95 protein-coding genes (1 of these 95 running past the window's edge) are annotated in these 115343 nt (G+C 56.4%); 43 read left to right on the top strand and 52 right to left on the bottom strand.

Annotated features, from left to right (window positions below; translation table 11 throughout):
- Window positions 1-755: the 3' portion of a hypothetical protein gene (locus tag IEX10_RS16870; protein ID WP_188678083.1), read on the top strand. The gene continues 391 nt to the left of window position 1, outside the view; 755 of the gene's 1146 nt are visible here — the last part of the coding sequence; the start codon falls outside the window, past its left edge; its stop codon occupies window positions 753-755.
- A gap of 53 nt (window positions 756-808) precedes the next feature.
- Window positions 809-2572 carry a glycosyltransferase gene (locus IEX10_RS16865; protein WP_188678080.1) on the top strand — a complete coding sequence of 588 codons (1764 nt, stop codon included), beginning with the start codon at window positions 809-811 and terminating at the stop codon, window positions 2570-2572.
- Between the two features lie 64 nt (window positions 2573-2636).
- Here the strand turns inward: IEX10_RS16865 and IEX10_RS16860 are convergent, their stop codons facing one another.
- Genes IEX10_RS16860 through glf form a run of 3 tightly spaced genes read right to left on the bottom strand, consistent with a single transcriptional unit; the run spans window position 2637 to window position 5780 of the window.
- Window positions 2637-3611 (bottom strand): hypothetical protein, encoded by a 975-nt coding sequence (locus tag IEX10_RS16860; protein ID WP_188678073.1) that lies wholly within the window; start codon window positions 3609-3611, stop codon window positions 2637-2639.
- Window positions 3608-4621, bottom strand: coding sequence for a glycosyltransferase (locus IEX10_RS16855; RefSeq protein WP_188678071.1), 1014 nt, complete (start codon window positions 4619-4621; stop codon window positions 3608-3610). The genes IEX10_RS16860 and IEX10_RS16855 overlap by 4 nt, the downstream gene beginning before the upstream one ends.
- A gap of 4 nt (window positions 4622-4625) precedes the next feature.
- Window positions 4626-5780 (bottom strand): UDP-galactopyranose mutase, encoded by a 1155-nt coding sequence (gene glf / locus IEX10_RS16850; RefSeq protein WP_188678070.1) that lies wholly within the window; start codon window positions 5778-5780, stop codon window positions 4626-4628.
- A gap of 300 nt (window positions 5781-6080) precedes the next feature.
- On the opposite strand from glf, the gene IEX10_RS16845 reads away from it, so the two are divergent.
- Window positions 6081-7055 (top strand): DUF2793 domain-containing protein, encoded by a 975-nt coding sequence (locus IEX10_RS16845; RefSeq protein WP_188678069.1) that lies wholly within the window; start codon window positions 6081-6083, stop codon window positions 7053-7055.
- Window positions 7056-7110: 55 nt separating this feature from the next.
- Here the strand turns inward: IEX10_RS16845 and IEX10_RS16840 are convergent, their stop codons facing one another.
- From IEX10_RS16840 to IEX10_RS16830, 3 genes are all read right to left on the bottom strand, one after another.
- A complete protein-coding gene (locus IEX10_RS16840) occupies window positions 7111-8112 on the bottom strand; it encodes a PAS domain-containing protein (protein WP_188678068.1) in 1002 nt (333 codons plus the stop codon).
- 265 nt (window positions 8113-8377) lie between these two features.
- On the bottom strand, window positions 8378-9391 hold the full coding sequence (locus tag IEX10_RS16835; RefSeq protein ID WP_188678067.1) for a ParB/RepB/Spo0J family partition protein: 1014 nt from the start codon (window positions 9389-9391) through the stop codon (window positions 8378-8380).
- A gap of 69 nt (window positions 9392-9460) precedes the next feature.
- Window positions 9461-10849, bottom strand: coding sequence for an AAA family ATPase (locus IEX10_RS16830; protein ID WP_188678066.1), 1389 nt, complete (start codon window positions 10847-10849; stop codon window positions 9461-9463).
- A gap of 493 nt (window positions 10850-11342) precedes the next feature.
- On the opposite strand from IEX10_RS16830, the gene IEX10_RS16825 reads away from it, so the two are divergent.
- On the top strand, window positions 11343-12338 hold the full coding sequence (locus IEX10_RS16825; RefSeq protein WP_188678065.1) for a replication initiator protein A: 996 nt from the start codon (window positions 11343-11345) through the stop codon (window positions 12336-12338).
- A gap of 27 nt (window positions 12339-12365) precedes the next feature.
- Here IEX10_RS16825 and IEX10_RS16820 read toward each other — a convergent pair whose 3' ends face one another.
- The 3 genes from IEX10_RS16820 to IEX10_RS16810 form a co-directional block, all read right to left on the bottom strand.
- Window positions 12366-14183, bottom strand: a complete 1818-nt coding sequence (locus IEX10_RS16820) for a cation:proton antiporter (protein ID WP_188678064.1) — start codon at window positions 14181-14183, stop codon at window positions 12366-12368.
- Window positions 14184-14363: 180 nt separating this feature from the next.
- Window positions 14364-14516, bottom strand: a complete 153-nt coding sequence (locus IEX10_RS16815; protein ID WP_188678062.1) for a DUF3309 family protein — start codon at window positions 14514-14516, stop codon at window positions 14364-14366.
- Window positions 14517-14528: 12 nt separating this feature from the next.
- Window positions 14529-14696 carry a hypothetical protein gene (locus tag IEX10_RS16810; RefSeq protein WP_188678060.1) on the bottom strand — a complete coding sequence of 56 codons (168 nt, stop codon included), beginning with the start codon at window positions 14694-14696 and terminating at the stop codon, window positions 14529-14531.
- A gap of 352 nt (window positions 14697-15048) precedes the next feature.
- Here IEX10_RS16810 and IEX10_RS16805 point away from each other — a divergent pair, with 352 nt between their 5' ends.
- The 3 genes from IEX10_RS16805 (at window position 15049) to IEX10_RS16795 (ending at window position 18496) form a co-directional block, all read left to right on the top strand.
- Window positions 15049-15729 (top strand): DUF1236 domain-containing protein, encoded by a 681-nt coding sequence (locus IEX10_RS16805; protein ID WP_188678058.1) that lies wholly within the window; start codon window positions 15049-15051, stop codon window positions 15727-15729.
- Between the two features lie 172 nt (window positions 15730-15901).
- Window positions 15902-16885 carry a calcium-binding protein gene (locus IEX10_RS16800; protein ID WP_188678056.1) on the top strand — a complete coding sequence of 328 codons (984 nt, stop codon included), beginning with the start codon at window positions 15902-15904 and terminating at the stop codon, window positions 16883-16885.
- A gap of 105 nt (window positions 16886-16990) precedes the next feature.
- Complete coding sequence (locus IEX10_RS16795) at window positions 16991-18496, top strand: M10 family metallopeptidase (protein ID WP_188678054.1); 1506 nt, start codon at window positions 16991-16993, stop codon at window positions 18494-18496.
- Here IEX10_RS16795 and IEX10_RS16790 read toward each other — a convergent pair.
- From IEX10_RS16790 to IEX10_RS16780, 3 genes are read right to left on the bottom strand one after another with little or no spacing between them, the layout of a single operon-like run.
- The gene (locus tag IEX10_RS16790; RefSeq protein WP_188678052.1) at window positions 18493-21546 is read right to left on the bottom strand and encodes an FG-GAP-like repeat-containing protein; all 3054 of its coding nucleotides are present in this window, start codon (window positions 21544-21546) and stop codon (window positions 18493-18495) included. The genes IEX10_RS16795 and IEX10_RS16790 overlap by 4 nt on opposite strands.
- A gap of 13 nt (window positions 21547-21559) precedes the next feature.
- Entirely contained in the window at window positions 21560-22261 is a 702-nt protein-coding gene (locus tag IEX10_RS16785; protein ID WP_188678049.1) for an SDR family NAD(P)-dependent oxidoreductase, read from the bottom strand.
- Window positions 22261-22989, bottom strand: a complete 729-nt coding sequence (locus IEX10_RS16780) for a phytanoyl-CoA dioxygenase family protein (protein WP_188678047.1) — start codon at window positions 22987-22989, stop codon at window positions 22261-22263. The genes IEX10_RS16785 and IEX10_RS16780 overlap by 1 nt, the downstream gene beginning before the upstream one ends.
- Before the next feature lie 161 nt (window positions 22990-23150).
- On the opposite strand from IEX10_RS16780, the gene IEX10_RS16775 reads away from it, so the two are divergent.
- The gene (locus IEX10_RS16775) at window positions 23151-24041 is read left to right on the top strand and encodes a glycosyltransferase family 2 protein (RefSeq protein ID WP_188678045.1); all 891 of its coding nucleotides are present in this window, start codon (window positions 23151-23153) and stop codon (window positions 24039-24041) included.
- On the opposite strand, the gene IEX10_RS16770 is transcribed toward IEX10_RS16775, so the two are convergent.
- The 6 genes from IEX10_RS16770 to IEX10_RS16745 all read right to left on the bottom strand — a co-directional run bounded on the left by IEX10_RS16770 (window position 24018) and on the right by IEX10_RS16745 (window position 30338).
- The gene (locus IEX10_RS16770; RefSeq protein ID WP_188678043.1) at window positions 24018-24794 is read right to left on the bottom strand and encodes a sulfotransferase family protein; all 777 of its coding nucleotides are present in this window, start codon (window positions 24792-24794) and stop codon (window positions 24018-24020) included. The two genes, IEX10_RS16775 and IEX10_RS16770, sit on opposite strands and share 24 nt — an antisense overlap.
- An 87-nt stretch (window positions 24795-24881) precedes the next feature.
- On the bottom strand, window positions 24882-26057 hold the full coding sequence (locus tag IEX10_RS16765; protein ID WP_188678042.1) for a hypothetical protein: 1176 nt from the start codon (window positions 26055-26057) through the stop codon (window positions 24882-24884).
- A gap of 55 nt (window positions 26058-26112) precedes the next feature.
- Entirely contained in the window at window positions 26113-26529 is a 417-nt protein-coding gene (locus IEX10_RS16760; RefSeq protein WP_188678041.1) for a hypothetical protein, read from the bottom strand.
- A gap of 196 nt (window positions 26530-26725) precedes the next feature.
- Window positions 26726-27937, bottom strand: a complete 1212-nt coding sequence (locus IEX10_RS16755) for a tetratricopeptide repeat protein (RefSeq protein ID WP_188678040.1) — start codon at window positions 27935-27937, stop codon at window positions 26726-26728.
- Window positions 27921-29504 (bottom strand): tetratricopeptide repeat protein, encoded by a 1584-nt coding sequence (locus IEX10_RS16750; RefSeq protein WP_188678039.1) that lies wholly within the window; start codon window positions 29502-29504, stop codon window positions 27921-27923. Before IEX10_RS16750 ends, IEX10_RS16755 begins: the two co-directional genes overlap by 17 nt.
- Before the next feature lie 90 nt (window positions 29505-29594).
- Window positions 29595-30338: a prepilin peptidase gene (locus IEX10_RS16745; RefSeq protein WP_188678037.1), complete on the bottom strand. Its 744-nt coding sequence runs from the start codon at window positions 30336-30338 to the stop codon at window positions 29595-29597.
- Window positions 30339-30468: 130 nt separating this feature from the next.
- On the opposite strand from IEX10_RS16745, the gene gspG reads away from it, so the two are divergent.
- Genes gspG through IEX10_RS16705 form a run of 8 tightly spaced genes read left to right on the top strand, consistent with a single transcriptional unit; the run spans window position 30469 to window position 35832 of the window.
- Window positions 30469-30945: a type II secretion system major pseudopilin GspG gene (gene gspG, locus IEX10_RS16740; RefSeq protein WP_188678035.1), complete on the top strand. Its 477-nt coding sequence runs from the start codon at window positions 30469-30471 to the stop codon at window positions 30943-30945.
- Window positions 30930-31406, top strand: coding sequence for a GspH/FimT family pseudopilin (locus IEX10_RS16735; protein ID WP_188678143.1), 477 nt, complete (start codon window positions 30930-30932; stop codon window positions 31404-31406). Before gspG ends, IEX10_RS16735 begins: the two co-directional genes overlap by 16 nt.
- Window positions 31403-31786 (top strand): prepilin-type N-terminal cleavage/methylation domain-containing protein, encoded by a 384-nt coding sequence (locus tag IEX10_RS16730; protein WP_188678033.1) that lies wholly within the window; start codon window positions 31403-31405, stop codon window positions 31784-31786. The genes IEX10_RS16735 and IEX10_RS16730 overlap by 4 nt, the downstream gene beginning before the upstream one ends.
- Window positions 31783-32412: a type II secretion system protein GspJ gene (locus IEX10_RS16725; RefSeq protein ID WP_188678141.1), complete on the top strand. Its 630-nt coding sequence runs from the start codon at window positions 31783-31785 to the stop codon at window positions 32410-32412. The genes IEX10_RS16730 and IEX10_RS16725 overlap by 4 nt, the downstream gene beginning before the upstream one ends.
- The gene (gspK, locus tag IEX10_RS16720; RefSeq protein WP_188678030.1) at window positions 32409-33338 is read left to right on the top strand and encodes a type II secretion system minor pseudopilin GspK; all 930 of its coding nucleotides are present in this window, start codon (window positions 32409-32411) and stop codon (window positions 33336-33338) included. The genes IEX10_RS16725 and gspK overlap by 4 nt, the downstream gene beginning before the upstream one ends.
- Window positions 33339-33350: 12 nt before the next feature.
- Entirely contained in the window at window positions 33351-34547 is a 1197-nt protein-coding gene (gene gspL, locus IEX10_RS16715; protein ID WP_188678027.1) for a type II secretion system protein GspL, read from the top strand.
- Window positions 34544-35047, top strand: coding sequence for a type II secretion system protein M (locus tag IEX10_RS16710; RefSeq protein WP_188678024.1), 504 nt, complete (start codon window positions 34544-34546; stop codon window positions 35045-35047). The genes gspL and IEX10_RS16710 overlap by 4 nt, the downstream gene beginning before the upstream one ends.
- Window positions 35044-35832: a hypothetical protein gene (locus IEX10_RS16705; protein ID WP_188678022.1), complete on the top strand. Its 789-nt coding sequence runs from the start codon at window positions 35044-35046 to the stop codon at window positions 35830-35832. The genes IEX10_RS16710 and IEX10_RS16705 overlap by 4 nt, the downstream gene beginning before the upstream one ends.
- A gap of 24 nt (window positions 35833-35856) precedes the next feature.
- On the opposite strand, the gene IEX10_RS16700 is transcribed toward IEX10_RS16705, so the two are convergent.
- The 4 genes from IEX10_RS16700 to IEX10_RS16685 all read right to left on the bottom strand — a co-directional run bounded on the left by IEX10_RS16700 (window position 35857) and on the right by IEX10_RS16685 (window position 40328).
- A complete protein-coding gene (locus tag IEX10_RS16700; RefSeq protein ID WP_188678020.1) occupies window positions 35857-36660 on the bottom strand; it encodes an FkbM family methyltransferase in 804 nt (267 codons plus the stop codon).
- Between the two features lie 19 nt (window positions 36661-36679).
- The gene (locus IEX10_RS16695) at window positions 36680-36922 is read right to left on the bottom strand and encodes a hypothetical protein (RefSeq protein ID WP_188678017.1); all 243 of its coding nucleotides are present in this window, start codon (window positions 36920-36922) and stop codon (window positions 36680-36682) included.
- 24 nt (window positions 36923-36946) lie between these two features.
- Window positions 36947-39373: a 6-hydroxymethylpterin diphosphokinase MptE-like protein gene (locus IEX10_RS16690; RefSeq protein WP_188678014.1), complete on the bottom strand. Its 2427-nt coding sequence runs from the start codon at window positions 39371-39373 to the stop codon at window positions 36947-36949.
- A 376-nt stretch (window positions 39374-39749) separates the two neighbouring features.
- A complete protein-coding gene (locus IEX10_RS16685) occupies window positions 39750-40328 on the bottom strand; it encodes a hypothetical protein (RefSeq protein ID WP_188678011.1) in 579 nt (192 codons plus the stop codon).
- A 160-nt stretch (window positions 40329-40488) separates the two neighbouring features.
- On the opposite strand from IEX10_RS16685, the gene IEX10_RS16680 reads away from it, so the two are divergent.
- The 8 genes from IEX10_RS16680 (at window position 40489) to IEX10_RS16645 (ending at window position 49981) form a co-directional block, all read left to right on the top strand.
- Window positions 40489-40908: a type II secretion system protein N gene (locus IEX10_RS16680; RefSeq protein ID WP_188678008.1), complete on the top strand. Its 420-nt coding sequence runs from the start codon at window positions 40489-40491 to the stop codon at window positions 40906-40908.
- Between the two features lie 195 nt (window positions 40909-41103).
- Window positions 41104-43065 carry a type II secretion system secretin GspD gene (gspD, locus tag IEX10_RS16675; protein ID WP_188678005.1) on the top strand — a complete coding sequence of 654 codons (1962 nt, stop codon included), beginning with the start codon at window positions 41104-41106 and terminating at the stop codon, window positions 43063-43065.
- Window positions 43066-43074: 9 nt separating this feature from the next.
- Window positions 43075-44529, top strand: coding sequence for a GspE/PulE family protein (locus IEX10_RS16670; protein ID WP_188678002.1), 1455 nt, complete (start codon window positions 43075-43077; stop codon window positions 44527-44529).
- The gene (locus IEX10_RS16665) at window positions 44526-45764 is read left to right on the top strand and encodes a type II secretion system F family protein (RefSeq protein ID WP_188677998.1); all 1239 of its coding nucleotides are present in this window, start codon (window positions 44526-44528) and stop codon (window positions 45762-45764) included. The genes IEX10_RS16670 and IEX10_RS16665 overlap by 4 nt, the downstream gene beginning before the upstream one ends.
- 247 nt (window positions 45765-46011) lie before the next feature.
- Entirely contained in the window at window positions 46012-46686 is a 675-nt protein-coding gene (locus IEX10_RS16660; protein WP_229678610.1) for a sugar transferase, read from the top strand.
- 132 nt (window positions 46687-46818) lie between these two features.
- A complete protein-coding gene (gene galE / locus IEX10_RS16655; RefSeq protein WP_188677989.1) occupies window positions 46819-47841 on the top strand; it encodes a UDP-glucose 4-epimerase GalE in 1023 nt (340 codons plus the stop codon).
- A gap of 75 nt (window positions 47842-47916) precedes the next feature.
- The gene (locus tag IEX10_RS16650) at window positions 47917-48765 is read left to right on the top strand and encodes a hypothetical protein (RefSeq protein WP_188677986.1); all 849 of its coding nucleotides are present in this window, start codon (window positions 47917-47919) and stop codon (window positions 48763-48765) included.
- Between the two features lie 16 nt (window positions 48766-48781).
- On the top strand, window positions 48782-49981 hold the full coding sequence (locus IEX10_RS16645; RefSeq protein WP_188677983.1) for a hypothetical protein: 1200 nt from the start codon (window positions 48782-48784) through the stop codon (window positions 49979-49981).
- Between the two features lie 49 nt (window positions 49982-50030).
- Here IEX10_RS16645 and IEX10_RS16640 read toward each other — a convergent pair whose 3' ends face one another.
- From IEX10_RS16640 to gmd, 8 genes are all read right to left on the bottom strand, one after another.
- Entirely contained in the window at window positions 50031-50897 is an 867-nt protein-coding gene (locus tag IEX10_RS16640) for an ATP-grasp fold amidoligase family protein (protein WP_188677979.1), read from the bottom strand.
- Window positions 50898-53228: a glycosyltransferase family 2 protein gene (locus IEX10_RS16635; RefSeq protein WP_188677976.1), complete on the bottom strand. Its 2331-nt coding sequence runs from the start codon at window positions 53226-53228 to the stop codon at window positions 50898-50900. It lies immediately after the preceding gene.
- 130 nt (window positions 53229-53358) lie between these two features.
- Complete coding sequence (locus tag IEX10_RS16630) at window positions 53359-54486, bottom strand: glycosyltransferase family 2 protein (RefSeq protein ID WP_188677974.1); 1128 nt, start codon at window positions 54484-54486, stop codon at window positions 53359-53361.
- Window positions 54483-55451, bottom strand: coding sequence for a glycosyltransferase family 2 protein (locus IEX10_RS16625; RefSeq protein WP_188677971.1), 969 nt, complete (start codon window positions 55449-55451; stop codon window positions 54483-54485). Before IEX10_RS16625 ends, IEX10_RS16630 begins: the two co-directional genes overlap by 4 nt.
- Entirely contained in the window at window positions 55448-55984 is a 537-nt protein-coding gene (locus IEX10_RS16620) for a hypothetical protein (RefSeq protein ID WP_188677968.1), read from the bottom strand. Before IEX10_RS16620 ends, IEX10_RS16625 begins: the two co-directional genes overlap by 4 nt.
- Window positions 55985-56064: 80 nt before the next feature.
- On the bottom strand, window positions 56065-57498 hold the full coding sequence (locus tag IEX10_RS16615; RefSeq protein ID WP_188677965.1) for a mannose-1-phosphate guanylyltransferase/mannose-6-phosphate isomerase: 1434 nt from the start codon (window positions 57496-57498) through the stop codon (window positions 56065-56067).
- Between the two features lie 60 nt (window positions 57499-57558).
- Entirely contained in the window at window positions 57559-58515 is a 957-nt protein-coding gene (gene fcl, locus IEX10_RS16610; protein ID WP_188677962.1) for a GDP-L-fucose synthase, read from the bottom strand.
- Between the two features lie 11 nt (window positions 58516-58526).
- Window positions 58527-59645: a GDP-mannose 4,6-dehydratase gene (gene gmd, locus IEX10_RS16605; RefSeq protein ID WP_188677960.1), complete on the bottom strand. Its 1119-nt coding sequence runs from the start codon at window positions 59643-59645 to the stop codon at window positions 58527-58529.
- A gap of 223 nt (window positions 59646-59868) precedes the next feature.
- Between gmd and IEX10_RS16600 the strand changes: the two genes are divergently transcribed.
- Together IEX10_RS16600 and IEX10_RS20035 are read left to right on the top strand one after the other, a co-directional pair.
- A complete protein-coding gene (locus tag IEX10_RS16600; RefSeq protein ID WP_229678609.1) occupies window positions 59869-60801 on the top strand; it encodes an NAD(P)-dependent oxidoreductase in 933 nt (310 codons plus the stop codon).
- Between the two features lie 110 nt (window positions 60802-60911).
- On the top strand, window positions 60912-64466 hold the full coding sequence (locus tag IEX10_RS20035; RefSeq protein WP_229678608.1) for a 6-hydroxymethylpterin diphosphokinase MptE-like protein: 3555 nt from the start codon (window positions 60912-60914) through the stop codon (window positions 64464-64466).
- Window positions 64467-64567: 101 nt separating this feature from the next.
- On the opposite strand, the gene IEX10_RS16590 is transcribed toward IEX10_RS20035, so the two are convergent.
- From IEX10_RS16590 to IEX10_RS16555, 8 genes are all read right to left on the bottom strand, one after another.
- Window positions 64568-65254 carry an acylneuraminate cytidylyltransferase family protein gene (locus tag IEX10_RS16590; RefSeq protein WP_229678607.1) on the bottom strand — a complete coding sequence of 229 codons (687 nt, stop codon included), beginning with the start codon at window positions 65252-65254 and terminating at the stop codon, window positions 64568-64570.
- Window positions 65193-66155 (bottom strand): glycosyltransferase family 2 protein, encoded by a 963-nt coding sequence (locus IEX10_RS16585; protein ID WP_188677958.1) that lies wholly within the window; start codon window positions 66153-66155, stop codon window positions 65193-65195. Before IEX10_RS16585 ends, IEX10_RS16590 begins: the two co-directional genes overlap by 62 nt.
- 109 nt (window positions 66156-66264) lie before the next feature.
- A complete protein-coding gene (locus IEX10_RS16580; protein ID WP_188677956.1) occupies window positions 66265-66957 on the bottom strand; it encodes a 6-hydroxymethylpterin diphosphokinase MptE-like protein in 693 nt (230 codons plus the stop codon).
- Between the two features lie 5 nt (window positions 66958-66962).
- Window positions 66963-67961, bottom strand: coding sequence for a glycosyltransferase family 10 domain-containing protein (locus tag IEX10_RS16575; protein WP_188677953.1), 999 nt, complete (start codon window positions 67959-67961; stop codon window positions 66963-66965).
- A 44-nt stretch (window positions 67962-68005) separates the two neighbouring features.
- Window positions 68006-68932, bottom strand: coding sequence for a sulfotransferase family protein (locus tag IEX10_RS16570; RefSeq protein WP_188677951.1), 927 nt, complete (start codon window positions 68930-68932; stop codon window positions 68006-68008).
- Window positions 68929-70443 carry an FkbM family methyltransferase gene (locus tag IEX10_RS16565; protein WP_188677949.1) on the bottom strand — a complete coding sequence of 505 codons (1515 nt, stop codon included), beginning with the start codon at window positions 70441-70443 and terminating at the stop codon, window positions 68929-68931. The genes IEX10_RS16570 and IEX10_RS16565 overlap by 4 nt, the downstream gene beginning before the upstream one ends.
- A gap of 2 nt (window positions 70444-70445) precedes the next feature.
- Window positions 70446-71555, bottom strand: a complete 1110-nt coding sequence (locus IEX10_RS16560; RefSeq protein ID WP_188677946.1) for a hypothetical protein — start codon at window positions 71553-71555, stop codon at window positions 70446-70448.
- 163 nt (window positions 71556-71718) lie between these two features.
- On the bottom strand, window positions 71719-72927 hold the full coding sequence (locus IEX10_RS16555) for a glycosyltransferase family protein (protein WP_188677944.1): 1209 nt from the start codon (window positions 72925-72927) through the stop codon (window positions 71719-71721).
- 236 nt (window positions 72928-73163) lie between these two features.
- On the opposite strand from IEX10_RS16555, the gene IEX10_RS16550 reads away from it, so the two are divergent.
- Window positions 73164-74324, top strand: a complete 1161-nt coding sequence (locus IEX10_RS16550) for an amidohydrolase (RefSeq protein ID WP_188677941.1) — start codon at window positions 73164-73166, stop codon at window positions 74322-74324.
- Window positions 74325-74346: 22 nt separating this feature from the next.
- Here IEX10_RS16550 and IEX10_RS16545 read toward each other — a convergent pair whose 3' ends face one another.
- On the bottom strand, window positions 74347-75462 hold the full coding sequence (locus tag IEX10_RS16545; RefSeq protein WP_188677939.1) for a polysaccharide biosynthesis/export family protein: 1116 nt from the start codon (window positions 75460-75462) through the stop codon (window positions 74347-74349).
- 203 nt (window positions 75463-75665) lie between these two features.
- On the opposite strand from IEX10_RS16545, the gene IEX10_RS16540 reads away from it, so the two are divergent.
- The 3 genes from IEX10_RS16540 to IEX10_RS16530 all read left to right on the top strand — a co-directional run bounded on the left by IEX10_RS16540 (window position 75666) and on the right by IEX10_RS16530 (window position 78918).
- Window positions 75666-77795: a YjbH domain-containing protein gene (locus IEX10_RS16540; RefSeq protein ID WP_188677936.1), complete on the top strand. Its 2130-nt coding sequence runs from the start codon at window positions 75666-75668 to the stop codon at window positions 77793-77795.
- Window positions 77792-78499 carry a YjbF family lipoprotein gene (locus IEX10_RS16535; RefSeq protein WP_188677933.1) on the top strand — a complete coding sequence of 236 codons (708 nt, stop codon included), beginning with the start codon at window positions 77792-77794 and terminating at the stop codon, window positions 78497-78499. Before IEX10_RS16540 ends, IEX10_RS16535 begins: the two co-directional genes overlap by 4 nt.
- A gap of 176 nt (window positions 78500-78675) precedes the next feature.
- Window positions 78676-78918 carry a hypothetical protein gene (locus IEX10_RS16530; protein ID WP_188677930.1) on the top strand — a complete coding sequence of 81 codons (243 nt, stop codon included), beginning with the start codon at window positions 78676-78678 and terminating at the stop codon, window positions 78916-78918.
- A 337-nt stretch (window positions 78919-79255) separates the two neighbouring features.
- Here IEX10_RS16530 and IEX10_RS16525 read toward each other — a convergent pair whose 3' ends face one another.
- Both IEX10_RS16525 and IEX10_RS16520 read right to left on the bottom strand, forming a co-directional pair.
- Entirely contained in the window at window positions 79256-79930 is a 675-nt protein-coding gene (locus tag IEX10_RS16525) for an ABC transporter ATP-binding protein (RefSeq protein WP_188677927.1), read from the bottom strand.
- A gap of 6 nt (window positions 79931-79936) precedes the next feature.
- Window positions 79937-81241 (bottom strand): KpsE/RkpR family capsule polysaccharide export protein, encoded by a 1305-nt coding sequence (locus tag IEX10_RS16520; RefSeq protein ID WP_229678606.1) that lies wholly within the window; start codon window positions 81239-81241, stop codon window positions 79937-79939.
- Window positions 81242-81268: 27 nt separating this feature from the next.
- On the opposite strand from IEX10_RS16520, the gene IEX10_RS16515 reads away from it, so the two are divergent.
- The 3 genes from IEX10_RS16515 (at window position 81269) to IEX10_RS16505 (ending at window position 84395) form a co-directional block, all read left to right on the top strand.
- On the top strand, window positions 81269-82165 hold the full coding sequence (locus IEX10_RS16515; RefSeq protein WP_229678605.1) for an ABC transporter permease: 897 nt from the start codon (window positions 81269-81271) through the stop codon (window positions 82163-82165).
- A 39-nt stretch (window positions 82166-82204) separates the two neighbouring features.
- Window positions 82205-83113, top strand: coding sequence for a sulfotransferase (locus tag IEX10_RS16510; RefSeq protein WP_188677924.1), 909 nt, complete (start codon window positions 82205-82207; stop codon window positions 83111-83113).
- A gap of 175 nt (window positions 83114-83288) precedes the next feature.
- Window positions 83289-84395 carry a calcium-binding protein gene (locus IEX10_RS16505; RefSeq protein WP_188677923.1) on the top strand — a complete coding sequence of 369 codons (1107 nt, stop codon included), beginning with the start codon at window positions 83289-83291 and terminating at the stop codon, window positions 84393-84395.
- A 74-nt stretch (window positions 84396-84469) separates the two neighbouring features.
- Here the strand turns inward: IEX10_RS16505 and IEX10_RS16500 are convergent, their stop codons facing one another.
- Window positions 84470-86746, bottom strand: a complete 2277-nt coding sequence (locus IEX10_RS16500) for a calcium-binding protein (RefSeq protein WP_188677921.1) — start codon at window positions 86744-86746, stop codon at window positions 84470-84472.
- An 83-nt stretch (window positions 86747-86829) separates the two neighbouring features.
- Between IEX10_RS16500 and IEX10_RS16495 the strand changes: the two genes are divergently transcribed.
- Complete coding sequence (locus IEX10_RS16495; protein ID WP_188677919.1) at window positions 86830-87582, top strand: hypothetical protein; 753 nt, start codon at window positions 86830-86832, stop codon at window positions 87580-87582.
- Between the two features lie 8 nt (window positions 87583-87590).
- Here IEX10_RS16495 and IEX10_RS16490 read toward each other — a convergent pair whose 3' ends face one another.
- From IEX10_RS16490 to IEX10_RS16480, 3 genes are all read right to left on the bottom strand, one after another.
- Window positions 87591-88712: an AI-2E family transporter gene (locus IEX10_RS16490; RefSeq protein ID WP_188677916.1), complete on the bottom strand. Its 1122-nt coding sequence runs from the start codon at window positions 88710-88712 to the stop codon at window positions 87591-87593.
- A gap of 150 nt (window positions 88713-88862) precedes the next feature.
- On the bottom strand, window positions 88863-89729 hold the full coding sequence (locus IEX10_RS16485; RefSeq protein ID WP_229678604.1) for a PRC-barrel domain-containing protein: 867 nt from the start codon (window positions 89727-89729) through the stop codon (window positions 88863-88865).
- A 220-nt stretch (window positions 89730-89949) separates the two neighbouring features.
- The gene (locus IEX10_RS16480) at window positions 89950-92739 is read right to left on the bottom strand and encodes a non-ribosomal peptide synthetase (protein WP_188677913.1); all 2790 of its coding nucleotides are present in this window, start codon (window positions 92737-92739) and stop codon (window positions 89950-89952) included.
- Between the two features lie 419 nt (window positions 92740-93158).
- Between IEX10_RS16480 and IEX10_RS16475 the strand changes: the two genes are divergently transcribed.
- From IEX10_RS16475 to IEX10_RS16460, 4 genes are all read left to right on the top strand, one after another.
- A complete protein-coding gene (locus tag IEX10_RS16475) occupies window positions 93159-93806 on the top strand; it encodes a VPLPA-CTERM sorting domain-containing protein (RefSeq protein ID WP_188677910.1) in 648 nt (215 codons plus the stop codon).
- Window positions 93807-93854: 48 nt separating this feature from the next.
- A complete protein-coding gene (gene xrtD / locus IEX10_RS16470; RefSeq protein WP_229678603.1) occupies window positions 93855-95471 on the top strand; it encodes a VPLPA-CTERM-specific exosortase XrtD in 1617 nt (538 codons plus the stop codon).
- Between the two features lie 1359 nt (window positions 95472-96830).
- Window positions 96831-99656 carry a calcium-binding protein gene (locus IEX10_RS16465; RefSeq protein WP_188677906.1) on the top strand — a complete coding sequence of 942 codons (2826 nt, stop codon included), beginning with the start codon at window positions 96831-96833 and terminating at the stop codon, window positions 99654-99656.
- A gap of 269 nt (window positions 99657-99925) precedes the next feature.
- Window positions 99926-100876, top strand: coding sequence for a sulfotransferase family protein (locus tag IEX10_RS16460; protein ID WP_188677903.1), 951 nt, complete (start codon window positions 99926-99928; stop codon window positions 100874-100876).
- Window positions 100877-100929: 53 nt separating this feature from the next.
- Here IEX10_RS16460 and IEX10_RS16455 read toward each other — a convergent pair whose 3' ends face one another.
- Genes IEX10_RS16455 through IEX10_RS16445 form a run of 3 tightly spaced genes read right to left on the bottom strand, consistent with a single transcriptional unit; the run spans window position 100930 to window position 104269 of the window.
- Entirely contained in the window at window positions 100930-101796 is an 867-nt protein-coding gene (locus IEX10_RS16455) for a CpsD/CapB family tyrosine-protein kinase (protein ID WP_188677900.1), read from the bottom strand.
- 9 nt (window positions 101797-101805) lie between these two features.
- Window positions 101806-103374 (bottom strand): GumC family protein, encoded by a 1569-nt coding sequence (locus IEX10_RS16450; RefSeq protein WP_229678602.1) that lies wholly within the window; start codon window positions 103372-103374, stop codon window positions 101806-101808.
- A gap of 10 nt (window positions 103375-103384) precedes the next feature.
- Window positions 103385-104269: an ExeA family protein gene (locus IEX10_RS16445; protein WP_188677894.1), complete on the bottom strand. Its 885-nt coding sequence runs from the start codon at window positions 104267-104269 to the stop codon at window positions 103385-103387.
- A gap of 606 nt (window positions 104270-104875) precedes the next feature.
- Here IEX10_RS16445 and IEX10_RS16440 point away from each other — a divergent pair.
- The 5 genes from IEX10_RS16440 (at window position 104876) to IEX10_RS16420 (ending at window position 110715) form a co-directional block, all read left to right on the top strand.
- The gene (locus IEX10_RS16440) at window positions 104876-105553 is read left to right on the top strand and encodes a sugar transferase (RefSeq protein WP_188677891.1); all 678 of its coding nucleotides are present in this window, start codon (window positions 104876-104878) and stop codon (window positions 105551-105553) included.
- A gap of 99 nt (window positions 105554-105652) precedes the next feature.
- Entirely contained in the window at window positions 105653-108070 is a 2418-nt protein-coding gene (locus IEX10_RS16435; RefSeq protein WP_188677889.1) for a tetratricopeptide repeat protein, read from the top strand.
- Between the two features lie 127 nt (window positions 108071-108197).
- Window positions 108198-108791 (top strand): polysaccharide biosynthesis/export family protein, encoded by a 594-nt coding sequence (locus tag IEX10_RS16430; protein WP_188677886.1) that lies wholly within the window; start codon window positions 108198-108200, stop codon window positions 108789-108791.
- A 34-nt stretch (window positions 108792-108825) separates the two neighbouring features.
- The gene (locus IEX10_RS16425; RefSeq protein ID WP_188677883.1) at window positions 108826-110049 is read left to right on the top strand and encodes a hypothetical protein; all 1224 of its coding nucleotides are present in this window, start codon (window positions 108826-108828) and stop codon (window positions 110047-110049) included.
- 6 nt (window positions 110050-110055) lie between these two features.
- Window positions 110056-110715 (top strand): rhomboid family intramembrane serine protease, encoded by a 660-nt coding sequence (locus IEX10_RS16420; RefSeq protein WP_188677881.1) that lies wholly within the window; start codon window positions 110056-110058, stop codon window positions 110713-110715.
- Here the strand turns inward: IEX10_RS16420 and IEX10_RS16415 are convergent.
- The 4 genes from IEX10_RS16415 to IEX10_RS16400 form a co-directional block, all read right to left on the bottom strand.
- Window positions 110687-111763, bottom strand: coding sequence for a hypothetical protein (locus IEX10_RS16415; protein WP_188677878.1), 1077 nt, complete (start codon window positions 111761-111763; stop codon window positions 110687-110689). The two genes, IEX10_RS16420 and IEX10_RS16415, sit on opposite strands and share 29 nt — an antisense overlap.
- Before the next feature lie 6 nt (window positions 111764-111769).
- Complete coding sequence (locus tag IEX10_RS16410; protein WP_188677877.1) at window positions 111770-112957, bottom strand: glycosyltransferase family 4 protein; 1188 nt, start codon at window positions 112955-112957, stop codon at window positions 111770-111772.
- A 63-nt stretch (window positions 112958-113020) separates the two neighbouring features.
- Window positions 113021-114148, bottom strand: a complete 1128-nt coding sequence (locus tag IEX10_RS16405; protein WP_188677874.1) for a DegT/DnrJ/EryC1/StrS family aminotransferase — start codon at window positions 114146-114148, stop codon at window positions 113021-113023.
- A 310-nt stretch (window positions 114149-114458) separates the two neighbouring features.
- Window positions 114459-115343: calcium-binding protein (locus IEX10_RS16400; protein ID WP_188677870.1), on the bottom strand; the 885-nt coding region annotated here is incomplete at its 5' end.

Raw genomic sequence — 115343 nt, 5'->3', positions numbered from 1 at the left:
TCGGGCATTTTGACGGGGATCTGGACGCCTATCACGCCATGCGGCTGGAAAAAAGACCGCTACAGTATACGCCACGGTTCAACCGCTGGCGCGAAACTTTCGGCAGCAGCTTCACCCTGCGCCCCTTCGTACGGGGCGCACTTGTGAACGGGGATATTGTTGCGGATTTCGCAGAGTTTCTGCTGGGGGACACCCCCCATCAGCTTGCGGATTCCCCCCAAAGCAATCCCTCCATGTCACTGGAAGACCTCGCAATGATGCGGCTTTTGCAAAGCCGGATCGCGGCCGTGCCCAACAGCACGAAGTTTCAGGTCAGTCTTGGCAAGACCCTTGGAACCCTGCTGGCCGAGGCACCGGAACAGCCCGCAAACCACACCAAACTGGCCCTGCACGCCGATCTGGCCGAAGCGGTGCAAGAGGCTTATCTGGCCGATGCACAGGCCCTGGATCAGGCGTTTTTTGCCCCCGAAACCCCGATGAAAGACGCCCTGCTGGCCGCTCGTTCCAAGGCGGTTAAAGCGCCCCAGTCCATTGCCGCCGAAGACCACCTTTCGCCCGAAGCCATCCGCATGGTAGACATCTGGGCCGGTCTGTTGACCAGCCGGAAAGCCCCGAACGGCTCTGCTTTGCGGGAAATCCTTAAAGATGGGCCCCGTGCAGCCAAAGGCACTGGCCCCAAAGGGGGCGGGGCGAAAAACCAAAAGACGACCGGCGATCAGGAATTCAATGAGGATGATCTTCTTGACCTGTTTTAAAGCCCTTTACCCGATTTAGCGCCCCGATTTTTTTGCGCACAAAGGATATACTTATGATTACCTTACAGAATATTGCCTTTCCCGATCCCGATATCTGTACCGAGATCGACCTTTATGTGCGCCTGAACAATCTGGTGGGGCTGGACCGTCCCAGCGAAACCCTTCAATTCAGCGCGGGCGGAACAGCGGATTTTGGCACTTACTTCAACGCGCTTTCAATCGGCAAATGGCACAAGGCCTGCGCGCTGGACAATCTGTGGCTGGAACTGACAGGCAGCGGCACGCTGGAACTGGAAGTCTACCACGCCCTGCCCGACCAGTCCTGGAACACCCAGCAATGCGAGATCCTGACCCTTAGCGGTGAGGCCACACTGGTAGACATCAGCAGCTATAGCGAAACCTCGCAAAAAGGGATGATCTACTTCCGTCTGAAGGCGCTTAGCGATGCACGGCTGACGGGGGCCCGTTTCACCACAAAACGGGCTCTGTCTGCCCTGCCCCGTCTGGCGGTTTCGATTACCACGTTCAAACGGGAAACAGCGGTACAAAACACGGTAAAACGCTTGGAGGGCTACCTAGAGAACCATGAATATAAAGAGAATATTCATATCCTCGTGGTGGACAACGGCAAAAGCGCGCAAGTCTCTGAAAGCCCGCAGACCAGCTATTACCCCAATGATAATCTGGGCGGGGCTGGCGGTTTTGCACGGGGGTTGCAGACGGCGATCAAACGGGACTTCACCCATGTGCTGTTCACCGATGACGATGCCGCCTTCCCGATGGAAAGCCTGCATCGCAGCTTTGTGTTTCTGGCCCTTGCCACAGACAGCCGCACCGCGATTGCGGGGGCGATGATCAACAACACCCATAAATGGGCCATGTGGGAAAACGGCGCGTGGTTCAACCAGAGCTGCCACCCTTTGCACAATTTTCAGGACCTGCGGGATCTGACTGCGCTTTCCAAAATGGAATTTGAATCCGAACGAGACCACTACCCTACACTTTACGGCGGCTGGTGGTTCTTCGCCTTTCCCGTGGAACACGCGCAATACCACCCCTATCCGTTCTTTGTACGCGGCGATGATGTCAGCTTTTCCATTGCCAATGATTTCAACATCACCCTGTTGAACGGGGTGGTCTCCTTTCAGGACGGGTTCATCGAAAAAGAGAACCCGCTGACATGGTATCTGGATTTGCGCAGCCATATGGCGCATCATTTGTCCCTTCCCAGCATGGAAATTGGCAGCACCGGCGTGGGCAAGATCGGCCTGAAGTTCCTGCTGAGGAATATCATTAAATTCCAGTATGATACGATGGAAACCTGTCTTCTGGCATGGGAAGATGTGATGCAGGGACCGGAGTTCTTTTTGAATAATAAAGACATGGCCGAACGCCGTGGGCGGATCAAATCCATGGTCGGAAACGAAGTCTGGCGCCCTGTGGATGCGAGTACGCTGGACAATGTGGCCGATCCCCATCGTCGTATCCCCCGCTGGAAGCTGGCGCTTTATAAATTCAGCCTGAACGGACATCTACTGCCCATGCTCGGGGCTGGCACTGTGGTGGTTGCGCCCCAGGACCGTGGCAGCCTGCATATCTGTTGGGGCGCGCGCAGGATCACCTATCTTAACACCGACCGGACCAAAGCCTATACCACCCGCCGCTCTGCGGGGCGGGGGATCGGCCTGATGTGGCGGGGCGTAAAGCTGTTCTGGAAACTGCGCAATTCCTATCCCGAACTGGTGAAAGACTACCGTGAGAGCTATCCAAGGATCGCCGCTGCCAGTTATTGGGACGAGGTTTATAAAGACAGTTGAACAAGGGGCGCTGACCCCTTGTTTCTTCGACTAAATAACTGGCTGTCAAAATGCGGCGCGGCGCTTACAACCGGCCGAGCCACGCGCCCATCAGACCGGCAATCCGAGCGGCATCCGGACCTGGAGCGGCAGGGGTATCACCCGCCCCTTTCAAAGCATTAAGCGCATCGCTCATCGGGGTGGCGTCAAAGAACATCCGGTCAAGTGCCTCTGCATCCTGTTTGCATCCCGCGATCACCTGCTCTGCCAAATCTGCGGGCAGATGCAGCCGCTGGCCATTCGGGATTGGATGCTCTGCCATTTGCTCCCCGATCGCCGAACCGAGATACCCCGCCTGTGCCGGTGTCACCCCTGCCCCGTCAAGCCGCTGGTGAATGTCCCGCAACACGGCGATGTCTTGGGCACACAGGGACGGGTTTGCATCCGGCTGCCATGACAGGGAGAAATCCTCACTTTGCAGCGCATAGCGCATAAAGTCCTGCACGACACAGTCCTGATACAGACCGTCGCGGATCATCGGGCGCAGGGTGAAGGCGTCCCCGAAGACTTCGCGCCATTCGGACAGCCGTGGAAAGGCATCAAACCGCCCCAGCGCCATGCCTTCGCTGAAATAAGACTCAAGGCTGCCGACACTCTGGCCCCGTTTGACCTGCTCGCTATACCCCGACAGCACCCGCGCCCCGTGGGGCCGCACATAGGCAATCAGGCGCACGGCGTCTGCATAGTCGGGCAGATAAGCCTCAAGCGCCAGTTTAAGGGTCTTGGGGGCAACATCCTCAAAGCCCTCGCTAGAGACAACCGCCACATCTGCATCCGCGGCATGACGGGCCAGCCGCTGACCGAGACTTGTAAAACGCTGCTGGATATTATCGGGATTCGCCCCTGTTGCCAGCGCATGGGCGAGCGGACCGTTATGCCCGTTGGCAGTATAATACAGGGACCGGCTGTCGCTGTTCCACAAGCCATCGGTCAGGGTCTTCTGGATCGAGGTGCTGCCGGTTTTCCGGTCCCCGAGATGGAATACAAGTTCACAGGTCATGGCGCGGGCCTATCTTTCGTTTTTAATGACTCCACAAGGGCCAGAACCTCTGTGTGGCTAACCTCTCTGCGGTTGGCGAAACCGTCTTTGATTGCGCGGCGTAACAGGTTGATAAATATATGTTTATCTTCACCGTAATGCTTTGCATTGCGGAACCATTTCGCAATAAACACGGGCGCTACAAACCAGAAATAAATTCCAGCCGCCGCGCGGTAATTGATCAGCCCGTTGCGGTAGTTGTAATAGATCTTCCAATAGGGCCGGTAGACCTTATTTTCGATAAAAGTGGAACATTCGTGTTCAAAGCGCAGGTCCGGCGCAAAACCAATGGTGAAATCCGCCTGCCGTGCCCGCAGGCTGTAGCCCACATCATCGCCGTAGATGAACATCTTGCCATCGGGCAGGCCGATCTTCTGGATCACCGCACGGGACACAAACATCCCCACGAAAGAGGCTGCATCCACCGGCAGCACATCCGCGCCGGTATAGGCACTGTCGGGAATATGAAACCCCTGCCGCCCCTGCCCCCGCAGGGTTCCCCAGATGGTGCCAAGGGCTTCACGCAGATGCCAGAAGGGATTGCGCGAGGGGCGGTTCATTTCGCAGATACTGCCATCGGGGTAGTAAACCGCCGCTGCCAGCACATCCCAGCCGTGATGGGCTGCATCGACAAAGCGGATAAAGGCACCGGGGTCGGGACGGGCGTCATCATCCATGACCACAACCCAATCGGGATCGAATTGCTCCATCGCCACATGCATGCCCAGCTCAAACCCCCCTGCCCCGCCGAGGTTGTCCTTGGGGAACACCGGATAAATCCGCGCGTCAGTCTGGTCGTGCAGCCACTCCCGCGTGCCATCGGTGGAGCCGTTGTCCACCACCACAATCGCCTCGCAGGGTTCATCCAGCAGACGGGCAATGGTTTTTTGCAGCGCGGCAGAACGATTGAAGGTGGCCACAACCGCCACCAGCCGCTGGTCCAGCAGGATATGCTGCCCGTCCGCTACCATTGTCTTACAGGGGTGCCTTGACGAAGGCGGGCATCGGATCAGCCTCTGTCGCGTTCAAAAAGACATCCGCCGTGTCCAGCGCCTCGCGGATGGTGACATCCATATCGAGATAGCGATAGGTGCCAAGCCGGCCCACAAAGGTGACTTTCTGTTCTGCTCCGGCCCGCTTTACATAATCTTGCAGCATGTCTTTTTCATCCATCAGGCGGATCGGATAATAAGGAATATCCTCGGCCCCGCATTCACGGCTGAATTCCTTGTAGCAGACCGATCCTTCATGTGACTCCCAAGGGGAGAAATGCTTGTGCTCGGTGATGCGGGTGTAAGGCACGTCCACCTCGCCGTAGTTCATCACCGCACAGCCCTGATAATCCCCGTCATAAGTGAAACGTTCAAAATCCAGCGTGCGATAGCCAAGCCGCCCGAGATCATAGCCGTAATAGCCGTCCAGCTGCCCCGAGTAGAACACATGGTCATAATCCGCAGTCTGGCTGCGATCAAAGCTGGTGGAGAGATGCACGGTGATGTTTTCATGCTCCAGAATACCCGCCACCATATCGGTATAGCCGTTTTCCGGCATGCCCTGATATTTGTGGAAGAAATAGTTGTCGTCATAGTTGAACCGCACCGGCAGGCGTTTCAGGATGCTTGCGGGCAGTTCGGAAGGATGACAGCCCCACTGCTTCATGGTGTAGCCCTTGAAGAACGCCTCATAGAGATCCTTACCCACAAAGCGCATGGCCTGCTCTTCAAAGGTCTGCGGGTCCTCTATGCTGGTATCGGCCTGTTCTTGCGTGATGAAGGCATGGGCTTCATCGGGGCGCATGGTCTTGTTGAAGAACTGGTTGATGGTGTGCAGGTTCACCGGCAGGGAAAACACCTGCCCGCCGCTGGTGGTTTTCACGCGGTTCTTATAGGGCATGAAGGTCTGGAAGCGGTTCACATAATCCCAAACCTCGGTATCGTCGGTGTGAAAGATATGGGGACCGTAGACATGGACCATAACGCCGCTGTCTGCGTCCCGTTCCGTATGGCAGTTTCCGGCAATATGGTCACGCGCATCCACGATGGTCACTTTATGCCCCGCCTCGGCCAGTTTGCGCCCGATCACGGCACCGGACAGACCGGCCCCTACCATCAAAAGATTTTTCTGCGCCATATTCGATCTATCCACTCTGTTCTTCAAATTCACATGCCCCGCAGTCCAGCGGGCAAAAGCTCCGCGCATCCCGTTTCATATTGCTGCCCTCTGGTCAAGGCTGGGGCCATATTCCGCCCGTCAGTGATGCCCGTTTTTCCCTGTCCCGACAAGCAGGCAAAGGGCAGGAGGGGGCCTGTTCGCACAAAGGTTAAGAAATCTTACCAGCCCCGAACGCCCGCTTCAGTGACGGTTGATACACTCCGGCTAGTCTGGCGCGAATTTTATCCCGAATTTCATCCCAAAAACCGGAGCCCGCCCATGACCGTTTCCCCAGACACCTCCCCGATCCTTAGCCTGCCCTATATCCTGCCCGCGCAGGCGCAAAAACATGTCACCCACAATGAATCAATCCGTATGCTTGACCTGCTGGTGCAACTGACTGTGATCAGCCGCGCCATTGCCAGCCCCCCGGCCAGCCCCGCCATCGGGGATTGCTACGTGGTCGCGGCCACCGCCAGCGGCGGATGGGAAGGGCAGGAGGGCGCCATAGCCGTCTGGCAGGGGGCAGCATGGGCTTTCACCCTGCCACAGGCCGGCTGGCGCGCCTATGCGCTGGACGAGGCGGCGGGAATTACCTTTGACGGCAGTGGCTGGGGCAACAGTGTCACCCTGCAAAACCTGAGCGGCCTTGGCGTCAACACCGTATCCGATGGGACCAATCCGCTGGCGGTATCGGGGGACGCCACATTGCTGAGCCATGACGGGGCAGGGCATCAGCTCAAGATTAACAAAGCCAGCAGCAGCGACACCGCATCTTTGCTGTATCAAAGCAACTGGTCGGGACGGGCGGAAATGGGGCTGGCAGGGGATGACAGCTTTCGCATCAAGGTCAGCGCGGATGGCAGCAGTTTTGACACCGCCCTGTCCTTTGATCCCGCCAGCGCCACAACACAGGCCAAATGCCTGACCAGCGGCAAGCTGACGGTGGATCAGGATGCTGTGGGCCTGATCGACACGCCGGGCGCGGGGGGATTTGTGCTGATCACCGTGGTACACGCCAGCTATCCCCAAAGCAGCCACAGCGGGATTTTCTGTTATGACACCGGCGGCTCGCTGGCCTGTGACACAATTTATACCGGCAGCAGCTTTGCCAATCTCGGCACGGCGGTGCTGGACGGGACAACCGGATCAGTCAACACCAGCAGCCTTGCGGTCAAATCCGGCCAGTTACAAATCGAGAACCGCTATACCAACAGCTGGACCTATTCCTACACGTTTCTGGGCGGATTGTAGGGCAGGGCGCTTCTGAAATGTTCCGCGTGCGGAACATTTCAATCCGGATCAGAGTCTACAGCGGAAAGCTGACACGGGCCAACAGTCCGGTTTCCGCCCAGTCCAGTGTGATCGTGCCCCCCACAGCCACAAACAGATCGTTCACAATCTTCGATCCGCTCCGCCGCTCGGGCTGAACCACTTTCGGTCCGCCACTCTCGGCCCAGTGAAGCACCAGATGCCGCGCACCGTCTTCCCCAGACTCTACGCTCCAGTCCAGCGTGACCTTACCAGTCTCGGCCCCGAGCGCACCGTGTTTGACAGAATTGGTAGCGAATTCATGCAGGCCCAGCGACATGCAGGACAAAAGATGCCCCTGCAGCGCCACCTGCGGCCCCTGCAATGCAAATTGCTCGAGGCCTTTCGGGGCATAGGCCGCCAGAACCCCCTGTGCCAGTTCCCCAAGCTCCACGCCCACATCCACAGGCTGGGTGATCGCCGTGAAATGGGCATCGCTGAGGGCTTGCAGACGCTGTATCACCAACGCGCCGAGCGTTTTGGTGTCCAGCTCTTCCCGCGCAGACATCTTGATAACAACGGACATCACATTGACGATATTGCGCAGGCGGTGCACCAGTTCTTCATTGGCCAGTTTACGGGCCCGTTCCTGCTGCTGGCGCTTTTGCGTTACATCCAGCTGCGAGCCGAAGATGAACACAAGGTTGCCAGCGTCATCCAGAATAGGGCCGATCTGTAGCGCGTTGTCAAAGCGCGACCCGTCAGCGCGGTAGTTGATGATCTCCACCGTTTCCACCTTCTGGGCAAGAATGGCATTGCGCACCGCTTCCACGCTTTCGCGGGTGGTCTCGGGGCCTTGCAAGAAACGACAATTGCGCCCGACCACTTCGGCTTCGGAATATCCGGTCAGCTCCAGAAAGGCGGCATTGGCAAAAACAATCGGATTGTCTGGTAGGTTCGGGTCCGAAATACACAAGGGAATCCGCGCATGACGCACGGCCTCTGCGATGGCCTTGTCATTATCCAGATCCCACCGCGCACGGCCATTAGCAACGTTCAAAGGAGACTCTCCCGTTTCGGGATTATACAATCCCGGTTTCCCCGATGCGCCACGCAGTTCCCCCTATGCCGCAAACTCACCGGCAGAGAGCAAGCTTTCCTACCGTACTCTTGTCTAGCGGGTAAAAATGGGGCTGTGAAGCGGTTTCGATCTTTGAACCCCTTAAAAACAAAGGCGCGGCTGCGGTTGTTCTGCCGCGCCGCGCCTAAAACTGTCATATCCCTGATTGTTCCGCACGCGGAACATCGGGGCCGTGCCTAAGACCCTAAAAAGACTCTTGTTCCAGCAGGGATACGACCCTTTCAAGGGTCTTCTCGTCCAGATTTTCCCCTCTGATTTCAATGCGCCCCTGCTTCAAAGACACTTCCAGCCCGTTGCCAAGTTTCTGGCGGACCGGCGCGTCTTTTTTAGCGGTCGCAGGCTTTGGTTCTTTGGGCGGTGCGGCCAATGGCGCCAAAACGGCCAGCTCTGCATCAGGCGTTGTTGGTTGTTTCTCCTGCAGGGCCCGTTCGATCCGGTCTGCAAGTTCAGGATCACGCCGCAGCCCTTCCACCAGCGACAGGCCCAGCCGTTCGGGAATATGCCCCGGAAAGCAAAGCACATCGCCAAGGGCGTGATAGATTTCGATGAAGGACCGAATGCGAGAGCGTTTGGGGCGGCTGGCGGTGGCAAACAGCGACAACAACGCCTGTTTCTCGGTCTCAAACACCCCGTGCTTGACCGCCTCGGCAGCAACGCTGGCCCGCTCGTAGTAGCTCAGACCAACGCGGATCTCGTTTTCCTCAACCATCGCCACATAAGCATCGACCGAGGCATCGGGTTTGCGCAGCAGCGCCTGCACTGTGGCAAATTGCGGGCTGTTCGGATTGTCCTTGCGCAGAAACTCCAGCGCCATCAACCGCCGCCAGCCCGAAATCAGACCGTATTTCTGCGACCCTTCAATCTCCATCACCTCAATCGGGGTGCGCTGGCCGTGGCGCAGGATGGAATCCATCAGCGCCTTCATTTCCTCGCCGTCGAGCCGGATGCGGTCCCGTGCCAGATGATCCGGCGCAATATCTTCCAGCGGAATATCAAGGATCATCTTGCCCGCAGCCCGCGCGCGACTGATGTCCTCGGCCAGACCTTGCAGGGCGTTATGGGCCGAAGCCTCCGCTGCGACCTGTGCAATCGGCGGGCCGGACATGCGCGGTGCTTCCGGCGCGGAGGTGGTGTCGGGGGCAGGGGCGTCCTGTGTCAGGAAATCCGGTTTTGCCGGAGCCAGTCTCTTGCGGGCCATGATGTTATTCCTTTCTGTCCTTGGACAAAGAAAACGCGGGGAATGCCTCGGTCTTATGACAACAAGCCATTAGGATTTTGTAGCGGCGCCGTGCGCCTCCAGCTCGTCCCGCCGCCAGCTTCCGATCAGCAGCTTTTTGAACATCGCATAGGTCTGATCGAAGGTTTCGCGCCCGCGGGCATAGGTCTCGCGGTTGAAATCGCGGTAATCGGCCTCGTAGATGCCATTGACCTGTTCGCCAGCCTGACCCACCAGAGCGGTGTAATCCTGCCTGTAGGGGGTCATAAACCGCCCCATATAGGCCTGCATCAAAGACGCCAGTTCCGCCTGCTGGCCGCTGTCATAGCGGGTGATCACCGTGCGCACCGCATCCCATTCAAAACGGATCTCATCCCGCCCGAGTGCGCGGGCCGCCATGTTCTCGCCTTCCTCAATGGAATTGAACGTGGCGTGGAGCATGTCAAAGAACCGACCCGTTGAGTCAAATTCAAGAAAAGACGCCCCCATCGGCACCATCAGAATATCGGCGGCCGTCAGCCCGTTGATGGTCAGATAGCCAAGGGCAGGGGGGGTGTCCAAAATTACCAGATCGTAATCATCAAGCACCCCGTCCCGTTCCAGCGCGTTGGTCAGCGCATCCCACAGCTTCCAGCTTTTCAGCCCCATGCGCCAGACGGGGATCTGGAACTCTGCCCAGTAGAGGTTCAACTGCGCGCCGATTAGATCAATATTCGGCCAGTGGGTTTTCTGGGTGATCTCCTGGGCGGTAACCTTCAACGCTTCGGTCATGGTATCATCAAGGGGCAGGGGCGCATCGCCCCGATCCGCACGGCGCCGGTTTTCTGCCTGAAGGTCGGTGGCATAGTCCCGCGCGATCAGCGGGAACACCGTGTCCCATTCATCCTTCACCGTGCCCCCGAAGATCGAGGTCATGGAGCCTTGGCTGTCCAGATCAATCACCAGCACCCTGTAGCCGTCCAGCGCCGCTGACATGGCCAGATGGGCCGCCGTGCTGGTCTTGCCCACCCCGCCCTTGAAATTCGCCACAGCGGCGATTTTGGCGGGCAGGCCCTTGGGACGGTAGGGGGTGTATTCCTTGGACTTCGATCCCTCGGTCGCGAAATGGGCCCGCAGGCGCAGAACCTCGTCCAGCGTGAACCACTTCGCACCACCTTCGGTTTCGCTCTCGCCTTGGGGCAGGTTCGGGTTTGCTTTGAGCACACGGCGGAAATGGGGGGTGGCCACAGGGATCAGATATTTGGTGATCTCCCAAGTGGAAAACAGCCGCAGGGATTTCTTGCCATCCACCACATGACCGCGGGACATCAGATCCTCCCGCCCCCTTGTGCAGACCTGCGCCACATGGGCAAAATCCGATGTGGCCACGGGATCGCCAAGTTCCGCCAGCGCGTCATCTGCGGAGATATTGAAATACGGAGGAAGGGCTGCCTGTGCCATGAGTTTACCTGTATGTGCTGCTTTTTACCCAATATACCCAAAAACGAAGCACATGAAAGGATTATCAGCACAAAAAACCTTTTTTCTAAGCAAATACAGGGGGTTCAGCAGGGGCTACGCTGGCAAATTTATCACCATTGCAAAAAGACTTAGTTAAGAATCCTGTTATTTATAAGTTACGGGACACAGGGGCTTTCGGTAAAGAGCTGGTTTCAAGGCAAGAATCCGGCTTTCAGAAGAGAGCAGTGAATCTGATACCACGTTTAAGTGACTCTGATACCACGTTGAAGCGATTCCAATACCACGTTAGCTCCGGTTGCTTTTATCCACAGCCGCCCCTAGCGTGGGTGTCACTAAAACCACGATAAGATTCGCGCACCGGATCCTGAAAACAGGGGCGGTGCAAACAGGCGGGCAGTTGTGGCAACGATGAGCAGAGCAGAACAATAAAGCGCAAAGCCCGACCAAAAAGGGCGCGCAGGCAGGCAGTATTATGACAACAGCAGGGCTGTTACCCGACCGGTATCCTACCGCGAATTTTTTCTTGTGCGATGTATTTGACGCGCTTCCCAAAAGCGATCTTGCCTCCATGGAGCATCCGCTGTTTTCCCTTTCGACCCGTCCGGACCGGCGCATTCTGCGCTATGAACACGGGGAGAGTGTGATCGAGATTACGCCCTCTGTGCGCGGATTGGCAACGCTCCATGACAAGGACATTCTGATCTATTGCATGAGCCAGCTTATGGCGGGGATCAATGCGGGGCGGGCGGTCAGCCAGACGCTGCACCTCAAGGCCCACGACCTGTTGGTGGCGACAAACCGCGAAACCTCGGGGGATGGTTACAAACGTCTGCGCGAAGCGTTCGAGCGTCTGGCAGGCACCCGCATCACCACCAATATCGTCACAGGCGATCATGAAACCACCAGCGGCTTTGGCCTGATCGAAAGCTGGGAGATCGTGCGCAAAACCGGGCGGGGGCGGATGGTCAGCGTGTCGGTGAAACTGTCGGACTGGCTGTTCCGCGCCATTGCCTCGAAATCCGTGCTCACCCTGTCGCGGGATTACTTTCGCCTGCGCAAACCGCTGGAGCGGCGCATCTATGAAATCGCGCGCAAACATTGCGGGCGCCAGCGGGAATGGCGGGTGGGTCTGGAAACCCTGCTGAAGAAATCGGGATCGAATTCGCCCCGCCGTGTGTTTCGCAAAATGATCCGCGATATGATCGCCGCTGACCATCTGCCCGACTATCAACTGTTTGAGGAAGACGGCGATATCATCCGCGTCGCCCCGCGCAACGTGGTGCTGGAGCCAAGCGAGAAGCCGGTGATTTCAGCCACAGCACTGGAACAGGCCCGCGCCCTTGCCCCTGAATGGGACATCTACGCGCTGGAATCCGAATGGGTGGCATGGTGGGCCGGCAGCGGCCGCCAGAAACTGCGCAGCGCCGACGCTGCCTTCCTTGGCTGGGTGAAACGGCGGGTCGGCTGACGCCCCGCCATTCCATCACCGAAGGGATCAGCTTTCCCGACGCTTCGGTTTGGCAGGCATCAATGACAGCAACTCTACGTCCTCGGTTTTTTTCGGGTCCATCCCTGTTTCCAGCAAACGCAAGGTGCCACCCTTGCCAAGCTCTGCGATAATGATCGCCTCGGGATGTTTCTCGCGCCATTGATCCAGCGTGAATTCCTCGGACAATCCGGTCACGCGGAACTCCCACCCTTGGGAAATCAGGGCGTTGGCTTCAAAGTAGGTCTTACCACCGCCAATCACACGCCCCCCCAATGTGGCGGGCAAGGCATGGCGCGAACTGGCCTCGCGCACCCGTTTTACCTGAAACACATTGTCCCGCCCGAATTCCGGTGCCAGATCGGTGGCGACCAGCGTGTTATAGGCGTCGTTGTCGGTCGCACAGATCAGCTTTTCAAAGGCAACAAGGTTGATCCGTTCCTCGGCAGCTTTTGACAGGATATCGCCAAAGAACGTGTCTATTCCGGCATCCCGTGCGCCGCGCAGATGGGCGTGGTTCGGATCGGCAATGATCACTTGCAGGCCCATCTTCTGTAACGCCTCGGCCAGTGCCACCGACCAGCGCGAGCCGCCCAGAATGATCACCCCCGTGGTAGAAGACGCCGTCAGCCCCAGTAGTCTCGCCATTGGTGTCAGGGTAAACCCGTGCAACACCACGGTCGCGGCCACCAGCGCAAAGGCAAGGGGCGCAATCCGGTCGGCATCCGCGATCCCGATCTCTACCAGCCGTTCGCCAAACAATCCCGCAACCGCCACCAGCACCACACCGCGTGGTCCGGTAAAGGCCACCAGCAAACGCTCGCGCCAAGGGACATCGGAAAACGACAGAGCCGCGAGTACGGGCAGGGGGCGGGCGATCAGGATCACTGCCAGCACAAACAGGAGAGCCGTAACATCCAGAGAGCCAAGCGCGGTCCAGCTCATGCTTGCGGCCAGAAGGATAAACACGCCCGAAACCAACAGAACGGTTGCGTGTTCCTTGAAGCGGCGCAGCTCTGTGTAGCTGGGAAGGCGGGCGTTTGCGACCCAGATGCCCATGATCGTCACCGCCAGCAGTCCGGATTCATGGAGCACACTGTCAGACAGGGCAAAGACACTTAGAAGGACCACAAAAAGGACCGGAACTTTCATGTATTCAGGCACATAGGCCAGCCGGAACGCCCGCGCGATGCCCCAACCGCCTGCAATGCCAAGCAGTGTGGCGACACTGATGCCGATGGTCAGATCCTGCGCGGCAGCACCGGCAGAACTGGCGGTTTCCAGCACGATCACCACCTGAAACGCCAACACGGCCGCCAATGCGCCCACCGGATCGTTTACAATGGCTTCCCATTGCAACAGCGCAGCGGGGCGTTTTTGCAGTTTCGCCTGACGCAGCAAAGGCGCAATCACCGTGGGTCCGGTGACGATCATGATGCCGCCAAACACCGCCGAAGCGGCCCAGCTTAGCCCCGCCACATAGTGGAGCGTCAGCGCAGAGGCGAACCAGCCAAGCGGCGCCCCCAGAACGACCAGCCGTTTGACGCCGGTGGCCGCATCACGCAATGTGTGAAAGTTCAGGGTCAATCCGCCCTCAAACAAAATGATCGCCACAGCAATAGCGATCATCGGGCCAAGCATATCACCGAACTGCCCCGCAGGGTCTAGGATGCCAAGAACCGGACCAAAGAGCAGCCCCGCCAGCAGCATCAGTACGATCGAGGGCATTCGCAACCGCCATGCCAGCCACTGGCTGCCCACACCAAGCGCCCCCACAAGCGCAAATGCCATGACCGGGGCCAACCCTGCTGTTTCTGCTGCCGCCATATATTCCTCGCTGTTTGTCTGTTGAAATAACGCTACAGCGCCCCGCAGTCGCCCGCTACTTTATTCGGGGAAAACCCGAAGGACACAGGGGCTGCATTCGCTTGTTCTGATACCAAAAGACCCGCGGCCAGACGGCACGGGTCCTTTGTTGTGTTAATCCGTTCTGACCGGCACGGCGCCCTACATGCGGCCCGTCAGGGCAAGCACGATCACGATGATCAGGATGACGCCCAGAATACCCGAGGGAAAATACCCCCAAGACCGGCTATGGCCCCATGTTGGCAGTGCCCCGATCAAAAGCAGGATAAGAATGACGAGGAGTATAGTGCTCATGGCTGTTTCCGCCTATTCGCTTACAGGGTTTTCGATGGACACATTCACGTCCTTGGCGGGACCGTCCCCACCGAGGAAGAAATAGGCACCGACTGCAACTATGACGACCAGCGCACCGATCAGGAACCAGCTCCCGCCGTTGCCACCTGTGGTTACGACTGTTGTATCTTTCTCGGACATATTTTGCTCCTTGAGTTTTGTACCTTGTGTTCTGTGAAAGGAAAACGCGACAGGGTGGATTTAGTTCCCAATCTGCCGGTTTTAGTTTCTGCTTCTTTAAGATGTGGCTCGTTTACACCTGAACTGCCTCTATGATGTCAGCAGGTTCCCGCCCGTTTTGAAGGTAATGCCGGCGCAAAAATGCCGGTTCCGCAAGGGGGCAAATCTTTCCCTGAACCGGATGGAACTTTCCCCCAATCACCCCGTTAGTGCGATGTTGCCGGTCAGCGGACGGGGTGCTCCTCCCAGTGCCTTTACCGTCTGGGCGGCACCGAATGAAACCGAAGTTAAGAATTATACGGAGGAACATATAATGAATTTGGTAAAAACAGGCCTGATCTCGAGTCTTCTCATCTCAACAGCGCTTCCCGCTGTTGCCCAAACAGTTGAAGCGGTTGCAGCAACCGACCTCAACATCCGCTCCGGCCCCGGACCGCACCACTCTGTGGTGGGTGTGATCCCCGGTGGCAAGGAAGCCAGTGTCGAGGGCTGCCTTGAGTCAACATCTTGGTGTCAGGTGAAATTCGGTGATGTGACCGGCTGGTCAAGCTCTGACTATCTGGCGGTGAATGTGGAAGAAAAAGCGATTGCCCTGACAACCCGTCCACAAGCCTATGACGTGAAGACCGTGACCTATGAAGATGCCGAAGGCACGAAGAAGAACGAAAACGAGGGCGCGGCCGTTGGCGCAACCCTTGGTGCGCTGACAGGTGTTGCCCTTGGTGGACCGATCGGCGGCGTGATTGCCGGTGGTATTCTGGGGGGCGCTGCCGGTACAGCCGCAGCAGAGCCTGAAGAAGAAACCATCACCTACATCAGCTCCAATCCGGTCGAGACCGTGTATCTGGACGGTGAAGTCGTGGTTGGCGCAGGTGTGCCTGAAGCCGTCACAACCTATGAATTGCCACAGTCGGAATACCGCTACCTGAACGTGAACAATCAGGCGGTGGTTGTGGACGCACAAACAAATCAGATCGTGCGCATCATCCGCTAATATCCCCGCAGATTTAACCAATACCGAAAAGCCCCGTGGACCCCTCCACGGGGCTTTTTGCCGGGGTCGGGTGGGGTTTTAGACCCTTAACGGCGAATTACGTCCCCTTTTTCCTAAAATGCCAACTACTCTGTTGCAGCTTTTCTGATCCGGCCCGTTAGGGTGCGGCCCTATGGCGATACGGGTTTATAGAAAGAGCAAGGGCGAGGTGTTGAAGGGCACGGCGGGGTCTGACAGTTACCGTGTGGATCTGGACCGGCTGCGCTACAAAACCGCAGAACTGGAAGACACGGGCGGGGCGGCGGACGAACTGGTGATCTTGGACAGCGGTGGCGCTTGGGCGGCGAAATGGGTGCTGGTACAGGACGGTGCGCTGGTCTGGAACGGGGCTGGCGTCGGGCGCATCGCGATCCCGCTGAACGGGGCGGGCGCACCCAAGATCGAAACCCTGCGTTTTGGCAGTAGTATGGATGATCTGTCGGCCCCCTTGACACTGACCACCGATCTTCAGCCTGAAAGCGGGCAGGCGTTGCTGATTGCTGGCACCCGTGGTGCGGACCGGATCATCGGGCCGGATGCTACAGGGAAAGGGTCGGGCAGTCTGATCTATGGTGGTGGCGGGGCGGACCGGATCAGCGCAGGCACCGGCGAAGACTACACGGTTTATGGCGGTGGCGGTGGTGACGTGATCTCTACCGCGGGTCCGGCGCAGGCGCAGTTTTACGGGCAGACCGGCAAGGATATCCTGTTTGGCTGTTCGGGTGACGACCGGCTTTATGGCGGGGCAGGCGGCGATCAGATTTATGGCGGCGCGGGGGACGATTTGCTGTCGGGCGGCGGCAAGGGGGATACCCTGTCGGGGGGCAACGGCGCGGACCGGATCAACGGTGGGAAGGGCAATGACCTGCTGACCGGGGGCGCGGGGGCAGATGTATTCGTCTTTAAAGCCGGAAAATCCGAAGGCCGCGACCGGATAGAGGATTTTAAGGCTGGCGTGGATCGCTTGCAGGTAAAAGGCGTGTCCTTTGACGCATTAGAGATGGAATCCACCGGGGCAGAGGCAGCAGATACGCTGATTATTTTACCCTCGGGCACCCGTATCACGCTGGTCGGACATATCCTTTCGGATATGGCGGAAGCAGATTTTATCCTTTAATATACGTCTGGGCAGGTGTGCCGCAGTGAAGGGACTGTGCTATCCGTTTTAGACAGAAGCATGCCCCCCTGAGAGGCTTGCCAAATATTTCTACAGGAGTCCGTCATGGCCGGAGAGCGCGCCTATATTTCTTTCAGCATAGACACCGATACCGGTGATGCGGACCAAAGCATTGATGCCCTGCTGGAGGGGCAGAAATGGGACACCAGCAGCAGCACGCTGATCACTTACAGCTTTATCGACGAAGCTTCGGATATCGCTTATGATACCGGTGGTTTGACCTTTGCCAACGGGTTTAACAGCGCCCAGATGGCCGCAGTAGAGCTGGCTTTTTCCATGCTGGCGGAACTGGCCTTGGTCACGTTTGATGAAATAGGCGACGATCCGGGAGAAGATAACGCCGATGGCACCCTGCGTTTCGGGGATTTCGAAGGGCTCTACACGGCCTACGGATTTTACCCCTACAGCGACGAAGCCGCCGGAGATATGGCCTTTAAAGACGGTCAATACGAAACCCCCGATATCGGTTCCTATGCGTTTGCAGCAGGGATATTGCACGAGATCGGTCATGCGATGGGGTTGAAGCACGCCCATGAAGAAGCAAATGGCACAGGGCTGATAGAGGACCGCCACGACAGCCATGAATATACGGTGATGACCTATCACAGTTATGTGGGCCAGCCTGACAGCATCCGTTTTCTGGCCAATGCGCCGGGACATAATCCGCAAAGCTTCATGATGCTCGATATTGCTGCCTTGCAACGCATGTATGGCGCTAATTTTGAAACCAACAGCGGCAATACCACCTATACGTTCTCTACCAAAACCGGAGAGATGTTTGTCAACGGCACAGGGCAAGGCACGCCGGGGGAAAACGTCGTGCTGCGCACGATCTGGGACGGGGGCGGCAAGGACACTTATGACCTGTCCAATTATGACACCGCCATGCTGATTGATCTGGAACCCGGATTTTACAGCACTTTTGATTATCATGGCACCGCCCAACGGGCAGAGCTGAACGACGGTTACGCCGACGACGGAACCTTTGTCGGGGATACGGCCGTCGTTTTTGCACAAGGCAATCTTTACAATGCCTTACAGTTTGAAGGTGACAAACGTTCCCTGATTGAAAACGCCATTGGCGGCAGCGGCGATGACGGGATTTACGGCAATAGCGCCAACAACATGCTGAAAGGGGGCGGCGGTAAGGACTGGCTGTTCGGCTTTGGCGGCGCGGATGATCTGATTGGCGGCGGCAAACGGGACAAGCTGTCGGGCGGTGGTGGCAATGACGAACTGTTCGGCGGCGGCGGCCGCGACCGGCTGAAGGGCGGCAACGGGCGCGATGACTTCTTTGGCGGCAAGGGCAATGACAAACACACCGGCGGCAAGGGCGCGGATACGTTCTATTTCGACACCACCGTAAGATCGGGCAAGGACAAGATCACCGATTTTGAGGACGGCAAGGATATGATCGAAATCGCAGGCGGTGGCAAAGTCACATGGTCCGGCGACGGCGATGATACCGTCGTGGTCTGGAACAAGGGTCAGGTCACGCTGCTTGGCGTGGACGAGGGCTTGATCAACAACGACGATTTCAATTTCGTTTAACGGGACACAGTATAGGTGGCACCGGCGGCAAGCGCTTCAAGGCTGCTTTCACTGCCATCGGGCCAGCGGATGCTGGCGCTACTAATCCCTGTCTGTGATCCCAGCCCGAAATGGGCCATTGGTGCATCAAAGGACATGAAGCCACCGCCCAATTGCAGCTCGCGGCTTTGGGTGGTGCCGTCCTGCGCGGTGATCCGCACCACCGCGCCGATGCCAAAGCGGTTCTTTCCGGTTCGATCCTCCAGCCTGAAGGCGATGGCATTGCCCTTCTGACTGTTGTTGCGAAACACCGTTAGCGGGCCGTTCACCGGATGGGTGACCATATCGAGATCACCGTCCCCGTCCAGATCAAAGGCGGTCGCCGCAGCTGTCATCAGATAGTCTTCTAGCCCGAAGACACCAGAGCTTTCGGTAAAGCTGCCATCCCCTTGGTTGTGAAAGAAAAGATTTGAGGGGCTGACCTCATTCGGGACCCAAGTGCCATTGACGATATAGACATCCTGCGCCCCGTCATTGTCAAAATCCGCAATCTTCGTGTCCCAGCTCCAGCCGCCCACATCAAGGCCACGGGTCTGGGCAGTGTCTTCAAAGCGCAAACCCTGCGCCCCGTTTTGTTCCAGCAGCACATTAGAGCGCAATATCTGCTGGATCGCGGCGTCGGCCTCTGGCTGGGTGGGTTGGCGGATGGGGCGGAAATGGGCGCTGCAATAGGCTTTGGCAAGGCTCTGGTCTGCTGGGATCAGGTCACAAACCGCCGGATCATTCTGCTGGATCGCCAGATCCTTCACCAGCATCCCCTTGCATTCCCGCTGGTCGCGCCCTGACAGTGTGGCGCAGCGGGCGGCATAGGTCGGGTCAAAGTTGTTGCCCGATTTATACCACGACTTGATCGTCATATTCCGCGCGCAGGTTTCCTTGTCCTCTGCCCGTTTGATCCCGTCGCAATACTGCTCCAACGGCTGCATCTTCAGGGTCGAAGACACCCCCGAAGAGCGCCCCGCAATCTGCGCAAGGTAGATTTCCGGCGTGCCGTCATTGGCCAGATCGGCGGTTTTGACGGCCATGGTTGTGGTGGTGGTATGGGGGATGATGTTCTGCGCGTAAGTGATGGCATCAAAGCCGCCCTTGCCATCCCCAAGGTAAAAGTAATCGGGGATTTCAAAATCGTTGCCCACCAGCAGGTCGCTGATCCCGTCGCCGTTGATATCACTGAACAGGATCGACAGGGTTTCGCCCGGAATACCGGGCAGATCGGTGAAACGGCTGCCGTTCAGGGTTCCGGCCTCATTCAGCAGAATACGGTTGCGAGATTCCTCGCCCGGGATGCGGCGGTACCAGCCCGCCGCCCAATTGCCCAAAGCCACGTCGAGGTCTCCGTCCCGATCCACATCCCCGAAAGACAGCGCAAGGCTGAGGATCGCATCCTCGCGGTTGGCAACAGGGGTGATCCCTGCGGCGCTGAAATCTCCGGTGTTATTGGTGATCAGGAAATTCCCCCGCTGATAGGTGGTGACAAAAATATCGAGCCAGCCGTCCCCGTCCAGATCCACCAAAGCGGCATTGAACACAGGTGCCGATGCCAGCGCGCCAAGGTCAAGCGGGCGGCGGGTGAATTGCCCCGCGCCGTCATTGTCATAAAGGTAAAGCCCCTCATAGGTAGAGGCGATCAGCAGGTCGGTATCCCCGTCCCCGTCCACATCCCCCGATGACAGGCTGCGCCCTTCCCAAAAGGGGGGCCACATATCCTGAAAGGAGAACTCGATGGGTTTGTCGAGCCCGATCTCCCAGCCCTCCAGTCGGGTGAAGGGGGTATCCGCGGCAGGCGAGGGCGGCGTGAAGGGCGTGGCGGTGAGTGTGATGCCTTGCGTGGTTTCCTGTGCGTGGGCCATACCGATCAGGGAAAAGGGGGTGCTATGATCTTCGGACAAAAGGATGTTCAGCGCCCGTTTGCTTTGCCAGTTGTAATAACTTTGCGCGCCGATCCCCGCCCCGATGCCAAGCACGACGATCACCCCGCTCATCAACAGGGCGGCGCGTAGGGAAATGCTGCCCGCCACGATGAAAAACGAATAGATTGAGAAAATGCCAAGCGTGAACAGCAGCGCCATCACATAACCGGGGGCAAGACCTGCGGACAGCAACGCCCCCGCCAGCACCACATCAAAGGCGATCGGCACCGGCAGGAACAGCCCCACAAGGGCCACAGCCACGACGATAAAGACACTAAAAGACACGCCTTCAAGGGTCTCGGGCGGGATTAACGTGCCCACAACCGCCCCGAGAAACCCCGCCAGCAGCATCAAAGGCACCGTGGTGCGCAGGATGAACCACAGATTAACGGCATAGGCTTTTACGAACCCCCAAAAAGCGGCCAGCAACGGTTCGCTTTGGGGGGCCGTATCTGGCAGATCCCACCCGGTGGCAGGCACCGGCGGGGGCACCTCTAACTGGGCGCGCGGCAGCATCCGGCAGACCAGCGGCACGGCGATCAGGATGACAAACAGGCTTAGCACCACTTTTGTCACCACCATATAAAGCGGCAGCAGGGAAATCAGCATGGTCATCACCACCGCATTCAGCGTGGGCGAGGCCACCATGGCCGACAGCGTGGTTTCCGCCCGCATTCCCGCCGCATAAAGACCCTTGGCAATGGGCGCGGCACAATTCACACACACCCCGAGCGGCGCCCCGATGAACAGCCCGAGCAGAGAGTTGAGATACCCGTCCTTGAAACTGCGCTGGCGCAGATATCCAAAAAACGTCAGCATCGCCGCCCCGAACAACAGCCCAAAGGTCATCCCCTTCTTGTTGGTGTTGATCCAGTTCAGCGTCGAAAGCCCGATCTTCTTCCAGACCGGCATGGAGTCCAGAATGGGGTACTTCGCCTCAAAACTAAGGGAGTCTTCCAGCTGGATCGCGCCGGACATCATCGCCTTCTCATCAAGTGCCGGATAACGCGACTGCGTCCAGAAAATCACCGCGAGCACGACAACCAGCAGCAGGGTGAAAAAAGCACGTTTCTGAAAAGGCGGTGTGACGAGGGTTTGCATGGGGGCTCCATTGCTACCAGGCGAGCGGCTCTCCGGTGAGATCCAAGAATACAGGTTTTGCGGAAAAAGTCATTTGGTCAATAACGGTTAGAAGGGCGCTGGCGCTTTCATCTGGGCTGATCGCACCGTTGGGACCGCCCATATCTGTGCGCACATGTCCCGGTCGCAGACAGGCGGTTGCAATCTTTTGAGGTGCAACGTTGGCTGCCATAACATGCATCGCCATATTGAGAGCCGCTTTGGACAGGCGGTAGGCCATGTCGTTTGGCCCTGCTTTAGCGGGAGTGCCCAACAGGCTGGAAATCGCAGCGATTTTGGGATTTGCGGCATCTTTCATGAACGGAAGGAAAGCTTCGCTCACGCGGAGGACGCCAAGAGTGTTGGTATCGAACGTGTTCAATATCCCCGTGTAATCAAGCCCTTCCAGAGAGGAGTTGCGTGGGCCGTAGACCCCGGCATTATGGACGATGACATCTAGGGGGCCGGGAACGTATTGCGCGATCTCGTCGGAAGTGAGGGTTTGCTGTTGATCAAACCGGATCGGGATCAATCGTTTTGGGTAATTATCTTCAAGGCGGGAGAGGCTTTCGGGCAGTGCGTTGCGATAGGTGGCAAGGACGGTACCGCCGCGCTCCAGATGTGCTTGGGTCATAGCCAGACCAATTCCCCGACCCGCTCCGCTGATCAGCCATATTTCACTGTTTTTATTAATCATCAGGGGGCCGGTGGAAAGGACATGACATCTTTTGCATCTGCGAGTTCTGCGGGAACGACCAGATCAGGTGCGACCAGACGGATCGCCAGCCCCAACCGGTCTCCGCCGCCATTGTGGGGCAGGCTGTGATGCAGCAGGGCTGAATGGAAAATCAGAAAGCTGTTGGCGGGGATCGGGATCGGCCTGCGATTGGACAGAACGGTATCGGGCAGGTCCGTCAAAATATGTTCGTTTGCAGGACGTTTGTGATAGGGGCGGGAATCCCGCTCCAACCCGTCCATCGGTTGGTGGGTTGCTGTCAGAACCTCTAGCATCCCGGTGGTCTGATCAATCTGGGTCAGCCCGAAGAGAACAGAATAATGGCTGCCGATTTCATCCAGACGGATGTCTTCAGCTTCATTTGAAAAGAAGTGTTTGTCATGATGCCAGCCGATTTCCCCGCTGCCCTCGCTCTTGGAAAAAAAGGCGCTGCGCCACAGGCGGAGATTGGGACCACACAGGGCCGTGACGTATTTCACCAGACCCGGATCGGACAGCATATGGCGTACTGTAGCAGAACTGCTGTGCGGGTTGCGGGTGTAGCTTGCGCGATCTGCATTTTCCGCCAGAACTGCCGCCACCCGTTCCGGTTCGGACAAAGGCAACGGTGCAGTGTAACCGAGCTGATCCAAAGCATTTTTTTCTTTGCCCCAATGGGTTCCGGAGAGATGTTCTGAAGTGGAGGACATGATTAAGGGGGCTTCTTTCCATTGCTCGAATACGTTTCAAGGTAGCCTTTACAGGCCACCATTATCAAGTTCATAGAGACACGAGCGACGATGAATCGTCGGTGTTTCGGAAATTTTGAAACCTCCCAGACGGAGAGTGGATGCTTGTTGGAGTTTATTCTATGAAATTGGTAATGATTTTATTGGTTAGGGATGAAGCGGATATTGTCCGTCAGAACATCGCGTTTCACCTGGCCTGTGGTGTGGATCACGTGATTGCCATTGATAATGGATCGGTCGACGGCACACGAGATATTCTGGCTGATTTGGTAGGGCAGGCTCCGATAACTATTGTTGACGAGCCAGGCCGAGATTACGCGCAATCTACTTGGGTTAATCAAGCAATCTTTCAGGCGAAAGACCGTTTGAAGGCGGACTGGATTTTTAGCAATGATGCGGATGAGTTCTGGTTGACGCAGGACAATGATCTCAAAGCGGAACTGACGCGCACGCCAGCACATATCCTGAATGTGACACGGCGCAATATGGTCTTTGCCCATGATGCGCCTCCTCCTGAGGGGGGCTGGGCGCAAGGGCTGGTCTACCGTGTGGCAGATCCTGTTGCCCGCCCGCCGATCGACGATATCTACGCGGATAATCTGCCCTGTCCCTATTTTTATATGAATCTGCCGCCGAAAGTTATTTTTCGGGCTGAAGGATTTGGCGGGATCGGTATGGGAAACCATAACGCGCAATTTGTGTCAGACGTGACCAAGGCCGAGGCAGAAATGGTCATTTATCACTATCCGGTCCGCTCTGCCGCTCAATTTGAACGAAAAGTGGTGCAGGGCGGTGCTGCATTTCTCAATCACAAGAATCTTGGAAAGATGACCGGCTGGCACTGGCGGCGCTGGCACCGGATGGAACAGGCCGGCGGGATCGAACTGCCATTACGCGATGCTCTGCCATCGCAGGATATGCTTAAGGCGGATCTTGAAACTGGGCGCGTGCTTCGGGATTTGCGAGGGCTTGAGGCGTTGCAAGCGGCCTTAGGCACTGAACCGGCTGCGTGAGATTTCTGCTTGGTTCTTTAGAGCTTCAAAAACGTCTGAAGCAGCGGATGGAACTTCGTATTCAGGTTGTGTCCTGTTATAGATTCGATCCGGGAACTGGGCATCCGGTGTATACCCGGTAAATTCCTCCAGTGCGGGCAACGCGCTTTGGTTCAGAATATCTTCATAATTCACAAAGAACCATTCTCCGTGTTGGGACTGGTGCTGCAATATATGACTGTACATAAGGGTCCAAAGCTCGAAGGCCTGATTAACACTGATGGCCATATCATAGAGATAGGGGCGCGTTCTGCATGACTTTAGGACACTGGTAACAGAGACCGAAGGCGGGCGGAAAACACATATCATCCGGCTATCGGGCACATTCATGCGCCACAGGTGAAGCAGGTAGCAAAATCGGGTGTCTTTCAGGCAAAAGGGCGTCCGAGTCGTAATTTTGGTGATCTCGGCCTGTTGTTCCGGAGATGCGTGTAATCTGGTTTCCAAAGGAATTCTGGAAAGCCAGCCGCTTCCTGTTCCAGGGCTGTCGTGCCGATAACCCAAACCCGATATGGTTTCGCGTGCGGGATTATATGCTCCGAGTATTTGGTTGTTGAGTGTGTTTATTTTCGGAGACTCAAAATACCCTCGCGGATTCTCGATAGAAGGCGCATGCAGGTTTTCCCCCATATAGAGCCCGCAATTCCGAAACAATCCAGCGGTCATACTGGTACCGTTCCGTCCAGCGCCGACAATAAAAAGACTACGCGACATAAAGGTTTCCAATACCTCCCAAGGAAAATGGCCTGATAATCCTACCAGGCCATTGAAGAATTTTAAATCAATACAGAGCTGTATTGATTATTTAGTCAGTTTTGACTCGAGTGTTTCCAAACGCTCATGGAGTTCCGCGATATAGATATGTGCGTGCTCCAGCTCATTGAGCATACGACCGAGTTTGTCCGAAACATTGATCGGTGTATTCTCTTTGGTGGGGCCAACATTTGGCAGGTAACCGTTTTCCCACATGACAGCAGCATGATCCGATATTGTCGGCAATTCGTATTCGGCATCAAAGACACGGTCACAACCACCGCCACAAGTTCCGCCACCTGTCGTGAGCGCTCCTGTGATTGTCATGTCTCCCGCGTGGTCAATTGTTACCACGTTTGCATTTTCCTGGATGCTGCGGAAGAGAAATTTATGATCAGAAGCAAGACCGATATCCCACTCTGCTGTAAGGTTTGTTCCACCGCCGGTGGGTGCATTGTCAGCGGTTGAGTTGTCAAAGCGGATGCGAGGGCTGTTACCCTGGACCAATTCCACCATAGGGTTAAAACTCGTGCCCGTGTCTTCGATCATCAGACTGGCTGTGCTGTTTGTACGCCTGATGTGTAGCGGCGCACTCGGACTGCTCGTCCCGATACCCACATCATTGTCAGAAGCGATGTAAAGCGAGTTTGAGTCCGCGCCTGGTTGAATGCGGAACGGCAGTTGGCTGCCGTTTGTGACATCACGAACAAAGAAGTTGGCTTCGTTGCCAGCCAGATCCCATGTTTGTGCGGTAAAGCCGGACGAGCCGTCTTGTTCCAGACGCAAGGTGGGTGTGTTTCCGATTTTTGTATGAATATTGGCCACTGGTGTGGATGTGCCCACACCGATCCGGCCGCCGTCATCGACATAAAGCGCATTGCTGCGGGCGCCGGCTTCTACCCTGAAAGGCGTTCTGCCGGCCGTGGCATCTTCAATCGCGAAGTAATTTCCACCGCCATTGGAGCTGTCATTGGCGGTCAGCCGCCAGTCATTGCTGGGAAAGCTTGCGGAAGTGGAGGTATCATTGAAATGAAGCCGCAGGTTGTTTTCCTTCAGGCGAACTGTGTCAAAGCCAAAGGACTCTCCGTTGACACAGTCCTGCCCGACACAAAGGCTGCCATCGATAATTACATCATCCAGATGCTGAATGTCCGCAGAGGCGGTTCCAGCCAGACCGGTCACGCCCAGTGCAAAGGCGGCGGCGGTGGTTCTCAGTAAAAGCATTTTTTAAAACTCCCGTTTACGGGGCTCGCACCCCTTTTTGAATGGTATTATGCGGTTATTCTTCGACGATGTCTTCTTGTTTGGTGATCACCCCGCGCGAGACAACAAAGCTGCCGCCCATTTGGAAGGGTTTGGCGATCTCGTCCTTCTGGTTCTCACCGCGTCCGTTGTTCAGTTGGTTGCGCAGTTTGATTTTCTCGGTGGTGGCGGCGGTCAGTTCATAGCGGTAGACCCCGTCTGTCACCGGCGCCGCATCGCGCAGGTAAAACCGCGGGGTGCCTTTTTCCGCCACGATATTGGTGATAAATCCATCCGGTCCAGACACCACCAGCGTCGCATTGCTCAGGCTGCCCCAGGATTCAAACCACAGGGCAGTGGTGTCCGTGCGCTCTTGGGGTTCATTGGCAAAAGCGGTGGTTGCCACAAGAAGAGCGGCGAAAAAGGTGGGAGCTGTCTGGCGTATTTTGAACATCTTCTGGGTCTTATCCTAGAGTGCGAGCTAAATTATGGCGAATACTCTAATATGGGTGAAGCGCCCGTCTATGAGTGTGATTTTCTACACAAAATTATAAGCCATTAAGTATTTCGGCGCAAAACCTTTGTTAAGTTAGGAGTGTAAATTCAATTTATAGGTGTGTTTTTTTTCGGTAAATACCACCTAAGGTGATCTATCTCTTGCCCTGCCAGTAACTTTGCGCGATCTGCTGGGAGTCGTTGATCTGACCGGACGTCATCTGTCGGGTGATCCGGTCCCGCAGCTCGATCGTTCTCGGGTCCGTTCCAAGACTGGCGAGGCTGGCCCAGACACGGGCCAGAACGTAATCCTGTGGCAGGCCGATCCCCTCAAAATACATCACCGCCAGATTGGCCTGTGCCAGATGGATACCGGCGCGGGCGGCCTGTTCCATGAAGCGGGCAGCGGCGGCCAGATCGGGGGCGGGGCTGGCAGGGTCGAGCAGGGCAAAGGCCAGCAGATAGGCAGAGAGGGGATCACCGGCGCGGGCGGCGCTTTGCAGTGCCTGTGCATTGCCAGCCTCTGCACGCTGGATCGCAGTGCCAAGGCGCGGGTCTGACAGGAAGGCGGTTTTTGTGTCCGATTTGGCCCGCCGCGCCCATGACGCGGCCAGTTCATCGCTTTGGGGCAGGCCAAAGCCGTTTTCATACATCACCGACAGGTTGGTCATGGCGGTGGACAACCCGCCTGCCGCAGCGGCCTGAAACAGGGCCGCGGCGCGGTCATAGTCCTGCGCCACGCCAGTGCCACGGGTGTAAAGCAGCCCCAGATTGTTTTGCGCGCGGCTGTGGCCTGCGGCGGCGGCGGGTTCGTAAAGGGTGCGGGCGCGGGCGTAATCCTGCGCCACGCCGGTGCCGTTCTGATACAGCACCCCAAGGGAAACCGCCGCATCGGGGTGGCCGGCCTTAGCTGCTTGTTCATAAAGAGTGGCAGCGCGGGTCATATCCTGCGCGGTGCCAGCGCCGTTTTCATACATCTGCGCCAGATCATAGAGATGGGACGCTGTGTTATCCTGTGCAGCCTGTTTCACCAGTTCAAAGGCGCGGGGCAGATCGGCAGGGCCGCCAAGACCCGCGCCAAGCAAGCGGCCCAGTTTGTTCTGTGCCTCGGTCAGATTGGCGGTGGCGGCCTGTTCATACCACTGGCGCGCCTGTGCAAAATCCTGCGGCACTTGGGTGCCTTCGTCAAACAGCTGCCCGAGATAAAGCTGCGCCACAGCGTCGCCACTGCGCGCGGCATTTTGCAATTCTACAAGACTTACAACGGGTTGTGGCTGGTTCTGACTGTGGGCGGGCAGGGCTGCAAACAGGAAAGATACCACTGTGACAAGGGTCAGCGCCCTTGCGGGATTAATTCTCTGCCACATAGGTGCGGGCCTGTGTTTGGGCTTGTGCGATCTGGTCGGGGGTCATCAGTTTGGCAAAGAGATCACGGCGGCGTCCGGCCTCTGCCACCCCGCGCGCTGCGGCCAGATTGGCCCAGGCGTGGGCGGCAATATAGTCTTGCGGCAAGCCGGTGCCTGATCCGTAGAGCAGGGCAAGCTGGTACTGGCCAAAGGCATCGCCCCGCGCGGCTGCGGTTTTTACCAGCGTCACCCCCTGTTCGAGCTGCTCGGTATCTTGGGCAGCGGTGCCCCGTTGCACCTTAATCAGCCCCAGTCGGGATTGGGCGATGGCGTGATTGTCGCCGTCCGGATCGGCGCGGTCCTGTAACCATGACAGGATCGCGGTTTCTTCCTCGGGGCTTATGGCAGGGGGCGTATCGGTTTCCAGCAACAAACCGGCGACCCAGATAATGGTGCGGCTCTGCGATCCGGCAGGGGGCGGCACCTGACCAGTGCCAATCAAGCGGGCGAGACGGGTGCGCGCACGGGGTTCGCCCTGCTGTGCGGCCTCAAGGTACAGATCGGCGGCCTGTGTCAGGTTTTGCGCCACGCCCTGTCCGGTTTCATACAGATTGGCGAGCGCGGTGGTGGCGCGCAGCAACCCCTGATCCGAGGCCTGTTCATACCAGTGGAACGCCTGCTTCAGGTCCTGCTGCGTGCCGGTGCCTGTGGCGTAAAAATACCCCAGATTGGACTGGGCGCTGGCCTCTCCGGCGGTGGCGGCGGCTGTCATCCAGTGCAGTGCCTGCGCGGTGTCCTGTTCAACCCCGTCCCCTTGCAAATAAGAGGTGGCAAGCAGGCGTTGCGCCATCGGATTGTCCCCTTCAGCGGCGCGTAGCAGCCAGTTGATCCCCGCCGCTTTATCCTGCGCCACGCCCTGTCCGGTCATAAGGGCAAGCCCGAGAAACAGTTCGCCCTCGGTGTGGCCGGCCTTGGCGGCAATGGTTAGATATTCCAGCGCTTTAGCCGTGTTAAGTTCAACACCCAGCCCGCGGGAAAGATGTCTGCTGAACTCAAAAGCGGCGGTGGCATCGCCGCCATCGGCCGCTTTCTGGAACAACCGCGCCGCCGAGGCGGGGTCCGCCGGCACCCCCTGTCCGCTTTGGTAGAGTTTGCCAAGCAACACCATGCCTGACAGATGGCCCGCCCGCGCGGCCCGTGTCAGCAGATCGACCGCCTGTTTCGGGTCCGCCGTCAGCCCGCCTGCCCCGTAAAGGTGCAGCTGCCCGAGCAGGACCATCGCCTGTGCGTTTTCAGCCTGAACCGATTTTTGCAGCCAGTCCACAGCGCCTGCAGGATCGGCAGGGCCGCCGCGCCCGTCCAGCAACAGGCGGGCCAGTCGGGCCTGTGCCAGCGCATCACCGGTCTCTGCCAGTTCCAGCAGTCCGGCGCGGGCAGCGGCGTAATCTTCTGCAGCATAGGCGTCTTCGACGGCTTCCATCTGGGCCGGGGAGGGCGCGCCTGTCTGTTGCGCCTGTAAAGGTAGGGCAAAGGCCAGCGCCGCTGCGAGGATCGGGCTAATCAGGGCGGACCGGCGGGCAGGGATCATAAATATGGCTTTCGCTCAAAGGGCTGGAACAGACATTCTGGGGGCAGTTAGCCCTATGGCTCGTGTTTTTTCAACGGATTTCTAGGGCCTTCAAAGGCTTATGCACCAAACCAGCGCCGCGCCAAGGCACAGGAAACTGCCAAAGGGTAGGGCGGTGGTGGCGCTTGGCGGGGTTTGCCGCCACAGGGCCTGTGCGGCGGCAAAGCCAAGGGCCAGCAGGGCCGCAACCAGCACCGCCAGCGGAGTTTGTGCCGCGCCAAGTCCGGCAGCAATCCCGCCGATCAGTTTCACATCCCCAAGCCCGAGGCCTTCACGCCCGCGCAGAAAAAAATAAGCGATGCGGATGCCCCAGAACACCGCCGCCGCGCCAAGGGCTGCAAGAAGGGCGGCAGGCAGGCTGCGGTAAGGGTCTTCCCACGCCAGCGCCAAACCAACGAGCAATAGCGCAGCGGTCAAAGGATCGGGCAGGCGCATCACTGTGGCATCGCTCGCCAGAAGGGCCAGCAACAGCCACAGATATAGGGTGCCAAACAGCATGTGCAGATCGCTTTGCGCCAGCAGCAGCATAAGCAGCGCGACAAGAAACGCGCCAGCCTCCAGCAGGGGCAGCAGGGGCGGAATTTTTGCACCACAACACCGCGCCCGCCCCCGCAACAGCAGATAGGACAGCAGTGGCACCAGATCGCGGGCAGGGATTTTCTGCCCGCAGCCCCGACAGGCCGAGGGCTGTCGCACCACGTCCTCCCCGCGCGGTAGGCGATCCACCAGCACCCCCAGAAAAGAGCCGACTGCGGGGCTTATCAGCAGCAATACCAGCCCTGTCAGCGTGATCACGGGGCGGTGCCTTTGTGCGGGGGGGCGCTATCCATATGTTGCTGACCCATTATTTTGCGCTATTGTCCTTTTGAATGCTCTCCGGCGGATTGGCCTTTGGAGAAACTGATTTGGAAACCGTGGTTTATCTATGCTGACTTCACAAGAAAATATAACGCCCTGTGCGCAAGAAACGGGTGCCGTACGCAAGGATGCAGGGTTTTCCCTGCTGGAACTGATGGTGGTTGTGGTGATCCTGTCGATCCTCGCGCTGGTGATCGCGCCGCGCATTATCGACCGGCCGGATCAGGCGCGGGTGGCACGGGTGCAATCTGATCTTGCGGTAATCCAGAGCGCGGTGAAACTCTACCGGCTGGACAATTTCCGCTATCCCAGCACGGAACAGGGGCTGCGCGCGCTGGTCAATCGGCCAAGCACCGAACCCGTGCCGCGCAACTGGGCCGAAAATGGTTATATCGACCGGCTGCCGGTAGACCCTTGGGGCAATGAATACCAGTATCTCTCGCCGGGTGTGCACGGGGAATTCGATGTCTTTACCCTTGGCGCGGACGGCGTGACGGGGGGCAGCGGGGCCGATGCCGATCTGGGCACATGGACCCTCGAATAGAGCCTTCACCCCGACGGACCGCAGGGTTTTCCCTGCTGGAACTGGTGGTGGTTATTGCCGTGGTCGGTATCCTGTCGCTCGGGGTCAGCCTGTCCCTGTCGGGGGGGCGGTCCACGGGGGGATATCCGCGCGATGCCACACGATTTGAAAACCAGTATAGCGCCCTGCGCGACAGTGCAATTCACAGCCGCACGCCAGTGGCGCTGTCCCTGAAACCTGCGGGCTGGCAGGTGATGCGGCGCACAGGGGATGTCTGGCAGGGCGAAGGCCCAAGAGTACGCTGGAGCGGGGCTGCCGTATTCCAGCGGGATCTATCCGCGCCGGTTTCCCCTATTCCTGTGCCCGAAGTGATTTTCCTGCCCGACGGACGCAGCAGCGCCTTTTCGATCCGCTTCACGGATGCCGGTCAGGTGGCGCAATGCAGCAGTGACGGCTGGCAGGGGCTGGAGTGCGGATTGTGAAAATACGGGCGGGCAAAAACGGGCGGCAGGATCGCGGGATTACTCTGCTGGAGCTGATGATCGCCATATTGGTTCTGTCGATCGGGACGCTGGCGGTGTTTCGCACGCTGGATCAGTCACGCCGTGAAATCGGCGGCGAGATGCAACGCCATCTGGCCCGCAGTGTCGCCGCCAACCGCGCGGCGGAAATCCGCATCTACGGTCTGGCACGGGGTCTTGGCCTGCCCGCCACAGTGCAGCAGGGGCCCTATGATTGGACGATTAAAACCACCCGCAAGGAGACCGAGGGCGGCTTGTATGAGGTGCATCTGGCGGTGTCTTCAGTAGGTGGGCCGGGGGCGCAACTGGTAATCTATGCGCGGATGGAGCCGCCGCGATGAAGGGTCAGGGCGGGGATACAAACACGGACCAGCAGGCGGGGTTTACCCTGATCGAGCTGATCGTGGTGCTGGCGGTATTCGCGCTGGTGGCCACTATGAGCCTGCAAGCCATGACCGGCACCCTGCGCACCCGCGACAGGCTGGCGGGGGTGGCAGAACAAACGGCACAGACCACCCGTGTTCTGGCCTTGCTGCGCAGTGATCTGGAATCCGCCGTCCCGCTTGAGTTTCATGATGTAAGTGGGCGGATACGTTCCTCTTTTGATATTGCGCAAGGCTCTGTCGAGATGGCTATTTCCGTTAGCGGACGGCACGGGTTGCCCGGCGAACAGGTCACGGGGCTGGGCCGTGTGATCTGGCGCTATGATCGGGGTGCGGGGGTGCTGACGCGGCAAAGTTGGCCTGTGCTGAACCCTGCGGATCGTGGCTCTGTAGGTCCGCAGGTGGTGGTTGGCGAAGGGATCACCGGATTTGAGGTGCGCCGTCTGGACGGGGATGGCAACTGGGTCTCCGGCCCTGATCCCAATCTTGGCGCGGGCAGTTCTTCGGGCCTGCCCCGCGCGGTGGATGTGGTCATCGACACAGACGCCTTCGGGCGCATTAATACGCTGGTGGCCTATCCATGACGGCGCGCAAGGACAACTCCGCGGACAAGGGGCTGGCGCTGATCAATGCGCTGGTGCTGGTGGCGGCCCTTTCGGCGGTGGCGGTGTTGTTGTTGCAATTGGCGCAGGGATCACGGCTGCGCCAGATCACAACACAAGAGGTCACACAGGCGGCGGCCTATCTCGACGGGCTGGAGCTGCTGGTGATCAGTCAGCTTGATGCGGATCGTGCGCGTGGTGCGGTGGATCATCCGGGCGAGGCTTGGGCGAAAACCGGCGGAGCCGATGTGCCGATTGATCGCGGGCGCGGGCGTTACGCGATCACTGATCTGTCGGGGAAATTCAGTCTGGGATGGGTGTCTGGCGGCGATATTCTGTTCGGGATCGACGCCTATAACAGCCTGCTGGCGGCGGCAGGGCTGTCAGCGGAACTCGGCACTGAAATCCGCGAGTTTGTCAGTGTCGAAGGCCCGCGCGATGTGCAACCCTATCTGCAACAGACCCCGCCGGTGCGCCCCCGTGGCGGGGTGGAAATCCTGCCCCAGTTACAACAGGTCAGCGGCATGACACCCGCAGCCTACGGGCGGTTTGCGCAGTTGTTTACAGCGGTGCAAACCGAAGGGGTGATCAATGTGAACACCGCCCCTGCAGCCGTGCTGGCGGCGGTGCTGCCCGAACTCTCTGCTTCACAAATCGCCGGATTGATCGAAACCCGTCGCGAGACCCCGTTTGACAGCACCGAGGCGCTGCACGGCGAACTGGCCCGTCTGCTGGGGGAGGAAAAAACCGAGGAATTCGATTTCAGCCCCTACGGCGTCTCAAGCCACTGGTTTGGCGCAAGGATTTCTGTCACTCTGGGCCAAACCCGTCTGGCGCGACAGGTTGTTCTGGAACGCTCCGGGGAAACCGGCAAGACAAAGGCAATATTTCGCTTTGCAGAGAATTAGGGCAGTGGGGCCATGGTAAAACAGGGCAAGGACAGCGGATTGCCGTTGGTACGGTTCGATCAGGGGGAGACGCTCCCCCCAAGCGGGTCTTTCATTGTGCTGGTGGACGGACAGCGCGCGCCTTTGTTGCCGCTGGACCTGCCGACCGGACTGAAAGGGCAGGCCCGCGAACGGGTGGCGGCGCGGCAGCTTTCGGATATGGCCGGCCTGCCTGTGGGGACAGCAGAACTGCGTCCATTTGTGCTCAAAGGGTCTAAATCCCAGTGGCAGCGGGCCATTGTCAGCGCCACAGAGCAGCTTGAGGATTGGCGCGCCCGTGTCGCCGGAACCGGCGCGCGCTGTGCGGCAATCCTGCCCGATTACCTTGCGCTTCCGGTGACGGATCAAGTCTGGACCCTGCATCAGGGCACGACAGGGGACGCGGAAACAACGCTTACCGTGCGGTTGGGGCTGGAGGACGGGTTCTCGGCACCAAGTGAACTGGCGCTGGTTCTGCTGGAGAAAGCGTTTGAGGCGGCCCCGCCCGAGGCGATCCTGAAGCTGGGTGCGCTTGACGATCAGGTTGAAAGCTGGCTGGAAGGTCTTGATATTCCCGTATTATCCACGGCTGATGCGCTGGTGGAGAAAGGCTTTGCTCCGCCCCGCGCGTTAGAGCACGGAGAGCTGTCACTGGATCTCGCCCGTGATCCCCGCGCTGCGTTTGAGGCACTGGCCGCGCGGTTGAAAGCATGGCGGTTGCCGGTGGTGTTGGGGGTCTTGGCGCTGGCGTTCTGGTCCGGTGGAATGCTGGTGCAGACCCGCGAATTACGCGAGGCCGCCCGCAGTGTCAGGGTGGATACAGTCGCGGAGGTGCGTCGCCATTTCGTCCCCACAGGGCCGGTGCTGGATATTCGCGCGCAAGTGTCCCGCGTACTGGCGGCACAGACCAGCGCGAACGGTCAGGAAGGTGACGGCCCGAAGCCTCTTGATTTGCTCAAACAGGCCAGCGCGGTGATCGTAGACTACCCGGGTGCGCTGACCAGCAGCAGTTACCAGCCTCAGGGCGGGCTGACGGTGGATTTGTTGATGCCCGATTTTGCCACGCTTGACCAGTTGGTCGGGGCTTTGGAACAGGCAGGGCTGGCGGTGGCGATCACCACCGCAGGCACCGCGGAAGAGGGCGGCGTTGCGGCGGTGCTGGAACTGGCGGCCAAAGGAGCAGCGCAATGACGGATCGTCTGGTGACATTTCTTCTGGGCCGCGCCCCGCGTGAACGCTGGCTGATCGGCATCCTGTGTGCTGCTGTGTTGCCGCTGGCGGTGGTGATGTTCTGGGTGCTGCCCCTGCTGGAACAACGGCAGGCGGCGCGGGTCGAACTGGCCACAGCACAGGATTTGCGGTTTTGGGTGGCAGAGCGGGCGCAGGAAAAAGCCGCCCTTGATGCGGCGCAACCGGCGCAGAGCGGGGCGACCCCTGCGGCTGCTTTGGGGATCAGCGGCATTGAGCAGAGCCTGATTGCAGCGGGGCTGCGGGAGCGTGTGACCCGACTAGCCAATCGGGACAGTGGCGGGATTGAATTGGGATTTGATGCGGTGGATTTCCGGCTTTTGGGGGACTGGCTGGACCAGAGCGCCGACACTTGGGGCTATGATATAGAAAGCTTCCGTCTGGACAGCAGCACCCGCGCCGGAGTGGTAGCGGCCAGTTTGCTGTTGCAGGTGGCCCGATGATGAGGCGTGTCGTGAAAGGGCTGTTGATTATAACCGGCCTACTGGTCGGGCTGGGGCTGGCGGTGCTGAGCGAGGGGCGGATGCGCCATTTGCGGGCCCTTGCCGGAGAGGCCTTGCCCGCGTGGAGCCGTGCACTGTCGCCTGATGCGGGGTTTGGCGCGGGGCAACTGGCGGATGTGACAGGGCTTTTGGCCTTTGGCGGGCCGGTGGATCTGCGCTGGCAGTTTGACGGGATCGACCTGTCCGGCGTGACCTATAAAGTTGAACTGGCGGATGCGGCGGGGGCTGTGGATTTGCAGGTCCGTCTGAAGGTTCCTTTTGGTGCGGGCTGGCAGGCGCTGGAGTTTTCCAAAGGGGAAGGCGTGATTGATCTTGGCGCGACTTATGCCGCCCCCCGTGGCCTGCCCCTAACGGGACGGCTGCTGGTAGTGGACGGGGCCGGTGTGATTGATGGCACCAAGAAGCAGTTGCGCAGTCTGGCGCTGACCGGCAGTCTGGCCGAGGGGCGGTTTGACGGGTTTGACCTTGGGCAGGTGCGGCTGGCGTTGCGGAATGATGCGGTTGGGGAGTGGCTGGGCGATGTTTCTGCGGGTGGTGGTGTTCTGAGCCTAAGCGCCCAAGGGCGGGGGCGGTTTGATCAAACAGTCTTTGCGCTGGAAGGGGAGATCGGGGAAAATCCAGATATGCCCGAGGGTTGGCGGCGTCATCTGAACCAAAGCCTGCCGAAGACAGATGCGGGTTGGTCTCTGCCGTCAGAGATGGATTTGGACGCGCCGGTTTTCTGAGTATTTGGGGAACATTGAAGCGCTTCAGGCGGGGAGTGTCTGTTTGCTGTGGGTGGCGACGGCTGTTCTGATGGCTTTTTGGGTTTGCTCCAGTTTTTCGCGGGGCACGGCCCAAGCCTCAAAAAAGCCGAACCATGTGGCGCGGGTCAGGGGCTGGCCGAGGAAATCCAGCGGCACATAATCCAGCGCGGCAAAATAGGCGATCACCTGATCCAGCGTGAAGCCGTGGACCGCTGGCGCGTGGATCGCGTTTTCAAAGGCCACCACGGGGCGTTTGTGGCGCAGGGTTCGCTCCGCGCCGAACAAGGCCAGCAAATCCGCGCCTTCCAGATCAAGTTTCACAAACGGCACCGCGCGGCCCACCTGTGCAAGGGTCTTGTCGATGGTGGTGGCGCGCACCGTCAGATCGGGGCGGTAGGTGATGTCTGCGGTGTCGGGCCAAATGGTTTTTTGCTGGGGATTGGCCCCGCTGATAGAAGAGCGCCCCACATGGCTGCTGGAGGATTTCCATGTCAGCCGATAGATGCGGGGGTTGTTTTGTAAAGCTGCCTCACGCAGGTCCACACGGTCCAGCATGTGATCTCCGGCCTTTTCCAACGTGTGTAGCAGCTCTTCGGCCATAAAAGGGTCTGCTTCCACTGCGACGACTTTCTTGCAGCCGGGAAGGGCGAGCATTTTCAGGGTGTGAAATCCCCGATGTGCGCCCCCGTCAAACAGGGTGAAACTGTTCAGGGGCGCGCAGCAATCTGCGCAAACATCTGAAAGCATAGCCTCCAGCGTCATCATATTGGCGCTGGCAAAGGTGCGGAACTCTTGCAGGGCTGTCATTGGAAATGTCCTTTCAGGATCAATCCTTGCGCAGGCGGATGCCTTCACTTTCGAGATTACGTAAAGTCTTGCGCACATAGGCGCGAAATTCGGGGGCCTGCTGGTTCCAGAGCATCTTTTCCTGTTCCGGATTGGCGGGAAATTCGGCGCGCCGGTCGGTCAGCCAGAAGATCCAGGCAATACGCGCGCTTAGGATGCGCCAGTCTTCGGTTTCGGTGCCAACAGGCAGGCCGCTTTGGGGGATGTGGGCTGGGGCGTTCATGGGAAAATCCTTTCGGGATAATGGTCAGGGGGTGAAATACCGGCGCAGGGCGCGCAACGGGCGGGTGAGCCGCCACGATCTGGAGCTATAAAGGGCGCTCAGGGCTTGATCCCGCGTGGCAACCTCGGTCGCGCAGAGGCGGGTTTGCGTTTCCAGTTCACTGATCCGGTCCTGCTGGCCCGCAATTTTCTGACGTAGGCTGTAGTTGATGCTACGCTGGAGTTTGCGTTCCTGTGCAAGTGCTTCGAGACGGGCTTGCAGGCGCAGCACCTGTTGTTCGCGCAGATGCAGATAGTCTGCGGGGGCCGGATCTGTGGTTTGGGGACGTGCGGGCGGTTGCGGTCGGGGGATCACATTTGCGGGGCTCGGGCGGCGCAGGCGGCTGATTTGCGTGGTGAACTCCTGTGCGATCCGGTCCAGATCGTAGTGGCAGAGGGCGAAATCGCGGGCATGTTCCGCGCGTTTCTGGCGGTATTGCGGGTCGGCCAGTTTGCGCAGGGCCGCCTTCAGGGCTGCGGGACGCTGTGTGTTCACCACATCGCCCAGCCCGTGATCCGCCACCTGTTTCACCGTGGCGACGGATTTCGGACCATGCACCAGAAGGGCCCCCCCCGCGGCCAGACATTCGGGCAGTTTGTTGCCCATGCTATAACGGGTATAGGCCAGAGACTCCGCATCGAAGTTATAGGTGATCAACGCCACATCTGCGTCCTGTAACCATCTGGCGTAGCTTGGAAAATCCCGATCAATGCTGCTGAGGGTGGTGGCGGTAAGACCCTTGAATGCTGCGCCGCTTTGCTGGTGCCAATAGGGGCGGGTGTTGATTTCAAGGTGGATTTCCATGCCTTCAGTGGCAAGATCTTCTATCGCGCGGGCCACCCGCAACAGACTGTCGAGCCCCATATCCGCAGCCAAATTTCCGGAATAGCGCAGCAGCAGCGGGCCCGCTTTATGGGGGCTGCGGGGGGGGAATGCGGCAGCGTCGATGCCATTGGCAAAGGATTGAAACGGGGCGCCATAGCGGCGGGTGAAGGCGCGGCTCATCTTGGGGCAGATCGACAGGTTCAGCGCGGCGCGATCAAACAACCCGCGCAGGTCGTGATCGAAGCGGGCGAACCGGTGCGCATCCTTGCGCTTTAGCCGTGCGGGCCAGTCATCCATCACCCATGTCACCAGCGGCGTGTCGCAGTTTTCGATTAGGGAGAGGGTAAATTCATGCAGGCAGGGGCGGTCGGGTAGTGGACGGTAGAGGATCACATCTGGGGCAAAATCCGCAATCGCCTGTTGTGCGGTTTGTGCATTGCACGGGGTCTCTGCAAAGCCCTGCGATCCGGTGCGGCGCACAAGGGACAGGGTATCGGGTTTCGGGGAGGCGATCTGCAACAGGTTTGCATCGGGGAAATCGCGCAGCAGGTTTTCCTTGATCTGTCCGGTTGCCGATTGCCCACCAGCGGGAATGTAATCAATCACCAGCAAGCGCGCGGGTGTGGTTTTGGCAGGTTTTTCTGGCGCAGATTTGGCAAACAGGCTGTGATAGTCGCGCCGCGCGAACACCTCAAGCTTGCCGCCGACCGTTGCATTGTAAATCGTCTGGCCGCTGCCTTTCAGGGTCTTTTTCGCCTCTTTATAGGCTTCGACCATCTTATCCACCTGCGGGTCATGCCAGCGGAAACCCTTGCCAAAATAATCGGGATTGAAGTGGTTCGGGTCATCGGAGTCCATATCGAGCACCCCGACCCCGTAATCGGTTCCGGTGTTCACATCCTTTGGAATGTCATAGCTGGCATCGACCCCGATCAGGTAGATTTCTTCAAACCCGAGATAAGCGGCCAGCTGCATCAGGGAAAACGTCACGGTGCAGCCGGTATAGGTGATCTTATCCGCCTGCGTGGAAAAGTCGAACCCGTGGGGATAGCTGACGCGGGGGCGGTGGTTGTAGAATATCGTGTCTTCTGCGGCATCGAACTGATAGCCGAGATAGGCAGGGAACAGTTTCACCGGACCTTTCAGATCATTGATCCATTCCGCGCGGTCTTCGGCGACCAGATGATCCTCGACACAGTAAAACGTGGGGGTCCAGTCCAGATCCGGCAGTTTGAGGAAGAACCCGTTGACGGCGAATGTCACCTCGTCTTTTAGCAGCGACAGATCGGTGTCATTCAGGCTTGGCCCGTTGCCGATCAGAAAGCAGCGTTTGGTGCCTTGGTATTTTTCGCGCAACCGGCGCAGGGCAGGGCGGTAGAGCGCATCCAGATCGTGGCCGTAAATCTGTGCCACATGGCGCAGGCCGCGGATTTTGTCGGGCAGCGGGATTTTATCCGTAGGCAGATAGATCGGCGCTTTGGAGGGCAGCAGGTCCAGCGTGTCCTGATAGATCTGTTCCAGCCCTTCAGGGGCAAGGCGGTCCAGCGGATCTTCGTAGGTGAGGGGCTGTCTTAAGGATAGGTTCATAAACAGGCAGTTTTGAGCCTAATTCTTATTAAATGCTTAACGCTCGGTGAATTAGTTAAAATTTGCGGTATTGGCCTCTTCCTGCCTGTTTTTTACCCAACGCCCTGAAATTATGCACATATTCGGCACAGCGGGGATGGGTTGCGATGCTGGGGCTTTACGATCCTTGCTATCATTGCTGCACTGCGGCAAGGCTGGAGACACAACAGCGGACCGGCACAATACCTCCTCCCATTGCTCTGGTTCGTATAAAATTAACGGCTCGTGATACCCTCCTCCCATTGCGGTGCCGTTTATAAAACAGTCCAACAGGGCGCGGCCGGATCAGCAATGATCCGGCTGCATCCATTTTGGCGACGGGACTTGGGGGTGTTGCCTAAAGGCTCGCCAGCGTGTTTTTGATCTCGGCGCGGCGGCGGGCCAGCGTGCCAAGGGGGTCGAAGACCTCTGCCTGTTCCAGCACCGCATCAAGGGCGGAACCGGCGGCGGCCAGACGGGCCTTGGTGGCGGTGTCATTCTGCCCTGCGGCCAAAGCGGCCTTGGCGGCTTCGTGGTCTGCGGTGCCTTGCACGGCTAGGGCGGCCAGACGGCCATCGCCCTGCTGGTTGGCGGCCACAAGACGGGCCTCGCGGCCGGCTTCGATGAATTTATCCGAGCGCAGCAGCGAATGGGCGTATTCCAGACGCAAGCGGGCCTCTAGCGGGCCGGCCTCGGGCATCATCGTCTTATAGCTGCTGATGGCTTTCTTATAAGAGCCGGTTTCCAAAGCATCGCGGGCCACCAGATAACGCCCCTTGAAGTTCTTGCCTTTGGAACTGGGTTCCACCGCGCAGGCGGCGGTGAACAGAACCACCGCGCCAAGCCCGTAAGCGACCAGACGGTTTGACACGGATTTTATAGAAACGGATTTTGCGGGCGCGACAGGGCCGCGCGGCGTATGTGGAGACTGCTGCATCTTTACCTCGTCTGCCCTTTTCGGGCTTTGTTGTTGTCAAAAGCCTAGCAGCGGGGGGATTGTGCTGTCTATAAGAGGGGATGAACGCCCCGATATAAGTGTTTGATTGTCTTAAAGGAGACACACCATCCCACGTCTAGCCACCCTGACCGGTTTTGTGATGGCCATTGCTGCGGGCTATGGGGGCGGGCATTTGGGGCTGACCCTTTTTGCGGGCGGGCCGCCGGTGGCGGATGCCCGTATCGCGCCGGACCGGCTTGCGGTCGCGCTGGACCCTGTCGCGCCACAAGAAATACCGCCCTGGCCGGATGCTTTCGGGGTCTATGTGCCCGATGCGGTGGCACCGCCGCCCCCACCCCCCGAACCCCAAGAGGTGGTGGTGAATCTCGATTATACTCTGACCGGTCTGTTTGCCAGCGCCAGCAGCGCCTGGGCGATTGTGGCCGGACCGGACGGAGAGCATCTGCTGCGCAAGGGCGACGAACTGCCCGGTGGTGTGCTGGTGCGCGAGGTCACCAAAGCCGGAGTGGAGTTGCAAACCCCGCAGGGGCGCCAGATGATCGCCTTTGACGAAAACTGATCCCGCACCCCCGCCCAATCCCCTGCCCAAAACTGCAACAGATCAGCGGCAAACCCCACAGTCACCGGAAATTTCATTGCTTTTTGAAGGGGCGGCGCGAATAGTGGCATGAAACCCTGGGGCGCGCGGCGGGTCTGCTGTCCAATGCGACCGACCATCGGGGAAAAAGGCAGAGAACCGAGTGGTAAAGATACGATGAGATATACCCGTTTTGTGACGGTCCTTGCGGCCGCATGGATCTGCACGGTGACGGCCCTTGCGGCAGTCGCGGTGCTGGTACCGGCACAGGCGCGTGCGCAGGTGGCGCTGGATTTGCGGGATGCGGATTTGCAGCGTTTCGTCGAAATCGTCTCTGAAACCACCGGACGCAGCTTTATTCTTGATCCCCAGATTAACGGCACGGTCACTGTGCTGGCCCCGAACGAAGTGCCCCCCGAAGCGATTTACGAAATCTTCCTCAATGTGCTGGAATTGAACCGGCTGACCATCGTGGAAGGGGTCGGGGCGGACCGGATTGTGCCTATCGGGATTGCGCGCGAACTCGCACCCGGACAACTGGCGGGACTGAGCGGGGGGGGCTATGAAACCCGTGTGCTGCCGGTGGTGAACGTGCCGCTTGAGGAAGTGACCGAGGTGATCCGCCCGCTGCTGCCACAAGAAGCGGTGCTGTCCACGGTGCCCGGTGCGGGATTGCTGATCCTGTCGGACCGGCGGGAAAACCAGTTGCGGATTGCGGCCCTTGTCAGACGGCTTGACCAGCCGCGCAGCCAGCCGATTGAAACCATCCGCATGCGTCATGCCAATGCCGCGGAGTTGTTGCAGGTGATCCAGTCTTTGGAAGTCACCCCTGTGGGTGCGTCCCTGTCGGCGGACCGGCGGGTCAATGCGCTGGTGGTGGCCGGACCGCGCCAGTTCCGCGACCGCATTCGTGATATCGTGATTGAACTTGATCAGCCGCAGCGTTCTATGGCGACCCGTGTGGTCGAGTTGAGCTATGCCAATGCGGCGTCACTGGCCGAGGTGGTTCGGGCCTCTTTCGTGGCGCAAAATGGTGATGAAGCGGCCACGGGCAGTGTGAATATCGTGGCTGAGCCGCGGTCCAACACCCTGTTGATCACAGCACCCCAAGACCAGATCCATTCCATCGTGCTGTCGGTGCGCGCGCTTGATCGCCGCCCCAAACAGGTGCTGATCGAAGCGGTGATCTTTGAAATGTCGGTGGAAAATTTCTCGGACCTGTCGGTGCAATTCGGTGTGTTGCTGGACGAAGCCATTGCGGGGGGGGTGCAGTTTTCGCTGCAAGGCCGCCCGACCCTGACCTCGGCGGTCAGCGGGGCGCTGTCTGGCAATGTGGTTGATCCGGGCAACGGGGGCACCATTGGCGCGATCAAGCGCGACGGGGACAACGGGATCGGCGGATTTCTGACGGCGGTGGCCTCTAAGAACTCGACCAAACTGCTGTCCACACCGTCCATTATGACCCTGAACAATCAGGAAGCCGAAATTGTTGTGGCGCAGAATGTGCCTTTCGTGACCGGCAGTTTTGCCACCGTCGGGGACAGTGCCGTTCCCCAGACCCCGTTCCAGACCATTGAACGGCAGGATGTGGGTCTGACCTTGCAGGTGACACCGCAGATTACGGCGGAACGAACCGTGTTGATGGCAGTGAAACAGGAAGTGTCGAACCTGACCAATTCCTCGTCCCAAGCCGGCGGCGAAATCACCGCCAAACGCACGCTTTCGACCAATGTGCTGGTGCGCGATGGCAATGTGATCATGCTGGGCGGTTTGCTGGAGGACGGTTCCGGCACGGTCAGCCAGAAGGTGCCGGGACTTGGGGATATGCCGGTGATCGGCGGCCTGTTTCGCGGCAAGAATGCCTCCAAGAACCAGCGGGTTTTGCTGGTGCTGTTGCGCCCCCGTGTGATCGGCTCGGACGCCGAGGCCAAACGCATCACCCGCGAAGTCACCCGCGAGGCAAAAAGAGCCAGCAAAGTGATCCGGCCCAAGGACGACGGGCGTTTCCCGCGCACCCCGAATACGGATTTTCCCTTTGACGGTGCGGATTTGAACCAGCCTTTTGATGCAGGGTTCGTGGACAGTATCGCCCAGAGCCGTGCCTTTCCTGCGTTGCCTTCCCGACTGGAATTCAAATAGGCTCGGTCCATGTCTGCTGATCCGTCCCGCTTGCCGTTCTCTTTTGCCCGCGACCATCAGGTTGCGCTGGACGGGGTGCGGCTGGTTTATGGGCCAAAGGCCACGGTCTTTGGTCTGCGCGAAGCGGCACGCCGCGCCGCAGAGGCCACACGCCCCCATCCCTTAAACCAAGAAGACTTCGATGCCAGACTGGCGTCGCTTTATCAAAGCAACGGGGCGGATGACGGCACGGACGAGTTGCTGTTTGATCTCGAAGACGGGGCTGGCGCGGGCGGGCCACGGGATCTGCTGGAAGACAGCACCGAGGCCCCTGTGATCCAGCTTGTGAACCAGTTGTTGCGCCGCGCGGTCACATCGGGCGCGTCCGATTTGCATGTGGAACCCCATGAAGGCGGCCTGCGTGCGCGGTTGCGCATCGACGGTTTCCTGCAAACCGTGCTTGACCGGAACGATGTGCCGGTGCGCCGCGTGATTTCGCGCCTGAAGGTTATGGCCAATCTGGATATTGCCGAAACCCGCCTGCCACAGGACGGGCGCATTGCGCTGCGTCTGGGGGGGCGGGCGATTGATACGCGGGTCTCTACCTTGCCTGGAAATTACGGCGAGCGGGTGGTGCTGCGGGTGCTGGATCGTTCTGCCGGACTGATGCCGCTGGATGGTTTGGGGCTGAAACCCCGCCATATCGAGATACTGGAGCGGCTGTCCGCCCTGCCCAACGGGATTATTCTGGCCACGGGACCAACCGGATCGGGCAAGACCACGACGCTTTATTCCCTGTTGCAACTGGCCAATCGGGATGAACGCAACATCGTCACCGTGGAAGATCCGATCGAATATGATCTGCCCGGTGTATCCCAGAGCCAGATTAATTCGGACATCGGCATGACCTTTGCCGCCGGACTGCGCGCCACGTTGCGCCAGGACCCTGATGTGATCCTTGTGGGGGAAATCCGCGACACGGAAACCGCCAGTATTGCCGCACAGGCTGCGCTGACGGGGCATCTGGTGTTTTCCTCGCTCCATGCCAACGGCTCGGTCGGGGCGGTGGTGCGGCTGCGCGATCTGGGGCTGGATGATTTCCTGATTGCGTCGACCTTGCGCGGTGTGATCGCTCAGCGGTTGCTGCGCCGCCTGTGTGAAAGTTGCAAGATCCCGCGCACCCCGAACAGGGCAGAGGCAGAGCAGTTTGACGCATTGGGGATTGCCGCGCCCGAACAGGTCTGGGACGCGATGGGTTGTGAGGCCTGTAACAACAGCGGGTATGCAGGCCGTGTCGGGATTTTTGAAATCGTTCCCGTCACCGAAGCCCTGCGCAGTGCCATCGACAAGGGTGCCTCCGAACAGCAGCTTGTAGGTTTGTCGCTGGAACCGCAATTCACCCTGCTGGGGCAGGGGCTGGAGGCCGTTGCGCTGGGGCGGACCACCCTGTCCGAGACCCTGCGCGTGGTCGGTGACACGGTATGAACACCTATAAATACACCGCCTATTCCGACACAGGGAAACGCAAGGACGGTGTGATTATCGCAGAGAGCGAGTCCCATGCCGCCAGCCTGCTGAAAGAAAAGAGCCTCTTTGCCAGCCAGATCGAACTGCGCCGTTCCAAAGGGACAGGCAAGGGATCGGGCAAGGCGGGGGGCGGTTTGTTCGCGGCCAAGCGCAACCGGCTGGGCGCGGATTTGCGTGCGGTGTTTACCCGTCAGATGGCGGTGCTGCTGGCGGCCGACCTGCCAAGCGACGCGGCCCTTGATGCGGTGCGGGCTTCCGGTGTGGCGGGGCCGATCAACACGGTTGCAACCGAATTGAAGGCCGCTGTGCTGGAAGGATTGCCCCTGTCCGATGCGCTGGAGCGTGCCGATATGGGATTGCCGCCCTATTATATTGCTGCCGTGCGTGCGGGCGAGAGTTCGGGCGATCTGGCAGCGGTGTTTGAAGAACTGGCCACCTATCTGGAAAACGCCGGATCGGACCGCGCCCAGATTGCCACGGCGCTGATCTATCCGGCTTTTGTGGCGGCGGTGTCGATTGTGGTTTGTGCCATTTTGATGATCAACGTGGCCCCTGAAATTGTGTCGATGTTTGAAGTTTCAGGGCGCGAGTTGCCGCAACTGACGCGGGTGATGCTGGGGATAAGCGACTGGATACAGGCCCATTGGCTGGTGCTGGTACTGGGGGCAATTGGCGCCATTATCGCCTTTCGTCTGGCCCTGCGCCTGCCCCGTTTCCGCGATGGCTGGCACGGGTTCTTGCTGCGGGTGCCGGTGCTCGGGCGGTTGATCCGACTGTCATCGGCAGCTCAATACTTGCGCACGCTGGCGCTGATTATTGCCAGCCGTCAGACCATTCTGGATGCCACCACCCATGCCGCCGAAGTCATGACCATCACCCGCTTCCGCGCACAGGCGGACCGCGTCAGCGAGGCCGTGCGCTCTGGCGAGAGCCTGTCGAGCGCGTTGCGGCATTTGACCCTGATCCCGCCGGTGGCCGCGCAGTTGGTGAACGCGGGCGAGGCATCAGCGCGGCTGGCGCGGATGTCCGAACGGGCCGCCCATCTGGTGGAAACATGGGCCAGCAACGCACGCAAACGTTTTACCGCGCTGCTGGATCCGATGCTGATGATGTTCGTGGGCACGATGGTTCTGGTGATCGTGCTGTCTGTTTTGTTGCCCATATTTGACCTGCAATCCGTGATCGCGGGATAGGCTTGAGGACAGAGCAGGGGGGGTGGCTTCGGCACAAATCCTCTGATAGAGTGACGCCGATCACAGAGATTCTTGAAACAACACATTTTACTGGTAATATAAGCGTGCTGAATCAGCACAATCAGGGACGTAGACAACATTCCTTACAGAGCGGGGTTTAAGTGTTATAGAGCACCGGATAGAACGGGCCGCAATACACACTTGAATCAGTGATAATTATTGGAACGCACAACCGCGAGGGTGCTTTTTGACTATTGAGAAATTCAGCACGGATTTTCTGGACGCAAGTCCGGTTGTCGATAGAATACCGTCTTCGGCCACGCTTAGATTCAAGATCGTAAAACGCCTTGTGGACTTGTCATTTTCCCTGCTTTTATTGCCTGTATTCATCCTGATCGCCTGTATTCTGTTCGTCTTGAATCCCTATCTCAATCGGGGGCGGGTGATGTATTCCCAAAAACGGGTTGGACAGGATGGAGAGACCTTTCGCATCTATAAATTCCGCACCATGGAAGGCAAAAACGAAGAATCCCGTTTTGCCACCGAGGAACAGGCCCGCATCCGCCGGTTGGGTCGTTTCATGCGCGCCACCCGCATTGACGAGTTGCCCCAGATCCTGAACGTGCTGATGGGACAGATGAGCATGGTCGGCCCGCGCCCCGAACAGGTGAAGTTTTTCAAACAATATACTGCTGCAATTCCAGGCTATGCCGCCCGTCAGCAGGTGCGCCCCGGAATTACCGGATTGGCCCAGTTGAAATACGGCTATACCAGCGATGAAGTGGGCACTGCACGCAAGCTGAAATGGGATCTGGAATACATCCGCCGCTCCGGCTTCAGGCTTGAATTCTATATCATTGCGAAAACGGTGGTCTTTGTGTTCCAGCGATTGTGCAACGTGGACACAAAAACCAAACTCTAACGCTTTTGTAAGGCCGCTGCCCCTTCGCGGACTTTCTGTATCCGGCAGGATGGCAGAGCCCTTTATCTCCGCCAGTTTTTTGAGCATATAAAGCAGCAGATCAATCAGAACCGCAGACAGGGCATCCAATCCATGACACAGAAAATCCTTTTGACCGGTGGCGCAGGCTATATTGGCGCTCATACTTTTGTGGCCTTGCATGAAGCGGGGTATTATCCTGTGATTTTGGACAATTTCGCCAATGCGGATCAGGACACACCGGCGCGGCTGGCGCAACTGACGGGGCGCAAGGTGGATTGCCATGACTGTGATCTGATGGATAAGGCGGCATTGGACGCGGTCTTTGAAGAACATGATTTTGAGGCCGTGATCCATTTTGCCGCCTTGAAGGCGGTGGGGGAATCTGTGGCCAAGCCGCAGATGTATTTTGACAATAACACCGGCGGCTTGATCAACCTGATGGGGGCGATGGAAAAGCATGATGTGAAACGGATCGTGTTTTCCTCTTCGGCCACGGTTTACGGCGATGCAGAACAACAACCGATCCCCGAAACTGCCCCGCTGGGTGCGACCAACCCTTATGGGCTGACCAAGCTGATGGGGGAAATGATGCTGAACCAGATGCAAGTGGCCCATCCGGACTGGACCATCGGCATCCTGCGTTATTTCAATCCGGCTGGCGTGCACACTTCGGGGTTGCTGTACCAAAGCCCGAAATCTGGAAACAACCCGCCGGAAAATCTGATGCCCCGCCTGTTGGAAGTGGCCGTAGGAACGCGGCCTCATCTGATGGTGTTTGGCAGTGACTATGACACGCCCGATGGCACCGGCGTGCGGGATTATATCCATATCAGCGATCTGTGCCGCGGCCATGTGCTGTCCCTTGATGCGCTGATCCGCACCAATGAAAGCCACACGGTGAACCTTGGGACGGGAACGGGGTATTCGGTTCTGGATATGATCCGCGAATTTGCCAAAGCCTGCGGGCGCGAAGTGCCTTTTGAAATGGCAGATCGCCGCCCCGGTGATGTGGGCACCTGTTATGCGGATGTGACCCTCGCGCGGGAGGTTCTGGGGTTTGAGGCTGAACTGGGTCTGGCCGAGATGTGCATCGACAGCTGGCGCGAAAGCGGGCAGGCGGACCCGACCACCTGACCCCATTAGACTTGTTCCCAGCGCGGCACATCCTGTAGAGTATCCCGAACATGCAAACGGCTGGAGCATAAACGGTTGGCACGTAATATCCTGTGGCTCGGCGCCCATAAAACCGGCACCACCTTTTTGCAAAAGAGCCTTGATCTGTCGGGGGACGCGCTGAAGGCAGGGCAGGTGCATTACGTGGCGCTGGACCGGTTCCGGCAGGATTATACCCGTCCGCTGTTGAACGGGCGCACCGATATGGAACTGGGGGCGAGCGTCTACCGGCAGGACTGGGACGGCATCAATCTGGTGTTTGACGAAAATGTCCCCGCACTGGTGCAGCACGTCTGCCATCCCGAGGGGCTTTATACCACAGCACCGGAACGCAGCCGCCTGCTGGCGGATCATCTGGGGCTGGAGCGTCCGACAATCGTGTTCGGCATCCGTCCCTTCGCCAGTTATCTGCCCTCGCTTTATTGCGAGACGCTGAAATCCACCCCGTTCAAAATGTTCCGCAAGTTTCTGCGCACCCCGCTGGAAACATTGACCTGGTATCCTGTGCTAAAATCCCTTCAGGCGGCATTCGACGGGGCAGAGGTTCTGGTCTATCAGTACGAGGATTTGAAGGGCAACGAACGCGCCCTGCTGTCCCGCGTGACGGGGCTGGCACCGGACAGTTTCACCCTGCTGGAAAAAACCGAACGGCCCGGATTTTCCCACCGCACAATCCGCGAATTGCGCGAGCTCAGCCAGAAGCGCAAAGTGCTGCACAAGGATGTGCGCGCGGCGGTCAAAGCCTATCCCAGAGGTCCGGAATACCCTGGGTACTGGCCTTGGAAGCCGGAAGAAAAACCCGTTCTTGCGGATGTTTACGCCGCGGATGTGGCGCGTATAAAGGCGGATGACAGTCTGACCTTTCTGGATTTTAATACTCTTTAACTGAAACGGAATTCCCATGAAGCTTGCTTTGCACATCGGTACGACAAAGACCGGAACCACCAGCTGCCAGCACTGGTTTGCGGGCAACCGCGAGGCGCTGGCGCAACAGGGGGTGATCTACCCTGAGAGCCTTGGCGAGGTGAACCACCGCAAGCTGATGGTTTACGGGCGCGACAGCGACAAGCCCGACGAGGCTTTCCGCCGCAACGGGGTGCACACCAAGGATGACCACGCCGCCTTCCGTAAGACCCTTGAAGCAGAGTTCGCCGCCGAGGTCGCAGCCCACCCGCAGGCCCGCCACTGGGTGATTTCAAACGAGCACCTGCACTCCAAGATCACCACCGTGCGGATGATCCGCCGCGTGCGGGACTTCCTTGCGCCCCATTTCAGTGAAATCACCGTCTATCTGCATCTGCGTCCGCAGGTGGATCTGCTGGTCTCTGGCGCGTCCCAGCGGGCGCGGCTTGGCAAACCTGTGACCCCTGCGGCCCTGACCCGCAAATCGGTCAGCGAGAATAGCGCCTATTTTAACTACGACCAGATTGTTTCCCGCTGGGAAGAGGTGTTCGGCGCGGATAACCTGCGGGTTGTGCCGTTTTTGCGGCAGAACAATATCACGGCCCATCTGGCGGAAGAGATCGGGATTGATCGCAGCGGGTTGAACGATGTCCCCCACCATAATGAAGCGATCGACTGGCGCGCCATGGGGCTGGTCAATGCGCTGGGGGAGCATCGCTCAGAGCTTGGCAATCTGACAGCGGCCCTTGATCTGCGCAATATTCCGGTCGAAGAGCCGCTTCAGATTGGCCGCACTATGGCACAAGAGGTGCAGGAGCGGTTCAATCGGACCAACAACCGGCTGATCAAACGCCGCCCCGATCTGGAAGCAGGTGATCTGATCCCCGACTGGACCCGTTATGACGAAGTGCCCAACATCTACCGGCTGGATGACAACGCCCTGTTCGGCGCGCAACTGGCCCATGTTCTGACCCATTATCGTCAGGGGTTGGCACTGGAACGGGCCCGCGCCCTGTTGGCCGAAGCGGCCCTTGATTTTGCCGAGAAGCGCAAGAATATTGCCCGCGAAAAACTGGAACAAGCCCGCGCCACGCTGGATCTGAAAGCCCCGCAGGACAAATACGGCGCAGAGATCGCGACCCTACAGGCCCGCGCAGGCGAATTGGGGGACCGGTTCGGTAAAGGGCCAAAGGGATAGAACAGAACGGAGCAGGCGATCATCGGGTACAGCCCGCCATGCCTGCCGTTCAGGTTGGCTTGTTAAAGTAGTTCAGGCCCAGTTCGTCGATACTGTTCTGCCAGTGCTGCCCGAGAATGGTCTCGTACTCGGGCGTGAAGCTTTCCTTGCCTGCATTGGGCACAGGGGTAAATTCACCAAACACAGCCCCTTGCGGCGTGGAATACAGATCAGTGCGCACAAAAGACACCCGCGCCTGTTTGACCAGCGTATCGGTGGCTTTGATCAGGGCGTCAAAGTTATCGGGTAAAGACAGCTTCACATCGGGATGTGTATCGGTTTTCCAGCGGATTTGTCCTTGATCGGTGCCGTTGCGATCATACATGGCAAAGGCCCATTGATCATAGGGCAGGTGGACCGGCGCATAGCGCTGCATCACCAGTACGGCGCCAGTGTAAAACCCGTAGACCTTGTAATCCAGCGGCACATCAAAGCCGAGACTGTCTTCAACATAAGACTCCCGCAGAATTTCCGCGGACATCTTGAACTTACCCGCCTTGGCGAGACGTTTCTTATAGTGTTCCGTCAAAGCCTCCGGCGAAGCGAACTCCTTATTGGTCATATGGCACCAGAGTGTTCCATCGCTTCGCGTTTCAATCAGGTGTACGCCTGCCGAACTGTGTCCAACTAAGGGCTTCACCACAAAACGATCAGGCAACGGTCCAGTAAGAGCTGCGTCAATATCCGTAAAGACATCGTGGGGTACGCTGGCCACGCCGCATTCCTTTGCAAAGGCGTAACCGCGATCTTTCCTGTTTATATGGACAAGTTTCTGAAATTCTCTCTGGGTTGGCTCGTCAAAGCGAGTCTTATTGGCCTCGGTTGCCCAAACCTGGGTGCGGCGGTTCAGCAACTGCGAATAGGTCGGAGTATTCATTCAAAGTCCCTTCGCGGGTAGGTTCAGGCGGAAGCCGGTGTTCAGAGGTTGCCCCGCAGTGTAATCGCCGGCGATCACGGCGGCAATCTTCTGGATCAAACCGGCCCCTACAGCGGGTTCGAGCGGGGTAGAGAGGGTAAAATCACCCTCGCGGGACAAGTCGTGGTCAATCAGTGCCTCGGCAAAGATGTCCACAAACAGGAACCGGCGGCCCAACTGGCGGGCCAACATTGCGGCTTCAATCATGTCTTCCTCGCTCCAGCCGCCATGGACCAGAACCAGTGTATCGGCAGGCTGCCCTTTGCCGCTGCCCAGCAGATTCCGCCAGCCTTTGGGGGCGGGCTGTGTTGCAAAGGCAAAAGCCGTTCCTTGCAGCGCTGTGGTTCCGGGCACATCGGTGCGCGAAAAGACCAGAACATCCTCGGAGGGTACGTCTTTCAGGGTCTCCATATGTTGGGCCCAGTTGGGTGAGATCAGGAAACGGGAGAAACTTTCAAGAGTCTCCGACGGGCCGGCTTCAGCCGTGCCGTCCCGTTGCAACTGGTCCGGATCGACGATTTGCGCGGTGACGCCGGTTTCTGTGCTGTCGAGCAACAGGCACAGCTTGCCGGTCAGATTGTCGAGCGTGTGATAGTAATGCAGATACTGCATCTTGCGCAGGTGTTTGCCCTGCCATGTGTCATGGGCCCAGTCTTTGTCTTCAAACCAGAAACCAACACGATAGCCGTTATGATGCAGTGACAGGATCAGCCGGTGAATCTGGGTCAGGTGCCGTTTGGCGTGCTGGCCACGGATCACAAAGATCATGTCTTCGAACTTTTGGTCGAGCCCGAGACGGGCCAGCCTGTCGTATTTCATCAGGTCGCCGAAATCATATTGCACCGGAATCGGGATCTTGCGCACGCCAAGGGGGGACCAGTAGTTCCGGCTGCGGTTTTCGGTGGCGTAATTGTCAAACCAACTGGCACGATAGAGCGCGCGGGGCACCGACCAGCCGAAATTCTTCATGGTGGAAGAACCGCTTTGGGTCAGGGATTCCCCGTGTTGCCGCCCGAGCACCAGAACCCGCCGGTCCGTGCGCAGACTGCGCGGGCCGAAAGCATGCTGGATGCGGCGTTTGAATTCGGTGTCCGCACCGGTACGGATCGGATCGAACGTACCGCAACGGGCCAGCACCGGTTCCGTGCGCAGCATGGTGGCCGCCGGATCAGGATGGCCGTAATTGCCCGAAAGCTGCATCAGGATATGGGCTTCCTCGTTGATGCGCACCCAGCTGGAATGCAGGCAGACCAGATCGCGGTTGGCGCGCAACTCTTTGACTTCGCTTCGGATCTTGTCGGGGTGGGCCCAGTCGTCGCTGTCATGGAAGATGGTGAATTCGCCTTTGGCGCGGCGGAAGGCTTCGGATTTAGCGATGTAAGTACCGGCATTTTCGGACCGGTAAACCGGCACCACGCGGGAATCCTGTGCGGCCAGTTCGGCGATTTTGGCCCGTGTCGCATCATCCGAACAGTCATCCACCAGCATCAGTTCGATATTGCGATAGGATTGATCCAGGATCGAGCGGGCGGAGACCTCAAGATACTCCGCGCATTCATAAGCGGTGGTGATCACCGTTACCAGCGGCCCGTCGCTGGTGTGATCCCCGTGGGGATCTGCAGCCACCAGATTATCGATGCCAATGGGCTGGCTGTCATCCCGCAGCTTCAGCGGGCGCAGGTTGTTCTGGGACAGATAGCTGTTGAAGGCCGAAAGTTTGCGCGCGGAATCGGTTTCGCTGTTCATTTGCAGGAACAGCAGATCAGGGCTGCCTTGCCCTGCGGCATTGGCCCCGTTGACCAGTTCGCGGGCCCGTTCATGCTGGCCTGCTAGGATGAAAATTTCCCCGTAAAGACCGATCAAACCAGTGCTTGGCAGCGCATCCAATCGCCCCGCCCGCGCCATCTCTACCAGATCGGAAGGACGATTGAACCAGAGATAATGCAGCTGCAGGGTCCATAGATCCAGACTGCTGGGGAAGCGTTCCAATGCCTTGTTCAGATAGGCCAGTCCGGTTTCAAAATCACAGGTTTTCAGCAGGGCGCGGATATAGCGGAAATGGAACCGCTGGCGTTCGGGGGACATCGGTCCTTCATCCAGTATTGCGCCGAGATGCAGCAGACGTTCATAAAGATAGATGATGGCGCCAAAATCATTGGCCTCCCCCGTGGCTTCGAGAGCTTTGGAGAGAGTCTTTATCTCAGCATCGGTCAGAAGCCCGCGCCGCCCGTTGGCGATTTCGAGAATACGGCGCATATCCGCATAGGCCCGCTGGATTTTTTGGAAGTTCATTTTGTAATCTCTTTGATCGTGAATCTATTCGCAATTCTGCCCCGAGCGGACCCTCCCGTCCTAGAGGGTTTCCCCGCGAAGGTAAATTCTACAAGCCGTAGGGGAGGTTGAGAATTTACCTTAAAACTGTCTAGAATCTGCGGGTCAGCGCATCAAATTCCTGCACCGCCCGCAGCCTGTCGATCTGGGCGCGGGTGTCGGCGCCGGTCTCTGCCTGTTCCAGCAGTTGGTGGTGCAAGGTTTCAAGCTGGCGCTGAAGATTGTCGAGTTTGGCGCCCGCAACAAACCCCGCCAGATCGCCGGCCCGCAGAGACAAAATCGCATCAATCATCGGGCTTTGGGCAAAACCGGTCAGGATGTGATCGTTCCAGAGGCTTTCGTCAAAGGCGCGGATGCGGGCGGCGGCGGCCTGCCCGTAAGCATGGAGCACTGCGGGCCGCAGGCGGGTCATATGCCAGGACATATTGTTCACCAGCCAGCGCATCGCTGCCACTTTCAGCGCCGGATCGTCCGCAGGCAGATCGGCAGTGATCAGATCGTAATGGGTGAAAAACGCCATCAATTCTGCACCTGTCGAGGCCATGGTCTGGCCCGGACGATTGACGCGGTGATAGCAGATCACCTGATCAAAGAAGGAGAAATTGCTCGCGGCGCGGCATACCGCCCAGTGGAAGGGGTTGTCTTCAAAGAAGAAATCCCCTTCGGGAAAGCGCAGTTTATGGGTTTTCAGGAAGTCGCGGCGGTAAAATTTGCGCCAGGGCACGGCGATCATCGACAGGGCAAAATCGCGGCGCTCTTGTGGGGTAAACCCTGCATCGAGCAACCGCCAGCGTCCCTGATCCGCAGGGGGGCGCATCTCGTCCAGCAGTTCGTCGTATTCCAGATAGTTCACCATCAGGAAATCAACGCCGCGCTGGTCAAACACCGCGCGGCAACTGTTGAAAGTGGCAGGGTTCAGCCAGTCATCCCCGTCCACAAAGAACACCGTGTCGCGGCTGGCATGATCAAGGCCGATATTGGCGGCAATCCCCACGCCGCCAAAGGTATTGGCCCCCAGAAACACCGGCACTAGATCAACCCCTTCGGGCAGGTCGCTGCGCGCCATGAAGCTGCGGACCATATCGACGGTCTGGTCTTTGGAACCGTCATCCACCACGATGATCTCATCCCCTGCACGGGCCGAACTCGCGACACTTTGAAGGCATTTTTCTATATAAGGATCAATATTATAGCTGGTAATGATGAAGGAAACGCTCATGCCCGTTGTCCCTTCAGAATCCGGTTGATCCGCAAGCCAAGCTCGGGATCGGTGTCCACCACGCGGATATAATGTTCGAGCGGCAGGTTCTGACGCAGAAACTCCTGTATCAACTCGCGGAAGGGTCTGTGCAGATCTTCGACAAGCTGTGCTTCGATCCAATGGAACAGGCCAATGTAAAAGCCGGTGAAAGGGACGATGAAACTGCGGGTCTGCGGGTTGGTGCCAAGGGCCTTTTGCACCTCTATCAGCGCCTCTGTCACCGCGAAACGCTCCCGCCCGCGCCGGTTGGTCAGACGCCCGCGCCCCTCGGCGACAAAATGTTCACAGCAGATCAGGTCGGAATAGAGAATGGTCTGCGCGTGCAAAAATCCCATCCAGTGGATTTCAATATCGTTATGCACCGGAATTTCCGTGCAGCGAATGGCGTTTTCGCGCAGGAAATCAACGCGGTATATCTTGTTCCACGGATAGGCGGCCACGGTGCAGAGGATCTGCGCGCCCTCAGCAGAGAGCGTACCGAGCGCACCGCGGGCATCAGCGTCTTGCCAGCGATCCTCGTCGCTTGCCAACAGACCGCTGCCGCCTCGTGCACGCACGCGGCTGTCCACATGTTTGAAGATACAGAAATCAAATTCGCGGCCCTGTAACCGGTCCACCAGCAGGGTAAATCCGTCCGTGAACAGATCATCGCTGTCAAAGAAGATCACATGGCTGCCACTGCATAACGAAAGACCCTTGTTTCGGGCATACCCCGCGCCACGGTTCTTGCGCACGCGGTGGTACTTCAGCTTGAAGGGCAGGGTGGCAGGGTTCAGCCCGAGCGCGGCAGGATCGCTGCGGTTTTCAGAGGCATCATCGACGATAACCACTTCGGCAAAAAAACCAAGCGTCACCACCTGCGCCAGCAGCCGCCCGACCCCTTCGGGATCATTAAAGACAGGAATGACAAGGGAAAGTTTCATACGATGAAGAAACGCAGGTCCTGCAAAGTCGCCTCAACCGGACGATCCGGCGGCAGGAACAGGATGAAATCCCGCCAAGGGGCCTGCTTCGGCAGGTTCTTGCGCCCCTCAACGTCCATTGCATCCAGATGGGTGCTCGTTTCTGCGTAAGACACCACCTGCTTGTCAAAGAAACAGTCCACGAACCCCGCCTCGGTGCCTGACCGGATGCAGGTTTTCATCGCCACAGCCGAAGGTGCTGTGCTTTTGCAAATAAAGCCGATCACCCCGAATCCGTCCAGATCAAAGCCGCCCAAAGACACATGCAGCGCCAGCCAGTGACTGTCTTTCAGGCTCTCGATGCGAAACGACAAAAGCGCGTCTTCATTGCCTTGCAGGCTGCCCTTAAGCGTGCCTGTGGGATCGAAAGAAAACAACACACCCGGCGCAATCGGCGTGTCGCATTCGATATCGCCGGTCGGATTTTCTACCCGCAGCACCCGCAGGATCTGGTTGGCATTGGCGTCCGGTCCAAGACGGATATTATTGGTCATCAGAGGTCGCTCCCTTAAGAATTCACCCCCTGTTAGAACATTTTAAAGCGCACTGGAACCAGACATTATTACGCAAGGGCTCAGCTGCGGGAATAGACATCCTCATAGCGGATAATGTCATCCTCCCCGAGATAACTTCCGGTTTGCACTTCGATCAGCACCATTGGCACTTTGCCGGGGTTTTCCATCCGGTGCACCGCGCCAAGGGGGATATAGACGGATTGGTTCTCGCTGATCAGTTTGACCTCTTCGTCCACGGTGACTTTGGCCGTGCCCTGCACCACGATCCAGTGTTCGGCGCGGTGGTGGTGGGATTGCAGCGACAGCGCCGCCCCCGGATGCACCACGATGCGTTTCACCTGAAAGCGCTCGCCCACGACAAGGCTCTCAAACCAGCCCCAAGGGCGGTGATCACGGGGGAAGGTTTCCGCTTGTTTCGCGCCTTGGGCCTTCAGCGCGGACACTACGGTTTTCACGTCCTGCGCACGGGATTTATCCGCCACCAGAACCGCATCGGGCATGGCCACAGCCACCACATTTGTCAGCCCGAGGCCAACGATCTTTTGTTCATCGGATTCAGAGCGTAAGAAGGTGTCCTTACAGTCAATCGCCGTCGCCGCACCATTGGTGGCAACCCCGTCGCTGTCCGGTCCGCTTTCGAGCCAGACCGCATCCCAGCCGCCAAGATCGGACCAGCCGCTGGCGTAAGGCACAACAGACAGGTTCTGCGCCTTTTCCATCACCGCATAGTCGATGGAAATATCTTCGGCCTGTGACCATGCTTCTGCCGCCAGACGGGTAAAGCCGAGATCCTTTTGCGCGTTCTCGACCGAAGCGCGCACCGGGTCCATCAGGGATGGGGCGTGCGCTTCAAAAGCGGCAATGATGGTCTTGACGGAAAACAGGAAAATCCCTGCGTTCCACAGGTAGTTGCCTGCCGCCAGCATCTGCAAGGCCCGCTCCGCATCGGGTTTTTCAACGAAACGGGTCAGTTTGACGGGGCGCGGGGCGCCGCCGCTTTCGGGCGCGGTTTCCAGCTCCAGATAGCCATAGCCGGTTTCGGGCCGTGTCGGGGTGATGCCGAATGTCACCAGATCGCCAGCCTGTGCTGCCTCTGTTGCCGCAGCCACGGCGGCGTTAAAGGCCGCCACATCGGGGATTACGTGATCGGACGGGGCCACCAGCATCAGGGCATCCGCATCTTTTTGCTGCAACGACAAAGCCGCCGCCAGAACCGCAGGGGCCGTGTTGCGCCCTTCGGGTTCAATCAAAATCCCCGCAGGCTCGATCCCTACATCTGCCAACTGCTCGGTCACAATAAAACGGAAGGCATCATTGGTCAGAACCACAGGCGCGGCATAATCCGCCCCCGACAACCGCTTGGCCGAGGCCTGAAACAGGCTCTCTTCGCCCAAAAGCGGTGAAAACTGCTTAGGATAGGATTTACGGCTCAACGGCCAAAGCCGCGTGCCGGACCCGCCGGCGAGAAGAACGGGGTGGATGGTTAAAGTCATTGCTGAAAACTCCTTAAAGCGCCCTGCGGTCACAGCCGCGGCTGGCGGGTCTTAATCACATTATCCCCGCAGGGTAGTCTGATTGTCCAGATACCATTGATAGGCATTGGTTAACCCTTCTTTAAGACCAATCCGCGCGCTCCAGCCCATGTCTTTCAACCGGCTGACATCCATCAGTTTGCGCGGGGCGCCGTCGGGCTTGTCGGTGTCAAAGCTGACTGCGCCTTGGAACCCCGTCACCTCTGCCACCATATGGGCCAGCTCGCCGATGGTCACATCGCTGCCGGTGCCTACGTTGATGTGGCTTAACATCGGTTCGGTATTGGCCCTGTAGGTGGCATCATCGAGCCCCATCACAAACAGCGAGGCCTCGGCCATATCATCCACATGCAGGAATTCGCGCATGGGTTTGCCGGTGCCCCAGATCACCACTTCGGGGGTGTTGTTCTGCGTCGCCTCATGGAAGCGGCGGATCAGGGCGGGCACCACATGGGAGTTCTCGGGGTGGAAGTTATCGCCGGGGCCGTAAAGGTTTGTCGGCATCACAGAGCGGTAATCCGTGCCATACTGCCGGTTATAACTTTCACACAGCTTGATCCCCGCGATTTTCGCAATGGCGTAGGGTTCGTTCGTGGGCTCCAACGTGCCAGTCAGCAGGGCGTTTTCCTGCATCGGCTGTTCTGCCAGACGCGGATAAATACAGCTGGAACCGAGCTGTAACAGCTTGTGAACTCCCGCCGTATAGGCCGCGTGGATCACGTTGCATTCGATCATCAGGTTTTCATAAATGAAATCTGCCGGATAGGTGTTGTTGGCAATAATGCCCCCCACCTTGGCCGCCGCCAGAATAACCTGATCGGGCTTTTCTGCGGCCATAAAGTCCTGCACCGCCGCCTGATTGGTGAGGTCCAGTTCGCCACTGGTGCGGGTGATCAGTTCATGCCCCCCCTGCGCCTGTAACTGGCGCAGAATGGCGCTGCCCACCATCCCCCGATGCCCTGCGATGTATATTTTCATGGGGTGTCCCCTTAGTTTTCAACCGAAACCGGCATGTCCATCCCATGCTCTTTCAAAAGCGCATGGCGTTTGGCGGTTTTTAGGTCTTCGCGCACCATTTCGGCGCACATCTCTTGCACGGTGATTTCCGGCACCCAGCCCAGTTTCTCTTTGGCTTTGGCCGGATCGCCCAGCAGGGTTTCTACCTCGGCAGGGCGGAAGTAGCGCGGGTCGATGCGCATAATCACATCGCCGACGTTCAGGGCAGGGGCGCTGTCGCCGTCAATGGCGGTGATGGTGCAGATTTCGTCCACATCCGTGCCGGTGAACTCCACCGTGATGCCCAGTTCCTTGGCCGACCATGTAATAAACTCGCGCACGGAATATTGCACGCCGGTGGCGATGACAAAATCCTCGGGCGTGTCTTGTTGCAGCATCATCCACTGCATCCGCACATAGTCTTTGGCATGGCCCCAGTCGCGCAAGCTGTCGATATTGCCCATATACAGACACTGTTCCAGCCCCTGCGCAATATTGGCGAGACCACGGGTGATCTTGCGCGTCACGAATGTCTCGCCGCGGCGCGGGCTCTCGTGGTTGAACAGGATGCCGTTGCAGGCATACATGCCATAAGCCTCGCGGTAGTTGACGGTGATCCAGTAGGAATACAACTTGGCCACCGCATAAGGCGAACGGGGATAAAACGGCGTGGTCTCTTTTTGCGGGGTTTCCTGCACAAGACCGTACAATTCCGAAGTCGAAGCCTGATAGAATTTCGTGGTCTTTTCCAGCCCCAGCAGGCGGATCGCCTCTAGCAGGCGCAGGGTGCCCATGCCGTCCACATCTGCCGTATATTCGGGGGAGTCAAAGCTGACCGCCACATGGGATTGCGCGCCGAGGTTGTAGATCTCGTCTGGCTGAATGTCCTTGATGATCCGCACCAGATTGGAGGTATCCGTCAGATCGCCGTAATGCAGAATGAGCCGCTGGCTGTCCACATGGGGGTCTTGATAGATATGGTCAATTCGCTGCGTGTTCAGCGTTGATCCACGACGCTTGATGCCATGCACCTCATAGCCTTTTTCCAGCAGAAATTCCGCAAGATAAGAGCCGTCTTGACCTGTGATACCGGTGATAAGTGCTTTTTTCATGTGATACTCTTTGAATGGCCACAGCAGCCTATGCATGCCTGAAATAGCCCTATCAAGCTGTGCAAGAGTTTACAAATACATCTCTGGATATGAACTACGGTTCGAAGGAACGTTTTTATTTTCGGCGGATGCCAGCGATCTGCCGTCCGGGCTTCTTGACACCTAAGGTCAGTCCAGTATGGCTGTGCGCAATGTACGCGATCGGCAAAACCAAGGGTTTATTATGAAAAACGTTCTAGTCACCTGCCCACCCATGCTGGGGCTTATTGATGAATTTACATCTTATGCGGCAGAGCGCGGCATAACCCTCGTACCCGCCAAGGTGACCCAAGTTCTTTCGGTTGAAGAGCTGGTGGAAAAAGTACCACAATATGATGGTTGGATCATTGGTGACGACCCGGCAACCGAAGCCGTGTTTAAAGCTGGGAAAGAGGGCCAGCTAAAAGCAGCCGTCAAATGGGGTATTGGCGTCGATAATGTGGATTTCGCCGCTTGTAAGGCACTCGATCTCCCAATCATCAACACACCGATGATGTTTGGCAAAGAAGTCTCGGATATCGCTGTCGCCTATGTGATCGGCCTGGCGCGGCATTTGTTTGAGATCAACCAAAGCGTACGTCAGGATAAAGCTTGGCCCAAACCCGCTGGGATCAGTCTGGAAGGTAAAAAGGTTGGCGTGGTCGGCCTGGGAGACATCGGTTATAATGTTTGCAAACGCCTGCTGGCCTGTGACATGGATGTTGTGGCCTATGACCCAGGGGTAGAAGGGGATGCGGGTCTTCCCGCCTTACGCCGCGCAAGCTGGCCCGAACAGACCGATACACTGGACTTTCTGGTTTTCACCTGTGCGCTGAACCAACACAACTTCCACATGCTGAATGCAGATGTTCTGAACGGCGCCAAAGACGGTATCCGCATCGTCAATGTAGCCCGCGGCCCGCTGATTGATGAATCCGCTTTGATCAGTGCCTTACAATCAGGCAAGGTCTTCAGCGCCGCTCTGGATGTGTTTGAAATCGAACCGCTGCCAGACAACTCTCCCCTACGAGACATGCCACGCTGTGTCTTTGGCACCCATAACGGATCCAACACCAAAGACGCTGTAATCCGCGCGAGCCACGAAGCGATAGACAAGATTGCAGGGTTTTTGGCGTGATGCCAACCATCAGACCTTCCTCCAAGAGTGATATCTTTACAGAGTAATCTGTTAAAGACCCAGGAAGTTCTGGCCACAAGAATTGAATAACTAATTTGCTTAGGTGAAAAATGTCCGACCAAAAACTGCAGAAAAAACGTGTCCTTATTTTTACGGATAGCCGTGGCCAGCATAAACCTGCCGGAACCTCTCACGAGCTTTTTGCAGAACGGTTGGCTGCTGATCCGCGTTTGGACGTTGATCTTTATCTATGCCCGATGAAGTGGACAACAACGCTGGATTTTTTGGAAACTTTTTCAGAAAATGAACTCAAACAATATGACCATGTCATTCTATACACAGGCATTGTCGAATGGTCCCCGCGCCCCGCATCAAGTGCAATCAACGATCTATACAATAACCCGAAACCGCAAAATGCGGATAACTTGGCTCTAAATACGCGAGATTATTCAAAAAAGATCGTGAACAACAAGAAAAAGATCTTTGATAAGGTTTTTGGTGCCGAGGCTTTAAAAGACCATTTTGACACCCCTTTTGAGCAAGAATACGAAGGGGAAAAAACCAATAATATGTACAGTATCGAAATGGCGCGCAGAGATCTGTTGCCAAGGCTGAAAAAAATTAACAACCTGATCTTCGTTTCCGCCAACCGTTTTGTTCCAGATTGGGAAGGGGATTTCAAACGAGGCCGTCCCAGAAACATTGATATTACACATCAATATTCCGATCTATTCGCAGAAGAGTTGGGGCAGGCAGGTATGTCAGTTGTAGATTTGCGCGCGTGGGACAATGATCAGATCAAAAACTTCACCTGCGATAATATTCATCTCACCGAAACGGGGAGTAATTATGTATATGATCAAATCAGTAATCTCATCTTTAACGATTTATTCGATGCTAATAAGCCTGATAAAGCAATCTTATTAATCGGGAATGGACCATCATCTAAAATTCTACTTGAACGTGGTTTTGAAAATCTACCAAGAAATATCGACACTTTCGGATGCGGCGCTGCCTATCGGTTGTTCCAAGAGTTAAAATGGTGGCCAAAATATTACGCTTGGTGCGATGCGAAGGTTGTGAAATCCCACGCACAAGAACTCAGGCGAATATCTGAAGATCCATCAATTCCAACTGATTTCTTCTATTTCTCTTTAAAGGTATCTCCCATTAAGCGGCAGATCAAAGTACCTCACGGCTCTACTGGAGATTTTCTGTTACGCAAAGCTGTTAACTTTGGGTATAAAAAAATATACATGATTGGAATGGAAGGCTCTTATACTGAAGAAGTTGTAGGATCGCGGCCAATCACAGCAGAAGAATATAACGAGCTCGATCTAGACAGCCTACGCAGCGAAATGAAAGGGGCTCTTGCCCTTGAGAAGGGACCGACTGGACTCTTTTTTGAAACTATTCGAGTTATTGAACACTCCCCTACCAAAAATCCAAATTACTTCTTTGAAGGATATCAGCGTAAAGGTGACCTTTATTCGTTACCACGCTCACAAACACATCAGAATGCTTGGAAAAAAAGTGCCGACTACGCTCGGAAGCAAGGGGCGGAAGTTATCAACCTTAGTCCTATTTCGAAAATAACGGAATTTTTTAACGCGGATTTTTTAACGTCTTTGTTCCCTTCAACGCAGGTAATCCCAAGCTTGGAGTTTCCTATCGTAGACGCAAAGCCGGTGTCGTCGCAGCGGGCAATGGAAGCGCGAGCTCTAGCTGATGTCGGACCAACAGACCCCATTGCCACCGCAATTATTGCGATTAAGATCAAGGCCAATGAACCTGACCGGATAGAGAATCTTGCAGTTGTCGTAAACTGGTTAGATCGATGCTATGGAAACCTGATCGATCTTCTAATTATTGAACAAGACTTGAATTCTAAATGGGCCGATGTGTCTCATCTTATGCCCTCTCGAGTTCGGCACGAGTTTATCTTTAATCCTAAGCCCTTTAATCGTGGGTGGGCATATAACGCCTCTGTGCGCCACTTCTGTAAAACTGACGTCGTCTGCCTAATGGACTCTGACGTATTGCCAGGTGAAAATTTTCTAACAGATATTTTGCGGTGCTATAACGGTAAAAGTTTGGTATCACCCTATACGTATATACATTATTCTTCGCCCACTGAAACCAAACAGATACGCAGTGAAAAAGCCGTCGAGGTTATATCAACGCCAAACATCCAAAAACCTACCACACTTACGGGGGGTATCGTGATCATACGCCGCGATATTTATAATTCTTTAAAAGGGTTTGAACAGTATATTGAATACGCAGGGGAAGATCGCGCCTTGGACGTTACTGTCCTCAATCATCTCCCTCCTGAAAGTATAGTGCAATCACCGTTTACATACGTGCATTTACATCATTCAGTTGGTGGTGAGCCACGCCCACATGCACCAGAACTGTTTCGCCACTTGCGGGAAAATTTTGGCTGTCGTGTCGCTAAGGATATTGGTCCAACTGACTATGTACACGGCCAGTGCAATCATGTGGGAAAAGAAAAAACACTGGCCATGATGCTTGAACGCACACAGAGCTATGGAGATTTGGACCTATATCGTAGTGATAAAAAATTACCAATCAACGGAATAAAATCCCCAGCCCGGGTGGAAAACCTTTCTGAGGATCTAATATTCCCACCTAATTTTAAAGATTTGGGTTCTTACCCCAAGCAAGAACTCTATGGCAACACCCCTCCTCCTGATGGAGATGAACTTGCGCGATTCCACAATCGGTTTCAGGGCCAGCGCTGTTTCATCGTTGGAAACGGCCCCTCATTAAATCAACATGATCTATCGCTACTGGAAGGTGAATATAGTTTTGCTGTAAATTCAATCTATTACAAGACGCGTGAAAACGGCTTTCGCCCTACGTTCTTTGTGGTTGAGGACAGCTCTGTTATGAAAGAAAATATCGGAGAAATTGTTGCATATGAAGCACCTTACAAGTTCTTCCCTACAATTTATAGCAAACTGCACCCGAAGACCCCCAACACATTCTTTTTTGAAATGAACCGGGGGTTTTACGAAAAGACTTCCCCTAATTATGCTGTACCCCGGTTTTCAACTGACGCCAGCAAGGTGCTGTATTGTGGGCAATCCGTAACCTATATCAACCTGCAACTGGCGTTTTTCATGGGCTTTACCGAGGTTTACCTGATCGGAATGGATTTCGATTATGTTATTCCTGAAAGTCATAAAAGAAACGGTGATAATATTCTCTCTACAACCGATGATCCGAACCACTTCCACAAGGATTATTTCGGCAAAGGCAAAACTTGGAAAGATCCCAAACTGGAACGGGTTTTGATGAACTACAAAATGGCTGATCTGGCTTATTCTGCAGTTGGCCGCACCATCTACAATGCGACCGTCGGTGGCAAACTAGAGGTGTTTGAGCGAGTGGATTACTCCAGTCTGTTTGGTGGCGGCCCTGTTACAAGACCGGCTGCTGCAATCAATCCAGAACCAGTATCGTCTTTTGGGGCTAAAGAGGTCCGGGTCGACCCTACTGATCTGTCTATCACCCAAGCCCATGCGTTGTTTAACGCAGGTGAATTTACTAAATGCGCAGAAATATGTGACGCACTCTATCAAGAGCGCAAATTAAATATGTACAAGCAATTCGCGGAGTACGCGCGTCAACAGAGCTAAAACGCGGGCCTATTCATTCAGCCCACCACCAAAACGGAAAAAGCTGGCCCCATTGGACATGGGGCCAGCTTTTTGTATGAATAGTAGTGCTTTACAGGTCTTTACTTATGCAAAATTCCCGCAGCGGCCACAGCCATGTCCCAGTCTTGCGGTGTATCAATGTCGCTGGCTTCCAGCCCCGGCGTTTCGTGCATCATCGGTTTTGATCCGATCCGCGCTTTGGTGCTGGCGAAACTCTCAGCGGTGAAGATGTAGAGGTTCGAATTTTCCTCGAACCACGGTTCCAGATCCTGTGTCTGGATCAGGTTGTCAGGGTCGTGATTGATGGCCGAACAATCCGCGCGGTAAAAGCGGGTCTGGATCTTGTTCACGGTAAACAGGGAATCCGCAGTGCCTTCACCCTGCGCTGCGTTGAACCTCTCCAGCGCGGCACGGATGGTGCCAGTTGAAAGCAGCGGATTGGTAGTGTGGGTCATCAGATAGGTGTCTGCGGGCACGCTGGCCACATCATCGGCAATGATCAGGTTCATCGAGACTTCATCCCCGATCAGTTCGGGCTTGCGATCGCGGATGATCACGCGGTTTGTCTCTACCAAACCGTTTTCCGCCAGTATGTGCCGGGCATCGGTGTTGATGATCACCGCGTCGATTTCCTCAACCGCCAGCAATGCGTCGAGAATCCAGCGGAACAGAGGCTTGCCACAGAAATCGCGGAAATTCTTGCCCTTAACCCTTTGGCTGTTGGCCTTCATGGGCAGCAGGGCGACGGTGCGGTTTGAGCCAGTCATTTTGGTCTTCTCTTTCATTGGTAGAGGGGTAGAAAAATTTCTCTTTTCTGGCTCGAGACACACGCCGCAAACCATGATTGCCCTTGTAAGAGCCGGTGTATTGATGCCAGCGGTATCTGAAGATATTGGCCCAGCAGGAGCCCAAATGACCAGTCAGCGCTGCCGAGCGAAGATCCAGGGCTATACTGGTGACAATATAGCGGCCTCGGTCCAGCTGCGAGATGGTCACGTCTGGCATAATCTGTTGCAAAGCAATGGCCTCCCGCTCAAAGCGTCGCCGCACCGAAGTCCAGGTTTCATCGTGGTGATGGAACACCGGCGCTTCGGCCACATAGCCCACTTTATGGCCATTGGCGACCATCCGCTTGGCCAGCTCCATGTCTTCAAGTCCGGTCAGATCTTCGTCAAACTGGTACTCTTCCCAGGCCGAACGCAGCACAGCGGAATTGGCGTTGTTACAAAAGAACCCCTCTTGCGGAAGAGCGGACTCTTCGGGGAAGTATTTCGCAAAAATCCGGCGTTCGGAATAATGGCTGTCATCATCGCCCACCTGGCGGCCATAGGTATAGCTGCACACCCCGTCCATCAGCGGCTGGCACAGGTTTTGCAACCAGTGTTCGTCCACCGGCACACAGTGGCCGCTGATCAATACCAGAATGTCGCCTGATCCAAAGGCACAACCGCGGTTGAGAGAGCGCCCGAAAGAGAATTCTTCTTTGGTGATGGTCGTGATCTTACAGCCGTATTCACGGGCAATTTCAACTGTTCCGTCTGTGGAACCTGAATCGATCAGGACCACTTCATGTTCCAGCCCGTTTGTAATTTGACGATCTACCATAGCCAACAGATCGCCCAGATGTCTGGCCTCGTTCAGCGTTCGAATAACAATGCTGGCGCGCATATCCGGTGTGTCCATCCAAATGGTAGCAAATTTAATATCGATGAAAGACCTTATAAATAAAATACTTTCAACTTTACAGGGGCCTTCTAAGCTATAGGCGGAGCTCCGTTCAACCTCCCAAAATGTCGCTGAGTTGGTGTTTCACAAATATCTCGCAGCCTCCGTCCAAAGTGGCATCGATGATCTCGCGCCCCTCTGCCGCAAAGATTTCCCGCGCAATCCGGTAAGACTCTTCAGAGCGTTGCAAATCGGGGTTGTCCCAGGTCTGGCCGGAAAAATATGCAGGGCTGAAATGGTTTACATCCGGCCCCTTCATATGATGCGCCTCATGGGGTTTGCCGCTGAAATCAAACCGGTGGTCCATGCCGATGATCACCACCCGCGCGAACCCCATGAAGTAGGCGATCTGTAATGCAGCATAAGTAACAGTCCCCCCTTCACGGATACCGGCAGTGATATCGCGGCAGAACCGTGCAGGCGGGGATTTCGTATTGATGTGATAGGTCAGCGCATCGGCAGGCACGTGCTGAGCGCCCTTATTGCTGATAAATTTCACACAGTTCATTGCGGCAATATCCTGTGCTGACTGCCCGATCACCTTCTCATTCACTGCCACTAGGTACTTGGGATAAAATCCGAATTTCTCGACCCCCAGATGGATCTTGTTTAGCCCGATCACCGTCTGGTGCTTTAACGGTTCCAGATCCATTTTGTTCAGCGATGGCCCGTTACACACGAGAACGCAGGTTTCCCCGATATGGCGATTTTTGAAACGGGGCAGGCGGGGACAAGATTGTACCATATCAGTCAAACTCCGGTCGCTAGGGTTTGCAATTCCCCAATCAAAGCCGCACTCAACCTGTCTTGTTCAGCCAGTAGCACAGCAGGATTGGCGAACGTATCTGCCAACCGTGCCTGTATAGCACAATAGGATTGAAAGAACGGGGCATCAAAAGCAAACGCGTCGATGCTTTGGCATGCATGGGCAGCGGCGGTTTCAATATCTGAGTTAAACAGATTGACCCAAACATTTGCAGGCGCAATATCATGGACCCGATGCCCTTGCGAAGCAAAATAGAGCGGCACGGCCCCAACTGCAAAAGCATCGAAAAATTTTTCGGTGACATACTGCCGCTGATGGGTGTTTTCTAGTGCCGAGACGAAGCGACAGCGCTGATCCAGTTGCATCAACTTGTCCAAATGCCAGTTACCAAGTGCTTGTCGTCGCGGTGCTTTCCGCCAGCCTGCGCCCGCACGCAATACCTGTCCAGTCTTGTAATCTTGCGTCACCAGACTGCGAAATCGACACAGGCCAAAAGTGTCTTCTTGCGGAAAGGACACTGCGAATTTCGGGTTCAACCGCTTTTCTGCAATAAAGGCGGCTCGATAGGAGCAGTTGGAAAAGTGGTCGGCCCAGTCCTCCGGGGACTTTCGCGCATTCCTTCTAAATCGGAGCGCATAGCGGGTCGCAAAACCCAGATCCGTCAGTAGAAAATAAGGAATACGGTTGAAGGCAAAAATATCCGATGTGGTGTGGTTTAACACCGTCAAAGGAAAGCGGTCGCCGTCAATCTCCATGAATTGCTGGCGTGAAAACGGATCTGCGCCCCAGATTATATCCCAAAAGGGCTCTTCAGATAAAAACACCGCATGGCATCGGGGGGTTGCACGTAGTGCTGCGGCAAGTTCCGCTTCATAACGCGCAATATCTTTACTGTGACCGATCAGGATCAGTTTGGCCTGATGAATTTGATCCACCACCTTGATCCGGTCGTGACAAAGGGATGCAATCGGGGCATAGGCCAAAGGGATCCGATGGGCAAAATCTCCGAATAGAAAAACCGGAACCATTAGGGATTATAACCCATCCTGGAACACAATCGGGCATAAGAAGAGCTTGCTTCGGCTTGAGCAGCAACATTCGCAGGCACATCTCGACGCGCACGGGGCGCAATCAGCCCGCCTTGCCGTCCACTGTCTCCCGTCAAGGAGATGACGGGGAAAATGTCAAAAATATTTTCGGAAAAAGGTAGGTCCAGACTGTCACATATCTGTTTGAAAAGCTCATGGGGATCTTCAACCATATCTTCGTAGCGGTACGACGGGGCATCAGAATAGCAGTCCAGAAACACCAGATAGCGACGGGCGTATTCCTCAAGTGTTGTGGGTGCGAAGTGAAACCACTTTTTTTCTGCTAATGCAAGATAGGACTCCATCGGGTGGCGCACTGTCAATACCGACAGGGCAGGCAAGCGACGGGTTACTATCTCGCGCAGTGTCGGGCGTTGCGGAATTTGCCCGGCCCCTGTGCAAAAATGCGAATGGCTATGATCGCGCAGGATTAACCGCTGGCCGCGGCTCTCACACCAATCATACAAGGCAACTGTTCCAGACAGAAAGATATCTATAAGCAGTTCCGGATCAGCCCCGCGCAAATCGTGGGTCAGATGGCGGATCAAATCTGTGGGGGCAAACTGATGGGTCGTAATCGGACTAAGCGGATCAATTTCGCTGAGCAAACGAGTGTTTGGTACAGCCGCCAGACACTTTGAAAACAGTGTGCCCCCGGTGCAGGCGAAATGATGGACTAGACGAACGGGCGCTTTGGGCCGCGCAGCAATCTGGTCCCGCATCCGTTCACATTGCTCCAACAAGCTTGGAAGGGGTTCAACAACCAATGCCTGACGGTTTTGGTGCCTGTCACGGGTTTCCAGCAGATCAAGCGCTTCTTCGATAGCACCCAACAAAGCGGTGTTATTCACAGAAGTTCCGGTCATGTACTACCGCTTTTCTTTCGTAATGCTGGCTTTGCCGCGGCCTTCGTTTTGGTTTTAGCTGTTGTCGTCTTTTGGGAGGTGGCAGCAGCTTCACCTGACACTTTAGCGGGAGCCCGCTTTTTTGGCGTATTCTTTCGGGGAGCTGGTTGGGAAATCCGCTCCGGTGTAGGACTATCGTCAGTCAAGCCATGCAAATACCCTGCTGCACTCCCCAGTTTCTGGGTCAGCTTGATCAGCAGATCTTCCTGTTTACGGGACTCCACCTGCGCGGCGGCATAGCGCTGCTGCAATTCGGCAAGGTCCTGCTGTTGTAGTGTTTGTAAACGCAAGGCCATGGCCAGTTCCCGCTTCCCTTCCCGTTCAGCAGTGACCTGTTCATTGTACGCACGGGTTGCTTTGTCTTCAGCCTCCGCTCGTAAGGTTTCGGCGGCTTCCAATTTAGCCCGCAAAACCCCGAAAGAAGCTTCTGACGCAGCCAAGGCCACTGCCCCATCTGCCAGCTTTGTTTTCTGCTCCTGCTCTAAGCTTGATAACTTTTCAGATAGAGTTTTTTGCTCTGTGAGCGCCTGTTCAAGTTGCTTCTGCAAGCTCTGCTGTTCGTGCTCATAGGTTTTGGCAAGTTCTGCCTCAGCCTTTGCATTGCGCTCCTTAAGTATGCGTTCCACATCCTTGGTTTGTTGTCTTGCAAAATCCCGTTCCTGCGTGGCCTGCGCCAGTTGTTCCTGAGATCTCTTTTTCTCAGCTTCAGCCGCAGTAGCTTGCTCTTTCAGCGCTTCCTCAGCATTCTGACCGACCTGCGTTGCCTCTGACAGTTGCTTCTGCAGTTTTTCTTTTTCAATTTCATGGGTTTTGACAACTTCGCTCAACTTCGCAGACACTGGATTACGATGCAGCGAAAAATGTGGCCAGTCTGGGTCCGCAGTTTCATCCTGCGCTAGTAAAACATATCCTGTCTCGAACAGGAATTCCAATACATGTTGGCTGTCAGCAGCCCCGTCGAAATAGGTTTCGATACCCACAGAAACATGGATGTCCTCGAAGCGGTCAAACAACCCCGTTGCCGCACAATCCTTGAGAATTGCCATCTCCATACCTGGAGCTTCCAGGATTAAGCGGTGGCGTTTGCCGTTTTGGAAAGTCACATTTTCCAACATATCCGCAAGCCTTAGGGTCTTAACCGGCATGGTTTGCTCAACACGCACTCCTTGCATCAAATCAGTCAGAGCGGTGGGCTGACATAAACTGCTAAGGTCAGTGAAATTCAGCATATAAAATGGAGACTGGCCCGTCTGCTGGCTTACTGCCGCATTAATGACCTCTATGGAAAGATCGGAGGTATTCCTCTTTGCCTCTTTCACTGCCTCGTGCAACCGAGCAACAGTTTCAGGATGAGGTTCTATCAACATAATATGGTCCGGACGCTCCGCTACGAGCTCCTTGAGGGATTGCCCTGTCCCTGCGCCGATATGAACGACAACCCCGATGGGGGTGTCAAATTTGGAATCTGACATGATTACCCCCGTTTCTTCGCTGATTTTAGAGTATCACCAACTCCGCGCAACGGGCTTGTTACCTTCCAGGACGTGGAGTTACGCAAAGCTTCAATTTCCCCGTTCTTAAAGAGGATTTCGTCATTCAAGGTATCTATCTTGCGTCGGGATTCTTCCTCTTCCCTTTGAGCTTTCTCGTTAGCGCTTTGCAACTCTATCTCTAAACCATCAAGCTGTTCTTGCTTCTTTTGCAGCTCTCTCTCTAAAGCCCCGAACTGTTTCTGCTTTTTTTGCAGCTCGTCAAAATAGGTCTCAAGCTCTGACTGTGTATTTGACAGTTGCTGCATCAGCAGATCTTTTTCCCGATCCGATGATTTCTCCTGATCCCCGGCAGAAATGGCAAATTTTTCCAATTCCTCTTGGGTATCCATCAATTGCTGCATCACAGCGGTCTTTTCCAACAGGGCTGCCTGTAACTGTGCTTCGATGTCTGCTGACTGGCGCTTTTGAGTTTTCTGATAGGCTGAAAGAGCTAACTCGGGATCAGCTCTTTTGAGGGCAGGCCCATTTGCCTGATCCAGCCACAAAGATCCCGCTTCCAGTTCCCCTTCAAGGCGGCGGGCCTGCGGGTCACCGGATACGGCAACCGCCGCAATCACCCGAAGAATTTCATCCTGTGCCGTTTCTGATGCAACGTCTTGGGATACAGCTACGGTATCGAGATCTTTCAAATCCCAATCAAATTTTTTCGCAAGTGCTTGTAGAAAGCTCTGTGGGTTCTCCTCAAAGCTTTGCACATCCAACAGGGCAGTCCCGCGCCTGTTGCTTCGGTATTTTGCCAGACATTTTTCTGAAACGGTGCGCCATCCCATCAGAGCTTCCATGGGTCCCTGACCCTGCCCCAACCCTTTTAAAACAGAATTCTGGGCTCTGTCGTACAGTAGGATAGCAGGCATCTCGGAAGTCTGTTCATCGAGGTCCGATACGATCGAGACATCTGCAGTTTGCAGCCAATTCACAAGCCGGTCAATTGAAGCGTCTACGCCGTTCTTTCCGATAAAGGCGGCTACAGCAACAGATTTGCCTTTGGAAATCAATCCCGCTTCAGACTTTGGAGATGATGAATATGTCAAGCTGATGTCCTCAAATAACGCGTTATGACAAGTAAGGGGATCTCTCGAATCCAATTGTCTATTGGCCATGGTTTAAAATGATTTCGCGCTGAATTGATAGTCCGAAAGCCCCCGTTTAGTGCGCCCGAAACCTATTCTGGTGTTCTTACTGTTTATACCATCTTTAGGAGGTTCGCGATAAGTTCTGGCCCGGGCACAGGGCGTCAAACACCTGGTCAAGATATACCTCAACATCCCGTGTTTTTGCCCAGGAATGCCCGTTCACTACACTTTTCTTGCGCAATTCCGGCACCTGCCCGATCAAACGGCACAACGCCTCGGTTGCGGCTTTGGTATCCCCGAAGGGTACAGAAATTCCCTCAACGACACCGGAGTCTACAAAAGGTGTCATCCAAGTATCCTGCGTCACCACGACCCCGTGCCCCGCACTTGCAGCTTCTTCAAAAACGCCTGACCCCCCGTGTTTGTAGTAGATCGGATCATACATAATCAAAGAAATATCGCAGCTTTTAAGCAAATCGATATAAGTTTGTCGCCCGACCCCCGATGGAGTAACCTCAACATTGTTCGGTATAAGCTTATTGGCAGGCCAGTTCTGGGCATAGAACATTACTTCAGGATGTCTGGCCAGCAACATCTCGGCAATCTCGGGGACGAGATGCTCTCCTTTCGTCGTTTTAGGTGCCCCGGCAACCCCAATGCGCACCGGCCGAGATCGCGCCGCATCCTCATCACTGCGCAAAAAGCTGGCAAGATCCAGAGGCGTAACAGACACTTGAAACGGCGCGGAAGTCAGACTGCTGAACAAATTACTCAGCCGTTCTGTCAGCGCCAAAAACAACAGTTTTTCCGCCGGTAAAAGCTCCATCAGTTTCTTTACAGCCACCCGCAACAATCGGCCCCGCTGTGTCGGCTCTTCTGTGATCGGATCAAAAAACTGGGGTAACATTACATTGGCAACGACTTTGGGGCGCCGGTGCGCCGCACGCTGTTCCATCCAACACACAAAGCCCCAGAGTTCGTTCTCGGAGGCCGTATTCAGGATCACGATATCTGTGGCTTGTGCTTCCGATAAGAAACTTTCGAATTCAGTCGGTGTCCTTTCCCCATAAGCAAGAAAAGACTCTATCTCTCCACTTATCCGGTCTGTTGACAGGGCGGGCCACGGCATCAAACTGAAAACAGGTTTTGCGTTCAAGGTTTCCAGCATCTCGGGCGCAGCTTTAACACTAATACCGCACTCCACAATATGCCCCCGCTTTTTCAAAGCGCCGTGCAGCGCTGCTAGAGTATTGGCACGGTGTCCAATCCACGTATTCGCAGCAAATTCAATGAGGAAAATTTTTGGTTTGTTTTGGGGAGATATTGTCATTTGAAGCGACCGTACATACGCTTTAAAATAATGGCAAGTTATCCTGTATTCTATCAGGATATGACGAGGAGTGAAGTACTTCTCGTTTCACTTAGTGGTTAAGGTGTCACATACGAAATGGAAATTTACTATTTCAAGCAGTGTTGTATGAAGCAGGCTTTAGATGAAACGCTATTGGATATGGTTCCCCCTGTCAGTGCAGTTCTCTATCGCACGTCCTTGAAAGAGAAAATTCAATGCACTCCGGTCTGAGCAATTCCGATCTGGTGGAACTGACCGCGTTTCGCCGGCTGTTGCACCGCTACCCTGAAATTTCCGGAGAGGAGCGCGAGACTGCAGCGCGGATTGTCGCCGCGCTTGAGCCGCTGTCCCCGACGCGCATACTGACGGGGCTTGGCGGGCACGGGGTGGCGGCGGTTTTTGACAGCGGTGTGGCTGGGCCAACGGTGCTGTTTCGCGCCGAACTTGACGCATTGCCGATACAGGAAATCAACGATCTGGAGTGGGTGTCACAGGTTCCGGGGAAGGGGCATCTGTGCGGCCATGACGGGCATATGACCATGTTGCTGGCGCTTGGACGGCTGATTGCGCGCTGCCCTGTGGCGCGGGGTCGTGTGGTGTTGATGTTCCAGCCTTCGGAAGAAGACGGGGCCGGTGCGCGTGCAGTGGTGGCCGATCCGGCGTTCGAGGCGATCAAACCCGACTGGGCCTTTGCGATCCATCTGGAACCGGGGCGGCCTTTCGGCTTTGTCGCCACACGGGCGGGGCTGATGAATTGCGCCTCTCAGGGGTTGGCGATCCGCCTGCAGGGTAAAACCGCTCATGCCGCCAGTCCCGAAGACGGCGTCTCCCCCGCGCTGGCGGTGGCCGAACTGATCCCCGCGCTGGCGGCTTTGGGGCAGGGGGGCAATCTGGACGATAGCTTTCGCCTTTCGACCCTGACCCATGTGAATATCGGCGAGGCCACTTTCGGCATCGCCCCAGCGGATGCGCTGCTCCATGTCACCCTGCGGGCCACACAAGACACGGCACTGGCGGATATGGCCGCACAGGCCCGCGCGCTGGCAGAGGATGCAGCGGACCGCGCAGGGCTGTCGGTGGAATTTGCAGTCTGCGATGATTTCGCCGCTTCTATCAATGATCCCGCCGCCGTGGATGTGGCAGGGGCCGCGATGGAAGCGCTTGGCGTGGCTTGCGGACCGGAAGGTCTGCCGATGCGCGCCTCCGAGGATTTCGGTGTCTTTGGTTGGGGCGCAAAAGCCGCGATGTTGTGTCTTGGTCCGGGCAAAGATTATGCCGCGCTGCACAATCCCGATTACGATTTTCCAGATGATATCATCCCGCTTGGCGCGGCCATCTTTGAACGGATCACACGGGATCTGCTCGGATCAGGCTAGGCCCGCCTGATCCGATCTTTTTCTAGAATGCTGTGTTGCCGGCGCGGACTGTGCTGGTGAACAGGCCGATCACGGTCTCTGCCAGTACAACAGGGCTTTCTGTAACCATTACAGTGTCTTCTGGGTGGATCAGGAACTGATCTGCGCTGAACAGCCCGTCCGCTTTGGTCAGGTCCACGGTAAAGATCACCCGCTGGTGGTTTGGCCCGCCGCTGCGCACGGCCGCAGCCGGATATTCCCGCAGGATCAGGATGCCTTTGGGATCTGCGCGGTTTTCCCGCAGCCCGCCGATCATCGACATGGCATCAAGGGCGGAAATGGTTTCACGATCAAAGGGCACGATGGCTTCGGTGGCAGAAGCCCCAAGCGAGCGGAAGAACCGGTCGTCGCTGGAGACAATCACCTTGTCGCGTCCGCGCAGCACCGTATCAAGGGTCGGGTTTTCATAAAGACGCTTCAGTGCGATCTGATAGACCCTGCCGCCCCGCGTCAGGGACACTTGCGGGTTTTCCAGCCCGTCCCGTACACCACCGCCCAGTGAAATCAGACCAAGGACGCTCATCCGCCCGTCCGGATCATTCAGCGGATAGCTGCCCGGCTGGGACACGCCCCCCACCAGATCCACCGAATGGCGCGATCCCGGTGTGACGGCCAGTTGCACCTGTGCCGAAGGGATGATCTGTTCCATCTGGCGCTGGATTTTCTGGCGCGCTGCATCCGCCGAGAGCCCTGCAATGTGGACTTTCTCGATATAGGGCATGAAGATCGTGCCGCTGCGGGACACGAGGATATTCTCAAGTGTTGTGCTCTTCTGGTCGGGACTGGTCAGCAAGGAGTTCACTTCACTGTCCCAGATTGTCAGGTTGACCACATCCCCGGGCGCAATCGCCACGCGGGTGGCGCCGCCGCCGCGCAGCCAGTGCCGTTCCGCGCTGGTGTCGCTTGGCCAGCGTTCGATCTGGGGCAGCAGGTTTTTAGTGATCTGATAGACCGCGAATTCAGCCGGTTCGTTTTTATCCTGTTTGGTCAGTTCCCGTTGCAACGGCGCACCGCGCGGCAGCGAACAGGCGACGACGATTCCCAAGACGGCCCCCAGAAAAATCAGTTTTTTTAACGGGGAAAACAGCCGGTGGGACATGTTTCTTCCTTAAGTGGGGTGCGCGAGCGGCACCCATTTGCAACAGCTTGGCAAGATACTGGCTTGGGGCAACAGGTCAACTGATGTTTTTTCCCTACGGGCGCGGTTTAAGGGAGGTGCGGCAGATTTGTTTTGAGTCTGCTGCCCTGTCCGCGTAAAACGGATAAGGCAGGGCTTTCGAAAGAAAAAAGGGTGGGATTAACGTGAGCAGCAAGTTGGCAATCATGCGAATGACAGGTGCGCTGTGTCTGGGGATCGGGCTGACCGGTATGGCGGCGTCTCCGACGCTGGCGCAGGTTGCATCCGAACCCTCTACCAACCTGTTCGGCTCTGTCGGGCTGATCGATATGCCCAGTGCCGAGCATCAGAAAGCCGGCCAGATTACCACCAGTGTCGCGGGCTACAGCGGGTCTACGCGCACCACGCTGACCTTTCAGATCACGCCACGGATTTCCGGCTCTTTCCGCTATTCCACCATCGACGGCTATAACTCGGTCGGGCGGGATACCCGCTATGACCGCAGCTTTGATATCCGCTACAGGGTCTTTGAAGAAAGCCAGTTCGTGCCCGCCGTGACCATCGGTTTGCAGGATTTTGCCGGCACGGGGGTCTTTTCGGGCGAATATATTGTTGCCACCAAAAACCTTTTACCAACGCTGAAAGCCACTGCAGGTGTGGGCTGGGGACGGCTTGGCGGGCGGGACGGTTATCTTGGGCGCACCATCAACATCGGCAAGGGCGGGGTGCCTGATGCGGGCAACTGGTTCCGTGGTCCGGTGCAGCCTTTTGGTGGTCTGGAATGGCAAACGCCGATAGAGGGTCTGCGCCTGAAGGCGGAGTATTCCTCGGATGCCTATGCGGTGGAGGTCAATCAGGGGGTTTACGAGCGCAAGTCTTCGGCCAACTTCGGTGTGGAGTATGATTACAACGAAGCGGTGAAACTCGGCGCTTATTACCTGAACGGCAACCAGTTCGCGCTGATGGCCTCGCTCAGCTTCAACCCGAGCGATCCCCCTGCGCCAAGCGGTCTGGAATCCGCGCCGCTGCCGGTGCTGGTGCGCAAACCCCTGACAGGGGGCGCCACTCGCTATGCGGACAACTGGTCGGCCGATCCCGCCTCGCCGCGGATCATTCGCGGTCAGGTCCGCCCGCTTCTGGAAGCAAGCCAGCTTGAAATGGAAGGGCTACAGGTCACTTCGACCTCCGCCACGCTTTATCTGCTGAACAAGACATTTATTGCCCCCTCCGAGGCCGTCGGCCGCGCAGCACGCGCCCTGTCCCGCGGGCTGCCGGGCAGTATTGAAACCTTCAACATTGTGCTGGTGGAAGAAGATCTGCCGGTTACAAAGGTGACGATGCAGCGGCGCGATGTGGAAACCCTGTCTTATGATCCTTATGGCGCAGAGAAACTGCACCAGCGCAGCACGATCGCCAGCGGTCCGGCACGCCGCCCCGAAGGACTGGTCTATGAAGACGGGCGCTACCCCCGTTTCAAGTGGAGCATCGCGCCCAGTGTCCGCAGCAGCTTTTTCGATCCCGACGCCCCGATCCGTATTGATCTGGGCGTGCGCGCCAAGGCCAGCTATACCATCGCACCGGGCCTGACCCTCAGCGGATCGATAAACAAACCGCTGGTGGGCAATCTCGGTGATATCAAACGGGCAGGCGGCGCCACTGGCAAAGTGCCCCGCGTGCGGTCCTTTGCAGCGCGCTATTACAGCGAGGGCGATCCCGCGCTGGAGCGGCTGACAGCGGATTATCTGTTCAAACTGCATCCCAATGTCTATGGGCGGATTTCCGCGGGCTATCTGGAATTCATGTATGGCGGTGTCTCTTCAGAGATCCTTTGGAAACCGGCCAACAGCAAGCTCGCGCTCGGGGCGGAACTGAACTACGTCAAACAACGGGAGTTCGAGCAGCGTTTCGGTTTTCGCGATTATGATGTGCTGACAGGGCATGTGTCGGCCTATTATGACATGGACAACGGCTTTACCGCGCAGGTGGATGCTGGGCGCTATCTGGCGGGGGATTACGGGGCGACCTTCGGGCTGAACCGGACCTTCAACAACGGCTGGGTCGTCGGGGCCTTCTTTACCCTGACCGACATCCCGTTTGAGGACTTTGGCGAAGGCAGCTTTGACAAGGGTATCACCCTGTCGATCCCCTTCTCCTGGGGCATCGGGCGGGCTTCTCGGAATACCATCGATACACAGATCCGTCCGCTGACACGGGACGGTGGCGCGCGCCTGAAAGTCGAAAACCGGCTTTACGGGATTGTGTCCAAAGCGGATGGCCGTGCGGTCTCTGAAACCTTCGGAAGGGTCTGGCGATGACTTTCATGACTGTAAAAACCCTGCGGGCACTGGTCTGCGGGGCCGGTCTCGCGCTGGGGCTGGTGGCCTGCGGGTCGGATAAATCCGCACTGGAACTGACCGAGATTACCAAACGGCTGGGCCAGCGGGCGATGAACGACAAGGCCGCAGTGGCCGCAAGCCAACAAGCCGTATTGCAGGTCAGCCGCGCAGATGTCGATGCAGCGGGAGTTCCGATCCTGCGGGTCCGGATAGAGGGCACAGGGGCGATGTCGACCCTGGCCGAAGTGGACCGGCAGGGGGCTTACAGCACCTATATGACCGGAGATGGCATTGGCCTGCTGTTCCGCGGCGGTGTTCTGGTGGGAACGCGGGGGCTGGGCGATGATCTGATGGGACTATCCTCACCCGGGCTGGCGGCTGCGATCAAAGCCGGTGAATCGACCCGCGCCTACCGCTATCTTGATGGCGATGAAAAACTGGCCACGGTGGAAATGTCCTGCCTTGTGACATCCTCGGCCCACGGCCCCATTACGATACTCGATCGCAGCTACGGTGTGAGGCAGGTAAAGGAATGGTGTCAGGGCGAAGCGCTGGACGGGAAAAAGCTGGCTTTTGAGAACTTCTACTGGGTCGAATCAGGCAGTGGTAGAGTGCGCCAGTCGCGCCAGTTTATCTCGGAGAAGTTCGGCCGCGCCGAGATCGAAGTGCTCAGCCCCCGCTAAACGGCCCCAAAATCCGCCGGTTTGGGGCTGGATGGGGTAAAGATGTGACACTGCGGCCTTGTGCACTATATCCTCAGCAGGGGTCACCCCTGTAAGCCTTTGACCTGACCGACGGCCTTTGATAGGGTTGCGGCACAGGTCACGACAGGATCCTATTGGTATTAAGGAAGATAAATATGAAACTCGCTAAATGCATCGCATCTGCCGCTGTTCTGGGCATGGTATCCACAGCTGCGGTAGCGCAAACTGCTACAACTGCAACAACAACAACTACGACAACAACAACTGTTGCTACGAACACTCTGGTTGGCGGTCTGACCGTTGGCACAGCCGTAGCTGGCGCAGTGGTTGCCGCGATTGTTGTGGCATCTGTTGCGGATGACGGCGGCACCGGCACAACAACAACAACACTGCCTTAAGTCTTTTTTGACTTGGGATGTGAAAGGCGGGCTGGAAACAGCCCGCCTTTTTTTCGCCCGATAGAAATAATATTGTGTGTAAGTTAACATAAGAAACATTACGCGTTTACACACTTGTAGCAGGGGCACATTCTATACTGGGTTGCGACAAATCCCCTATCTTGCTGGAAAGCAAGGAGAACGGAAGATGGCCAATTGCGGAGATCGCGGGCCACTTAGGCCGCGATGCCTCGACTACCAGACGCCTGCTGAGGTGTTCGAAAGCGAGCTGATGGAGTTACGAAACCGATTGAGGTAAAAGATTAAATCAGGAATTGCACTAAATTAATTTCATGACCTAATCGTCGTCATCCTCATCACCGCCCATGTTCTCCTGATGGGCCGCAATGCCTTCTTCCACATCGTCGTAATAGGTCAGCTTGCCTTTTTCGAGCACCGCCGCCGCCTCGCAGAAATTACGCACACCGCCCATGGAGTGGGTGACAAAAATCGAACCACTGGCGTTCATCCGTTCCATAAACACCGCGCGGCTTTTCTTTTTGAAGTCCGCATCGCCAACGGCTGTGACCTCATCCACCAGATAGGTGTCAAACCGCACCCCCATAGAGACCCCGAACGACAGGCGCGATTTCATCCCCGAGGAATAGGTCCGTACCGGCAGATCAAAATGGGGCCCGAGTTCGGCAAAGTCCCGCACGAAATCGATCAGCCCGTCCGTATCCACACCGTAGACCCGCGCAATAAAGCGGATGTTCTGGGCGCCGGTCAGATCCTTGTGGAAACTGCCGGCAAACCCCACCGGCCAGCTCAGGCTGCCCTCTATGTGGATCTTGCCGCTATCGGGCGCCAGAAACCCCGAGATCATCGCCAGCAGCGAGGATTTCCCCGCCCCGTTGCGACCGAGCAGCGCCACAGACACGCCCTTGGGAAAAACGATGTTCATATCGTTTGCAATCACCTTGCGGCGGCCCCGCATGATGAAGGTTTTATTCAGCCCCTCCAGTCGGATCATCGGGACCTACCTGCGGTCTTTGATGGAATAGCCGATCAGGGTCAGGATCGACCAGGCCAGGAACAGCACCAGTGTCGTCATGATCCAGAGCATGATCCGTTCGGGATATTGCGCCTTTTCTGCACGGGTCGGCCCCACATAAGCCGCGAGATAGCGGCTTTGGCGATTGGCTTCGATCACCGCGCCGTCATAGGCGGAACGGGCCGCGAGCCAGGCTTTCTCGGCAAATTCACGATCCACAGTCAGTGCTTCAAACTGGGCCAGCAACTCGTTGAATTCTTCGGAATTACTGCCGCCGCCGTCGCCGCTCAGACCAAAGGTCTGGCGCTCTTCGGCAATCCGTTTGCGGATCACCTCGATCTTGCGCGCGGCCTGCACCATACGGGGATCATTGTCCCGCGTGGTGTCGCGCAGGATGTCCTGATCAATCAAAGCTGCCGCCAGTTGCGCCTGCAGCGTGTTCAACAGCCCCATCTGCCCCTGCACATCCGCCGAAGGATCGACGATCTGGGTTTCGTTGCGGAACCGTGTCAGCGCCTGACGGGCCGCTTTCAACTGGTCTTCGACAGTTTGCAGTTCTTCGCGGGCATAGCGCAGCGTGTCTTCCCGCGCCACAGCGGACAGCCGGTTGATCAGCACGGTGCTCTGGGCGAAAATCTCCTGCGCGATGTTATAGGCATCATCAGGATCAAACGCCTGCACCCGCAATTCGATCAATTGGGTGTCCACATCGTAATAAACCCGCACCATGCTGGACCAGTAGTCCAGAAGGTCCTCGATCGTGCCATCCTGCTGAAAAGAGAAAATGGGATCATTCTGTGGCTTGGAATAGAGCGCGCGCAGGTCCAATTTCTGATCCACCAGAGACACCAGCTGCTGGCTGCGGATGAATTCATAAAGGATATCCGTGTCCTTGGAGCCACCGCTGCCCAGCTGGATCGCCCCGCCCAGCACATCGGTCACAGCGCTGGTGTCTTCGGTATGCACCACAAAACCGATCCGCGAGGCGTATTGATCCGCCGCCCGTTCCTGAAGATACCAGAAGACCCCTGCCGAAGGCAGTACAACGAAAAACAGAAAGATCAGAAGAACCCCGTAGTGGCGTTTCTTCATTTTTGCGCGCGGGGCCACATCGGCCACCACCACGGTCGGTGGTGCCTTTTGCACCTCGCGCAGTTCCTGCTTCAGTTTCTTGATCTGGCGCCGTTGTTTCTTGGGTTTGTTATTCCCGCCCCCGTTTTGATCGTCTGCGTTCTGATCATCCTGTGATGCATCGTCAGCCTCTGCACCCCTGTTGTCCCGATCTTCCAAATGCCGCCCTCGCGCCCGCGTAAATTTATGTTTGATTGTTTACCTGTGCTTGGCCATAAACCCAAGTACGAATTCCGCCCCAAGCCCTGCCCTGATGGAATATATCCCCGCGCCATGTCCTCCAGCGAAATCCCTGCACCAGCCGCACCGCTCAAGCCCCGCCGGCTGAAAACGCCACGCACCATTGTGGCGCTGATCCTGCGCGAAATGTCGACCACCTACGGGCGCACGCCGGGGGGGTATTTCTGGGCGGTGATGGAGCCTGTGGCCGCGATCACCCTGATGACCTTCGTGTTTTCCGCCGCCCTGCGCAGCCCCTCGCTCGGGACCAGTTTCGGGCTGTTTTATGCCAGCGCGATGATGCCCTTCCAGCTTTATATGCAGCTGTCAAGCAAACTGTCCAATGCGCTGAGCTTCTCCAAACCGCTGCTGCGCTATCCGGGCGTGCGCTATACGGACGCCATTATTGCGCGGTTCTTGTTGAACGTCATAACCCAGATCGCCGTGTCCTATCTGCTGTTCTCGCTGATTATCATGCTGTTTCGCATTGAAACCATTCTCGACCTGCCCACCATCATCACCGCTTTTGCGCTGGCCGCGTTGCTGGGGCTTGGGGTGGGCTGTCTGAACTGCTATCTGATCACGCGGTTTCCCATGTGGGGCACTCTCTGGAGTATTATCACCACGCCGATGTTCATCCTGTCCTGTATCTTCTTCATAATGGAGGATATTCCTTCACAGTTCCGCGATATCCTGTGGTTCAACCCTGTCGCCCATATTACTGGTTTAATGCGGCGCGGTTTTTACCCCACGTATGAGGCAAGCTATGTCTCGATCCCCTATGTGCTATGCTTCGGACTGATCACGCTGGCGCTCGGCCTGTTGTTATTGAACCGGTATCACCGTGATCTGTTGAACCTGTAACCCGATAATCCTGACCCCTTTTCCAGAGAGCAAGCTGTCATGTCTACCAAAGTTGTCTATATCGCAGGGGCCGGCCGGTCCGGCAGCACCTTCCTGTCCCAGTTGCTGTCCCAGAACGACGATTGCTTCAACCTCGGGCAGATCCGCCACCTGCCTCTTGCCCTGAAACGCAATGAGACCTGTGCCTGCCATCAGCCGATACAGGAGTGCGCCTATTGGGGGCCGGTGGCCGCAGAAATGACAGACCGGCATGGCGAAGATGTGTTCGAGCGTTTGAAAACCGGCGCGCCCGCGTTCAAAACCTCGGCCACGCAGAACAGCGGCTGGGAAGACGCCGCCGTGCGGGATCTGATCCGGCAGGAAAATGCAGAGTATCTGAGCCTGCTTGGCGATCTCTATGCAACTGCCGCACGGCAAGCGGGCGGCGCCGCGCTGATCGACAGTTCCAAAGCCCCTGATGTGGCGCTGTCCCTCAGCCTGATCCCCGAAATCTCGCTTTATACGCTGAACCTGCTGCGCGATCCCCGTGCGGTGAATGCCAGCTGGGCCAAACGGGTGCAGAAGAAAGAGACCCTGCAACAGCGGGCGCGCAACTGGAACAACCGCGTGCGCCGGATGGAGGCGTTTCAACAAGGCAGCGATGCCCCCTTCCTGCAACTGCATTATGAAACACTGGCCACCGCCCCGCGCAAAACCATCGAGGACATCCAGTCCTGGGCCGGATTGCAGGTGGCCACCCCGTTTTTCACCTCCGATGCCGAGGCGGATATCTCCTGGGAGCGCAACCACCTCTTCCCCCCCGCAAACGAGGAAGTGCTGGAAAAACGCGCCACACACATCCAGATCAAACCCTCAGAAAGCTGGAAATCCGAGGAAAATGCCCGCTACCGCAAAATGGCCGAGCGGATCAATTTCCCGCTGGCCAAAAAGATGGGTTACACGAAGTAATCCACCCTAGGGCTTGATATCCCGCATTTTTCCGCCCCATCCAGAGCCGGACAGGGCAATGTGCGCCTTTGATCCGATGCGGTCTTCCGGCTGGAATTGCGAAAACACGTGAAAATTTAGCCGAGAAGACCTAAGATAGGGGGCTTATTGAACCCTTTTTTCACCGGATTTTATGATGAAACTTCAAAAACACAACGCAGAGGCGGCCGCATTTGCCCCGGAAGACACACTGGTTTTTAACAGTGGGACCGAAGATTATCTGAAGCTTTCGGGCGGGGATAAATCCATCACCATGACCGGCAGTGCGCGGATTGATTCACTGAAATTCAGTGGCGATGGCGGCATGGTGGAAGCCTCGTTGGATGGCACGGCGCGGATCAGTTACATGAATGTCTCCAGCACCGATCTCGATCTGGTGATGAACGACAGTTCCCGTGTTCGCGTGCTACAATATTATGACGGCGAGGCGAATATCACCACTGGCAATGGCTATGTGGCGCTGATCGAGACGTGGGAAGCCACCATTTCTTTGAAGACCGTCGGCGGGGTGGGGACCATCGACTTAGGCTCTGAATCCGGCGGCTATACCCATAAGATAACGACTACAGACGGTTGGGTGAGCACTATCAAGGTCGGTGCAGACGCGACCATCCTGAAAACCGGCGAGGGCGGGGTGGGGACCATCCGGCTTGGCGCTGGAAACGATAAGGTCACTACCGGCGGTGGGGTAAATTACCTCGATACAGGAGGCGGAAACGATAAGGTCAAGCTCCACGCGGCGGAGGGTTTCGAATACGGCTTTTATGCCAGCGGCGGGGAAGGCGTGGATCTGCTTGATTTGTCCAACGCCAAAAATGATGTCGAGTATGAATTCAACGACAGCTTCCATTATGTTGAATCCGTGGGATATTTTCTGGCCACAGGGTTTGAGAATATAAAAGGCTCAAAACATGATGACCATCTGACCGGTGATAGTCAGAACAACCTCCTGATCGGGGGCAAGGGCAACGACCGCTTGGAAGGGGCCGGTGGGGATGATGTGCTCAAAGGCGGTGGCGGCAGGGACACTTTCGTCTTTGGCTATGATGCCGGAACGGATAAGGTCAAAGGCTACTCCAAAAAACAGGATACCATCGCGATTGAGGGCCATTCCGGCGGCTTCAAGTCTTTGGACATCAGCGTATCAGGACGGGACAAAGTGATCAGCCATGACAATGGCACCATCATATTGGTCGGGCACGACGACACGTTCATCGGCGCTGGCAGCATCGACTTTATCTAGGCTGAACTCAGACAATAAAAAAGGGGGCCGCAGTTTCACACTGCGGCCCCTTTTGTTTCAATCAGTTCGCGGTCTTAGACGAAGTCGAAATCGCTCGCGTCGATTTGGGATTTGGCAACGCCTTCCAGCAGGATTTCCGTGCCGCTTTCAAGGGTGATCAGCGTATCGGAACCGCCGCCGGATTTCTTGATGTTCAGCTCGGCAAAGCTTTCCCCCGAAATTTCCAGCGTATCCTGATTGTTCTTGAAATCGCGGATTGTATCACGGCCTTCATTCGCAGAACCGTTGAAGACAAAGGTGTCATTGCCCTTCTTGCCCAGCAACACGTCATCGCCGCTGCCGCCGGTCAGCCTGTCGCGGCCACCGCCACCGTTCAGCAGATCATCGCCCGCTTCACCGCGCAGGTCGTCCTTGCCGCCCTTGCCGATCAGCTTGTCATCACCGCCCCGGCCGCGGATTTCATTGGCCTTGCCGTTTCCGATCAGCTTGTCATCGCCGTCCCGCGAACCGCGCAGGTCTTCCATGTTTTTGATTTTATGGGTGAACTCCATCCCGCTCCAGACACCCGTGGCTTTGCTTTTGCCCAGATGGGCATCAACGTAATCCACGCCAAAGCGGTCATAGCGCACCAGATCCACGCCGCCCGCGCCATCGGCATAGTCATCTCCGCCCAGCAGAATGAAACGCTCATCGTCACTGCTGCCCACCAGACGGTCATTGAACATTGTCCCCTGCAGTTCCAAGCGGCCGCCGTTGGAGGTCACATTGAGGCTTTCGACATTGTCATAGCCGTCGTTATTGATGACACCGCCCGCGACATCGACATCCGCGCCGTCGGTTCCGCCAACAAATCCGCTGTCAAATGACAGGCGCAGGATTGATCCGCTTTCAATGGTCAGATCAAAGCTGTCGGTGCCAGCGCCGCCAAAGACAGACATCCAGCCGTTTTCTGCAACCGTTGCCGTGAAACTGTCAGCAAACTGCGTGCCGATCAGCCCGAAACCGCCGATCTCCGGTGGCATATAGGCGGCTTGCATTGGCATATTCACATCCACCAGCGTATCGGTGCCGCTTTTCTTGACCACTGTGCCGGTGCCTGCGTTTCCGTCGATAACGGCTGTGATCCCTTTGGATTCGGCGGAATAAGTCAGATCCACATAGCCGGTCAGCATATCTGAAAAGACCATCGTATCATCGCCAGCAGAACTATTGATCTGGTCGTAGGACAGGTTGTCGCCGGGGTTCAGCAGGTCGTTGCCAGCGCCCCCGTGCAGCACATCATTGCCGCTGCCACCGTACAGGAAATCATTGCCGCCAGCCCCGTTCAGGCTGTCATGACCGGCCAGACCGAAGATGTGGTCCTTGCCCCCAGTACCATTCAGATAATCGCCCGGAGTGTAGTACTCCAGATCGTTGGACCCGTTTTCCCCCACCATCAGGTTCTTGATAAGTGAGCCGTCGAATTTCAGGATGGCATCGCCGATGGTGTCTGTGTTGCCAAGCCCGCCTTTGGATTTCAGGATCACATCCCCGTCGGGGTTGAAGACACGGATGTTGTTGACGCTGAAGCCGGCAATATCATTGAATTTCAGCTTGCCGCCGGAGTCGAGAAAATCGGTTACTTCCATCAGCATCGGAACTGCGCCGCCAAAATCTGTCGGGAAGCTGCCGTTCAGCTGGTATTTATAGCCCAACACGCTGAGCGAGATGGCTGTCGTCGATGCGTCAAAGGCCAGAACCTCAACACCTTCGCTGGCAATGCTGAAACCGGTGATGCCGTAATCGGCAAGTTTGCTCAGCAGGAAGGACCGCTCGCTGGCAGACAGGCTGTCATATTCGCCAAGCCCTTCCGCCAGTTCAGCCACGCCGCTGAGTTCTTCAAGGCTGGTAATGACGGAACCGGTGATCGAAATCACCTGCGCGCCAGAGGTCAGGGTATAACCGGATTTCGCAATATCTACGGTCAGGAATTCTTCATCATCAAAGCTGGTATCCCCCGGAAACCCTGCGTCTTTGCTGGCAGTAAAGCTGATCTTGTTGAATGTCCCTGTGGCCATCCCCTCTGTCAGCGCATCATCCAGTTCGTCAATGCTGCTGACCGGCGAAATCCCCGAACCCGAAACCACGATGTCAAAATCGACAGGACTAAGAAACGGTGACTTCCCATCCGAGCTGCCGCGCAACCGGATTTCAGTGGCAGTCAGACTGACCGGAGACAAGCCGTTTTCCATAGCCCAGCCCAGATCCCCGAGCAAATCGCCGTAGGTGCCTTCCATGTCCGGAAGTGCCTGTTCCAGATAACCGGCGTCAATCCCCTTACCAAATTCCGATTTCACTATAATACGCACCATGATAACTTACCTTTGTAACAATCAATTCCATTTTAACGGGAATCCTCTTGGATAACTTATTAAGTTCGGTAACGGAAAATCAATTGCATAATGCCCAATCTACCGCTTCTTATTTGTTTTCTTTCGGGCTGCTTCTGGTGATGTTGTCGGGCTGTGGTACCGCCCCGCCGTCAAAGCCGTCTTTCACGCTCGGTTACGGGCAGGATGATATGTTTTTCATCCCTTCAGCTCTGCAAGCCACCGCAGAACAATTTTTCACCCCATCCCCCAAAACCGCCGCAAGAACTGCGACAGCTCCGCCTGCGGCTGACGGGCTGGTGGTAGACATTGACGAAGACACACTTTCACCGGACAGCGACACCCCCTATCATAGAAAAAAGTCGCGCCAGATCCGGCTCGGGGCACAGGTTGAACAGCCCCTCGGCGGGGCGCTGTCCCTCCACGCAGGCGCGAGCCTGTTTTACGGCAAAAGCCGCTACGTCCTGCCCGAAGGGGCCGGTATTCTGAAAGACCCGACAACCATCCGCTTTGCCAGTCACGGGGTGGAACTGGAAACCGGAGTGGCTTGGCGCAAACGACATTCCCACTTCGTGTCTTCACTGTTTGGCATGGGGTTCGGCGGCACCGTGGCGCAGACCCGCACACAGATAAATTCCGCCCTGCTGAATGTAGAAAACCGCTCCAGCACTTCGGCGGGTTTTATCTATACGGATGTAGGGCTTGGCCTGCACAACGCATCCCCGAAACCCAACAGAGCCCTAAAACTGCGCACCCGGTTGAAATACTATCCCGATGCGGGCCTTTCACTGCAAAGCGGGATCGCGGCGGAGTTTTGAATCGACCCTCAATGCCCCTCCGGATCGGGGGTGTCCTTGCAGGCGGCTTCATGGTCTATGGGTTCTTCCGCCACCGACAGGAAGTTCCCGAAGGTGGACAGTCCCTCTATGTGGTCGCAGATCGTCTTGATCACCGCCAGAATGGGCACCGCAATCAGTGCGCCGGGGATACCCCAAAGCCAGGCCCAGAAGATCACCGAAACGAACACCGCCACCGTGTTCATCTTCATTCGTATGCCCAGCAGAACCGGCGTGATGAACTGTGCTTCCAGACTGGTCAGGGTGAAATAGACCAGCGGGGCCACCATTGCGTAAGTCAGGCTTTCAAACGTCACCAGAGAAAACGCCGCCACCCCAAGCGTGCCTAGCGCGCCGCCAAGGTAGGGCAGAAAGTTCAGTGCAAAGGCCGCCAACCCCCAAACCAGCGGATAAGGCACCCCTACCAGATACATAGCCACCCCCACCGACACTCCAAGACCCGCATTGATCGTGGTGATCGCCAACAGGTAATAGGACATCCGCCGCTCTATATCGTGGAGAATCCGCAAAGCGCGCTTCTTGTCACTGCGCCGTGGCAGTGCCTCTACGATCTTGAGGTAATACATATTTCCCGACGACAGCAGGAACAGTGCAAGGATCAACCCCACCACCAGAGAGGTGGAAAATTCCGCCAGACTGCTGACCGCCGCGGTCAGCAGGCCGGGCTGTTGCACCACGACCTTCTCGGTTTCTTCTGTGGCCCCGCCACTGGTGACATTACCCACCTGCTCAGAGGCATCCTTCACCGCCTGAAGCGTATGGGACAGGTCGCGCAGCTTGTATTTCACTTCTTCGGTGATGCGGGGGATGTCGTCAAACCAGCTTGTCACCGTCCCCCCAAGCAGCGCCACTCCGGTAATGGCCAGTGCGGCCATTCCAAAAGTGGCCAGAATTGCCGCCACAGGCACAGGCACGCCAAGCCGCCCGATCGCGCGCACGAAGGGGCTAAGGGTCAGGGCCAGCATCACCCCGAGCACAAGCGGCAGAACCAGATCCTTGGCCACATAAAGAGCTGCAAAACACATCAGCATCAAAATCACCCCGAGCATCCGGTTGGTAATTCGTTGCTGGTCTGTTTGCGGCTGGCGCATCTGGGAAAGTCCTTTAAATCTTTGGTGTTAAATCTTGAAATTAAACTCCTGAACACCGGTCCGAAACACGGGTTCAAAAAAAGGGCCGGGCGTAACGCCCAGCCCCCGCACGGTTATAAGAACCGCGCTATGCACCATCTGGCAAAGGGGTTAGCCTTCGTATTCGGCACGACCCTCAAGGGATTCTTCAGTGCTTTCGATGTAGACGCGCAGATCGTCGCCCGCATCGTTACGGATGATTGTCAGTTCGTCCATCTTAACAGCAACCGGCTTTTCGCCTATGCCCAAGAAACCACCTACGTCGATAACAGCTTTTTCAACTTTACCGTTGTCTGTCAGGATCAGTTCGCTGATTTCACCAACATCTTCGTCGTTTACACCGTAAACGCGGGCACCTGTCAGGTCTTCGGCTGTCATATCGTCAGCAACAACAGGCTGGTAGCCGTCACGCTCGATGCTTGGCGCCATAATATCTTCGCGCGGCTCGTCGTTCACAGCGACATCGTTCTGCATGTCATCGTCTTTTTTCACGACAGCGTTTTCATCTTTTTCCATTACAGCGTCGTCGTCTTTCATGACGCGGTTGTGGGATTCATATGCCGGAGCTTCGCCAACAGCGGCAACATTGGAGTTCACCACCAGGAAGTAATCGTCTGCGTCTTCGCCTTCTTCAGACACGAATTGCAGTTGGGACATATCGATCGCTACGTCTTTCTCGCCGATACCGGCCAGACCGCCAACGCCAACAATCACAGAAGCAACTTCGCCGCTGCGGTTCAGAACGATTTCATTGATTTCACCAATGTCGTCCCACTCTTTTTCGCCGTCTTCAGCCACGGTCATTTCCGCGTTCATTTCGGCTTCGCTCACATAAACCCGCTTGCCGATCAACTCGGACGCGTTGAGGTTCTGTGTGGCATCAAATGTCATTTCGGGAAAGGCTGCCATGTGGGCTTCGCCATATGCGGTGGTGCCCAGAATCAATGCAGTCGCGGTCGTCATCATAAAATGTTTCACGGGTTTCTCCTTCTTAGTTCCAGCCCAGTTATCCCCCAGGCCCTTGATGAAGAAACAACGAACCATCGCACGAGAAGTTCCGTGCAAAAGTAAATTTATTTTCACCTGAGCGTGAAGCCGCCGTGAGCGCCGGTTAGGATGACAGACACATCTGGCTGCCCGCGTGCTCTTATAAACAAGAGAGCACGCGCGACCGGAAATGCAACTGGGAGCTTTAGGATTAACCTTTGATGTTCAAGGCTTTAACACCGGCCTCAGCCAACAGGCGTGACAGACTAGCAGCACCGCGCGCTTTATTGACGTGGTTCTTGTCGCGGTAATCTTCAGCGGCCAGAACGAAATCCGTATGAGGCAGGATGTCAAAACCGCCACGGGTTTCCAGATCCCTGATGAAAGGATCAAACCTGTTGTTTGGATTGGCTGCGCGGGCCTCTGCGATGCCTTCTGCATTCAACGGATGGACAAAGCCGATCACCGTGTCGCAAATCTCTTTCATTGCAGCGACACCACGCAGGAAAATATCCGCCTCGGCGGGCACCATTTCTGTCTTCCCCAGATACGTTTCCATCACTTCTGTGGCCCGTTTCTTCATCCAGTCCGGTTCGCTTGCACTGACACCTTCGGGATCGGAAAGAGTCTTCCCCTCCTTCAAACCAATGGTCCCTCCGGTTGCCGGATCCCAGATATTATTGGGATCAAGGCTTGGCAGATCACCTACCTCATAGCCCCCGTCAAGATAGTCTTTTACCACCTCGATTTCCCGACCTGACGGCAGGGAAGACATCTGCATCAGCTCCACTTCGTAGATCACAAAGGCCAAAGGCTTTCCGGCAGCGCGCAGGGTGTCACGGACAAATTCCGCCAGCTCCGTGGTCCCCGCGTTGGACAGCTTTCCGGTGCCAAGATTGGCCGCCGTCACCGGCATCCCCAGTTCGGCAGCCCGCGCCTCAATCACCGGCGCCACGGCCCCTGACATCATCCCCGAAGACCCGATAAACAGGGCAAGGGGATGGGGCGCTGCCGCGACAAAATCGGGAAACTTGTCCACGCATTCCACGGCACGGCGGGCCCGGTAGTGGACGGTCTTTTTCAAATCCTGTGCGCCCTTACCTCTTCCTTTACCACCTTTGCTGTTGCCAGCTTTACCCTTCGGCCCCCTCTTCGCCATCGGGGTGTTTTCCATCCGGCGCTTGATCAGTGGCACAAGGTTCTGGATCGACATTTCGGACATCCGCGCCACCAGCATCTGGTTCAGCGCAATGCCGAAGGTTTTTTCCAGCGCGAGGGTAAATTCGGTAAAGGCAAGGGAATCCAGCCCCGCCTCCATCAGATCCGGAGCCTCCAGTATCCGCTCGCGGGAGATGGCCGGATTGATGGCCTGAACCAGTTCGATCACCTGCTTGCGCACCCGTTTTGGCTGGCCCGAAGCGGCCGCGGCGGGATTGGTTGTCACCAATGCGCCAATGGCCCCGCGATCAATCTTGCCGCTGGCATTCTTAGGGAACTGTCCCAGACTGCGCAGGTCTGTGGGCACCATATAATCGGGCAAGGCGCGTTTGAGATCCTCCAGCACCGCGCGGGTATCCCCTGTCCAGCCTTCGACACTGGCCAGCAGCGCTGTCGGAGTGGCGGATTTCAGCGGCAGCGGTGTCACGACGACAGAACACCCGTCTACGCGATTGCGGATTTCGGCCTCTATTTCACCCAATTCAACACGATAGCCCCGGATCTTAATCTGGTTGTCGATCCGGTCCACAAAGAAAATCGCGCCGGTTTCATCAGCAAGAACACGGTCCCCTGTGCGATAATAACGCCCGCCAAACTCTGGCAGGTCCACAAAAGCGGCTGCGGTTTTTTCAGGGTCCGCCAGATAACCATCCGCCAATTGTGGCCCTGATACCAGCAATTCGCCGGTGTCCCCCACCGGCGCCGCACTGCCGTCTTCGCGCAAGATAAGAGTCTTCATTCCAGGCAGCGCCTGCCCGATCGGGGCGAGACCAAAACGTTCGGATACAGGCGCACCCGCAGCGGGCAGCACATAACGGGTGCAGGCAATGGTCGCCTCCGTCGGGCCGTACCAATTTTCCACGCCCTGCCCCGTTGCCGCCTGCCAGTTCTGCGCCAGTTCCATCGGCAAAGCCTCGCCGCAGAACAGGGAAATCCGCAAACCGGCCAGAGTTTCACGGTCCAGATTACCCCGTAGAGCGATCTTCTGCGCCAGAGAAGGCACCGAGAACCACGCCGTAACGCCCTCCCGTTTTACATAAGCCGCCGGATCATCCAGATCCGCCACGCTCGGAACAACCAGTTCGCCGCCCGCGCGCCAGCAACAGAACATGTCATGCACCGACAGATCGAAGGTCAGATCGAAGTTCTGTGAAAAGCGGTCTTCTGCACTGTAAGGCACCGCAGCGAACGTCGCTTCCAGATAGGCCTCCAGATTGGAATGCCGGATCGCAACCCCTTTCGGAGTGCCGGTGCTGCCCGAGGTGAACAGAACATAGGCATAGCCGTTGTCATGCGGTGCCGGTTCCAAAGGCTCCGGCACCATATCCGCCACAGTAATCAGAGCCGGAGCGCCACCGCCCCCTGCTTGTGTCGTCATATCCGTCTCGGTCGTCAGAATTGCTTTGCCGCGTCCTTGCGCCCGCGGCGAGGCGATCAGACAGGACGCACCCGAACGTTCAAGTATCAGACGATTGCGGCTGTCAGGAAATTTCGGGTTCAGTGGCACATAGGCATGGCCACAGCGCAGCGCTGCCAACACCGCGACATAGGACTGGACACTTCGATCCGCAAAAAACCCCGTGACCGGCGCTTGTTCTGCTGATGTGGCAGCGCGGATCGCACCGGCAAAACCACTGACCATCTCCGCCAGTTGGCCGTAGCTGTACCGCACTCCGTCCACCCGAAGGGCCGGCCGGCCCGGATGGGCTTTGGCCATCGCTGCAAAATCATGCCAGGCACGCCAGGTCTGGTTCTGAGAGGGGACAGTTTGTGCAATCGTCATCTGTTCAATGGCCTTGTAATACCGGAAGATGCCAGCACAGCAGGCGCATCTCTGTGAAATTTACAGATTTCGATTACACAGTAACCAAAGAAAGTTCCAGAAGTTGTTTCCGCGCTCTTATCAGCAAAATTGGCTACCTTACGGCACCCAAAATGCCACCCTGCCTTTTCCAAAAAGCGCATTTTGGGGGCGGTTTTGCTGGAATAATACTGGAAATACAGTTTTCGCGCGTTAAGTCTCTTAAAAGTTACCGGATCTAGCGAATGTTGCGGTTGGAAAATTGCTCCAACTGTGTTTAGATTAACTAATTAGATAAAGTGAGTCTCGGAAGTCTACGTATCAGGCTTCGTCAGTTTTTAGTTTGCAGGGATCTGCGCAAATAGCCAGATTGTGAAAGTTGTACTATGTGGAGTTTTGAATTGAATTTGAAGAACCTGACTAACGGAGCTTTGGCCTTAGGGCTTGGAATGGCTCTTTCGACGGTAACGGCCGGGGCCGCCAGCGTTACCTTTGACTTCACTGCCGAAAAGATGAAACGGGCGAAGATGCTCGATTTCACACAGGGCGACATTGGCTTGACGGTTAGCGCCATTAAGACCAACCCCAAAGATGTCACGTCCAGCTCCAAAGTATTGACTAAGAATTTCGGTTTAGGCGTGAAATCTGGCAAAAAAGACAATTCCGCCAAAATTGACTCCAAAGGCGCTGAAGAAACGGTTGTCTTTAACTTTGACACCGATGTCACCATTGAAAGCATCACATTCACTAAGTTCATCAAGCGCGACGACTTCGGCTTTTCAACGAGCGGCCTTGATGCACTGACAGGTGACGTTGTGGAAACCTATACGTTCACAGACGATTACACCTCAAACAGGTTTGATGTTTCAGCCATAGACTCCTTTCTTAAAAAGAAGGACAAGTTCAAGCATTCCAGCTTTGCCATTGCGAACATAACAGTCCGTTCGGCTGATGCTGTTCCGGCAGTTGTACCACTGCCCGCAGGCGGCATGCTTCTGCTCGGCGCACTTGGAGCCTTGGGTTTTGCACGGCGTCGCAAACGGGCGTAATGCGCCCGTTTCTCTCCGGCCCCAATTCATAGCTGGCCCGGCGTTATCTTGACGAGTGTTTCAAAGATGCCCGCGATCCATAAACCAAGAACGTTTTCCGCTCTGAATGGGTATTTCCACGCTGGCACCTTCTGGCTGGCAATCGCAACACTTGCCGCGCTGTTGTATTTCCAAGAGGGCGTTGCCGCGCTGTTAACCGCTTGGGAACTCCCCGAGTACAGCCATGGACCTCTGATTCCGGTGTTGTCCCTGTTGCTCTTTTTACGTCAGCTTAAAGATGTCCCCGTCACCTCCGATCCTGTTGCCGACCGGGGCGCCGGTATCGCGTTGCTGGTATTTGCCCTGCTCGTCGGGGCCGTGGGCAAGCAGGCCCAGATTGACGATATCGTAGCTTATGCGCTGATCCTCTGGGTGGGTGCGATGTTGCTCATCTCTTGGGGTTGGCAACAGGGCAAGCAGTTTTGGCCACCGGTGGTGCATCTTGTCTTCATGCTGCCGTTGCCGGGGGTCATTTATTATAAGATGTCCACCATCTTGCAAGCCTGGTCATCGGAACTTGGCGTCTGGATGTTGCAACTGATCAATGTGCCTGTCTTCCTTGAAGGCAATATCATTGATCTCGGGGTTTACAAATTGCACGTGGCCGAAGCCTGCTCCGGCCTGCGATATCTGTTCCCCATCATGTCGTTCTCTTACATTTTTGCAGTGCTGTTTCGCGGTTCCATCTGGCATAAAGCCGTCCTGCTTCTGGCGGCCGCACCGATCACAATTGTGATGAACTCAGTGCGCATCGCCTTTGCTGGCTGGCTGGTGAACTATCTGGGGCTGGAATACCTCGAAGGCTTCAGCCATTTCTTTGAAGGCTGGGTCATCTTTATGATTTGCGTGGTGATCCTGTTTCTTCTTGCCTGGGTCATGCTGCGGTTCACGGCTGAGAAAATGCCGCTTCTGGATGCGCTGGATCTGGACACCTCCGGCTGGGTGACGCAGGCGACCCGCATCCGCTTGATCGAGCCGTCAAAGGCCCTCATTTTGTCAGCCGTCCTACTGTCGCTGGCAACGATAAGCTGGCAGGTCCGCCCGCAGATAGACACCGGCCCGGTCGACCGCGAACCATTTTTGCTGTTCCCGACAACTCTGGGCCCATGGAATGTCGGTATCCCCGAGGTTCTAACTGAAAATGTCGCGCAGGTATTGGCAGCAGATGACTACCTCGCGGTCCAGCTCTCCCGTTCTGATGCCGCAGCACAAGTGGGACTGTTCATTGCTTGGTATGACGATCAGACCCGAAATGGCACCCATTCGCCTGAAATCTGCCTGCCGGGTGCGGGCTGGGAGATCGCATGGTTGGAACGGGTCGATGTCGCCCCCCAAGTCGGGTTTTCCGAGACTTACAATTTAAACCGCGCGGTGATCCAAAAGGGCGAATCCCGAATGCTGGTCTATTACTGGTTTGAACAGCACGGCCGCCACGTGGCCTGGGATCTGGCGGCCAAAATGTATCTTCTTTGGGACGGGTTGACGATTGGCCGGACTGACGGCGCGCTCGTGCGTTTGACGACCCCGATTACCAAAGACGAAACAGATGCCCAAGCAGAGGCGCGTCTGCAAGACACCTTCCTCGAGCTTACCACCGTGATGCCCCGTTTTGTCCCAGAGCTTTAATGTCAGGGAATTACACGCGCCAGCCTCGGGAGAACCGACTCACTAGATTAGTGAAAGCCTTCTGAGGGCATTTACAGTTGATCTATTGAAACGGCCGCAGACTTCAAAAACGCGTATTGAGCAATCAATGCGCTCTAAAAGGGCCCGGACAAGCGAATCAATCTGAATCTGTAGAACCCGCTCCCCCTGCTCATAGAATTAACTCGCCACTCCACCACCTAATGTGGCGATTGAAGATTTGGCAAAAAACGATCCAAAAGCATAGATGATATGCTTCTAGCATAGTCCACCTATGCTTCTGCGCCTGTATTGCGGCTAAAATCCATCTTAATTAATAATAAATTAACAATTAAAATTTAATTCTAACAACCATAACAGCTTGCAGGTCGCATTAAACTGGAACCGCCAAATATCACTACCAAAAAATCATCTTTAGATTGCATCTTTAGGTTATACACAATTTACACGAGAAACGACTTAGAGTATTGTGTCTAAATAAACACGCAACCTTAAGATTGAGCAAGAATACATCCACAGTTTCGCAATTGTGGTTAAATTCCGCTCAATTATGACATAATTTGTCCATGAAATGGACATGGGAGTGACGTTTCTTTTAAGAAGACATAGCGAATAGGATTAACAGATGTTTATTGTCTACATCACTCTCGGAATAATCTCAGGCATCTTTGCCGCCATTGCGACTCTCGTTTCAGGAGCGGGAATATTAATGGCCATTGCTGCATATATGTTCGGAGGTATCGTCGGGGTCAGTGCTAGTGCACTCTGGTTGATACTCGCGCGCAACGGTTTCACCCGACACCCGTCTCCCAGCCCGCACGCCCAACGGATTCCGCAAAGCAGATTTGAATAATAATATCCCGTACAATCCACGTTCATTACTTTATTCCGAGGTGTGTTTTATGGCGTTTCGCAAAATACAAATCTCGCCATGTACATACTCTCCATCGCCAAATGCGTCCAATAGCAGGCCCTGAAGCGGACGACATTCACGGCGCTCCTAATATCGCCTATCCCCATCTTGCCAAATTAAAGAACGTGACTTCCACCTGAATCGCCAACGCATTCTTGCCCAGAACCTGTTATGTCTTGCCCTGTCGGGCTGCGGTTTCTACCACGACACCCCCTCGACATGTGCTGCCGTGGAAGCGATCCCCCCAATTTTGAGCTGTAATCTGCCCATCGTTCCCAAATGTGGTAATATTCCGCCTGAAATGGTCATGGTCACAACATAGAATAGACACGGGGGTAATAGTTTTTATGTGTTGGCACGAACTTCTATGCCGTCGGATTTCTGGTGCCCTGCCATTCATTCTCCGGCTCATACTGGGACTCTATATAATGGCTTACGAATCCGAACTGGCACAGGCCGAAACAGCACAAGGACTGGACAACCCGACGCTCTCATTCAATCTGGCTGGGGCTTATGACTACAATCCGGGACTGCAGTTTCTTGACCTGACAAAAATGATGCGCCCCTGGATCGGGCATGTTGACGGCGGTTGGGGTGGCATGACCACCGACGAGTTGCGCGATGGCGGCTATCTGGACGCCGATGGCTGGCCGACCGAAATCCCCGCCGGACTTGAACGGATTGGCACAATCTGGGCCTGGAGCGATTTCCGTGAAAACGCCGGAAACGACCATGCCGGCGTTTACGTTTTGGAATACGAAGGCGAAGGCACCATCGAGCTGCGCGGCGATGCCACGATTATTTCTTCCGAGCCCGGGCGCATCGTTTTCGAAAATGCCGATGCCGCAGAGTTCCTCATGAACATCATGGAAACGGACCCCAGAAACAACGGGAATTACATCAAGAACATCTCGATCGTAGCAGAAGAGCACAAAGACCTGTACGATGCGGGGGCGGTGTTTAATCCCGACTGGCTTGCCTTGGTCGAAGATGCCCGCGACTTGCGCTTCATGAACTGGATGGAAACGAATAATTCCGAAGTGACCTCCTGGGATGACATGCCCTCCGTCACCGGGCCATTCGGCAAGCAGGGCATGCCGGTGGAATATATGGTGCAACTGGCTAATGAACTGGGTGTGGATCCATGGTTCACAATGCCCCACCTTGCCGATGACGAATATATCCGCAATTTTGCGACCTATGTGCGGGACAATCTCGACCCAGAGCTGACGGCACGGGTCGAATATTCCAATGAGGTCTGGAACCTTTCCTTTGAACAGGCCCGCTGGGTCCGTGATCAATCCGAAGCTGAATGGGGGGAAAGCGCCCGCTTTGATTACCATGTCAAGAAGGCTGTTGAGACTGCCCTGATTTGGGAAGACGTCTATGGTCCTGAGGCAGACGGCGGGCGTTTGGCGAATGTGCTGGGGACAAACGCTGTAAACCCCTGGCTGTCCGAACGCCTTCTGGACGCCGCCATCTGGCGCGAGAACGAGCCGGAAAATTACGTCGACCCAACCACAGTCTTTGAAGAGCTGGCCACAACAACCTATTTTGGCGTGGCCACAATGGGCCATAACGACCTCAGAGACGATCTGATCGCCGCAATCAGCAACCCGGCGATAGATGCCAAGCAATGGCTGGCAAACCGGCTGCAAGATCCCAACTACACCAACTCGATCCCGCAAATAGCAGGATCCCTCAAAGAGACCGCAGCTGTTGCGCATGACAATGGCCTCAAGCTCGTCTCCTATGAGGGGGGCCAGCATGTACATCATTCTTTCGCCGTAAGTGGTCTGACCGAAGCCCATATTACAGCTCTGAACGACTTTATGATTGATTTCGTACGGTCCGAAGAAATGGCCGAGCTCTACCAGCAGATATGGGATGCCTGGACTGAGCATGGCGATGGGGCCTTTATGCAGTTCACCGATATTGCGACCCCCTCCAAATGGGGGTCATGGGCGCTTTATGACAGTCTGGATGATAGCACCCCGCGATCAGAATTGCTGGAACGTCTCAACGACAGGACGTCTCCCTGGTGGTCCGAGGCCGAGGGCGGGGAGTTCCGCCAGCAAGGTGTTACTGAAACAGGCACCAATGCAAACGACGTCATGATCGGCACCCCTGAGGAAGACTATCTTATGGGCGGCCGTGGCAATGACACCTTCATCGCCGGAAAGGGCAATGACGGCATCAACGGCGGCCGCGGGACGGATCGCGTGGTTCTGTCGGGCAGCCCTGCAGATTACTCCCTGCGCATCGAAGGAGACGGCTACCGGATCAACGGCCCCGATGGCAGCGACTTTATTATCAATGTGGAAGAACTCGCCTTTGGTACGGGCGAGGTGGTCATTCTGGCTGATTTAGAAGCCAATTCCGATGGTGTGTTGGAACTGACCGAAGGAACCGGGCCGATTGATCCGACCGATCCCGGCTCCGATGTAATCCGTATCAAGGAAACCGAGGTCGTTAACGGCGAGACACTGGACGAGGTCAAGCTTGGCAATCTGGGCAGTGCAGGCGAGGGTGTCGTCATCAAGGCAATCGACCACGGTTCGGCTTTGGGTACACTGCTGTCTCTGGATGAATCCGGAGAGAAACCCAGCTATATCTTTTATGCTTCCAACACTGACAATCCCGAAGACGCACTGGAAAACAGCTCTGCCTCGTTGGATCTGAACAATGCAGCGATCACTGTAGGTGCGCCGACGATCACAGCAACCAAGGAAGACGATATCCTTCGGGGCTCCGGTATGGAGGACCGTGTGAACGGGGCCGGTGGTGATGATGCGCTTTACGGACGGGGGGGCGATGATTACCTGCGCGGCAAGGCCGGAAACGACCGGCTTTACGGTATGAACAATGACGACGTCCTGCACGGGAACAAAGGTCAGGATAAAATTTTTGCCGGTAAGGGCGATGACACGGTAAATGGCGGGTCCGGGGCAGACACCCTTAAAGGGGGCCGCGGTGACGACAAGCTGTCCGGCCAAGCAGGCAATGACATCATGACCGGCGGATCGGGCAAGGATGAGTTCGTATTTAGCGCTGGCACTGGTCAGGACATTGTGACCGATTTCTCAGTTAAAGACACCCTGACCCTCAAAGACTTCCTGTCCGACGGCCAAAGCATTGATGACGCCGCCAGCATGGCAGACGGCAATCTGGTGCTTAGCAATGGCGAAGACAGCATCACGTTGTTAGGATTGGGCATGGATGATTTTGATTGGGTTAAAGACAGCATCGCCTGACCCGATCCATCCCGTCTCAGAGCAGGTCGCGCCGGAACATTTCAACCAAAGCGTCGCGACCTGCCCTGTAAGGGCACAATTCTGACAGGGAAACTGTCCTGTAACACTCTGAAGCCTCCGACTTCAGAGTGTTACATACTATACGTGCGGTCGTGATACATCCGCCACGGTGCAAGCGGTATAACTGTGATATTCGGCACTCAATCTGAATGCTTCACAATTTACCATTACCCATTTAGTTTCTATCCAGACGCTAACAGGGGATATTCATGAATACTTTGACAACCCGCGACATTGTGTTCGTGTATGGCGCACTGCGGTCAGGCACAACGGTGTTCCGGTTGATGCTGAACGCCCATCCCGAAATTGCCAATCCTGGTGAAATGGATTTTCTGTTTGACCATCTGCACCCCGACCCGACCCATCCAACCGGCTGGCGCTATGATCTGGCGGCGCTCACGCTGAACCGGATTTTTCAAGTTCATGGCATGACCCTGTTGCCCGGGCTGGACGGGCTGGACCTGCTAGAGGCTTTTCTGGACGAACTTAAAGGCCAACACTCCGAAAAAATTCTGTCGATCAATATCCACCGTCATGTGGATCGGATTATTGCCATCCTGCCGCATGCACCGCTGATCCACCTGATGCGCGATCCCCGCGATGTGGCACGGTCCTCAATTGTCATGGGTTGGGCAGGTACAACCTATCACGGGGTGGAACATTGGCTACACACCGAAACCGCATGGAATGTCGTAGAGAGCGAAACATCCCCCCCGCCCGTCTTCACATTGAAATATGAAACGCTTCTTTCCGATCCTGAAAACCAGCTTCGGGACATCTGTAATTTCCTCGGGCTTTCTTATGATCCGCAGATGATGGATTACTACCACGGGACCACGTATTCGGCTCCGGATCACACACTTGTCCAGCAATGGCGTCACAAAGCTGACCCGAGAGATATTGCCATATTGGAACACAGGGCCGGTGCAATGATGCAAGCGCGCGGATATCTTCCCGAAATGCCACCCGTCGAACTTGGCGTGATGGAACGCTTCCTGCTTGCCTTACGCAACAAGTCCCACGTCTGGGCATTTCGCCACCGCCGTTACGGGGCGACAAATTTTTATTGCGAAAAACTGACTCGCTGGCTGCGTATTGCCGGACTCCACCGTCACTTTCGCCAGCGTATGAACAAGATTGACCAGAGGGCTGTTAAATAAGGTCGCCCCGCCCGTGTCGCACCCCTTCCCGACAACTCGAAATGATTACGGGACTAGTTATAGCCACCATAGCCGTCGTTTTTCTCCATGTAGCGGCATTTGTTCAAAAGCACACCCAACACATTCGTCTGGGCCGCCAGATCACGTTCGCAAACATCAATTTCGCGCATAGACGTGGTTCCAGCCTCTGCCACCAAAAGTACGCAATCAACCTGCCCGACAAACGCCAGCGTATCATCGTTAACCAGCATGGGAGGCATATCAAAAATCATTAAATCGGGGGCATAGGCTGCCTCGATCCTGGCCAGTGCAGGCCCGACGGTCGGGCTTTGTAATAGTTCTGCGGGACTTTGAGCCCGAGAATAATTCAGTCCGAAGGCCAGATTGGGGCGCGGCCGCACAGCCAAGGATGCGAAATCCGCCTTGCCCTCAATAACAGTGTCAAAACCGGTCTTCCCCTTAACGCCCAGCATTTTTGCCAGTGACGGGCGACGCATGTCCAGCTCAGCCACAATGGTGTGCACATCCTTCTGTTTAGCCAGAGAGAATGCAAGGTTCAACGTCACGGTGCTTTTACCACAGTTTGCCCCGGGAGACGTAATTGCTAGTCGTTTCCAGCCGTTGGCACGCATCTCTCGTAACACTTTCGTGCGCAAGACACCAAAGGCCACCTCCCCGGGTAGGGATTGCCCGGTGGTGGCAAAGGTTACGATCCGTTGTCGTGCCATCTGGCGCGCTTTGGGGGCAAAAGTTGCAAGAGGTCTCCACGCCTCGGCCCGTTGCTCTGGTCCTGTTGATCGGGATGCGCTGGCCGGGTCCGGTGCAAACTGCGATGTCGGGGGCGCAGACGCCGGATCTGGGGCGGTCGCGGCGGCCCGTGCGGCACGCGCTTTACCAATGGCGGCTTGTATTTTATCCATCTGTCTTCCCTACCCCAGTCCGGTTCGTGCAAGCAGCGCATCAAGAATGGGCTGTAACGAACGGATATTGGCATCAATATACCACAAGCCTGCCGGTATTCCGACCAGCACGACCAGTGCACTTGTTAAAATGATCAACCAACGCCGCCATATCTGACCCCGCGTGCGCATGTAGGGCAGAGTGACAATCGGAGTTATATCCAGTCCGTTGACCAAATCCGTAGGGCGGCGCACGGCCGTGTTCAAAAGCTCCAGCAGGGCGATAAAGCCGAACCCCAGCCCCAACCCTGCGGCGACCCCCATTGCGGCGATCTTCTTGCGATTGGGACTTTGCGGTTTGGAGGGCGCAATCGCCTGCTCGATCACGGTAATCCGTTGGCCCTTGGACAGCGCCTCGATCATATCGCCTGTCTCTGCTCGGGCGCGGTTGGCCACGGCCTGATCATATTGCAACCGCAAGTTCTGAAGGTTGCGTGTCAGCGTATCAAGAGTCAGCGCATTTCCCGGCGTGGCGGCGATAGAGGCTTTCAGGGCTTCAAGTTTGGAATTGATCTGCTGTTTCTGCTCTGCGATGAACTCCAGTTGCCCGTCAATATCCGCAAGCTGGAGTTCATAAGGCGTCAGCTGGGTGCCGTCTTCATTCACTGCGGACATCGCGAGCGCGGCCTGCTGTTCGGCGACAACCTCCTCAAGGGCCGCAATCTGGGCCCGCAGTACCACCACGCGCGGGTTATCCAGCGACAACACCGCCACCGAAGTGGCCAGCCGGTCCTTCAACTCTTGCAACTGCAGTTCCTCAGCGGTGCGGGCGTCTTCTTCGACCCGCCCGATATCACCGGTTCTCTCATAGAGAGCCACCATTCTGTTGCGCCGGTCACGCAACTGGTTTTCCTCCCGCTCAAGTTCGAGCAAGCGTTCCTGTTCTGCGGTCTGTTCGTTGCGCCGAAAGCTCAGGCTGTCGGGCAAAGCATCTTCATTGGCCTCCTGAAATTTCAGGATCTGCCCGCTGGTCTGGGCGAGGCTCTGTTCCAGTCGGGCCACTTCCTGGGTGAAGAAATCCAGCGTCTGTCCGGACACAGTCGTGCGCATCTCGACATTTTCTTGCAACATCAAGGTCACGATTTCATTTGTCACCGCCGCCGCCATTTTTGCTGTCGGTGCCTCAAAGCCCACGATGACGACGGTCGCGGTGGATTGCCCCCGCTGGACCGACCCGCCAAAGGTACGGATTTGAACCCGGTCGCGCAGGTCACGCACTTTCTCGTCCGGGGTCATCGGGTTGGCAGGCGTCCCCGCGCCGCGATAAATGCCCAGCCTGTTGGCCATCTCAAGCAGTTTATCGCGAGTCATGATCCGCTGCTCAATGATCTGGAGCTGTTCCGAAGCATCGGTCTGGACCGTAGACTCCGCCAGTTTATCAGGGATCTGCTCGGATTCGACCACCAGCCGTGCTTCGGCCACGTAAACCGGAGGCAGGAGCAAGGCGGCGGCAACCCCCGCCCCTATGCCCAGACACAGCAGGATGAAAAAATAGGGAAAGCGCCGCCAGAAAACCAAAAGGTAAAATTTAAAATCCATACTCAACCCGTTATTTCAAACTGCGCGGTGTAAATATATAATTGTCCGGCGCTACAGAGGCTGCGCCGCCGCCAAAAAAGACACCATCATCCAGTACCTGCTGCACGACAGACGCGGTTACCATTTTCCGATCGTCAGTATAGGCATAAAGCAGGGACAAATCACAAAGCTGATTAATCAGGCGGGGAACACCTTTGGTCGCGTTGTAAATCGCGTTGGCCGCCTTCGGGCTGAAAAGCTCAGTCGTTGCACCGGCAATCTGCAAGCGATGATCAATGTAATCGCGCACCGTCACCGCATCAAGCGCGGACAAATGGAAGCTGGCCGCGACCCGCTGGGCAAATTGTGTCAGGTCGGCCTGATGCACGACATCGCGCAACTCGGGCTGGCCAACCAGCACCAACTGCAACAACACATCCTTGTTAGAATTGATATTGGTGAACATCCGCAGTTCTTCTAGGCTCTCACGGTTGAGATTTTGCGCTTCATCAAAAACAAGAACAACCCGGCGCCCTTCAGCATATTCCGCGATCAAAAACTGCTCAAACATCCCGAACAGCTCTACGTAGCCGGCTCCGGCGGGGCAGTCCTGGTCCAATGCTTGCAACACCCAGCGCAACAGTTCGTCGCGGGTGCCGTGCGCATTGGAAATCAGCCCCACTTGCAGATCATCCCCGAGCGAATTGAGCAGGTGATGCAATAGCGTAGTCTTGCCTGCACCCACATCCCCGGTGATGAGGGTGATAGGCGCACTGGTCACTATTCCATATTCAAGCATCGCAAAGGCGCGCCGGTGGGCCGGGGACCAGAATAGGAATTCCGGATCCGGCACCAGATTAAACGGTCGTTCGCGCAAACCGAAGTAATCAAGATAAAGGTTGATCGAGTAATTCATCAGTGTTCCAAAATAAAAAACAGTAACCCGTCAAGAAAGGGCAATTTAAGTCAAAGAGTACCACAGACACCATCTGTTACAGGACGTGCCAAAGCGATCCTGTCTTTCATAATTCTGCTTGGATTGAGTATGCGGTGTCTGGCATGCGCTTATCAAGGGTAGTGTGCGCGTTCTTGGATGTATGATCACTCCCTGAAAGTATTGGTAGATTGGGACCAACCATCAGCTTCCCGACGCAATTTCATGCCTGAAATTCCGGAAACCGGCGATCCGCAGGCGGGCAGCATCACAGCAGCAGCAAAGGCAAAAGGGATCAGGGCCCCTCTTAACTGAATGATCCGGTTTGGCAAGCTTGTGGCCCTGTTCTACAAAAAAACAGACTGTTTCTGAGGAGAAACAATAAGTAAAAGTATTTCCAAGCAGTTACTTAAAGTGTTTTCAGTAAAAAAATCTTGCCTGCAGCAGTCTATATTTTTTAAAAAAAATTAGTTAATATAATCTTAATAACTTAGTCTTGATTCTTAACAACCAACTATACGATTCTGAATAGTTTCTGAATGCAGGCGTTTTAAACGGCTTTAATTTAGTATGTGAGCAACCTTAATTATGACGATACATTATAGCAATATCCCAAACGAAGCCCAGGCATCTTCTGTCACCTCTGGACTGTCCAAACCGGGTCCCTACGAAGCCGTTTTCAAACGCGGGTTCGACATCTTCTTAGTTCTTGTTGCCCTGCCCATTATTTTTCCAATAATAGCTGTTTTAGCCCTTTTGGTGGCACGCGATGGCGATGGTGCCTTCTATTGTCAAAAACGCGTTGGTCGTGGTGGCAAAACCTACCGGATGTGGAAATTACGCACAATGGTTGCCAACGCAGATCAACAGCTTATGGTCTATCTGGCCAAAAACCCTGCAGCCAACGCTGAGTGGACAACAACCCAGAAGCTCAAAAATGATCCCCGCATCACCCCACTTGGCCTCGTTTTGCGAAAGTGCTCGATGGATGAACTGCCTCAGTTGTGGAATGTATTAATCGGTGACATGAGCCTTGTAGGCCCGCGCCCGATGCTGCCTGAACAACAGGACCTCTATCCCGGCCTGGCATATTACGACCAGCGTCCCGGCATTACCGGTATCTGGCAGGTGTCCCAACGCAATGAATCAACCTTTGCCGATCGCGCGCGATTTGACACGGATTACTGTGCCAATATATCTTTTAAAAGCGATCTAAAATTGCTGCTAGCCACTGCCCAAGTCGTTGTTCGTGGTACAGGCTATTAATAGATCAAACCTTGCACACATCCCATAAGTGCAAGGTTCTTCTGGACATATAACCAAGTTGCCGCCCTAACCGCATGAAACGGAACACGAAGTAATCCTATGCTGAGATATATGCGCGTTTTTCTGCTGCTTATCACTGTTGTGACCCTAACTGCGTGCAAAAGTCCTGAAGAAAAAGCCGAATCCTTCTATCAATCCGGTCTGTCTTTGATGGAAGCGGGGGATCTCGACCGTGCAGCAATCGAATTCCTTAATGTTTTTCAGCACAATAACCTACATAAAGACGCCCGCCGAAAACTTGCAGATATCCGGCTGGGACAAGGCAATTTCGGCGCAGCCTACGGACAGTATCTCCGCCTGATAGAGCAATATCCCGACACGCCGGAGGTCCGGCTTATTCTGGCACGGGTAGCGTTGGACACGAACAATTGGGACGAAGCCCGCCGCCACGGCGAGGCTGCCATCGCCCTTGTTCCCGAAGATCCCGAAGCACAGGCGCTGGCTGCAGCCTTTCAGTATCGTGACGCAGAGGATGCCAAGGCGCGGGCCCGTGCAGCGGGCCTTGCCTCGGAACTGTTGGCTGCTGATGCCTCGGACGAAGTATCGCGCCGGGTGGTGATCGACCATCTGCTACGCAGTGACACGCCCTATGACGCGATGGCCGAAATTGAGCGCGCGCTGGAACGCGACCCCCAAAGCTATCCTTATAATACATTGCGCCTGAGACTCCTGAATCAGGTTCAGGACACTTTGGGCATCGGCCAGCAGTTAAAGCGCATGGTCGCGCTCTATCCGGATGATCAGGATTTGTCGCGAACCCTTATTCACTGGTATCTCGCACAGGGCAATCTGACGGACGCCGAAGACTACCTGCGCCAGCTTGCCGGTGACATCACCGCCAATCCCGCCGGACATATATCAGTGATCCAGCTTATCCAGAGCAGCCAGGGCCCCGAAGCCGCACAAGCCGAATTGAACCGGCTTGCCAAGGCCAATGCCGATAATGCCAACGCCGATATTTACCGCACCCTGTCTGCAATGATTACTTTTGATAGCGGGAACCGCGATTCCGCCATCAGCATCATCGAAGATATTGCAGCCAATGCAGAACCCTCGGAACAGACTTGGAGAATTCGCAACATTCTCGCCCGTCTGCTGATCGCCACAAACAATCATGTGGGCGCCAGAGCACAGATCGAAACCGTCCTGACCGAAGATTCTTCGAACGTGGATGCACTGAAGCTGCGGGCGGCCTGGGCGATCGACGACGACCGCGCTGCCGAGGCGATTGTGGACCTGCGAACCGCTCTGGGCCAGCAACCCCGGGATGCAGAAATTCTGACGCTCATGGCGCAAGCCCACGAACGTGAAGGCGCCCAGGCCCTCGCGGGAGAGCGTCTCGCCCTGGCAGTGGACGTCTCGGGGGCCGGCCCTGAAGAGTCCTTGCGATATGCCGCCTTTTTACTGCGCAACGGCCGCACCCCCGCCGCCCGCAGCATTTTGACAGACGCCCGCAACGCCAACCCAGGCCATGTCTCCGTGTTAACCGAACTCGCCAAAGTTCTGGTAACCGAAGAGGCTTGGGTCCCCGCCCAAGATCTCGCCAATGAATTGCGCACCCTCAATGACACTGCCGCCCAAAAGGCGGCCATTTCATTGCAAACCGCCCTGTTGCTTAGCCAAAACCGAAGCCAAGACGGGCTGGTCTTCTTGCAAGAACAAATCGCACAAGGCAATGCAGATACCACGGCCATTGCGCAGGTGGTACAGATCCAATGGCTGTCAGGCAATGTTAAGGCAGCTCGGATATATCTGGAAGAGGCTCTAGAAAATGATCCCCGCAATGGCACCCTACGAATGCTCGGCGCAACTCTCCATGCTATTTCCGGCGAGTTTGCTGAGGCCGAGGCGGAGTTTCGCGAGCTAATTGAAGAATTCCCCCAATCCGAAGAACCGGTGTTACGACTGTACAACCTGTTAATCTCGACCAACCGCGCCGAGGAAGCTGGTGCAATAATCGATGCCGCGCTGACCGCTCAGCCACAATCACTGAACCTGCTGTGGGTCCGGGCGGGTGAACTGGAGAAATCCGGTAACATCGACGCGGCCATTGGTCTCTATGAGCAAATCTATGCTGCCAATACTAATGCGGTAACCATCGCCAATAATCTGGCATCGCTCATTGCAACACATAAGGATGATACCGACAGCCTGAAACGCGCTGCAACCATCGCCAAACGTCTGCGCGATTCCGATATACCGCCGTTTCAGGACACCTACGGCTGGATTGCCTTCCGGCTTGGAAACTTTGAAGAAGCCAAGAACTATCTGGAGCCGGCAGCCACTGGCCTACCCGATGATCCTTTGGTGCAATTTCACCTTGGTATGGCCTATGCTGCCCTTGGAGAGATGGACCAGGCGCGCAAGGTTCTGACCCGCGCTATTGAATTGGCTGGCGACAGCGCCCTGCCCCAATTCGATACCGCCCGCCAACAATTGCAAGAATTGGGCGGTTAATATCACCCGAGCGGTCTTCTGCCGTGCTTTATATCTTTTTTGTATTTTGATCTTGGCCAACGGACGCTAGACTGACTTTTACAACACGGCTTTTGCCTGTTTCACCATATTGTCAAAAGGCCACTTCATGTTCCGAATTTCCACGCTTCTCGGCTCTTTTCTGGCCCTGATCCTTTGTGTAACGACCGCCACCGCCCAAAATTACCGGGTGCGCCCCGGCGACACGCTCCGGATTGAAGTCATTGAAGACTCAAATCTGGATCGCACTGTGTTGGTCGCGCCGGACGGGCGAATCTCTTTACCCGGTACAGGGCAGGTCCGAGCGGGCGGGCGCACAATGCTGCAAATCCAACGAAGCCTGACCGCGCAGCTTGCACCGAACTTTGCCAACCCGCCCAACGTACATGTCTCGCTCGAAGAACTGCGTCCCACCGTGCCTTCCCCCCCCGCCGAAGATCCGGTCACGGCGGTCTTTGTTGCCGGTGAGATAAAAAATGCAGGTCGGGTGGAACTGGAACCCGGCACCACTTTGCTACAGGCGATTGCCCAATTCGGAGGCTTCACCAATTTCGCCGCCACCAAACGTGTCCAGTTGCACCGCAGTGCCAAGATTTACACCGTCAACTTTGATGCAATACTCAAGGGCACCAGTCCCAACGGGACCGTGCGATTGCGGGAAGGCGACGTGATCATCGTTCCACAGCGTCGTTTGTTCGAATAACGCGTCAGAACGATGGCCGGGGGTGCTGCGTCAAATGAATCATTTCTTCAGAATTGTTATTCTGACCGGCCTCTGTCCGGCTGCAGGTTTGGCACAAGATGCCGATCCGGGGGGGCTCTCTTTTACGTTTGGGCTGAGACAGCAGTTTGAGGCGTTTACCGACCGAAGCCTGAGCGTTGCGGGTCAGGATCCCGGAGGACGCAGCACCACGATCCTGACCTTTGGCGCGCTGAGCGAAACGCGTCAGGACCGGCTGGAACTTGAGTTCGGCACCCAGCTGAGCGATGGTCTGACACGCACGGACACAACCGCCGATCTGTCCTACCGCCGCACAAGCGCCAATGCGGTGCTCGATCTGACGGCGGAATGGGTCCAGTCGGATTTGGCCTTTTTGCGAAGCGCCTCTAGCTTTGTCGACGCCGACGGGATCGTTGTGCTACCGGATGATCTGGGACAACTGACCAGCACAGGCACCCGCACCGCAACCACATTCGGCGCCTCCTTACGTTGGGGCGAGCTGCGGCCATTGGGGGCGTCGCTGGAGTTGCGCCACCGGATTCAGGACTATGACAATGCCCGTGCAACCCTGACGGATGGCACGACGACGACCCTTTCCGGCGGGTTGCGGTTCAACATCAATCCGGTCACGACCGCAAACCTGAACCTGCGCTATAACATCATTGATGACGATGGAAGTGCCGTCGAAAACACCGCTATCCTAAGGGGCGGGCTGACCTTTGACCGGCCATCGGGCCGGTTGGTGACGCAAATCTCCGTTGCCCATAACGATGACAGCGAAACCCGTTGGGCCGCCTCGGTCAATCGCCAGTTTGAACTGCCCCGCGCGGATCTGGATATCACACTCGGGGTGGCACAGGATGACAGCGCAACAGCACAGCTGATCGGGCGGGTCGCCTATGGCTATGATCTGCCTGAGGGCCGCATTGAATTCAGCGCGGGCCATGACCTGACCGCGGGATCAGACCGGCGCAACACGACGCTTCAGGCCAGCTATACCCAAGAGCTGACCCCGATCAGCGACCTGCGGCTGCTGCTCGACTATGCCCGGGCGCGCGATACGGATGACGGTGCAGATATAGCGGTTGGCACTTTTTCTGCCAGCTACGGGCTCCAGCTGACCCCGGACTGGTCGGTCAATTTCGGGGCCCGCACTGATTTGCGCAAGGATTCAGGCACAGCCTCACGCGCCAATGGCGTCTTCATGGTGCTGGGGCGCAGTCTGACCTGGCGTCCTTAAGTCCGGATGTTCAATACACCCCACGCCCCCCGCGGGGCGCTTATTGCAATCCTAGCCGTAATCATCGCCAGCGAGGTTGCTCTGCAAATGGCGGATCTTGGGTGGATCGGGTCCCCCCGGTGGCGATCGCTGGCCTATCAGTACGGGGCGTTCTGGCCCGGCCTTTTAGACAGTTGGGCGCCCAATTATGCCGCCCAGCCCGTCACCATGTTTGTCTCCTATGCCTTTCTTCACGGCGGCTTGGGACATCTGGCGGGCAATGCGCTCGCACTTTGGTTTCTGGGTCAGGGTGTTGTAACCCGTATCGGACAAGGCGGTTTTCTGGGAGTGTTTGCATTGACCGCCCTTGGAGGCGCGGTCTCCTTTGCCGCCCTCAGCGCTGGTAATACCCCGATGGTCGGGGCCTCTGGTGCGCTCTTCGGACTGATCGGGATCGGGGTTGGCTGGCGTTTTTTCGACAGCACGGCCGCCATCCTCCGGCGCGCCCGTTATGCTCTTGGCAGTATCGCCCTGATGGTACTGCTGAACATTCTGTTGAACTGGTGGTATAACGGGCATCTGGCCTGGCAGGCCCATCTGGGCGGCTTTGTGACCGGATTGGTGCTGGCAAAATGGCTCGGCGCCCGGCCCCGAGACTTCATGGCGCCCCAGCGCGAGCTTCATTGATCCAAGTCTCCAGAGCAACTGTGTTCTGGGTATTCAACCATGTCCGGCAAGCGTGATGATCTGTGCGCCATGCCCTTTCAAGGGTCTTTATCTGCGCCCTTGATGATGTTGGCTTGCGCATGAAATCCATATGCACAGCAAACCAGCGGTTGGCCATCTCTGTGTCGCTTTTTGCGTGATGCCGTGCTGTTTCCAAAGCAAGACAGGCAAACCGGTTGTCATCACTAAGGCGCCAGCGGAATCCCATATAGCGCGCATAAAGCTTTTCCTGCCAGCGAATTTCAGGGGGACGGGCATATATAGAGGGCTCAAAATCCGCGCAGAGTTCTGCGATATCTGCCTGCTGGTGCGCCCGCCAGAACCGGTCAATTGCATCGCGAATGAAGCTGCGATGCCAACCCCAGTAATGCAATACCTCAGGTGTGCAGGTTTCCACCTTAGCTTGCCCGCTCAGGGCGACGCCGGTGGAAAACTGGTCGAGACTGAAGACAGGGTCTACGTCATACAGCACATTTGCAATATCAATCGAGCGACACAGACTGTCGTGATGTGCCTCGACAACCCCGACGATCCCCGAGTTATACATGACAGAGTGGCGCGACAACATCCGGCCGCAGATTTCGCGCCCTTCCCCAAGCCACGCAGAAATATCCGACCAGATACCATGGTCTGAAATCGGGCCCTCATTCGCATGCATCAGAGCCGTCTCCGGCGAAAGGCGGGCGGCCAGATGTTCCGGGGGCACCAGAAACAGCGTATCCGTGTCAAAATAGAGGACCGGCCCCAGCTTCTCCTCCAGAGTTTGTCTGACAAGGTGGAGTTTGACGAGATGGGTGACGCCGGATCCCCGGGTCCAGTTCTGCCAGTCCGCCGCAGATATAATCCGCTCCGTTATCGGCAGGGGAAAATCACCAAGGGACCGGTCGGTATAAACCACAACCCGGGTGTCGGGATCGGTGCGCAATTTCAAAGCGCTGAGTATGCTGCCGAAAAGTTCGACACGATAGCGGCGCGCATCGCCGTATATCACGGTAACGAGCGTCAACACGACGGTTTACCTCGACTCAGCATTTTTTTGATCTTTTAGAGCCGGCTTTGCCAACGGCAGTTCTCTTAACGGGGATGGCGGGTCTTCCAGAAGCTTTCTGACCTGCGAAATCCGCGCTGCGAACTCCTTTTCAAAGGTATGATCCGTGGCAAAGGCCAGCGCTTCAAAACTGGCATGGGAAAGCTGTTCGGGATGCGCCTGCAGATCGGCAACTTTCTTCGCCAGTTGTCGGGCATCATTTATCGGTGTGGTCCAGCCGATGGCTCTGCCTTTCGTCAAACCGCAAAGCGCGTCATTTGCATAGCCTACGACCGGCACACCACAGCCAAATGTTTCAAGGTAGGTGCAGGAAGGGTCTCCCTGACGATGGCAACACACAAACAGGTCGACGTGACTGCGCACAGCCGGAAGCAACTCTGTCGCGAAATCAACAACACCATGCAGCCGCACCCTTTCCCCAAGACCATACTCGCAGATGCGTTGCTCCATGATCGGGCGCAAGTCGCCTTCACCGTAAATATCAAAACTGAAATTCAGCCCCGCATCCTTCAGGTGGCGGGCAACTTCGATCAGATCATCTCCCCCCTTTACCGCGGTTAGTCGGCCCGAATAAGCGATCCTGAGATGTGTGTTGCGGTCCATGTCCCCGAGTCTCGCAGCGACCGCTTCGGAGTCGGCCAGCATATCCACGGTCATCCGGTTGTCAAAAAACAGCAGGGTATTGCCGTTTATCTTGCGGTAGATGTCATAGGTCGGCGTGCCGTTGCACTGCACCGCATCAGCGGCCGTTATTCCCCGAAGGTTGCGGCGCTCCTGACGCCATGCCCAAAGATACCTTCGATAGCGTATGATCGGATTTGTGATTTCTGCATCAATGATCTGGAATCTTGTGCGAAGTGAATATTCGGTCACAAATACAGTCTTTTTCCCTTGGGACCGGCACCATTGCGTAAGATTGGCGAGCCGGTGATCGCCGCCCAGCATAACCGCATCGGCATCGGCAAGTGCCGTATAAATATGGTTTCCCGAATAAGGAACGATACGCACAGAAAACGGCAACTGGTCTAGATCGAATTCAGCATCGTCCAGATTCCCCGTCGATGCAGCAGTGTGCGGGCGCATGATTGCCACGATCGGTCCCCCCCACAACATTGCCATCCGCGCCATGCCATCAACAAATTTCTTCGTCAGCAACACCCGCCCTTCTGCCACAGAATGTGCCGGCAATGAGGGGATTATCGCAAGGAGGGCCATTGTTCAGCTCAAACCTGTCTTTGTCTCGGCGATTACCTTTACGATACGCTGTTGTTCCACCGCATCCAGATCCGGCGAGAGCGGCAGGCACAAGATACGTTGTGCAATATCCCGGGCGACGGGCAGATTCTCGGGCTGCGCCGAGGGCAGGTGACGGTACATGGGCATATCCGAAATCAGCGGATAGAAATACCGCCGCGCGTAAATACCATTGGCCCGAAGCCGCTCGTAAAGTGCATCCCGCGTGAAACCGGCATCCGGTTGTACCAGTATGGGGAAGCTGTATTTATTTCCGGTCTGACCAGAGGCCAGAGGCAGGCAGCGAACTTCGGGAACCTGCGCCAGCAAATCACGGTAACGGGCATCCGCCTGACCTCTGCGCTCCGTGGCCTCATCAATATATTTCAGCTGCAATAGTCCGAGCCCCGCGCTGAACTCGTTCATCTTTGCGTTCATACCCACACGGGACACGGTTACTTCGTCAATAATTCCAAAGTTACGAAGTTCGTCTATACCCTCTTTTGTGGTGGCATCCCTACAGATAACAGCGCCTCCTTCAAAGGTGTTGAACACCTTGGTTGCATGAAAACTCAACACAGACATATCGCCGTGGCGCAGCACGCTTCCTCCTGAATCACGCACGCCAAAAGCATGGGCAGCATCGTAAATTAATCTCAGGTTGTGGGCGTTGGCAAGGGCCTCGAAAGCCTCCGTATCGCATGCGCGACCAAAGATATGCACGGGCATGATGGCACTGGTCTGCGGGGTCAAGGCTGCTGTGACAGCCGCCGGATCCAGATTCAGCGTGACCGGATCAATATCCGCAAAGACCGGCTCCAGACCGCTCAGCGCCAGTGTATGGCTGGTGCCGACAAAGCTGAAAGGCGTCGTAATAACCTGTCCCTTCAGGGCACATTGTTTCAACGCTAGCATAAGACCCAAAGTTGCATTCGCAACCAGACTGACATGTTCAACACCCAGATAGGTACCGAGTGCCGCTTCAAATTCTTGGTGATAGCGACCACCATTGCTCAGAATTCGGCTTTCCCACAAATCTTCAAGTATTGGTATCACTTCCTGCAAGGGTGGCAGTGTCGGACGAGTGACGTAGAGCGGACGGCCTTCAGCCATAAGCGAATACCTTTGCAGTTATTATCTTCAATAGAATTAAGGCTTCCTGTTTGAATACAAAAGCCGTGCAGATCAACGATTCTCCTTGGCCCCGCCCCGCTTCGTTGCGCGCTCTGCTAATGACACTTCCGTCAAAAAAAAACGGGTTGCGAGACAGGAAAGCCGAAATGCTTACAAAATGTTACGGGGCACCGCATGCGGGAAGTGGCGGCTTGTAAGCGGCCGGAAACACCAACTAGGGACAGCACGTCGCAGTGTGCTTAACAAGCCTTCTTTTACGCGACGTCCCCCTGTCAGTGCCTTTGTGCAATCAGACAATTACATCACTTGCATCAAAGCCGGTGATCCCGCCGAGCTCAATGGCAAGTTCCACGGCGCCATCGCCATCTATATCAAGCTGCAGGAATGTATTGCCACCCGACACTTCAACGCGCAGTTCCCCCTTGCCACCGGAAGTATATTCATCCGTGCCTACGAAGCTGATACCCCGTTTGAAACCGGAGAGATCCACGACATCCTCACCTCTGGTGAAGTCCCCGATAAAGTCGGGGTCATCTGTCGACGACTGGAAAGCGCGGGAAAAGACAAAGGTATCCTCGCCGGCACCACCGTAAAGAACATCCCCCGCAGCACCGCCAATAAGGATGTCGTCACCGCTATCGCCGTAAAGAGTATCGCTGCCGCCGTTGCCGCGCAGAATATCTTCATGGGCATCACCGTTGATCACATCAGATCCCTTGCCACCGAAGAGGACATCATCACCGTTCCCCCCTTTGATGCTGTCAGAGCCTTTACCGCCTTTAACGGTGTCATCTCCGGAGCCGGCCCAAATACGGTCCGCGCCTTTGTTGCCTTTGATGACGTCATTTCCGCCCCCGCCATAGAGCGCGTCGTCACCTTTTCCACCGCGCAGCAGGTCGTTGGCGCTCGCTCCGAACAGGATGTCGTCTTGTGTCCGGCCTAACAGAGTGTCATTGCCCCCCAAGCCTTCCAGAATGTCAGAGCTGGCACCGCCCACAAGCAAATCATCGTCCGCAGTCCCTGTGACAACATCAGGATCGGGATCGGGGTCCGGATCCACAACGTTATCCAACCCCAGTTCCTCGGACACAAAATCAAGGATCAGGTCATAGTTTGCAGCGACCAGCGGGTGTACACTGGAGGGGATGGTGAAATCCTCGGGAGGCAGCGTGCC

The sequence above is a fragment of the Neptunicoccus cionae genome, assembly GCF_014643735.1.
In the GTDB taxonomy this organism is placed as follows: domain Bacteria; phylum Pseudomonadota; class Alphaproteobacteria; order Rhodobacterales; family Rhodobacteraceae; genus Amylibacter; species Amylibacter cionae.
This window is presented reverse-complemented; position numbering and strand designations above follow the sequence as displayed.

Coding starts and splice junctions, on each gene's coding strand:
- IEX10_RS16865 (WP_188678080.1), top strand. CDS start 809: ATGATTACCTTACAGAATATTGCCTTTCCCGATCCCGATATCTGTACC.
- IEX10_RS16860 (WP_188678073.1), bottom strand. CDS start 3,611: ATGACCTGTGAACTTGTATTCCATCTCGGGGACCGGAAAACCGGCAGC.
- IEX10_RS16855 (WP_188678071.1), bottom strand. CDS start 4,621: ATGGTAGCGGACGGGCAGCATATCCTGCTGGACCAGCGGCTGGTGGCG.
- glf (WP_188678070.1), bottom strand. CDS start 5,780: ATGGCGCAGAAAAATCTTTTGATGGTAGGGGCCGGTCTGTCCGGTGCC.
- IEX10_RS16845 (WP_188678069.1), top strand. CDS start 6,081: ATGACCGTTTCCCCAGACACCTCCCCGATCCTTAGCCTGCCCTATATC.
- IEX10_RS16835 (WP_188678067.1), bottom strand. CDS start 9,391: ATGGCCCGCAAGAGACTGGCTCCGGCAAAACCGGATTTCCTGACACAG.
- IEX10_RS16830 (WP_188678066.1), bottom strand. CDS start 10,849: ATGGCACAGGCAGCCCTTCCTCCGTATTTCAATATCTCCGCAGATGAC.
- IEX10_RS16825 (WP_188678065.1), top strand. CDS start 11,343: ATGACAACAGCAGGGCTGTTACCCGACCGGTATCCTACCGCGAATTTT.
- IEX10_RS16820 (WP_188678064.1), bottom strand. CDS start 14,183: ATGGCGGCAGCAGAAACAGCAGGGTTGGCCCCGGTCATGGCATTTGCG.
- IEX10_RS16815 (WP_188678062.1), bottom strand. CDS start 14,516: ATGAGCACTATACTCCTCGTCATTCTTATCCTGCTTTTGATCGGGGCA.
- IEX10_RS16810 (WP_188678060.1), bottom strand. CDS start 14,696: ATGTCCGAGAAAGATACAACAGTCGTAACCACAGGTGGCAACGGCGGG.
- IEX10_RS16805 (WP_188678058.1), top strand. CDS start 15,049: ATGAATTTGGTAAAAACAGGCCTGATCTCGAGTCTTCTCATCTCAACA.
- IEX10_RS16800 (WP_188678056.1), top strand. CDS start 15,902: ATGGCGATACGGGTTTATAGAAAGAGCAAGGGCGAGGTGTTGAAGGGC.
- IEX10_RS16795 (WP_188678054.1), top strand. CDS start 16,991: ATGGCCGGAGAGCGCGCCTATATTTCTTTCAGCATAGACACCGATACC.
- IEX10_RS16790 (WP_188678052.1), bottom strand. CDS start 21,546: ATGCAAACCCTCGTCACACCGCCTTTTCAGAAACGTGCTTTTTTCACC.
- IEX10_RS16785 (WP_188678049.1), bottom strand. CDS start 22,261: ATGATTAATAAAAACAGTGAAATATGGCTGATCAGCGGAGCGGGTCGG.
- IEX10_RS16780 (WP_188678047.1), bottom strand. CDS start 22,989: ATGTCCTCCACTTCAGAACATCTCTCCGGAACCCATTGGGGCAAAGAA.
- IEX10_RS16775 (WP_188678045.1), top strand. CDS start 23,151: ATGAAATTGGTAATGATTTTATTGGTTAGGGATGAAGCGGATATTGTC.
- IEX10_RS16770 (WP_188678043.1), bottom strand. CDS start 24,794: ATGTCGCGTAGTCTTTTTATTGTCGGCGCTGGACGGAACGGTACCAGT.
- IEX10_RS16765 (WP_188678042.1), bottom strand. CDS start 26,057: ATGCTTTTACTGAGAACCACCGCCGCCGCCTTTGCACTGGGCGTGACC.
- IEX10_RS16760 (WP_188678041.1), bottom strand. CDS start 26,529: ATGTTCAAAATACGCCAGACAGCTCCCACCTTTTTCGCCGCTCTTCTT.
- IEX10_RS16755 (WP_188678040.1), bottom strand. CDS start 27,937: ATGTGGCAGAGAATTAATCCCGCAAGGGCGCTGACCCTTGTCACAGTG.
- IEX10_RS16750 (WP_188678039.1), bottom strand. CDS start 29,504: ATGATCCCTGCCCGCCGGTCCGCCCTGATTAGCCCGATCCTCGCAGCG.
- gspG (WP_188678035.1), top strand. CDS start 30,469: ATGCTGACTTCACAAGAAAATATAACGCCCTGTGCGCAAGAAACGGGT.
- IEX10_RS16735 (WP_188678143.1), top strand. CDS start 30,930: ATGGACCCTCGAATAGAGCCTTCACCCCGACGGACCGCAGGGTTTTCC.
- IEX10_RS16725 (WP_188678141.1), top strand. CDS start 31,783: ATGAAGGGTCAGGGCGGGGATACAAACACGGACCAGCAGGCGGGGTTT.
- gspK (WP_188678030.1), top strand. CDS start 32,409: ATGACGGCGCGCAAGGACAACTCCGCGGACAAGGGGCTGGCGCTGATC.
- gspL (WP_188678027.1), top strand. CDS start 33,351: ATGGTAAAACAGGGCAAGGACAGCGGATTGCCGTTGGTACGGTTCGAT.
- IEX10_RS16710 (WP_188678024.1), top strand. CDS start 34,544: ATGACGGATCGTCTGGTGACATTTCTTCTGGGCCGCGCCCCGCGTGAA.
- IEX10_RS16705 (WP_188678022.1), top strand. CDS start 35,044: ATGATGAGGCGTGTCGTGAAAGGGCTGTTGATTATAACCGGCCTACTG.
- IEX10_RS16700 (WP_188678020.1), bottom strand. CDS start 36,660: ATGACAGCCCTGCAAGAGTTCCGCACCTTTGCCAGCGCCAATATGATG.
- IEX10_RS16695 (WP_188678017.1), bottom strand. CDS start 36,922: ATGAACGCCCCAGCCCACATCCCCCAAAGCGGCCTGCCTGTTGGCACC.
- IEX10_RS16690 (WP_188678014.1), bottom strand. CDS start 39,373: ATGAACCTATCCTTAAGACAGCCCCTCACCTACGAAGATCCGCTGGAC.
- IEX10_RS16685 (WP_188678011.1), bottom strand. CDS start 40,328: ATGCAGCAGTCTCCACATACGCCGCGCGGCCCTGTCGCGCCCGCAAAA.
- IEX10_RS16680 (WP_188678008.1), top strand. CDS start 40,489: ATGGCCATTGCTGCGGGCTATGGGGGCGGGCATTTGGGGCTGACCCTT.
- gspD (WP_188678005.1), top strand. CDS start 41,104: ATGAGATATACCCGTTTTGTGACGGTCCTTGCGGCCGCATGGATCTGC.
- IEX10_RS16670 (WP_188678002.1), top strand. CDS start 43,075: ATGTCTGCTGATCCGTCCCGCTTGCCGTTCTCTTTTGCCCGCGACCAT.
- IEX10_RS16665 (WP_188677998.1), top strand. CDS start 44,526: ATGAACACCTATAAATACACCGCCTATTCCGACACAGGGAAACGCAAG.
- galE (WP_188677989.1), top strand. CDS start 46,819: ATGACACAGAAAATCCTTTTGACCGGTGGCGCAGGCTATATTGGCGCT.
- IEX10_RS16645 (WP_188677983.1), top strand. CDS start 48,782: ATGAAGCTTGCTTTGCACATCGGTACGACAAAGACCGGAACCACCAGC.
- IEX10_RS16640 (WP_188677979.1), bottom strand. CDS start 50,897: ATGAATACTCCGACCTATTCGCAGTTGCTGAACCGCCGCACCCAGGTT.
- IEX10_RS16635 (WP_188677976.1), bottom strand. CDS start 53,228: ATGAACTTCCAAAAAATCCAGCGGGCCTATGCGGATATGCGCCGTATT.
- IEX10_RS16630 (WP_188677974.1), bottom strand. CDS start 54,486: ATGAGCGTTTCCTTCATCATTACCAGCTATAATATTGATCCTTATATA.
- IEX10_RS16625 (WP_188677971.1), bottom strand. CDS start 55,451: ATGAAACTTTCCCTTGTCATTCCTGTCTTTAATGATCCCGAAGGGGTC.
- IEX10_RS16620 (WP_188677968.1), bottom strand. CDS start 55,984: ATGACCAATAATATCCGTCTTGGACCGGACGCCAATGCCAACCAGATC.
- IEX10_RS16615 (WP_188677965.1), bottom strand. CDS start 57,498: ATGACTTTAACCATCCACCCCGTTCTTCTCGCCGGCGGGTCCGGCACG.
- fcl (WP_188677962.1), bottom strand. CDS start 58,515: ATGAAAATATACATCGCAGGGCATCGGGGGATGGTGGGCAGCGCCATT.
- gmd (WP_188677960.1), bottom strand. CDS start 59,645: ATGAAAAAAGCACTTATCACCGGTATCACAGGTCAAGACGGCTCTTAT.
- IEX10_RS16600 (WP_229678609.1), top strand. CDS start 59,869: ATGAAAAACGTTCTAGTCACCTGCCCACCCATGCTGGGGCTTATTGAT.
- IEX10_RS20035 (WP_229678608.1), top strand. CDS start 60,912: ATGTCCGACCAAAAACTGCAGAAAAAACGTGTCCTTATTTTTACGGAT.
- IEX10_RS16590 (WP_229678607.1), bottom strand. CDS start 65,254: ATGACTGGCTCAAACCGCACCGTCGCCCTGCTGCCCATGAAGGCCAAC.
- IEX10_RS16585 (WP_188677958.1), bottom strand. CDS start 66,155: ATGCGCGCCAGCATTGTTATTCGAACGCTGAACGAGGCCAGACATCTG.
- IEX10_RS16580 (WP_188677956.1), bottom strand. CDS start 66,957: ATGGTACAATCTTGTCCCCGCCTGCCCCGTTTCAAAAATCGCCATATC.
- IEX10_RS16570 (WP_188677951.1), bottom strand. CDS start 68,932: ATGACCGGAACTTCTGTGAATAACACCGCTTTGTTGGGTGCTATCGAA.
- IEX10_RS16565 (WP_188677949.1), bottom strand. CDS start 70,443: ATGTCAGATTCCAAATTTGACACCCCCATCGGGGTTGTCGTTCATATC.
- IEX10_RS16555 (WP_188677944.1), bottom strand. CDS start 72,927: ATGACAATATCTCCCCAAAACAAACCAAAAATTTTCCTCATTGAATTT.
- IEX10_RS16550 (WP_188677941.1), top strand. CDS start 73,164: ATGCACTCCGGTCTGAGCAATTCCGATCTGGTGGAACTGACCGCGTTT.
- IEX10_RS16545 (WP_188677939.1), bottom strand. CDS start 75,462: ATGTCCCACCGGCTGTTTTCCCCGTTAAAAAAACTGATTTTTCTGGGG.
- IEX10_RS16535 (WP_188677933.1), top strand. CDS start 77,792: ATGACTTTCATGACTGTAAAAACCCTGCGGGCACTGGTCTGCGGGGCC.
- IEX10_RS16530 (WP_188677930.1), top strand. CDS start 78,676: ATGAAACTCGCTAAATGCATCGCATCTGCCGCTGTTCTGGGCATGGTA.
- IEX10_RS16525 (WP_188677927.1), bottom strand. CDS start 79,930: ATGATCCGACTGGAGGGGCTGAATAAAACCTTCATCATGCGGGGCCGC.
- IEX10_RS16515 (WP_229678605.1), top strand. CDS start 81,269: ATGTTTGATTGTTTACCTGTGCTTGGCCATAAACCCAAGTACGAATTC.
- IEX10_RS16510 (WP_188677924.1), top strand. CDS start 82,205: ATGTCTACCAAAGTTGTCTATATCGCAGGGGCCGGCCGGTCCGGCAGC.
- IEX10_RS16505 (WP_188677923.1), top strand. CDS start 83,289: ATGAAACTTCAAAAACACAACGCAGAGGCGGCCGCATTTGCCCCGGAA.
- IEX10_RS16500 (WP_188677921.1), bottom strand. CDS start 86,746: ATGGTGCGTATTATAGTGAAATCGGAATTTGGTAAGGGGATTGACGCC.
- IEX10_RS16490 (WP_188677916.1), bottom strand. CDS start 88,712: ATGCGCCAGCCGCAAACAGACCAGCAACGAATTACCAACCGGATGCTC.
- IEX10_RS16480 (WP_188677913.1), bottom strand. CDS start 92,739: ATGACGATTGCACAAACTGTCCCCTCTCAGAACCAGACCTGGCGTGCC.
- IEX10_RS16465 (WP_188677906.1), top strand. CDS start 96,831: ATGGCTTACGAATCCGAACTGGCACAGGCCGAAACAGCACAAGGACTG.
- IEX10_RS16460 (WP_188677903.1), top strand. CDS start 99,926: ATGAATACTTTGACAACCCGCGACATTGTGTTCGTGTATGGCGCACTG.
- IEX10_RS16455 (WP_188677900.1), bottom strand. CDS start 101,796: ATGGATAAAATACAAGCCGCCATTGGTAAAGCGCGTGCCGCACGGGCC.
- IEX10_RS16450 (WP_229678602.1), bottom strand. CDS start 103,374: ATGGATTTTAAATTTTACCTTTTGGTTTTCTGGCGGCGCTTTCCCTAT.
- IEX10_RS16445 (WP_188677894.1), bottom strand. CDS start 104,269: ATGAATTACTCGATCAACCTTTATCTTGATTACTTCGGTTTGCGCGAA.
- IEX10_RS16440 (WP_188677891.1), top strand. CDS start 104,876: ATGACGATACATTATAGCAATATCCCAAACGAAGCCCAGGCATCTTCT.
- IEX10_RS16435 (WP_188677889.1), top strand. CDS start 105,653: ATGCTGAGATATATGCGCGTTTTTCTGCTGCTTATCACTGTTGTGACC.
- IEX10_RS16430 (WP_188677886.1), top strand. CDS start 108,198: ATGTTCCGAATTTCCACGCTTCTCGGCTCTTTTCTGGCCCTGATCCTT.
- IEX10_RS16425 (WP_188677883.1), top strand. CDS start 108,826: ATGAATCATTTCTTCAGAATTGTTATTCTGACCGGCCTCTGTCCGGCT.
- IEX10_RS16420 (WP_188677881.1), top strand. CDS start 110,056: ATGTTCAATACACCCCACGCCCCCCGCGGGGCGCTTATTGCAATCCTA.
- IEX10_RS16405 (WP_188677874.1), bottom strand. CDS start 114,148: ATGGCTGAAGGCCGTCCGCTCTACGTCACTCGTCCGACACTGCCACCC.